Source organism: Saccharibacillus sp. CPCC 101409 (genome assembly GCF_030518235.1).
Classification (GTDB): Bacteria; Bacillota; Bacilli; order Paenibacillales; family Paenibacillaceae; genus Saccharibacillus.
The window spans coordinates 115,344-230,686 of record NZ_JAULSA010000005.1 but is presented as its reverse complement, the minus strand read 5'-3'; the positions used below and the strand labels follow the sequence as shown (position 1 = coordinate 230,686).

Below are 115,343 nucleotides of genomic sequence, written 5' to 3'. Positions count from 1 at the left end.
AAGGCGCGGCCGTCCGGGAAAAAGGTTCTCCCAGCAGCGCCAGCGTTTGTTCGCCGGAGGTTCCTGCGGCCAGCCAGACTTCCGTCAGGCTGCGGACGATGCGGGTCGGCACGGCGGATTCGGCCGCGAGCAGGCCGGAAACCGAACGCTGGGTGCTGAGCACGTCTTCGCTCCTCACCCAGAGCAGCGCCGGCCTTACGACGGAACCGTTGGCGTAGGCGGGCGACGCTTCCAACGCCACGCCGTACCATTCGTCGCCGAAGCGAGAAGCCGATACGACGCCGGAAGGCACGTACGAGGCCGGCCAGGATATGCCGCTTTCCGGCGAAAGGTACAGCTTGGCGTCTTCGCGCAGCCGCAGAATCAGCGGCGCCGAATCTTGAATCCCGGCGGCCTGCGGTTTGGCGTACCAGGCCGGTATGTAGACTTGCTCGCCGAATTCGCTGCGCGTTTTCAGCAGTTCTCCTTCTCGCTCGGCTGTTTGCGGCTGCGCGCCGGCCGCGCCGTAATAGCTGACGCCGAGCGAAGCGCGGTTTCCCGCCGCGGGCGCGGAAGTGAAATACGGCGCGGAATGCTCGAGGCGGATCGCCTCGGAGCGCGGCGCGACCTGCTCCCGAGCCTGCGCTGCCGCTTGGGCGGAATGGCCGGCCGCCGGAAGAAACAGCAGCGGCAGGCACAGCGCCGCGCCTATGCAAGATATGCGCGCGGCGGAAGCGGAGCGATTGCGCCGCGCGATTGCGGTTAATGAACATTGCGGAGCCGAACTGTGGGTATGTACAGGCGAACGTTTCATAAATGACCTCCCGATCGGAACGAAATCCGGACTGACGGAGCATGTTTTTTCCATTTTATTTATCTAGTCGATGCTCCCTTTCTTAATTAGACCAAATTCCTTGTATTAGACGCTCCGCGGACGCAAAAAGTTTAGAAGGCCGCAAAAAAATGTCCGGCGGGCGGCGAACGTGTAGCGGGGCGGGCGGCTGTAGTATAATGGAAAAAATCGCGCCGGGAAACGACCGATTTGGAGCGGCGGATCGATCAAGGAGGAAAGAGCCGATGAACAAACGAGAAAAAGCGGGCTCCCTTCCTCCGGCGGGCGGGCTGCATGGCGGTCTGCACGCCGTGCTGGCGGGAACAGCGAGCGAACAATATCCGCCGGTCGTATTCGAACACGGCTGCGGGATGTCGCTGGAGGTATGGGCGCTGGTTTATCCCGAGATCGCGAAGATTACGCAGACGCTCGTCTACGACCGGGCGGGTTACGGATTCAGCGAGCCCGGCGTTCTGCCGCGCACAAGCGACCGCTGCGTGGAAGATCTGCGGAGGCTGGTGGACCGGCTGGGAATCGCCCGGCCGTTTATTCTGGTCGGGCATTCGCTCGGCGGTTTCTACGCCCGGCTGTACGCCGAGCGTTATCCCGACGATATCGCGGGGCTGGTGCTGGTCGACGCTTCGCACGAAGACGAGATCCGCGGAGCTTTTCCGCTGCCGCATCTCAAGCGCCAGCGGCTGAGCGTCAGATTGTACGGCCTGGCCAAGCTGGCCGCGCGGGCCGGCCTGCTGCCGTGGCTGGCAAAGCGCCGCTGGATTCCCGGCTTCGGGGCCTTCGTCGCGCCGCTGCCTGAAGCTTCGCGCAGCGCCATGTGGTCGCAGGTATTCGGCGAAAGCAGCCTGGCCGCCGCCGAAAGCGAGTACGACTGCTTCGTCCGCGAGACGGGCAGCGTGCCGCGCAGCCTTATCCTGCGCCTGCCGCTGGCCGTCGTCAAAGCGGGCATCTATCGGCCCGTCGAATCGATCCGCAAAAATATTCGCCACGAGCTGCAGCGTACGCTGTACCACACGGCGCTGAAGATGCGGGGATTGTCCGAAACCGCGAAGCTGATCGAAGTCGAAGGCAGCGGCCACCACGTCCAGGTGGACAAGCCGGGCACGATTATCGGCGTCGTAAAGCGGCTGCTGGAACTGACGCGCGTCCAAACTTTCCCGGAGCCGGGAGAAGATTCCGGCGGCCGGTAACGATCGCCGCGCGAACACCAATACGACTTTCAGGGAGGAACAAAACGATGAAAATCATGCCGCTTAACGCAAAAGGAATTCCGGCCAGCCGGCTGGCGCTGGGCTGTATGCCGTTCGGGGGAGAATGGGACCGTTCGCCGTTGACGGAAGAACGCGCGAAGCTGTCGGAGGCCGCCGTGGACGCGGCGCTGTCGATCGGGATCAATATGTTCGACCACGCGGATATTTATACGCGCGGCAAGTCGGAGGAAGCGTTCGGCCGCATCCTCAAATCCAGACCCGGTCTGCGCGATGAGATCGTGCTCCAGTCCAAATGCGGGATCTGGCTCGAAGACGAGCATGCGCCGTCCATGTTCGACTTTTCGCGGGATCACATTCTGGAATCGGTGGACGGCTCGCTGAAGCGGCTGCAAACGGACTATCTGGATATTTTGCTGCTGCACCGTCCCGATCCGCTGATGGAGCCGGAAGAAATCGCCGAAGCGTTCGGGCGGCTCAAAGCATCCGGCAAAGTGCGTTATTTCGGCGTATCGAATATGAGCGCGGCGCATATCCATTTCCTGGAAAGCGAACTGACGGACCGCCTGGTCGTCAATCAGCTCGAACTGGGACTCGGGCGGCTCGACTTCGTCGAAGAAACGGTGCGCGTCAACCAGAGCAAAGGGACGTCGGTCAACTTCTCCGACGGCCTGATGGAATTCTCGCGTGCGGAGAATATCCAGCTTCAAGCCTGGGGACCGTTGGCGCAAGGGCGATTTACGGGCCGCGACGTGAGCGGAGAATCCGAAGCGGTGCGCAAAACGGCGGAGCTGGTCGAGCGGCTGGCGGGCGAGCGGGAAACGACGCGCGAAGCGATCGTGCTCGGCTGGCTGATGAAGCATCCCGCGATGATCCAGCCCGTGATCGGCACGATGAATCCGCAGCGGATCGAAGCGTGCGCGGACGCCGAGAATCAGTCGCGCCTGATGAGCCGGGAAGACTGGTACCGCTTGTATATGACGGCGCGGGGAGACTGACTTTCGTTTGTTTTCACAACAGAAAGGAGGAGCCGCAATCGGTCCCAAATCGCCGCATCGTCCGTGGAAACTGTATATCTGGCTCTTTCTGCTGCTGCTGACCGCGATCGATCTGGCCGTGCTGCTGGATATCCGTACGGACGGCGGGGGCCGTCCGTACCGGTTTATGCTCTGGAACTTTTTCCTGGCCTGGATTTCCGCGGGAACGGCTGCGGCGCTGGACGGAGTCTGCGCGCTGCGCCAGACGCCGGCCAGAACGGTTCTGCTGCCGCTGTGCGGCCTGGTCTGGCTGTTCTTCTATCCGAACGCGGCTTATCTGCTGACCGACCTGCTGCATGTGTTCAAGAATTACGCATTCGATCCGCAGACCCGGTTCTGGAGCGATATCGCGTTCTGGCATCATCTGCTGCCGATGCTGCTGGCGGCATTGATCGGTCTGCTGATTGCCGGCGTCTCGCTGTTCTCGGTCCAGCGCCTGGTCGCTTCCGCTTACGGAGCGGCGGCCGGCGGCATCTTCGCGGCGGCCGCGCTGCTGCTGGCGAGCTTCGGCATTTATATGGGGCGTTTTGTGCGCTGGAACAGCTGGGACGTGGTCTCGAATCCGCTGATGCTGATGCGGGACATGCGGGCGCTGCTCGGCGATCCGTCCTGGGTCCGCCATCTGCTGATGTTCGGCGGCGGCGTGTTCGTCATCACGGGCGGCTTGTACGCGGTACTGATTTTGTTTGGAAAAATGAGCGCGGAGGTGCGAAGCGGTGAGCGCTGAACGATACAGACCGCAGCTTGTATTCGACGTCGGCGGCGTGCTGGCGGCGAATCTCGACCGATTCTGGAGCACTCTGGCGCAGGCGGAAGGCCTGGACCGGGCCGGCCTGCGCGGCCGCTACAAAGCGGAGATCGGCTCGGGCCTGTGGAGCGGGGCGGTCGCGGAAAAAAAGTTCTGGGAGTGGCTGGACGCCGTGTGTCCGGCAACCGGAAGCGAGGAAGCCGCGCGGCTGCTGCGAAGCGTTCTGACGCCGCTGCCGGCGCTCGATCGTCTGGAGGCCTGGAGCCGGTCCGCCGATATTCATATTCTCAGCAATCACGTCGCGGCCTGGATCCTGCCGCTGTTTGCCGGAGTCGAAGACCGGATATCGAGCATGACCATCTCGAGCGAGGCCGGCTGTTATAAGCCCGGCGCGCGGATCTTCGAGCTTGCGGCCGCCGGACTTGCGCCCGGCGACGTCTGTTTCGTCGACGATACACCCGGGAATCTGGAAGCGGCGCGCGGGTTCGGCTGGGAGACGCTGCTGGCCGACGAAGCCGGCGAATGGACGCTCGGGCTGGACGCCTGGCTGCAGCGGCAGACCGCGCGCGGATAACAAGCACCCGCACAGGCGGGAATTTCGATCGGATACGGAGGAACGAAGATGGGAGCAGGAGCCGAAGTACTGATACAGGGAGCGAATACGCAGCTGGGATCGAGCGGGAAGGCGCGGGTTACGGTGGAATGGAACGGCTCGCCCTGTCCGGTCGATGTCAGCTGTTTTATCCTCGGTCCGGCGGGGAAAGTGCCGTCCGACGATTATTTTATTTTCTATAATCAGCCCAGCGCCCCGAACGGCGAAGTGGCTCTGATCGAAAGCGGAGAGCGCAAAGCCGTCTTCGAAGCCGATCTGTCGGCCGCGAAGACGGGCGGCCTGGAGAAATTCGTGTTTGCCGCCGTGCTGGACGGCAGCGGAACGTTTGCCGGGGTGCGGGACTGCAGTCTGAGCGTGGAGTGCGCAGGGCGGAAGGTCCGGTTCGAAGCGTCTTCGGCCGGCGAAGAAGCCGCGCTTGTGCTGGCCGAAATTTACGCGTATAAAGAAACGGTGAAGCTTCGCGCGGTCGGACGGGGCTTCGACGGCGGCCTGGCGCCGCTGGCCGAGTCGTTCGGCGTCGACGTGGCGGCGGAGGAAGAATCGCCGGCCGTTGTCGAAACCGCGCCGGAAGAACGCCGATCCGCGCCGGCTCCGGCCGAAGAAGAGACGCCGCCTAAAGCTGCGGCGCCTTCCGCCGCCCCGGCGGGACGCATCGATCTGCTGAAGCGCAAAGTCGCCGTATCGCTGGAGAAGAAACAGCTGGCCGGCCAAAAAGCCAAAGTCGCGGTCGTATTCGACGCTTCCGGCTCGATGAACAAACTGTACAAAAACGGGACGGTACAGCGGGCGTTCGAACGGATTCTGGCGGTCGCGTCCAGCCTGGACGACGACGGCGTCCTCGACGTCTGGATGTTCGCGCTGGAATTCGTCCGCGCCCGGCCGGCGACCGTGCAGGATTACGAAGGCTATGTGCAGCGGGTGTATCCGTTCAAGGGAGCGGGCGGACGCAACAACGAGCCGGCGGTCATGCGCAACGTCATCGACAAATTCACGGTCGAGGAAGCGGACCCTTCGATGCCGGTTTATATCGTTTTTTTCAGCGACGGCGGCGTATCGGAGACGCGCAAGATTTCGCAGCTGCTGGTGGAAAGTTCGCTGCATCCGCTGTTCTGGCAGTTTGTCGGGCTTGGCAAAGCCAACTACGGCGTACTGCGCAAACTGGACGATCTGCCGGGCAGACTGGTGGACAATGCGGGATTCTTCGCGCTGGACGATATCGATTCCGTCAGCGATGAAGAACTGTACGACCGGCTGTTCAGCGAATTCCCGGACTGGCTGCGCGAAGCGCGCGCTAAAAATATACTTCGAGACTGATCCCGGCTCCGGAGCCTGGACAGAGACGAAGCGAGAAACGATGGAGGAGAAACAAATGAAACTGGACGCATGGATCGCCGCTTCGCTGCGGGGAGAAATCGGCGAGGACGAGGTGCAGCAGGCGCTGTGGTCGCTTTCGAACACGCCCCTGCTGTACGACAGCGGAGAAACGATCGGCACTGCCGATTATATGCAGGCACTGGAACACGTCCCTTCGCCGGAAGAGCGGCAGGCGCTGGAAGAGCTGTACGATCTTGCGGTCCTGCTGTGCCGGCGCAGCGCCGAACCCGAGCGTTACGACCGGATGCAGGACGTGCTCAGCTTGCAGTTCGACCTGTGGGCGAGCGGCGTGCTGAGGCTGGAGGACTGGATTTCTTGGATTGAAGGCGCGGTGTCCGGAAAGATCGAACTGCCGGAATACGACTTCGACGAAGTGCTCGGCAGCGCGCCGGAGAACTTTATGATCCAGGATTTTCACGATGAACTGCGCTTCCGGCTGGAAGACTCGCCCGAGGATGAATGGGCTTTGTCGCATCTTGACGAATTATATCGCCGCGTAGGCGTAACCGGAGAAGCTTAAAATTGCGCTTAAAGTCTTGACGCTGCGGGATAAAGCCGATATGATAAGAACCAACGGGAGACGAGCCGACATCGGTTTGTCTTCCGTTTTCCTTTACCCGTTAACTTTTTTAGGCGAATTGTGTCGAATGTCTGCATAAATTTGATCCAAAACTATATATTTTAAGCGATTCAGCAGGCATTTCCTCTTATTGACTTCTAAAACCGGCAAAATCGGCGTATAATCAAGCACAAACTCTGTTTTTCATGCGATAGAACCGGTTTCACTCCTTCTGCGTGCAGACCGGCTTATCCGCATTCATCTTCAAATGAAAGAGGTGCCGTTATGCCGAGAATGCTCGGAACGCAAATTATGCTCAGGGAATACCGAAGAGAAGATCTGCCGCATATCCAGACAGGCATTCTGCGCAAAGAATACGAGCGGGACGCCAAGCGCTGATTTGTTCGAACCGGGTACATAAGAGTAGGGAAAAAGCCGTTCGGTTCAGACCGAAAACGATTTGCGGCAGGCGGCCGGCCGCGGCGGCGAAACCAAACCGAAGGGAGTGAACGAATTGAACCGCGACGAACCGGGCCCGGTAGGGCGTGTGATTGCCCCGCTCGGCGAAATTATCGAAGCTTATCCGGTGACGGGAGGCGCTTCACGCGACCGAAAATTCAAAGTGCATTTTTACGGTTACGACAGCGCTTATCTGCTGCGTCTGTTCGACGATTCCTCCCTGCCGGTCAAGCGGAACGAATTCGAGGCGCTGCACCGGATGCAGGCGCTGACCGTCCACTGCTCCAGGCCCATCGCGATGGGACGTTGGGAGCCGGAAGGGCTGTACTTCCTGCTCGTTTCGTTTATCGAAGGCGTGGACGCCGCCGCCGCGCTGCCGCTCTCGCCGAAGCCGCAGCAGCTTCGCATCGGCATCCAGGCCGGCGAAGAGCTGCGCCGGATCGGCGGCTACGCCGCGCCGGAAGGCGTAACGGGCTGGGCGCGGCGCCGGCTCGAGGCCAGCGAGCGCGATATCGGGCTGCTGCGCGAACGCGGCGTTTCGTTTCGCGGAGCGCAAGAAGCGGCGGCCCTGACGCTGCGCGGCGGCGAGCTGATGCAGGGGCGGCCGAGCTCTTTTCTGCACGGCAGCTTCCGCCCCGCCAATCTTATCGTGCAGTCGGGGAGGCTGGCCGGCATTGTCGGCTTCGGGCAGTTCGGCTGGGGCGATCCGCTGTATGAATTTGCGGGACTGCCCGTACATGCGCGCGATGTCAGCGCTTTGTTCTGTACGGGCCAGATTCTGGGCTATCACGGCGGCCAGGAGCCCTGCCCGGAATTCTGGAGCCTGTACGCGCTTTACGCGGCCATGGGCGTATTCGCCGCGCTGGCTCAAGCGGCCGAGCACGCTCCCGAACGGCTTCCGGCCGTTATCGCGCAGGCGGAGCGGCTGGGCGACGATCATAACGGCTTTGCGGCCGAGAAGCCGGACTGGTTCGCCGAACTTTGAAAGCCGGCCCGGGCCGGCTTTTCTGGCGCGCGGCCGCCGGGCTGCTTGTCTCGATCGGGCGAGACGGGCAGCCCGGGTTCAATCTGTGCACCCGGCCGCGTTCTTGTTTGGGATTTGCGGCGCGTTGCGGTATACTGGCAGTACATGACCGACCCGGGATCCGGGTACTCGGACTGTGCCGAAACAGCCAACGATAGCCGCAGCCGCCGAAGCGGGCCAGCCCGAGGGCGGCCTGCTTGCGCGGGTGACGGCGGATAACGACCAGGAGGAATTAGAGATGACAGAATCCCGAAAAATGCTCGTATTCGTCGGCTCCTACGCCGAAGCGACATCGAGCGGCGTGTACACGTACGAATTCGATGAAACGGAAGGCGCGCTCAAACTGCTCGATCAAAGCGCGGACCTGCAAAATCCCACTTTCCTTAACGTGGATGTGGAGAACCGGCATATTTACGCGATCGGCGAAGCCGTGACGGAAAACGGCAAAGCCGGCGAAGTCATGATGGTCTATTTTGACGAAGAAGGCACGATGACCCGTTTCAACCGCACGAACACCACACCCAATACGACCTGCCACATTCAGCGCGAATCGTCGAACCGTTTCCTGGTGGTATCCAGCTATCACGGAGGCATGCTCGGACTCGTTTCGCTCAAGGAAAACGGCCATGTCGGAGAACTGCTCGACGTCCAGAAACACGTAGGCGCGGACGGAGCGGCTTCGCATGTGCATTCCGCGTTCTTCAGTCCGGACGAGAAATTCCTGCTTGTGCAGGATCTGGGCCTCGACCTGATCCGCACCTATTCGCTGGATGCCGAAGCGGGCCGCCTGGTGGCGCAGGGCGATACGCAGGCAGCCAAAGGCGCGGGACCGCGCCACCTGGCATTCCATCCGTCGGGCAAATTCGCGTTCGTCATCAACGAACTGAACTCGACGATCGCGTCCTACCGCTACAACGCGGAAGACGGATCGCTGAGCGAAGTGGAAGTGGTGCCTACGCTGCCGCACGACTACGCCGGAGAAAACGGCTGCTCGGAGATCGCCGTTTCCTCGGACGGACGCTTCGTATACGGAGCGAACCGCGGTCACGACAGCATCGTCGTGTATGCGTTCGACGAACAGTCGGCGCAGTTGACGCTGGTGCAGCATGTCTCGACCGAAGGCCGGCATCCGCGCCACTTCGCGCTTACGCCGAGCGGCAAGCACCTGATCGCGGCCAACCGCGATACGAACAACATCGTCGTGTTCGACGTCGATCAAGAAAGCGGCAAGCTGGCGTTCAACGGAAACAGCGTGAGCGTATCCAAACCGGTCTGCGTCCAGCCTTTCTACGCGTAATCGTCTTGGGATCATTGCTGCAGTACGCAGCCCGGGCGGTTTCTCCGATTAACGGAGGAACCGTCCTTTTTTCGTCTGCGGCGGCCCGATCATTGGAAAAGGGGATTGCAAACATGGTAGGCTAGAGAAAGATACAATTTTAACTATTGAACCGGGAGGGGAAGCAAATGAGCGATCGGCCTGAATTGACGCCCGATTGGGAGCGCATTATCGGCGGGCTCCGTTCCTCGGTTACGATCACGGACGCGACGCTGCCGGGCCAGCCGCTCGTTTTTGTGAACGATTACTTTTTGCGGCTGACCGGCTATTCGAGGGAAGAAGTGCTCGGGCGCAACTGCCGTTTCCTGCAGGGACCGGGAACCGAACGAGAAACGGTGGCGGACATGCGCGCGCTTTTGTCGGAGTGCCGCCCGGTGCGTACGGAGATTCTGAACTACCGCCGCGACGGCAGTTCGTTCTGGAACGAGCTGAATATCGACCCCATCTTCGACGAAACGGGCCGCTGCGTGCTGTTCGTCGGTTTGCAGTACGATGTGACCGACCGCAAACTGGTCGAGGAAGAAGCCGGCCGCGCGGCGCAGGCCGCCCATCGGCAGAGCCGGGGCGTGATGGAATTCGTCGGCAAGCTCAACCACGAGCTGCGCACCAATCTGAACGGGATGCTGGGCATGCTGGAGCTTGCGCTGCTGGAAGAAGATCTGCCGGACCCGGCGCGCGAACACTTGAGCATCGCCAAGACCAGCGGCGATACGCTGCTCAATATCGCCAACGACGCGCTGGATCTCGCCCAGGCCGCCGAAGGAGGCGTCGAGCTGGAACGTATCGAGTTCAACCCGAGGCTTGTGTTGGACTCCATATTCAAGACGCATCGTACGCGGACAGGCGAGAAAGATCTGGAACTGAAGCTGGAGCTCGGCGCTTCGCTGCCGCAGCGGCTGTCCGGCGACCCGCACCGGCTGCGGCAGGTGCTGGACAATCTGCTCAGCAACGCGCTGAAATTCACGCAGCGCGGCAGCATCAGGCTGATTGCCGAACGGCTGCCGGCGGAAAATGGCGACAACGGCGAGGTCCGGGTCCGCTTTACCGTCCGGGATACGGGCATCGGCATCCCGGCGCAGCGGATGGACAAGCTTTTCCGGGCGTTCACCCAGGTGGACGTGTCGCATTCGCGCCTGTACGGCGGTTCGGGGCTCGGCCTGACGATCTGCGAAGAGCTGGTCGGACTGATGGGAGGCGCGATCTCGGTCGAGAGCCGCGAAGGGGAAGGCAGCGCTTTTCACGTGGAGCTTCCGTTCGCGCCGCGCGGCAGCGAAAGCGGCGTTTCGGCCTGAAGGCGGCCGGAAGTCCGGTTGGACCGGGCAGCTCCGGGATCTACATTATCGAAAAGCGCCGGTCTACGGCAAAAAAACTGCAGGACCGCTGCCGAAGCGGTTCTGCAGTTTTTTTGGCGAACGGTCAGGTCCTGGTCCACACCAGCAGCAGAGGCAGCAGGATAAACGAAGCCATCGTCGTCCACAGGATGCAGCGGGAAACGAATTTGGGGGAAGCGCCGAATTGTTCGGCCAGAATCACGGCGTTGACCGCGGTCGGCATCGACGCGAGCACGAGCAGCACGCCGAGCAGCAGCGGTTCCGCGCCGAGCGCGAGCAGAATCAGCCAGCTCAGCAGCGGCGCGATCAGCAGCCGCAGCGCAAGACCGGCGCGGAACGCTTTTTGCAAATTGGGCTGCCACGCTCCCGGAGCGGCGCCGATCATCTGCGCGCCCAGGATCACGAGCACGACCGGCGAATAAGCGCCCGACAGCAGATTGACGCCGGTATGGACCGAGGGCGGCAGCGTCACTTCGGCAAGGCGCAGCACGCCGGCCAGCGCCGCGACGTAAAGCGCGGGCAGCTTGAGCATGGCGAGTCCGGCCCGCTTGATCGAGAACTGCGAGCGGGCCGCGAAGAAGACCCCGATCGTATTGACGATCACGATCTGCATCACGACGTAGACGGCCGCTTTGTCGAGTCCCGCCTGGCCGAAAGCCAGCAGCACGAGCGGAAGTCCGTAATTGACGCAGTTCGTAAACGAAGAAACGAGCGTGAGGCCCGCTTTTTCCGCATCGCCCAGTTTCAACAGCCGCCCGAGCAGCACCGAAACGCCCCACATCGCAAGCAGGTTGAGCAGGCCGAACGATACGGTGATTCCGACGTCGCTGGCCGATACGCGCGCGCCGATCAACGTGCTGAAGATGATCGACGGGCTCAGCACATACAGGGAAAGAACGGACAACGGCTTCGTGTCGAGTCCGCGAAAGCGCCGCAGCAGAATGCCGGCGACGACGGGAAACGACAGCGGAAGAAAAACGTGGTACATGGTAGCGAAAATGGACAGCAGCATAAGAACCTTCCTTCGGAGGCCGGCGGAGTTTGACGGGCCCGGTGATGAGGTTTACTTTATCGCAGCCGGCCCGCTTCGTCCAATATCCAATCCCTATGTGGTTATAGGCGCTTGCGTTCCACGAACCGGTCGAGCTGGTCGTGCAGGCCTTCGCGCTTCAGAATCTCCGCCTGCTTCGGGCCGAGCAGATCGAAATGCGGATAGCGGTCGCGGCGGTGGATATAAGCGGGGTTCAGTCCGTTGTCCCTGCACCAGCGCGCCAATCGGCCCAGATCGGAGCAGCCGACTTTGGTCACGGAACGCATTCCGGGAAAACGCGGGTCGAGCCAAAAATGCGTAAGATAAGCGATCTCGCCCCGCTCGACGGCTTCTTTCCAGCGGATCAGCTCGCTTCTGCGGATGCCGAAAGCCATATCCGTTTCACCTTCTTTCTTGAAACCAGTATACCAAAGACGTTCAACTCTTTGTAACAAATGCCGCCCGAATCGGACTTGTACGGGAAATGAAAACGGTTTACACTGAGTTCAGCCGTTATGTTAACGTGAACATAAAAAACAATACTTAATCGGTGGATGCGATTTATACATAATTCCGTAAAAAAGCAGCCGAGCGATTTCTTGTTTCGACTCAAATTGTTCACGTTAACATTAAGGCGGGTTTTTATTTTCGATGTTGAGGATAACTCTTGCTTTTCGCCCGCATGCACACAGAAAGGAAGGAACAAGAATGAAAAGTTTTATGGACGACACGTTTTTGCTGAACAGTGAAACCGCTATCAAGCTTTACAACGATTATGCAAAAGATCTGCCGATTATCGATTACCACTGCCACTTGAATCCGCAGGAAATCCTGGAGAACAAAACGTTCAAGAATATTACCGAAGCCTGGCTCTACGGCGACCATTACAAATGGAGACTGATGCGCGCAAACGGGGTGGACGAACGTTTCATCACCGGGGATGCCAGCGATTACGACAAGTTTATCGCCTGGGCGCGCACCGTGCCGATGACGATCGGCAATCCGCTTTACAACTGGACGCATCTCGAACTTCAGCGCTTCTTCGGTATTCATGATATCCTGAACGAGCAGTCCGCGCCGAAAATCTGGGAAGAAACGAGCCGTCTGCTGTCGGGAGGCGGATTCGGGGCGCGCGATCTGATCGTCAAGTCGAATGTGCGCGTCGTCTGCACGACCGACGATCCCGTCGATACGCTCGAATTTCACAAAAGCATCCGCGAACTGGCGGACTTTGAGGTCCGCGTGCTGCCGAGCTTCCGTCCGGACAAAGCGCTTGAAATCGGACGCGATACGTTCATGGACTGGATCGATAAACTCGCCGGCGTATACGGAAGCCGCATTGCGGATTACGGCACGCTGCTCGATGCGCTGGAAAACCGGGTCCGCTTTTTCCATTCGGCCGGCGGCCGCGTATCGGACCACGCGATCGACGTGATGATGTACGCGGAAACGACGGAGGAAGAAGTGTCGTCGATCTTCGCCAAAGTCGCCGGCGGGCAGCGGGCAACGCTCGAAGAAGAAAAAAAATACAAAGCGTTCACCCTGAACTTCCTCGGCAAGCTGTACGCGGAGCTCGGCTGGACGATGCAGCTTCATATCAACGCGCTGCGCAACAACAACAGCCGGATGTTCGGCAAGCTGGGTCCGGACACGGGCTACGACTCGCTGAACGACCAGCAGATCGCCAAGCCGCTGGTCGGCCTGCTCGACTCGCTCGACCGGCAGGACGCGCTGCCGAAAACGATTCTGTATTCGCTGAATCCCAACGACAATACCACGATCGCGGCGATCGTCGGCAGTTTTCAGGGCGGGGGAACGGCGGGGAAAATCCAGTTCGGCACCGCCTGGTGGTTCAACGATAACAAAGAAGGCATGCTGGATCAGATGAAGGCGTTGTCCAACGTCGGATTGATCAGCCGGTTTGTCGGCATGCTCACCGATTCGCGCAGCTTCCTGTCTTATACGCGTCACGAATATTTCAGACGGATACTTTGCGATCTGCTCGCTTCATGGATCGAGAACGGCGAAGTGCCGAACGATCTCGAACTGGTCGGCGGAATCGTGCGCGGTATCGCCTACGAGAATGCCGAAGCTTACTTCGGATTCCCGAAACCCGCGGTCGTTCGGTAGAACGGCGACAAGCACGCCGGTGCGGAGATCGGGACTTTCGGGAGTCGGCGTGCTTTTTCAAAAAGTGAAATGTGAAATTAATCACAACAGGAGCGTGACAGTGTGGGAATGGGAGTATTGAAAAAACAGCAGCCGGTCGAGGCGCAGCAGGTCGTCAAGCAGGGACTGACGCTTAAAGAAAAAATTTCTTACGGGATGGGCGATTTCGGTAACGGATTCATGTTTGACCTCGGGCAGCTGTATCTGCTTAAATTCTTTACCGATGTAGCCGGTATCGCGCCGAAATCGGCAGCGGGCATATTCCTCGCCAGCAAGCTGTTCGCGGCGCTGTGCGATCCGATTATCGGAGCCTTTATCGATACGCGCAAAAACGCGCGGCCCAACGGAAAATTCAGACCGGTTATGCTGTACGGCAGCATGGTGCTGGCGGTTCTGACCGTATTCACGTTTATCTCGCCGCATCTTTCGCCGGCCGGCAAACTGATTTATGCGTATGCTTCTTATATGATCTGGGGCGCTTGTTACTCTTTTACCAATATCCCGTACGGTTCGCTGGGGGCGGCGATTACGCAGGATGTCGGCGAACGAACGGCGCTCGCGTCGTTCCGGCAGTCCGGCTCGCTCGGCGCGCTGTTCGTCACAAGCGTCGTGTGCATGCCGCTGATTACCCGCTTTTCGAACGAAAGGGTCGGTTACGCGGTCGTCATGGCGGCCATGTCGCTGATCGGCGTCGTATCGTTCTACTTCTGCTACCGTAATACCAAGGAGCGGATCGTCGTTCAGCAGCCGCCCAAAGAAAAGATTTCGCTTGTGGTGATCGCCAAAACGTTCGTCACCAACGTACCGCTGCTTGTGATCGTGCTGATGACCGTATTCACTATTTCCGCTTACAATATCAAGACCGCGATGCTGACTTATTTCGCGCAGTACAATCTGGGCAACAAAAACCTGATGGCTCCGATGAACTTCATTATTATGGGCGCTTCGCTGATCGGCGTATTGTTCCTGCCCAAGCTGGTCGCCAAGTTCGGCAAAAAAAGAACGGCCCTGATCGGGATGGGCGTCAGCATTATCGCCGATTCGTTCAACTTTTTCCTGCCGACGAATGTGTATGTATTCACAATTCTCGCCACAATCGCTTTTATCGGGATCAGTATTCCGAACGGGATTACCTGGACATTCGTATCCGATATCATCGACTACGGCGAATGGCACAGCGGCGAGCGCAAAGAAGCGACGACGTACTCGCTGTTCAACTTTTCGCGCAAACTGGCGCAGGCGCTCGCGGGCACGATGGCGGCGTACGGACTCGGCATGGTCGGCTATGTGGCGAATGTCCCGCAGACGGCCGAATCGCTGCTCGGGATCAAAGGACTGCTGCTGCTGTACCCGGCCGTCGCGCTGTGCATCGCCATGCTGGTGCTGGGACTGCTGTATAAACTGAATGACAATAAGCATAAAGCGATCGTAATCGAGCTTCAAAAGAAAAATCTCGAATAATGCCTTACCTTTAGCGTTGACAAAGTACTAGACGCGAAGATCGCGCGGGACGCGCGCAAACGCACGATTCCGCGAACAACGACTTCTTCGGTTCATCGCCGTTCCCTTTTTATGCTATGATTCGGAGTAAAAGAGCGTGAAAAGGGGTACGGCAATGGCGGTAACGATCAAAGATATCGCACGGCTTGCGAATGTCTCGCATACGACCGTGTCGCGGGCGCTAAACGGCAGCCCGTTGATAAAAGAAGAGACCCGGCGCAGGATCATGGAGATCGCGGACCAGATGAGCTACACGCCCAATTACAACGCCAAAAGTCTGGTTCTGCAAAAATCGCATACGATCGGCGTATTCTTTACCAGTATTGCAAGCGGAACCTCGTCCAGCTTTCTGGCCGATACGATGAAGGGCGTCAGCGGTGTGATCGACGTCAACTACAATCTGTTCGTGCGCGGCATCGACGATTATACGGACTTCTCGTCCATCCACGGCAAGCGATTCGACGGCATCGTGCTGATGAGCCAGAGCGACAGCGACGACGCGTTTATCTATCATGCGCGAAGCAAAGGCATTCCGCTTGTCGTGCTCAACCGCGAGGTGAAAGCGGAAGGGATCTGCAATATTTTGTCCGACGACCGGGACGGCGCGTATCTGGCCGGCCGCCATCTGATCGACAGCGGACACGAACGAATCGGCCTGATCGAGGGCCGCCGAAGCTTCAAGTCGGCCGCGGAACGCCGCGACGGACTGCTGCGCGCGATGATCGAAAGCCATCTGCCGATTAACGGCGAGTGTATCGTGCCCGGCGACTATACGACGCAGGGCGGGTACGAGGCGATGCGGGCGCTGCTCGATCTGGATACGCCGCCGACGGCTGTGTTCTGCGCGAACGACGACACCGCAATCGGGGCGATGAACGCGGTATTCGAACGCGGACTTCGGGTGCCCGACGATATTTCGATCGTCGGATTCGACGATATCGGATTCTCTTCGTACACCAATCCGGCGCTTACGACCGTCAAGCGCCCGATCGAACGGATCAGCCGCCGCGGCGCGCAGACGCTGGTCGAATGGCTGCGGACCGGCATCGCGCCTCCTCAAGAAACGATAAGGCTGCATACCGAGTTAATTGTACGGAAATCGGTCGAAGAGCGCCGCTGAGCGCTCTTCGACACAAGTCGGCTCCTGTGAATGAAGCCCGTTAATAAAATTGTCGAACTTTTTGTTCACGTGTGCATAAGTATGATGGTTTATTTTGTTATGATCTATATGTTAACGTGTGCATTAAGCGGCATAAAGGAGAATATATCATGGAAAAATTAAACGAGCGAATCCATACGCGCGGCAGTCGCTACCCGGAGAAGGTGCTCCAATACGGAGAAGGGAATTTCATGCGGGCTTTCGTCGATTGGCAGATCGACGAAATGAACAAGAAAGCCGGCTTCGGCGGCAGCGTCGCGATGCTCCAGCCGCTCCCGGCGGGACGGGCGGAAGGGATCAACGAACAAGACGGCTTGTATACGTTGTATCTCCAGGGAATCAAAGACGGCCGGGCGGTAAAAGAACATTCGTTGATCGAATGCGTCAGCCGCGGAATCGATCCGTATTCGAATTATGAAGCGTATATCGCGCTGGCCGAGCAGCCGGAACTTCGTTTCGTCGTATCCAATACGACGGAAGCGGGGATCGCGTTCGATCCTTCCGACACCAAAGAAGGACGTCCGCAGTCGAGCTACCCCGGCAAACTGACGGCTTTCCTGTACCGCCGCTACCGGGCGTTCGGCGGCGACGCCTCCAAAGGCATGATCGTGATTCCGTGCGAGCTGATCGACCGCAATGGCGACAAATTGAAGCAGTTCGTATTGCAGTATGCGGAGCTGTGGCAGCTCGAAGCCGGATTCACGGAGTGGATCGAAACCGCCAATACGTTCTGCTCCAGTCTGGTCGACCGGATCGTAACCGGCTATCCGGCCGATTCGATCGACGAGATTACAGCCGAACTCGGCTATCTCGACGATTACGTGGTTGTCGGAGAACAGTTCCATCTGTGGGTAATCGAAGGTCCGGGGTGGCTGAAGGAAGAATTCCCGGCTCACCTGGCCGGACTGAACGTCAAGATCGTCGACGATATGACGCCTTACCGGACACGCAAAGTTCGCATCCTGAACGGCGCGCACAGCGCGCTGACGCCGGTCGCCTATCTGTACGGACTGAATACGGTCGGCGAATCGGTCGAGCATCCGGAAGTCGGCGCGTTCGTCCGCGGCCTGATCGGCGAAGAGATCGCGCCGATGCTGGATCTGCCGGAAGAAGAACGCCGTTCCTTCTCCGAAGACGTGCTTGAACGGTTCGCGAATCCTTACGTTCAGCATTATCTGACCAGCATCTCGCTCAATTCGATGTCCAAGTTCAAAACGCGCGATCTGCCGACGCTGCTCGAATATGCGCAGCGCCGCGGCGAACTTCCGCCGAGATTGACGTTTGCGCTGGCAGCGCTGATCCGCTTCTACCGGGGCGACCGGGGCGAAGAACGCATTCCGCTGAGCGACGACGCGTTCGTCCTGGAACGTTTCGAACAGCTGTGGGGCGCCTGCGGCGGCAGCGACGAAGAGCTGCGCGCGCTGACGGCGTCGGTACTCGGATTCACCGAAGTATGGGAAATGGACTTGAACGCGGTAAGCGGCTTGACCGAGGCGGTTTCGGACGCCCTGATCCGAATCGAGCGTCTGGGAATGCGCGAAGCCGTTCGTTCGCTGATCGCCGCTCCGTCGGCAAACGGATCGAGATAACCGAGGTGAGGGGCCGGTATGCCTGCCGGCTCCGGGGAGCGTTTGATTATAGAGGAGGCCGCAACGATGAAAGACTATCTGAAACTCAGCGCAGGCGACAATGTGGCCGTCGCGCTGAAAGACCTGCCCGCCGGGGAAACGCTGAAAGTGGGAGAACGCGATGTCACGCTGCGCGAAGCGGTATCGAGAGGGCACAAGATCGCGCTTGCTTCGATCGAACCCGAACAGCATATCGTGAAGTACGGTTTTCCGATCGGACACGCCACGGAATCGATCGCCGAAGGCGCGCATGTGCATACGCATAACGCCAGAACCAATCTCAAAGGCGTCGAAACCTATACTTACGATCCCAAATCGAGCGCCAATCCTTACCGGCTCGAGAACCGGACGTTCAAAGGTTATCGCAGAAAAGACGGAAACGCGGGGATTCGCAACGAACTGTGGATCGTGCCGACGGTTGGCTGCGTCAACGGCGTTGCGGACCTGATCATCAGCCGGTTCAAAGAAGAAGCGGGCGATATCGCGCCGTTCGAGAATATTCTGGTGCTCAAGCACAATTACGGCTGTTCGCAGCTCGGCGACGATCACGAGAATACGCGGATCGTGCTGCAGGACGCGGTCAAGCATCCGAACGCCGGCGGCGTGCTGGTGCTGAGCCTGGGCTGCGAGAACAATACACTGCCCGAGTTCAAGCGTACGCTCGGCGATTACGACGACAAGCGGATCAAGTTCTTGTCGTCGCAGGACGTCTCGAACGAGATCGAAGCCGGCGCCGCGCTGCTGCACGAAATTCATGCCGCCGCCAAGAGCGACGCGCGCGAAGACGTGCCGCTGTCCGAACTCAAGATCGGACTCAAATGCGGCGGTTCCGACGGCTTCTCCGGCATCACCGCGAATCCGCTGCTCGGACGCCTGTCCGACTATATGGCGGCGCAGGGCGGCACGACCGTGCTGACCGAAGTGCCGGAAATGTTCGGCGCCGAGAAGATTCTGATGGAACGGGCCGCGAGCGAGGAAGTATTCGAGAAAACGGTGAACCTGATCAACGACTTCAAGCAGTATTTCCTCGATTACAAACAGCCGGTGTACGAGAATCCGTCTCCGGGCAACAAAGCGGGCGGCATCACGACGCTGGAAGACAAATCGCTCGGCTGCACGCAAAAAGCCGGTACGTCGCCGGTGGTCGATGTGCTTCAGTACGGGGAACGTCTGAAGAAAAAAGGATTGAATCTGCTCGGCGCGCCGGGCAACGATCTGGTCGCGTCGTCGGCGCTGGCCGCCGCGGGCTGCCAGTTCGTGCTGTTCACGACGGGCCGGGGGACGCCGTTCGGCAGCTTTGTGCCTACGGTCAAAGTGTCGACCAATACGCCGCTGTACGAAAATAAGCGCCACTGGATCGACTTCAATGCGGGCACGCTGGTCGAAGACCGCTCCGAAGACGAAGTGCTGCGGGAATTTATCGATTATATCGTCCGCGTGGCGAGCGGCGAACTCGTGAATAACGAGAAAAATAATTTTAGGGAACTGGCTATTTTCAAAAACGGGGTTACGCTGTAATTCCGGGAAAAACAAGACCGGCCGGATATCGGGAAACAAAAAGCGGAACAGACGCGGCGCCCCGTGGGCGTGCGTCTTTTTTTGCTTTCGCGGTTTCGTTGCTTTATGCTAAAAGCGGAACTTCCGCTCAAGCCGGAATTTCCGCCGACGATACATACCGGGAAAGCGGCCCGAGAGCTGTCTTTCCTTTATAAAAGGAGCGGATCGGATGACAAAGCAGGTGCTGGTACTTGGAGGAACGCGCTTTTTCGGGAAAAGGCTGGTTGAAAAACTGCTGGAAGACGGGCAGTCGGTCACGATCGCGACGCGCGGCACGACATCGGATTCGTTCGGCGACCGGGTGGAGCGGCTGAAAGTGGACCGTACCGACGAAGCGGCGCTGGCCGCGGCGGTCGAAGGCAAACACTGGGACGTGGTCTACGACAATATTTGCTACAACGCCGACGAGGCGCGCGCGGCCGTACGCGTATTTACGGGCAAAGTCGGCCGCTATGTGCTGACGTCGAGCCTGTCGGTCTACGACGCGGGTTCGGCCGAGATGACCGAGGAGCAGGTCGATACGGCGTCGCAGGACGCGCCGCCGAGTCCGGTCGGCAAAGTCGGCTACGCCGAAGGCAAGCGCCAGGCGGAGTCGGTCTTTTTCCGCGAAGCGCCTTTCCCGGCGGCTTCGGCGCGGTTCCCGATCGTGCTGGGGCCGAACGATTATACGAAGCGGCTGCACTTCCACGTCGAACGGATCAAAAACGGCGTTTCGTTCGTGCTGCCGAATCCGGAAGCGCGCATCTGCTTTATTTACGAAGCGGAAGCGGCGGATTTCCTGAAATGGCTGGGCGAGGCGGAGGTCGCGGGAGCGTTCAACGCGGCGTCGGACGGCAGACCGAAGCTGCGCGAACTGCTGGCGCAGATCGACCGCGAGACCGGCCGTTCGGCGATCGTCCTGTCGGAAGGACCGGACAGCGAGTCTTCGCCGTTCGGCATCGAAGACGATTGGACGATGGACACGTCCCGTGCCCGGAAGGCGGGCTATGCTTTCCGCAGTCTGGACGACTGGATGCCGGAACTGATCGGACAGCTGGCGCGAGGCGAAGCTTGAACGCGCATCCGGCTCGTCTGTAGAAAAAGCGGATTAAAGCAAAAGTGCGGCAGGGCAAGGTTTGGAGCGCTTTCGGAAGGGAGTGCGAAAATCCATCTTATTGCCTGCCTCGAACGAAGACTGGCTTCATCGCATGCAAAAATCCACTTGATTCGCGAGAAAAGCCGCTAAAACGGCCGATCGGGCGAAAACAAGTGGATTTTTGCATTTTAAAAGGATATAGCCGCCGGATTCCGAAAATAAAGTGGATTTTCGCATTCCGGCGCGTCCCGGAGCAGCGCTCGATTCCGATTACATCTGTCCGCGCGGCCGGCGGCGCAGCATCTGGTTCAGCACTTCGGACAGCACCAGTCCGACGGCGATCGCCCCGGCGATCACGATCGTTTCCGCTCCGGTCTCGATCGCGGCCGTATAGCGGTTCTCGACGAACTGCCGCATGGCGTTGTACGCCATGCCGCCGGGCACGAGCGGAATAATGCCCGCCACGCTGAAGATAATGACCGGCGTACGGTAGAACCGCGCGAACAGCTGGCAGAGGATGCCGACCAGCAGCGAAGCGGAAAGCACGGCCGGCGCTTCGCCGACTTCCCCGCGCAGCAGGATATACAGCAGCCAGCCGAGCATGCCGACCAGTCCGCACTGGAGCAGCGATTTCTTCGGCGCGTTGAACAGGATCACGAATGTCGCCGCGGCAACAAAGCTGGTCATAAGCTGGGCCCACATAAACGCTTCTCCTTCCTAATGAAAAAACAAAATGGCGACCGCGATGCCCGCGCCGATCGCAAAAGCCGTCAGGCAGGCGTCCGCGCCTTTGGAGATGCCGGATACGAGATGGCCGGCCATCAGATCGCGGATCGCGTTGGTGATCAGCAGCCCCGGCACGAGCGGCATCACCGAGCCGATCGCGATCTTGTCGAATTCGCGGCCGAAGCCCAGCCAGACGAACAGCAGATCGAGCAGGCCGACGACAAGCGCGGCGGAGAACTCGGAGAAGAATTTGACCTGCACGATGCGGTGCAGGTAGACGACGGCGGCGAAGCCGCTTCCGCCGGCCAGCAGCGCCGGCAGGAAGTCGGGCCAGGTGCCGCCGAACATAATGAGGAAGCAGGCGCTGGTGACGGCCGCGGCCAGGATCTGCACGGGCAGCGTATAATTGAACGAAGCGGATTCGGCTTTGAGCAGCAGTTCTTTGGCGTCGCGGGCCGACAGCTCGCCCGACGCGATCCGGCGCGAGATCGCGTTGACTTCGGCGATCTTGTGCAGATCGGTCGTGCGTTCTTCGATCCGGATGAGCTTGGCCGGCTGCTCGCCGCTGGTCGAGAAGATCAGCGCGGTCGGAGTCACGTAGCTGTGGCTTTCGGCCAGCCCGAACGCCGTGGCGATCCGGACCATCGTGTCCTCGACCCGGTACGTTTCGGCGCCGCTTTGCAGCATGATTTTGCCGGCCAGCAAACAAAGTTCGATCGTTTCGTAAATAGAAATTTTTTGATCCACGGCTTCTTTACTCCTTCGTCGGTTCGTTAAGCCTGACAGGGCATGAAACATACTGCTGCTCATTGTAACACAACTGAAATCTGTTTTTCAGCCTGTTTTAAGGTTGGCGGGGTAATCTAGTTCTACAACCCCCTTTGAAGTATATATTTGGACCGTCGGCGCTCAGCGCCCGGCGGTCTCTTTTTTTTCGCCGCAGCCGGCGGACCGCGTTTTTTGCATTCCCTGCCGCCGTCCGGTTATACTGGGAATTCGAATATGTCGGAGCTTGCCGGGTGACTGCCGCCTTCCGCGCAGAAGCTTTTTCCGAAAATCGGGTAATAGTGGAAACAGGCAAAAAAAGCGGGGAGCGCGGCGCAATCCGGCACCGGTCCGATTGCGCCGAACGGACACAACGGAATTGAAGGAGGGATGCACGTGAACTTCGGCGCGCGTATGCTGAAAACGGGGATCGCGGTAACCCTGGCTCTATATCTGACGATGCTGCTCAACCTGACGCCGCCCGTCATCGCCGCGATTGCGGCCATTTTTGCCATGCAGCCTTCGATCTACAAATCCTGGCGCTACTTTCTCGATCAGCTGCTGACCAATACCCTCGGCGCCGTGATCGCGATGCTGGCCGGCATGCTGCTGTCGAGCGAACCGATCGCGGTTGGCTTGACCTGTATTGTCGTGATTATGGTCTGTCTCAAAATCAACCGCGCGGACACGATCGGCCTGACGCTCGTGACCGTTATCTCGGTGATGGAAGCGTCCGGACAGTTTCATTTTGCGCTGAACCGCTTCCTGATCAACGTGATCGGGATCTTCGCGGCTTTTATCGTCAATGTGCTGGTGCTTCCGCCCAAACCCAAAGAACAGTTTCTCGGGCAGATCCAGTCGACGTTCGGCCATCTCTCGCTGCTGCTGCGAACGGCGGTATCGGACGAGATCAAAGAAGGCGTGTTCAAAGACGAACAGCGGGGGCTCGACGGCTCGATCCAATCGCTGGCCGAGAAATACAATCTGCTCGAAGAAGACCAGCACAAGCGTAAACGCCCTTCGTATACGGAAAGCCGCCATCTTGTGGTCTACAAGCAGATGCTGCGGGCCCTGCGCAAAGGCAGCGAGGTCGTGCAGGCGGTGGAAGAGCATTATTTTCCGGCGTCGCGCTCGCTTGAGCTTGACACGCTGTTCGACGAACGGCTGGAGTATATGACCAAATACCACGAGCATGTGCTGCTGAAATTCGAGAACAAGCTGAAGCCGGACGAATCGCCCTGGCAGAATATCGAAGAAGAAAACGAACGGTTCGCGCTCGATATGAAGCGGTACCTCCAGCAGCAGGAGGAGAGTACGATGCGGCTGTCGATCGTGACGGCGGAAATTCACGCGTACGGCTACCAGCTGGTGCGGCTCAACCGCCTGGTCGAACATTACGGACAGAACGCGGACCGCGGCGAAAAAAAGCGCTGGACGTACTGGATCAATCCCAAGCATTGGCTCGGGTAATCCGGCAGCTGCCGTTTAGCGGGAAAAGCAAAGGGTAAATAGGTAACGACAGGAAGTTTCGGAACTACAGTCCCCATGCCGGCGGCTTGTCCCGCTTGAATTCAGATAAGCCGCCGACCGCCAATATAAGGAGGAGTTCGCGAATGACCAGGGAACAGATGCGCCGGTGTATCGATGAATGTCTGAATTGTATGGAGGCCTGCAACGTTTGTTACGACGCTTGTTTGAAGGAAAAAGACGCGGCGATGATGCGCGAGTGTATTCGCCTCGACCGGCTGTGCGCGGACATGTGCGAGTTTGCGGCCCGGGCGATGACCCAGAGCAGTCCGTACGCGGCCAAGATTTGTTCGCTGTGCGCGCAGATCTGCGACGATTGCGGCGGCGAATGCGGCAAGCACGAGATGGATCACTGCCGGCGCTGCGCGGAAGCGTGCAAACGCTGCGCCGACGTATGCCGCGAAATGGCATCCCAGACGGCGTAAAAGCTATCCGAACGTGCGGAAAGGGAAGGAAGACCGGGCAGCCGGCGTTCCTTCCCTTTCTCTATGGCCGGAGCACGGAGCGGGAAGCGGCGCCGAGTTCGATTCCGGAATTGCGCGTACACAAAAAATACCCCTGGCTGGCCGCGGCGGGTTGATTTCGCCGGCTCTCAGGCGTACAATTATATTCTGTCGCTATGGGAATATTCGTAAAACTATACTGATTTCTAAAATATAGCATAATATAGGTGCGTTGTCAATAGTCAAAAAGGGGTTGGAACTATAATGGAAATTACCGATCGGGAGTGGCGGCGGGAGCAGGAGCGCGTGAACGACGTAACCGCCAAAGTAACGGGCCGTATCCGCGGACTGGAAGCCCAGCTCGGCGAAGCGCGCGGAGATGTGGTGGAGCTGCGCAAAGAATTCTGGGACGAGGTTACGATCAACTTCGCCGAGCCGGACGATCTGGGCGAAACATCGACCAGCATGCGGCAGCAGTCGCAGGTGCTGGCGCAGCAGGAATTCAGCCACAAGCGGGCGTTCTCCCAACTCGGCAAGCTGCGCAGACTGAAAAACTCGCCGTATTTCGGCCGGATCGATTTTCGCGAAAAAGAAGACGCGGCGGCGGAGCCCATCTATCTCGGCATCGCTTCGCTGATCGACGACAACGAACAGGACTTTCTGATCTACGATTGGCGCGCCCCGATCTCCAGCCTGTATTACGACGGTTCGCCCGGCGATGTGTCGTATCGGACGCCCGCCGGACACGTCGAAGGCGAGATGGAACTGAAACGGCAATACGTGATACGCGATGCCAAAATCCGCGTCATGTTCGATACCGGGATGACGATCGGCGACGAGCTGCTGCAGGAAGTGCTCAGCCAGAGCGCCGACGACCGGATGAAAAGTATCGTGTCGACGATCCAGAGCGAGCAGAACGCGATTATCCGTAACGAGCAGAGCCGGCTGCTGGTCGTGCAGGGCGCGGCGGGCAGCGGCAAAACGTCGGCCGCGCTCCAGCGCGTCGCCTATCTGCTGTACCGCTACCGCGATACGCTGAGCGCGGACCAGCTGGTGCTGTTCTCGCCGAACTCGCTGTTTGGCAGCTACGTCTCGACGGTACTGCCGGAGCTGGGCGAAGAAAATATGCTGCAAACGACGTTCCAGGCCTATCTGGAGCGGCGGATCGGGCGGGAATTCGAGCTGGAAGACGCATTCGACCAGTTGGAGTACCTGCTGCGCGGCGGCGAGTCGGATAGCGGGGAAGATCCCGAATACGAAGCGCGGTTGGCGGGCATCCGCTACAAATCGTCGCTCGATTACCTGAATGTGATCCGCGGCTACCGCGAACATCTGGCGCATCAGGATATGATGTTCCGCCCGATCCGCTTCCAGGGGCACGAGATCGTATCGGCGGAAGAAATGCGGCGTAAATTCTACGAATTCGATCCTTCGGTCAAGCTGCCGAGCCGGATCGAGCAGATGGGCAAATGGCTGCTGAAACAGGTCGGCGAATACGGCAAAACACAGCGCGAAGCCGATTGGGTGGAGAATCAGATCCAACTGCTCGGGACGAGCGAACTGCACCGGGCCTACAATCTCATGCGGCGCAAGCAAAAAGGAGCGGCGCACACATTCGACGATTTCGATCAGCAGCACGAAGCGGCGGCGCGCATGGTCGTCAACGACTGGCTCAAGCCGGTGCGCAAATGGGTCAAGCGCCAGCGCTTCGTCGACGTCAAAGGACTGTACCGCCGGCTGTTCAAAGACGAAGCCCTGTTTATGCGCGTGTCGGGCGGCCGTCCGCTGCCCGCGCTGTGGCACGAGTTCTCGCGCCAGACGCTGGACCGGCTGGCAAAGTCGGAGCTGGCGTTCGAAGACGCCACGCCGCTGCTGCTGCTGAGAGAACTGCTGCAGGGTTTTATCACCAACACGGCGATCCGCCATATCATCGTCGACGAAGTGCAGGATTATACGCCGTTCCAGCTCGAATTCCTCAAGCGGTTGTTTCCGCGCGCCCGTATGACCGCGCTGGGCGACTTGAACCAGGCGATCTACGGCCACGATTCGGCGCTGGACGATTACGATCCGCTGCTGAATCTGTACGGACGCGACGAGAGCATGGTGCTGCGGCTGACGCGCAGCTACCGCTCGACGCGGGAGATTACGGAATTTACCAAAGCGATGCTGCCGGAAGGCGAACTGATCCTGCCGTTTACCCGCAGCGGCGAGAAGCCGGTGCTGCGGCGTTTCGGCGGCTCCGCCGATGCGGGTGTCGAAGACGCGACCTCGGATATGGATGCGGCGCTGATCGCGGATATCGGGGAACTGCGCGAACAGGGCCTCGATTACACCGCCATCATCTGCAAAACGCAGAGCGAATGCAGCGAGCTGCACGCCCGGCTCAAAGGCCGTCTCGATACGCGGCTGATTACCAAAAACACGCCGGCGTTCGAAAAAGGAACGGTTATCGTGCCGGCTTACCTGGCGAAAGGCGTGGAATTCGACGCCGCGCTGCTGTACAACGCTTCGGCGGAACGCTACAGCCGCGAGTCGGAGCGCAAGTTGTTCTACACCGCCTGCACGCGGGCGATGCACGTGCTGCGGCTGTATGCGCTGGGCGAAGAAAGCCCGTTTGTGTCGGGAGTGGATGCGGAATTGTACGAGGTTCGTTAAAAGAGCTTTGTTGAGTAAAGAGGCTGTTCGGAAATATTTCCGGACGGCTTTTTTGCATCAGAACCGCCTTTTGCATATCGAATTTCCGGGGTTGACTGTGACGCCGCGTCATAGTTTAACGTGGAGAACGATCAACGAAAGGGGAGACATTCATGAATATTACCGCGCTTCGTTCCGATGATATTTACCGCCGGATCATCCAGCTGCCGCAGGCGGAAAAAAGAGAAGCGTACCGAGAACTGATGCTGGCTCCGTTCAAAAAGAAATGGGAAATCCAGCAGATTCCGTTTCGCTCGGAGCCGCCCGGCGGATTCGACGTGATGACGCTGAACGATATGATGTACCTGCCCGCGGAGCAGATCGGCGAATCGATGCTGGAGCAGGTAAACGATATTTCGTCCGAGGGATTTTGGGCGGAATGCTGGGCGGTCGTGACCGGCAGCTTTGCCGCTTTTGAACGGCAGGGAATCTCGCTTCCGGTGCAGAAGATTATCTTTACGGTTCTGCTCGGCAATCCGGCCAGCGAACTGCTGAGAATCAACGAAGGCTATTCGGGAGACGGAGGGATTCCGGGTCATATCCTGACCGTGCTGACGCCCAACGCCTACACGCTGCCGAGAATCTATGCCGCGCTGGCCCACGAATGCAATCATAACGTGCGCTATCAGTTTATCCGCTGGGACGCGAACGTGACGCTGGGCGAGCTGATCGTGAGCGAAGGATTGGCGGAGAACTTTGCCGTTTCGCGCTGCGGGGAAGAACGGCTGGGTCCCTGGGTATCCAAAACGGATGCGCAAACGCTGAATCGGGTCGTCAAACCGGGGACACGATCGAACAGGCCACTTTAAAAAGCGCCGAAGAAATCTTGCGAGCCGCGGAGGACTACTGGAATGCCGAAAGCGTTGTTGACGGTACATGAAGTCGTAAGCGTCACGGGCACAACCGCGCGTACGCTGCATTATTACGACCGGATCGGGTTGTTGAAGCCCGCGGTCGTGCAGGAAAACGGCTACCGGCTGTACGACCGGAACAATTTGGAGCGGCTTCAGATCATTCTTTTTCTCAAAGAAACCGGCGTGCGCCTTCAGGATATCGCGGCGCTGCTGGAGCTGCCCGAATCCGAACGCCACCGGTCTCTGCGGGAACACCGGGAACTTTTAATGGACAAAAAGCGCAGGCTGGAACGTACTCTCGATAACTTCGACCGCTATCTGGAAGCCGGCACGATCTTCGGCCCGCGGCCGCCGGACATGCCGGGTCCCGCGCTGCGGGAACAGTACGATCGCGAAGCGGAACTGGTTTACGGGGACACGCCGGCGTATTCCGGTTACCGGGAACGCATGCAAAAGCTGGAGCGGGAATCTCCGCGCGATCGCGAAGCGTGGCTGAATCGAGCCGAACGGCGGATGAACGCGGCGTTTGCCGGGCTGTTTTCCCTCCACCGAAAAAAGCCCGATTCGCGCGCCGTCCGGCTCAAAGTGGCGGAATGGGCCGACGCGCTGGGCGCTTATATGGACACGACGCCGGAACTGCTGATCCATATCGCGGACAATTACCGGGGAGACCGCCGGTTTCGCGCTTTTTTCGATACGTTCGGAGGAGAGGCCGGGCAGTTTGCTTCCTTTTTGCATGCGGCGATCGTTCAGTACGCTTTGTCGTTGAAGAACGCAAAAACCGCGGAGTAAAAAGCGTCAAACGCACGATGCCCGGGAATTACAATCCGCGCGCCAATTCGGCTGCGGACGCGGCGCCGATCTCCGATCTTTTCCGATACTGCGAAGGCGTGCAGCCCTGGTGCTGCTTGAACACCGAAATAAAGTAGCTCAGGCTGTCGAAGCCCACTTCCATCGCGATCTCGACGATCTTGTGGCCGCTGTTCTCCAACAATCGGCAGGCCTGCTGAATGCGGTAGCGGTTGAGATAATCGACCGGGCTTTTATGGACCATGCTTTTGAAAAAGCGGCAGAAGTGCCCTTCGCTCATGCCGATCTGTGCGGACAGGTCTTTCAACTTGAGCGGCGACGGATAGTGTTCGTGCATATAGCCGAGCACCGTTTTGAGCCGCTCTATTTTGTCGAGGTCGCCGCCCGAAGCGGGCGGCGCATATTCGCGCATCGCGCTTTGGAGCAGCGCGAAGATCTGGTACAGCCGCGCTTTGGTCGTCAGCTCGAACGCCGGTGCGGCGGCTTCGTTGTCCGCGATCACGGCGGCGATCAGGTCCAGGATTTCGCGTTCGCCGGGCTTTCGGCCGGTCAGGTGCGAAGGCGGCAGCGCTTTTTTTTGCAGCAGCGGTTCGATGTATTTTTCCTGCAAACGGTCGAAGCCCCGGCTGGACAGGAACTCTGCGCCGAACACGATGGACGAGAAGCCGCACGGCTCTGCGCCGACTTTTTGCCCCGCGTGCAGTTCTCCGCTGTGGACGAACATCGCTTCGCCCGCGGACACTTCGTAATACTCCGTCCCGATCTGGAACCGGATAACGCCGCGCGTCACCAGTGTAAACTCCATTTCTTCGTGCCAGTGGCAGTCCATGATCGTCGTAAAGTCGAGGTCGTCCAGCACATACGAACTGACCGGGTACATGGGATTGCCGTGGATGCGTTTTTCTTTCAATAAAGCGTGTTCCGGCATGGCATACTCTCCTTCCGATCGTATTCTCGCAAACGGGCACAACCGTACGCTGCACGCTTGCGGGATGCGACCCTTTATGAAATCGTTTCCAAATAGTAGGGGGACAATCGCCATATCGCGAGTAAAAGATCAGGATTCTGATACTTTTTGTCAAAATAGCGGAAGAAATCAAAGGTAAAGGTCAATATTATTATAAGTGAAGTCGAGGCGCTCCGGCAAGGAGCAAGAAGACATACCGAACAATTAGCCAAGGAGGCTGTAACGCATGAAATTTACCGATGGATACTGGATGGTCCGCGAGGGGTATAATCTGCAAAACCCGGTGGATATCCGCGACGTCGTGCAAAAAGACGATTCCTTTACCGTATATGCGGCTACGAAAAAAGTCGAGAAAAAAGGCGATACGCTCAATGCGACGCTGCTGAAAGCGACGTACAGCTCGCCGATGCCGAACGTGATCAAAGTCCGTTTGAACCGTCACGCGGGCGGCGTGAAGAAGACTCCCGAATTCGAACTGTACGGCTCGGAAACGAATGTACATATTACCCATACCGACGATCTGCTGGCGCTGCAAAGCGGCGAGCTCAAAGTCAGCATCAAGAAAAACACCGGCTTCGCAACCGAGTTCCACTACGGCGACCGCCGTCTGACGGGCAGCGCGTTCAAACGGGCGGCGCATATCGAAGCCAAAGCCGAAGGCAAAACATATTTCCGCGAGCAGCTCGATCTGGGCATGGGCGAATACGTGTACGGTCTGGGCGAGCGCTTTACTCCATTTGTGAAAAACGGCCAAACCGTCGATATCTGGAACGAAGACGGCGGCACGAGCAGCGAGCAGGCGTACAAAAATATTCCGTTCTACATTTCCAATAAAGGCTACGGCGTATTCGTCAACCACCCGGAAAAAGTTTCGTTCGAAGTGGCTTCGGAAAACGTGTCGAAAGTCCAGTTCAGCGTGGAAGGCGAAACGCTCGAATACTTCATCATCGGCGGCGAGAATCCGAAAGACGTGCTCGACAACTACACCAAGCTGACCGGCAAACCGGCCCTGCCTCCGGCATGGACGTTCGGCCTGTGGCTGACGACTTCGTTCACGACGGATTACGACGAAGCGACGGTCAACCACTTCGTCGACGGCATGAGCGAGCGCGATCTGCCGCTGTCCGTGTTCCACTTCGACTGTTTCTGGATGAAAGAATACCAGTGGACGGACTTCGAATGGGACAAAGACGTATTCCCCGACCCTGCGGGCCTGCTCAAGCGCCTCAAAGAAAAAGGACTGAAAATCTGCGTGTGGATCAACCCTTACATCGCGGAAAAATCGATCCTGTTCGACGAAGGCATGGAAAACGGCTACCTGGTAAAACGTCCGGACGGCAGCGTCTGGCAGTGGGATCTGTGGCAGGCGGGCATGGCTCTTGTGGACTTTACGAACCCGGCCGCCGTTAAGTGGTACAAAAGCAAGCTGGAAGACCTGGTCGACCAGGGCGTGGACTGCTTCAAGACCGACTTCGGCGAAAGAATCCCGACCGACATCGTGTACTACGACGGTTCCGATCCGGTCAAAATGCACAACTACTATACCTTCTTGTACAACAAAGCGGTATTCGAAGTACTGGAAGACAAGCTCGGCAAAAACGAAGCGGCGCTGTTCGCCCGTTCGGCCACCGTCGGCGGCCAGCAGTTCCCGGTTCACTGGGGCGGCGACTGCTCGTCGAACTACGAGTCGATGGCGGAAAGTCTGCGCGGCGGCCTGTCGCTCGGCGTATCCGGCTTCAGCTTCTGGTCGCACGATATCTCCGGCTTCGAAATGACGGCTCCGGCCGACGTGTACAAACGCTGGGTGCAGTTCGGCCTGCTGTCTTCGCACAGCCGTCTGCACGGCAACGAATCGTACCGCGTGCCTTGGCTGTTCGACGAAGAAGCGGTGGATGTGCTGCGCAAATTTACGAAGCTCAAAAACTCGCTTATGCCGTACCTGTTCAACCAGGCGGCGGACTCCGCGTCGCGCGGCATCCCGATGATGCGCCCGATGTTCCTGGAGTTCCCGGAAGATCCGACCTGCGGGCCGCTCGATTTGCAGTACATGTTCGGCGATTCGATCCTCGTTGCGCCGATCTTCAACGAACAGGGCGACGTGACGTACTACCTGCCTGCGGGCAAATGGACGGGCCTGCTGGACGGACAGGTCAAAGAAGGCGGACGCTGGTACAGCGAGAATTACGACTTCATGAGCCTGCCGGTCTTTGTTAAACAGGGCACGCTGCTGGCTGTCGGCAGCCAGGACGGCAAGCCGGATTACGATTACGCGAACGGCGTAACGCTGCACCTGTTCAACCTGGAAGACGGTCAAACGGCTTCCGCGAACATCGTCGGCACCGACGCCGAGCAGCAGCTTGAAGCTTCGGCCGTACGCAGCGGAAACGAAATCAAGATCAGCGTTTCGGGCGGCAGCGATGTTAAAATCGTGCTGCGCGGCATTGAATCGGCGTCGAACGTGGACGGCGCTTCGCACGAAACCGGCGAGCAGGGCCTTGTGCTGACGCCTGCTGGCGGCAGCGTGACGGTGACGCTGTAATCATTTGGCAAAAGGTAGGGGTAAAGCCGGTCTCCGCAAGGGGAAACGGTTTTACCCCCGTTTGCGTACGCGGCGGCGTGAGGAAAACGGGCGTCGTCGTTCCCCAAATAATGAGAGCGCTTTATCGGAGGAGGAAAAGAATATGACCGAATTGTACAAAGACGTGGCGCGGCCGCTGGAAGAACGGGCGCGAGACCTGGTAGCGCACTTTACGCTCGAGGAGAAGCTGACGCTGCTGCCGACGCGGCAGGCGGCGGTGGAACGGCTCGGCGTGCCGGCTTACAAAGTCGGCGGGGAAGCCGCGCACGGGGTGGCCTGGAAAGGCGTCGCGACCGTATTTCCGCAGCCGATGGGATTGTCTTCGACCTGGAACAAAGAGCTGCTGCGCGAGATCGGTTCCGTAATCGGCGACGAAGCGCGCAGCTACCACCGGAGCGAGCCGGAGACGCACGGGCTGACGCTGTGGGCGCCGACGGTCGATATGGAGCGCAATCCGTTCTGGGGCCGGACCGAAGAAGCCTACGGCGAAGATCCGCATCTTACCGGCAAGCTGACGGCCGCTCTTGCGCGCGGCATGCAGGGCGAGCATGAATTCTATCTGAAAATGGTGGCGACGCTCAAGCATTACTTCGCCAACAACAACGAAGTCGGCCGTCTGGACGGTTCGTCCAGCGTTACGCCGCGCAATATGCGCGAGTATTACCTCGAAGCGTTCCGCATCCCGTTCGAAGAAGGCGGCGCGCTGTCCATGATGACCGCCTACAATTCGATCAACGGCACGCCGGCGATCGAAAGTCCTTACGTGCAGCGCTTTGTCAAAGACGAATGGAAAATGGACGGATTTATCGTCTGCGACGGCGGGGATCTGTCGCAGACGGTCCATTTCCACAAATACCACGATTCGCACGCGGAATCCGTCGCGGGCGCGCTGCTCGCCGGCGTCGACTGCCTCACCGACGAACCGGAGCTGGTGATCTCGGCGGCGCGCGAAGCGCTGGAGCGCCGCCTGATCGGCGAGGAAGAGATCGACCGGGCGCTGGTCAATATCTTCCGCATTCGGTTTCGGCTCGGGCAGTTCGATCCCGAGGCGGACAATCCGTATGCGCAGATCGAAGAATCGGTCCTCTGCGCGCCGGAGCACGCCGCCCTGGCGAAGCGGGCGGCGGAACAATCCGTCGTTCTGCTCAAGAACGACGGGCTGCTTCCGCTGCGCCGCGCGGAAGTAACGGGCGCAGCCGTCGTCGGGCCGACGGCCGACGCGGTCTGGACGGACTGGTACAGCGGCACGCTGCCGTATCGCGTGTCGATCCTGGATGCCGTCCGCGCGAAGCTCGGCGGCGAAAGCGCGGGCCGGATCGGCCCCGACGGGGAGGCCGCTCTGCAGGCCGCCGCGGCCCGTACCGTGGCCGAGGCGAACGAAGCCGTACGGGGCGAAGATCACGCCGCCCGCTGGCTGGCGAACCGCGAAGCGCCGGCCGCCGCGCAGGCCGGCGGGGCGCAGAGCGCAGCGGCCGCGGGCCGGGCCGCGCACAGCGCCGTGCGCTATGCCGAAGGCAGCGACACGGTGAGGCTGCGCAGCGCCGGAAGCGGCGGCTCGCTGGCCGTGCAGCCGGGCGAAGCCGGCGTGCTGGCGCTGGGCGGCGCGGGCACCGCGGCCCGGGCGTTCGGCGAAGAAGAAGCTTCACCGAACAGCGGAGCGGAAGCCGGCGAACCGGCTTCGCTGTTCGAGCTGACCCGCTGGGGCTGGGGGCAGCATACGCTGCGCGCCCACGCCAACGGCAAATTCGTTACCGCGCAGGACGGCCGGCCGCTGGCGGCTTCCGCCGAGCAGATCGGCGGCTGGTTCGTGAAGGAACTGTTCGATCTGGAAGCGGGGCAGGACGGAGAAACGACGCTGCGCCAGTGGAACGGCGCGCCGCTCGGCTGGAGCGAAGAGTCCCGGGCGGCGCAGGCGCAGCCGGAAGACTCCGGCCTGCGTACGCTGCGCGCGCTGGGGACGGAAGGCGGCGCTGCTGCGCCGCTGCTGCTGGAAGTGACGCGGGACGGCATCGAAGCGGCCGCCGCGGCCGCGCGCGAGACCGACGTCGCGATCGTCTGTGTCGGCAACAGCCCGTATATCAACGGGAAGGAAGAGATCGACCGTCCGGGACTCTCGCTGCCGCCGCGCCAGGAAGAACTGATCCGCGCCGTGCACGACGCCAATCCGAATACGGTCGTAGTGATCGTCGGCAGCTATCCGTTCGCGCTGGGCGAGATCGCCGAGCTTGTGCCGGCGATTGTGTATCTGGCGCACGGCGGGCAGGAACTGGGTTCCGCGGTGGCGGATATCCTGTTCGGCGACGCCGCGCCGGCGGGCCGCCTCAGCCTGACCTGGTACCGCTCGGAGGACGATCTGGCGGATATGCTGGATTACGATATTATCAAAAGCGGCGCGACGTATCAGTACTTCGGCGGCGATCCGCTGTATCCGTTCGGCCACGGGCTGGCGTATACCGATTTCCGTTACGGGCCGCTCAAGCTGAGCGGGGACGGTTTCGGCGAGGAAGATACGATCTCCATCGAACTTGAGATCGAGAATATCGGCGGTGCGGACAGCGACGAAGTGCCGCAGCTTTACGTCCGTGCCGGCAGTTCGCGCGTCAAGCGGCCGCTCAAGCAGCTCAAAGGATTCGAGCGGCTGCATATTCCGGCCGGAGAAACACGCGCCGCCGTATTCGAACTGCCGGTGCGGGAGCTGGCGTTCTGGGATGTGACGCGCGATAAATTCTGCGTGGAATCGGGAACGTACACGCTGCTGGCCGGTGCTTCTTCGGCGGATATCCGCGCCGAAGCGTCTGTCGAAATTCGCGGCGAAACCGTGCCGCCGCGCAGTCTGTACAGCCGTACGCGCGCCGAGAACTTCGACGATTACGATAATGTTCTGCTGGACGAAGGAGAACGGAGCGAAACGTCCGCGCGTCCGGCCGATCTGACGCAAGCCGGCGAACTGATCTTCCGGGACGTCGATCTGACTCGCGGCCTTGCGGGCTGGAAGCTGCGCGTGCGGGGCGGCGAAACCGCCGGAAGACTCGAACTTCGTCTTGGCGGAGAAGACGGCAAGCCGCTGGGCGTCCACGATATAGCGGGCGCGGCAGAAGGCGAATGGAGCACGCTGCAGGGCGCGCCGGACGAAAGCGCGAAGCTTCCGTCTCAATCCGCCGAACTGCGGATTGTGCTGCACGGTTCGCTTCGCCTGGGCTCGCTGGAGCTGATTCCGGCGCAATGATGCGCCGGCGTTCGGTCTGAGCCTTGCGCGCCGGTCAATAACGATATTTCGCTTGACAGCGAAGAAGCCGCCTCTTATGGTCAAGAGGCGGCTTCTTCTTGTGCGTCTGCCGGGCGGAGGAAGTTCGCCGGATAAGCGCTTCCGGCCGCCGGGCCCGATGCCGCGACGAAATTCGAATGTATTCCATTATACGAAATAGGAGAGATCCGTATGAGTGTGAAAGTTATCTCCGAACACATAAGCAGCGTCGGGAGTTGGATGGGCGTGTCGGTCCATGTCTGGATCGTCGCGGGCGAAGACGGCGTGACGCTGGTCGATACCGGCATGTTCTGGATGGCCGGCCCGATTCTCAAAGAAATCGAGCGAACAGGCAAAGGCCCGCTGCGGCGCATCGTGCTGACGCATGCGCACAGCGACCATGTCGGCGGACTCAAACGGATTCTGAAGAAGTACAACGTGCCGGTGTATATGCACGCCGCGGAGATTCCTTACGCCGAAGGCGACCTGCCGTATCCGGGCAAAACAAAAGCGTTCAAGTATGTGGAAAAAGGCATCCTGCAGCCGCTTGACGAGCGCCTGAGCGGCGTGCTGTCCCCGATCGGCGGACTGGAACCCCATCTGACGCCGGGTCATTCGCCGGGCCACGTCGTGTATTATCACGCGGCGGACCGCGTGCTGCTGGCCGGCGATTTGTTCAACGCGAAGAAAGGACGGCTGCAGCAGCCCCGCTTCACGCCGGACCCGGAGCTTGCGCTCAAAAGCGGTTCGATCGTGCGCCGGCTCGATCCCGAGCGGGTGGAAGTGTGCCACGGAGGCACGGTCTACCGCCCGGCCGGGCAGATGGACGATCTGGAGATCGAAGACGCCGCGCGCAAGCTGGCCGCCGAACGGGAGCGGAACCGGAAAGCGAAAAAGAAAAAAGGAAAAGCCTGAGGCGGTCAACGGACCAGGGCGTGTCATCGAACTTCGAAAGCAATAGGCTTAAAAATACGCTATAAACCAAACCGGAATGGCCTCCGCCATCGAATGGATAACCGGAGGCCTTTACGGCCGCGGGTAGAAACGACGCAGTTTCGGACGAATGTTGCATACGCGCATCAATTTCGCGGCAGACGCTTCATATCATCGGGAATGTTGCTGATATGCAATATTTTTCTTCATTTTCGGGCTTCAGAGTCTACAAATGATAGAAATAATGCGCCTATGCAGCATTTTCGACTATTCAGGCTCTTTTTCAATGAAAATATTGCGTTCTCGCAACATTCCTATTATTCCTGTCCCGGTATTTCCATCACAACCTGTTTCAAAAAGTACAGAAAAAACCAGGAGCCGTTCCGCCTGCTTTATAGCATTGGAACAGTCCCTGGTTTCATTTCTTGTTATCGCTGCATTTGATGTCCCGGCGTCTTTGCATCGCCTCGCCGATCCGCAGCTTCGTTTACTTCCCGGCCGCCGGCCGCCCTGTGCCGGACGCCGCTCTTCGTCGGCTCGGCTGCCTATCGTCCGGCCTCCGGCTACCCGCCGATTTCGCGCTTGGCTTCGCCGAAGCTGTCCGTTTCGGTTTCGGACGCTTCCTGCGTTTCCGATTCTTCGTAGCGTTCGGCGTTGCGTTCGATGCGTCGGAACGCTTCGGCCAGCAGTTCGAGCTGGGCGGCGTCGAAGCCTTCGATCATGGCGGCGTTATGCTGCCGTTCGATGACCGACGTCTCTTCGGTGACCTGGCGGCCTTTTCCGGTCGGATAGATCAGGTAGGCCCGGCGGTCGGCGCGGTCGCTGCTGCGCATAATGAGCCCTTTGCGATGCAGCACGTTGAGGATGCGCGTCACGGTCGGCTGGTCTTTGACCGTGCGTTCGGCGATTTCTTTTTGGTTCATGCCTTCTTTGAAACAGATGCAGCACATGACGGACCACTGCTCCGGCGTCAGATCGTAGTCTTTTAGCCGGGCGGCCAGACGATTGCTGACTTTGCGGTAAATAACGCCCAATTGAAATCCGATGGAATCCTGCGGCTGGTACAAGGATAAACCTCCTTATGAAGGGGCCGGATTCCGCCCGGGCGGACCGGCCTGTTTCTGCAATCTTTGCTGCTTGCTCACGCAAGTATACGAAGTATGGAAAGCGGTGTCAAATGCGGCGCGGCAAAGATTCGGCGTCTTTTGTGCTTCGAATCGCTTACTTTTTTTCCGACTTGTGACTTCGACTCTTGAACCCGACCGCCAAAACTCGATATAATCAAAGACAGTCGGGCCCGCATGCGAGAAGCAGAAGCTCGGGCGAACGGGCAAACTTGAAGATAAGGGGAAAAAGGATGAACAAAAACAAAAAGCCGGCGCCGAAATCCGGCAAGCCGCAAAACAACAGGCCGCAGGCGGGCAAGCCGCAAACGGCGAAGAAAAATACGGGGGGCGCTCCGCGTCCGCAGGCCGGAAGCGCAGCTTCGCAGTGGACCTCGGGTTCTAAGCGCAAGAAAAGCAACCTGGGCGTAATCGCGCTCGGCTTTGTCGGCATAATCGTCGTACTGGCCGTGCTGATCTATGTGCTGACCAAAGCCGGAGAAAACCAGACCGCCAAAGAAACTTCGGAACCGGTTATCCTGACCAATTACGACGCATCCAAGCAGCCGACGCTCGGCAATGCGGATTCCGACGTGAAGATCGTGGAATTCGGCGACTTCAAGTGCCCGGATTGCAAAGTCTGGTCGGAAACGGTTCTGCCGGAACTGAAAACCAAGTACCTCGACAACAACGAAGCTTCGTTCCAGTTCGCCGATTACCCGTTCCTGGCCGACGATTCCGATCTGCTGGCGCTGGGCGGACAAGCGGTTTACGAGCAGAATCCGGAAGACTTCTGGAAATATTACGAAGCCGTATATGCCAACCAGGATACGAACAAAGTGCGCGACGCCTGGATCACCGAAGATTATATCGTCGATCTGGTGAAGAAGTCCGTACCGGATATTGATATCGACACCTTTACGAGCGACCTGAAAGACAAGAAGTATCAAGCCGAAGTCGACGCCGACGTCAAAGCGGGCGACGACAGCAAGATCACCGGAACGCCGACTATTTTCGTCAACGGAACGAAAGTCGACAATCCGACGGCGGCCAACGTGGAAGCGGCGGTCGAAGCGGCCAAAGCGGAGTAAGCATCTCGCAAAAAGTACGACAGATCAAGCCTTCGGCAGACGAACGACCGGAACATTCGGTTCGCTGCCGAAGGCTTTTTGCTGCGATTCCCAAACCGATTCTTTTTGCAAAAGCCGGTTTGAGCCGCTCGGGCGGACGGGTACACTCTATTGAGACGACGGTCAGGCGCAAAGCCGGCCGGCCCAAGGGAGGAATGTGCCGATGGAAACCGAACGGAACGGCGTATGCATCAAAGTGCTGCGCGGCGATATTACGAAATACCAAACGGACGCGATCGTCAATGCGGCCAATTCGTCGCTGCTCGGCGGCGGAGGCGTGGACGGGGCGATCCACCGCGCGGGCGGACCGGCGATCCTGGAGGAATGCCGCGCCATCAGAGATCGGCAGGGAGGCTGCGATACGGGCGACGCCGTCGTAACGACCGCGGGCCGGCTTCCGGCGAAGATGGTCGTGCATACGGTGGGACCGGTGTATCAAGGAGGTTCGCGGGGCGAAGAAAAGCTGCTGCAAAGCTGCTACGCCCGTTCGATCGAAGAAGCGGTATCGGCCGGCGCGCGGCGGATCGCTTTTCCGAATATCTCGACGGGCATTTACGGCTATCCCAAAAAAGAAGCGGCGGAAGCGGCGATCGGCGCGGTGCGCGGAATGCTGGAGCGTCCTGGCGGAGTATCCGGCGAAACGTTTCTGGATGAGATCGCTTTCGTCTGCTACGATGAAGAGAACGAACGGCTTTACCGGGAGCTTCTGGAACGCTGAGCCCGGCGAAGCGGGACAAAGGAGAACGAGAAAAGATGACCAATGCGATCGAAGCGCGAATCCGGGATCTGGAGCGGTACAATCCCGACCTGACGGCGGAACCGGATCTGGACGAATTCTGGACCCGGACCCTGGCCGATTACGCGGACAAGCCGCTGAACGGGACGCGCGAGCCGGTGGAAACGCCGATGAGCCATATGAACGTGTACCGTACGACGTACGAAGGAGCCGACGACACGCCGCTGCACGCCTGGTACCTGACGCCAAAATTCGCGGCGGAAGAACGGCTCCCGTGCATCGTCCATTACCACGGTTACAGCGGAAGCAAAGGCATGCCGGAACATTTTGCGCATTACGTGCTGATGGGCTTCGCGGTGCTGTCGATCGACGTGCGCGGGCAGGGCGGGGACACGGGCAACTATTTGCAGCAGGATTACGGCGCGGTAAGAGGCTGGATCACCCCGGGCATTCTCGATCCGGAAACGGCTTACTACCGGGCGATTACGCTCGATGCGATCCGGGCGCTGGAATGGGCGGCGGAGCAGCCGGAAACCGATCCCGGGCGCATTTTTGCAATCGGCGGCAGCCAGGGCGGCGGATTGACGCTGATCGCGGCGGCGCTGAGCAAGCTGCCCAAAGCGGCGGTGGCGCATATCCCGAATATGTGCCACATGGACTTCGGCATCCTGAATTCGAACAGCTCGCTGTCGGAAGCGGCGGAGTTCGTCAGCAAGCATCCCGACAAGCTCGGCGGCGTGCTGAGAACGCTCAGTTATTTCGACAATCTCAATCTCGCGCCGCGGATCGGTATTCCGATTATGGTCTCGTGCGGACTGAAAGATCTGTGCTGCATGCCGGAGACCGTCTATGCCGCCTATAACCGGATCGGTTCGGAAAAAGAAATGCGGGTTTACCCGTTCGACGGACACTGGGTATCGGACGGACAGAACCGGATCGCGATGGAATTTTTGGCGAAACACGCGGGGCTGAACGAATCCTGAACCCCGGCAAACAAGCGCGGCGAAACGATATCGTTTCGCGTGCTTGTTTTTTTAATTCACACGCTTTACTTTTGTAACAAACTATACTATTATATATTCAGGAAGATTATTAATGAAATCAAACATATATATCTATAACAAATATTTGGGAGGCTGTATTCATGAGTGATTATCGGATTCATCCGCAGGCGCATATGGGGAAAGTTCAGTTGAAAGTCAGCCAGGTCGAGCGTTCTATCCGTTTCTACCGCGATGTGGTCGGACTTGCGCTGCTGAGCGAGAACGGGAAAACGGCGGAGTTCGGCGTACCGGGCGGCGGCGCTCTGCTGGGCATCGAGGAAGTTCCGAACGCGCGCATCATGCCGCAGCAGTCGGTAACCGGGCTGTACCATTTCGCGATCCTGCTGCCCGACCGTCCTTCGCTCGGCGCGGCGATTCGCCATCTGGCGGAGCAGGGCGTTTCGATCGGGCAGGGCGACCATCTGGTCAGCGAAGCGTTCTACATCGACGATCCCGACGGCAACGGCATCGAGATTTACGCGGACCGTCCGCGCTCGACCTGGGAAAAAGACGCCAACGGCGAGTATGTGATGGCGGCCAATCCGGTCGACGTCAAATCGCTGTTCGCCGAAGCGGCTCCGTGGAACGGACTGCCGGCGGGCACGATCATCGGACACGTCCATCTGCATATCGGCAATCTGCCGGATGCGCGCAAGTTCTATGTCGACGCGCTCGGCTTCGATGTCGTGCTGCACTACGGGCATGCGGCGCTGTTCGTTTCGGCGGGCGGCTACCATCATCATCTGGGGCTGAACACCTGGGCGGGCGTAGGCGCTCCGGCGGCTCCGGCGGACGCGGTCGGTTTGAATTACTTTACGATCGATTATCCGAGCGAAAACGAACGCGGCCGGGCGGTCGAAGCGCTGCGGGAAGCCGGATTCGAAGTGTCGGAAACGCCGGAAGGACCTTCCGTGCTCGATCCGTTCACGAACCGCGTGGTGCTTCGCGTCGCTTGAGACTTCGTTTTGCTATGAAAAAGGCGATGTCTCGCTTGCTTTTCTGCCCGGCTCTTCCCCTTGCGGGAAGAGTCTTTTTGCGTGCCGGCGTCTTCCGGAACGTTTTCCGTATTTTAGGGAAAAAATCTTTGACAACTTGTTTGGCGTATGAGACGGTTTATATACAAGCTTGCGAGTATGTGGCGGGTAAGAAGATCGGCGTGCCGGAAAACGATGCTTCGATGCTGCGGCTGTGCGAGGCGCTGCCGAAGAAAGCCGAAACGCAAGGAGGAAAGATGATGAAAGTAATCGGTGTGTTTTTGAATGTGCTTGCCGGTTTGTGGGCGGCTTTTGGCGTGCTTGTGATGCTTATTTCCACTCCGGGTTATACGGCGACGGAGAATTTCATTTATTCGTGCATTATATTCTTTATTCCGTCGGCTATCGTCATCGCGCTGGGCTCGCTGATGATCCGCTCGGCAAACCGACGGCGGCTGCGCAATCGGGAATATTACGAGCGCGAGTATGACGGGCTTCAGCGAGGAAGAACGATAAATGACGATACGCGGCCGAACTCCGACAAGCAGCAGGTGTACCGCGGCAGACCGAGCGAGAGCGGCTTCGGGCCGCCTTCGCAGCAGCAGGGGCCGGGCAGCGATCTGCGCGGCCGGACTTCGGGCGGGTCCGCTTACGACGCGCAGAACAATGCCGCCTACGATGTGCGCTACGAATCGAATCCGTCCCGGCGGCGCCGGCCGGCTCCGCTGGTCGAAGCGGTCTGCCGCTCCTGCGGCGCCCGGCGCACGCTGCGCGCGGGAACATCGGCGGAATGCGATTACTGCGGTTCGACGATTACGGCGGAATAAACGACAGGAAAGGATGCGGGAGGCATGAAACCGATCTTTACGAACGACTGGGCGGATATTCTGCATCCCGAGATGCAGAAGCCTTATTATACGGAGCTGCGCCATAAGCTGGCGGACGAATACCGCACGAAGACGGTTTACCCGGATATGTACAAGATTTTCAGCGCGTTCCATCTGACTTCGTTCGCGGATACCCGCGTCGTTATTCTGGGGCAGGACCCGTACCACGGACCGAACCAGGCGCACGGGCTGAGCTTCTCGGTGCAGCCGGGCAGCGCCGTGCCGCCTTCGCTGGAAAATATTTACCGAGAACTGCATGACGATCTGGGCTGCGCGTCCGTGCGCCACGGCTTTTTGGAGCACTGGGCGAAGCAGGGCGTGCTGCTGCTCAACAATGTGCTGACGGTGCGGCGCGGACAGCCCGCGTCGCATCAAGGGCTCGGCTGGGAAGGCTTTACCGACGCGGCGATTGCGGCCGTCAACGAGCGGGATACTCCCGCGGTGTTTATTCTGTGGGGACGCAGCGCGCAGGAGAAAGGCTCGTTTATCGACGGCGGCCGTCATCTGGTAATCAAGTCGGCGCATCCGAGTCCACGTTCGGCCGACCGGGGCTTTTTCGGCAGCCGGCCGTTTTCGCGGACCAACGAATTTCTTCGCTCCAAAGGATTGGACGGGATCGACTGGTGCCTGCCGGAGATTCCGGCGGGCAAAGAGGAGGAGACGCCATGAACCGCATCGATGAAGCCGGCGAGGTCCGGCGGGCGGAAGGCGCGAAGCCTACGAGCGGGAAACGGCCGTACCGTTTTATCCTGTTCGACGCCGACGATACGCTGCTGGACTTCCGGCGCTGCGAACGCGAAGCGCTCGGCGGCGCTCTGCTCGACGGCGGCTACGAATTGAAGCTGGACGACTGCCTGAGCCGCTATTCGCTGATCAACAAAGAGCTGTGGCTGGAATTCGAGCGCGGACAGGTTACGCAGCGGGAACTTCGCGGCGAACGCTTTCGGCGGCTGTTCGCGGAGTTCGGCGTGGAAGGCGACGCGGAAGCGTTCGGGGCGGCGTATCTGAACCGCTTCGGGCGCGGGTCGTTTCTGACGCCGGACGCGCTGGCGGTATGCGACGCGCTGAAACCGCATTACGATCTGTCGATCCTGACGAACGGCGTCAGCGACGTGCAGTTCTCGCGCATTTCCGGCTCGGAACTGAAAGATCATTTCGACCACATTATCGTATCGGACGACGCGGGATTCCAGAAGCCGTCGGCGGGCATTTTCGATTATGCGTTTCGGAGGATCGGCTGCACGGACAAGTCGCAGGCGCTGATCGTCGGCGATTCGCTGTCCTCCGATATTCGCGGCGGATACGATTACGGCATCCATACCTGCTGGTTCAATCCGGAGAAACTGCCGAACGAAAGCGGCATCGCGCCGACTTACGAGATCGGCGGTTTGACCGAACTGCTTCCGCTGCTGCTGGACGAGCGGAAATAAGAACAAAGAAGCGCCGCAGTCCGCGGCGCTCTTCAAAGCTATATCAATTGCAAATATCCACTTTAATCTCGTTTCCGGTCCCTCAAAACGGCGATCTGATGCACAAATCCACTTTATTTTCGTTTCCGGCGCTTTTTTAGCCTGCGAACCGAGCATGAAGTGGATTTTGGCATTTCATCTTCGATTTATCGTCCTTGACTGTAAACGAAGTGGATTTTTGCATTTAACTTGAGTTTGGGTTTGATTTCGGACTCGATTATAGACAGCGGTGCGCAGGAGATACTCATCCGGTTTATATTTCCGGCTTGAACCGGCTTGTTCTCGGCATGTCGCCGTCCGTAGGCCGCGTTCGGTAATGATGCCGGGCCAGCACGCCGAAGCCGAGCGACTCGTACAATCGGATCGCGGTAGCGTTGCTCTGCACGACCTGGAGATACAGTTCTTCCGCGCCGCTTTGCAGCGACCGCTGCGCCAGCAGGCCGATCAGTTCGGCCGCAAGCCCCATCCGCCGAAACTCCGGCGCGACCACGATATTGCTCAGGCAGGCGCGGCCTTCGCCGAGCATCGCGGTGCCGAGCGCGGCCGTCCGCCCGCCGATCCGCAGCCGGGCGAGAGACTTCTGCTGGCGGATCGCGCCGAAGATAGCGGCGTAGCCGGGAGCGCGCTCCGGCGGAAAGCCTTCGAGCGCCAGGAAGTCCGCCAGCCAGCTGCCGTCCGGCGCTGCAACCGGCTCTTCGCCGCACGGCAGCCTGCCGCTTCGCTCGCCGCCGATAACGCTGCGCGGCTCGCCGTGTACGGCTTCGCTTAGCAGTTCCGCCTGCGTCGGATACAGAGCGCGGCGCGCTTCGGCCAGCCGGCGGACTTCTTCGGCTTCGCCCGTCATCAGGAAGCAGGGATCGCTCAGCGCATAGCCGGCCGCTTCCAGGCGTTCGTCGAGACCGGCCGGCGACGTGTCGCTGACGTAGAAGCAGCACGGGATGCCGTGCCGCTCGGCGAAATCTTCGGCCGATTGCAGCCAATCCCGGTCTTCGTCCGGGTAAGGCGCCGCCGTCCAAACGCTGTTGGCGCGCTTGCTGATGCCGCCGGCCGCGCGCAGCCGCCAGCCGCCGAGCGGCTCGCTCGCAAGAGAAGGCCAGGCTTCCGCGCCGAGCCGTTCGAACAAGCGCGCGCAAGCCGCAGAGGGTCTGAGATCGAATGAGACATTTTACAGTCTTCCTTTCCGATTTCGAAGGTTTTGCCGTCCGACAGTCCTGTATAACTGCCGATTATAGCGCGTGCTGCGGCCCGGCGGCAAGGCGGAGAAAGAGGGCGGGCGGCGCTTTTCCGGAATCGGGCTATGAGGCAGTCGTGCGGAAGCGGATAAAAAGTTTGGCGGAAACCTTTCTTTTTGACTCTTGAAAACGCTACAATTGGATTGCGACTATTTTGTGAGAGCGACGAAGGAGGAGACGGAATTGGATTACCGGATCGAAAAAGATACGCTTGGGGAAATGAAAGTGCCCGCGGATAAACTATGGGGGGCGCAGACGCAGCGCAGTAAAGAAAACTTTCCGATCGGCCAGGAGAAGATGCCGTCCGAAATCATTCGTGCCTTCGCTATTTTGAAAAAATCGGCGGCGCTCGCCAACAAAGACCTCGGCAAGCTGTCCGAAGAAAAAGCCGGCGCGATCGCCGGAGCGGCCGACGAAATCCTGGAAGGACTGCTGGACGAACATTTCCCGCTGGTGGTCTGGCAGACGGGCAGCGGCACCCAGTCCAACATGAACGTCAACGAAGTCATCGCGCGCCGGGGCAACCAGCTGCTCGAAGAGAAAGGCAGCGAAGCGCGCCTGCATCCGAACGACGACGTCAATATGTCGCAGAGCTCCAACGATACGTTCCCGACGGCGCTGCACGTCGCCGGCGTAATCGCGGTCGAAGACAAGCTGCTGCCGGCCGTCGCGGTGCTCAAAGCGACGTTCGACGAGAAGTCGGAAGACTTCAAAGACATTATCAAGATCGGACGCACGCATCTTCAGGACGCGACGCCGCTGACGCTGGGACAGGAAATCAGCGGCTGGTCGGCCATGCTGGAGAAAAGCGGCACGATGATCAAGGAAAGCGCCCGGCATATGAAGCAGCTGGCGATCGGCGGCACCGCGGTCGGCACGGGGATCAATGCGCATCCGGAATTCGGCGGCCGGACGGCGGAGTATATCTCCGGGTTCGTACAGGCCAAGTTCACGTCCGCGCCGAATAAATTCCACGCGCTGACCAGCCACGACGAAGCGGTGTACGCGCACGGCGCGATCAAAGCGCTGGCGGCCGATCTGATGAAGATCGCCAACGATGTGCGCTGGCTGGCCAGCGGCCCGCGCAGCGGCCTGGGCGAGCTGACTATCCCGGAGAACGAACCGGGCAGTTCCATCATGCCGGGCAAAGTCAATCCGACCCAGTCGGAAGCGATGACCATGGTCGTGGCGCAGGTATTCGGCAACGATACGACGATCGGCTTTGCCGCCAGCCAGGGCAACTTCGAACTGAACGTGTTCAAGCCGGTGCTGATCTACAATTTCCTGCAGTCCGTCAACCTGCTCGCGGACGCGATTCTGGCGTTCAACGACAAATGCGCGGTCGGCATCGAAGCCAACCTCGACCAGATCCAGCACAACCTGAGCAACTCGCTGATGCTCGTTACCTCGCTCAATCCGTATATCGGATACGAGAATGCGGCGAAGATCGCCAAGAAAGCCCACAAGGAAGGCACCTCGCTCAAAGAAGCGGCGCTGTCGACCGGGCTGCTGACCGAAGAAGAATTCGACCGTTATGTCGATCCGAAGAAAATGATCTGATTCAAAGCAGACTTTGGGTTCAAAAGGAGGACTGGCGATGAGCGAACAAACCCCGCAGACCCCGGAAAGCGAACAGTCGGAGCATCTGCGCTATCCGATCGGGAGATACGAAGCGCCCGGCGGTCAGGACGATCCGGAGCGGCTGGAAGCCTGGATCGAAGATATCCGGCGCCTGCCCGACCGTCTCGAGGAAGCGATCGAAGGACTGAGCGAAGAACAGCTGGACACCCCGTACCGCCCAGGCGGCTGGACGGTGCGTCAGGTCGTGCATCATCTGGCCGACAGCCATATGAACGCTTATCTCAGACTGAAGTTCGCGCTGACCGAAGACGGTCCGACGATCAAGCCGTACGAAGAATCGGATTGGGCGAAGCTGCCCGACGCTTCGACGCTGGCCGTCGGCGCGTCGCTGATTCTGCTGCGCGGCCTGCATACGCGCTGGACGTTCCAGTTGGAGTCGCTGACGCCCGAACAGTGGCAGCGCACCTTCTATCATCCGGAGAATGACGAATGGACGCGCCTTGACGCGCAGACCTCGCATTACTCCTGGCACAGCCGCCATCATACGGCGCATATTGCCGCGCTGCGCGAACGCTCGGGCTGGTAGAAGCGCAAAGCCCGAACCGGACCGAGCCGGTCGCGCCGGCCCGCAAACGTCAAAGAACCTTCATTCCGGCGCACGGGATGAAGGTTCTTTTCGATGTTTGCCGCTTAGAACGTGCTTCCGGATGCTTTTACGCTTTGCGAAGCGCGGGCGGCCGGCGATTTGACGGCAGTCGATTTGGCGGAAAAGGAACCTGCCGCAGAAGCCGGAGCCTGGGCGATAACCGAATTTTTGCCGAACAAACGGTCGAACGAGAGCAGTCCGTATCCGTACTGGCTGTCGCGGCCGCTTGCGCCGAGATCGACGGCGCTCTGCTGCAGCGCGGAGCGGATCTGGGCAGCTGTCAGATCGGGATAAGCCTGTTTCAGTACCGCCACCGCCGCAGTGACGAACGGTGCCGCGGTGGAGGTGCCTTCGCCGATCTTGTATTTGCCCGATACGCTTGTGCTGACGATGCCCATGCCCGGCGCGGCCAGATCGACGCTCGATCCGGTAGCCGAGAAAGCGGCGCGCGCAAGGTTCGAATCGACGGCGGCCACCGCGATGGTCAGCGAAGATTTGGCCGGGTATTGGATCGTGTCGGCGGAGCCGTCCGCGCTGCCCGAGTTGCCGGCGGCCGCGACGACGACGATGCCGAGATCGGACGCTTTTTGCAGCAGCTGGTCGATCGACTGCGATTCTTCCGGGAAAGAAAGCGACAGGTTAATCACGTTCATGCGATTGTCGATCGCCCACTGCAGTCCGCGCGCCAGCGAGTCGACGGAGCCGTTGCCGTCTTGATCCATGACTTTTACCGCGTACAGCGAAGCGTCGGGCGCGATGCCCTGGAACGCTTTGTTTTTGGCGCCGATAATGCCGGCGACGAATGTGCCGTGACCGTTATCGTCGTTATAGGAAGTCGTGTAATCGACTGTCGATACGCCGCCGCTGACTTTGAGTCCCGAAGCGGCGGAGATGCCGGTATCCAGAATCGCGATCTTGACGCCTTTGCCGGTATAACCGGCCGCGCGCGCTTCGGAAGCGCCGATTGCGTCGTACCCCCACGAACCCTGCCGGATCTTGGCGGACGCGGAAGCGGCGGCTGCGGAAGAGTCGTCGGTCAGGCTGTCCGCGCTTTGCGTCCGAACCGTGTCGGTTGTCGAAGAATCGATCGACACGGCCGAAGCGGAAAAGAGAGTTTCGACATTTGAAATGTCGTTTTTATGCGCAGATGTTTCGACATTGCCGAACAAAACCGCCGAGAAAATAGAAAGGCTCAAAATAGATTTGCGTGCAATTTGTCGAAACATAGCTTTCATCGCTCCCTATATGACAATTTTCGATTATTATCTACATAATTCTATATCGGTAGGAAGCTTTAAAATTTTACACAATTCAATAAAGAAATCACAAAAAAGCGATAAAAAGTGATTTTTTTCGACAAATATCCTTTTTTCTTTCTAGACAAGCTTGAATTTTTCGTTCGAAAAAGTATGCAAATCGATAAAACCGTTGTACTGGACATAACAATTGCCTAAAATGGATGTGCAAGGCTTTTTATCAAAATGTCGAATCGGACGGAGTGGTACATATGAATACGAAAAAGTTGGCTGCCGAACAGGCGGTAGAAGAAATTACAGACGGAATGACGGTCGGTCTCGGAACGGGATCAACGGCTTATTATGCGATTGAAAAATTGGGCGAACGGGTCAAAGAAGGACTGCAAATACGCGCGGTCGCCACTTCCAAACGTTCGGAAGAGCAGGCGCGGGAACTGGGCATTCCTATCGTGCCGTTTGCGGAAGTGAAGCGGATCGATATCACCGTCGACGGAGCGGACGAAGTGGACGACAACCTGGAGCTGATCAAAGGCGGCGGCGGCGCGCTGCTGCGCGAGAAGATCGTGGCGGCGCGCAGCGACCGCATGATCGTGATCGTCGGCGAGAACAAGATGGTGTCCACGCTGGGACAATTTCCGCTGCCGGTCGAGATCGTTCCGTTCGCTCACGAATGGACGCTGGAAGCGCTGGAAAGCCTGGACTTGAATCCGGGCCTGCGCATGGACGGCGATCAGCCGTACGTCACGGACAACGGCAACTACATCGCCGACTGCCGCGCGGAAGCGATCCCGGACCCGGCGGCGCTGCATGCGAAGCTCAATGATATCCCCGGCGTGGTCGAGAACGGCTTGTTCGTATCCATGGCCCATACGGTCGTGGTCGGCCGCGAAGACGGCAGCGTCCAAACGCTAAGACGTTAGCGGCTTGTCTCGCCTGAATCGAATATCCGATCGGGACAAGCCGCTTAGATCCTTTCCGATTCCGGGTAGCTTTCATAGAAAGACGGCAAGGTCCGCAGGGACCCGCCCTACTCCGAACACAGAGAGGAAGACATTATTAATATGAACAGATCCGAATTTGCCACGACGGTACTCGAAGGCGGGCAGGTGAGGCTGCGCAGCGTAACGCCGACCGATTACGAGGAGCTTTACGCGCTGCAGTACACGATCGAGGATCGCGAGTGGACCGAATGGGACGGACCGTATTACAAAGACGAAGAGCACGAGGAAACTTGCACAGAGTTTGTCGAGAATTACGAACGCATCAAAGCGCGGAACCTGCCCTGGGAACCGCGTCTGCTCGTCGAAACCAAAGAAGGCGAGACGCTGGGCGTGGTGACTTCCTACTGGGAGCACAAACCGTCCAACTGGCTCGAAGCGGGCATTTTGCTGTATCGCTCGACGACATGGAGCCGAGGCAGCGGCACGGAAGCGCTTCGGCTGTACGTCGATTACCTGTTCGCGCATCTCGATGTGCCCAGAGTCGGCATCACCACCTGGTCGGGCAATGCGCGCATGATGCGGGCCGCGGAGCGGATCGGCATGCAGCTCGAAGGGCGGATGCGGCGCTGCCGGATCGTTCGCGGCGAGCTGTACGATTCGATTCGCATGGGCGTTCTGCGCGAAGAGTGGGAAGAGCGTTACGGCGGAATCGGCGGCATGGGGCAGTCGGAAAGCCGGTAAATCCGCGCTTTCGCCGCTGTCAAGTTGCTTATCTCTTCCGGTTGTGTCAAGATGGAGCCGTGAGTTCAGAGGGACGGACTTCAAGGACAGATCACACACGAGGTATACGAAAATGCGCGCGGCGATGGGACGCAGGCGCATTTTTCGCCTCTAAAGCGAGGGATAGGCATGACAATAAGCGACGGAACCGCATTGTTTGAACGAATCGACGAGCTCGCGCTTGCCGTGACGGAAGAACAGTATCGGCTGCAGCCGGACCTGATGGAACGCTACGGACGGCCGGGCTTTGAAAAGTCTCGCCGCGATACGGTCTATACGCTCAACTATCTGGTCGAAGGCGTGATTATGGACAGCCCCGCGCTGTTCGTGCATTACATCGGCTGGCTCAAGCAGCTGCTTGCCGGATACGGGCTGACGGAAAAAGATATTCGAATCAAGCTGGAGCTGATTCTGGGCCGGGTCCGGGAATCGGTCCGCGACGAATTTACGGACCGGACGGTCCGGATTCTGGAAATGGGCATCCTGCGGACGGCGGAGCCGGCGGAAGTGCCTTCGTTCCTGACCGACCGGCAGCGTCTGGTCGACGAAGCCAGAGCCTATCTGGATGCTCTGCTGGATAGCGACCGCCAGCGCGCCTACGACGTCGTCGACGGGCTGATCGCGCGCGGCGAGAGCATTCGCGATATCTATCTGTATATGTTCCAGGCGACCCAGTACGAAGTGGGGCGGCTGTGGCAGACGCAGCGGATTACGGTGGCGCAGGAGCATTACTGCACGGCCGTGACGCAGAGCGCCATGTCCAGGTTGTATCCGCACTGGATCGTCGCGGTGTCCGGCAAAGGCGGCGGCAAGCTTCTGTCGGCCTGCGTCGGCGGCGAGATGCACGAGATCGGTCTGCGCATGCTGACGGACCTGTTCGAAATGCAGGGCTGGGATACCTGTTACCTCGGAACGGGCATTTCGGAAGAGAAGCTGCTCGACGAAATCGCGGAGCGGGGAACCGATGTGGTCGCGCTGTCGGCCACGATGACGTTCCATGTGCATTTAATGAAGAAATGGATTGCCCGAATCCGGGCGGACGAACGGCTGGCCGGCGTCAAGATCATGGCCGGCGGCCTGCCGTTCAACGTCGATCCGTCGCTCTGGAGACAGGTGGGAGCGGACGGATACGCGCCGGACGCGGACGCGGCGCTTTCCGTAGCGGCTCGGCTGCTCGAACTGAAATCCGGAGCGTTCGGGGAGGCGGGAGCGGAAGGAGGCTACGAATTTGGAAGCTGATCCGCAGATCGAGATCCGGCGGCTGCGCGCGACGATCGAGCAGCTGAACGACCGCATCGTGCGCGGACAGGCCGACGAAGACCGGGTATTGAGCGAGTTTACGGCGATGAACGGCGAGCTCGTCACGCTTCAGCGCATGCTGGCCAAAAGCAACGCCGAACTGGTCGAAGCGGGACGCGAAGCGCAGCGGGCGAACGAAGCGAAGAACCGTTTTCTGGCGATGATCAGCCACGAATTCAGAACGCCGATGAACGGCGTCCTGGGCATGACCGAGCTGCTGCGCGGCAGCGAACTGAGCGCGGAGCAGCGGAACTGGACCGAGCTGGTCGAAGAATCGGCGACGCTTCTGCTCGGTATGGTCAACGATCTGCTCGATCTGTCGAAGATCGAAGCGGGCGCGCTCGATATCGAAGAGAAACCGTTCGATATGCGCGAAGTGGTCAGCCACGCCGTGCAGCTGCTGGAACCGCGTGCGCGCGCCAAGAACAACCGCCTGCATCACCAAGTCGCGCCGGAGGTCGCCGATCGGCTGATGGGCGATCCGGTGCGCATCCGGCAGATCCTGATCAATCTGATCAACAACGCCAACACGTTTACCGAGAACGGAACGATCGGTTTGAACGTACGCCCGGCCCCTGAGGCGCCGGGCGTACTGCGCTTTGAAGTGAGCGACAGCGGCATCGGCATTTCACGGGAAAACGTTATCAAGCTGTTCAAACCCTATTCGCAGACCGAAGCGGGCAAAGCCCAATCGGGCACGGGCCTCGGACTGATGATCTGCAAATCGCTGGCCGAAGCGATGCGGGGCCGTATCGGCGTCGACAGCCTGGAAGGACACGGTTCGACGTTCTGGTTCGAACTGCCGCTGGCCGCGGCGGACAAGACTTCGCGCGCGCAGGGAGCGCTCAGAGCGGTATCCGTATTCGGCGTAACGGGCGAAGAAGTACCGATACTGGTGGCGGAAGACAATCCGATCAACTGCCGGGTTATCCGTATGCAGCTCAAGAAGCTGGGCTTCGAATCGGTGAAAATCGTCGGAGACGGCACAGAAGCCGTCGAAGCGTACCGGAGCCGTCCGTATGCGATCGTCCTGATGGACAATCATATGGCGGAGATGGACGGGACGGAAGCCGCGCGGCGAATCCGGGAGCTGGAGCAAAACGAGATGCGGCGTCCGGTGCCGATTGTCGCGCTGACGGGAGATTCGCTCGACCGCGAACGTGAAGCCTGCCTGGAAGCGGGCATGAACGATTTTCTGAGCAAGCCGGTCAGCCTGGAAGCGCTCGAAGCGGCGCTGCACAAATGGCTGCCGAGAGCGTCGGATAAAGCGCTCGATTCCAGGGTCGTGCGAGATATTCTCGAATTGGACGAAGGGGAAGAACCGGAAATCTTCCGCATGCTGCTGGAAACGTACGAGCAGGAAACGCCGGGCAAATTGGAAATGCTCGAAGAGCTGATTCGGCGCGGGGAATGCGAAAGCGGCATGCGCGCCGCGCACCAGTTGAAATCCGGCAGTCTGAGCCTGGGAGTGGATTATTTCGCCAGACTGCTCGAACGCGTCGAGTACGCCCTGCGCGAAGGAGCGACGAACGAAGCGCTGGATGTGCTGCCGAAGCTGGGCGGCGCTTACGAGGCCGCCTGCGCGGAACTGCGCCGGTTTGCCTGAACGAACATAGAGACACAGGAGGAACTTATGCTGCAATCCGTCAAACAAGAAGTGCGCGATCCCAGGGTAGCGGAACTGCTGGCGCTGGCCGTATTTCCCGATCCCGAACAGATCGAACGGGCGCTGAAGCGCTATGAAGAGCGGGAAGACCGGAAACTGTTCGCCTATGTGGAAGACGGCGAGAAGCTGGGCGTGATCGGGTTCGAACCGACCGGAGACAAAGAGATTACGCTGACGCATATCGCGGTCGGACCGGAGCACCGCGGACTGGGCTACGGCCGGGGCATGGTGCTGGAGCTGATGGTGCAGGAGCAGCCGGAACGCGTCGTCGCCGAAACGGACGAAGAAGCGGTGGATTTTTACCGCAGCCTCGGATTTTCCGTGATCGGCCTGGGCGTCAGTTCGTCGGGACTGGAACGCTACCGCTGTGTGTATACGGTGGACGAGCCCGAAGAAGACTGAGGTTTTATCATTTTGCCGCGGCGGGGAGGGTCCGAATATGGAAAGTTTGTTGATTCGGGGGGCCCGGATCGTCACGATGAACGGGAAACTGGACGACTTTATCGGAGATCTGCTGGTGGAGAACGGCCGCATCTCGCAGATGGGCGCGCGCCTGGAAGCGCAGGCGGACCGGGTGATCGAAGCACGCGGCAAAGTGCTGCTGCCCGGTTTTATCCAAACGCATGTGCATTTGTGCCAGACGCTGTTTCGCGGCCGCGCCGACGATCTGGAGCTGCTCGACTGGCTGCAGCAGCGCATCTGGCCGCTTGAAGCGGCGCACGACGAGGAGTCGGTCTATTACTCGGCCATGCTCGGCATCGGCGAATTGATCTCGAGCGGCACGACTACGCTGCTCGATATGGAAACGGTGCATCATACGGATGCCGCGTTCCGGGCGATGGCCGAAACCGGCATTCGCGCCGTCTCCGGCAAAGTGATGATGGACCATGGAGGCGACGTGCCGGCCGGACTGCGGGAAAACACGGACGATTCGCTCGGCGAAAGCGTGCGGCTGCTGGATCGCTGGAACGGCCATGACGATGGCCGGCTGCAGTACGCGTTCTGCCCGCGTTTCGTCGTGTCCTGTACCGAGGAGCTGCTGGTCGGCGTACGCGATCTGTCGCGGCGCTACGGCGTCCGCGTCCATACGCATGCTTCGGAGAACCGCGGCGAGATCGAGGTCGTGGAGCGGGAACGCGGCATGCGCAATATCGTCTATCTCGATCATCTCGGGCTGGCGGGGCCGGATCTGATCCTGGCTCACTGCATCTGGCTGGACGAGCGGGAAAAAGAAATCATCCGGCGGCGCGGCGTCAAGATGACGCACTGTCCGGGTTCCAACCTCAAGCTGGCCTCCGGCATCGCCGAGGTGCCCGATATGCTGAGCCGCCGTATGCCGGTAGGTCTCGGAGCGGACGGCGCGCCGTGCAACAACAATCTGGATATGTTCCAGGAGATGCGGCTGGCGGCGCTGATCCAGAAGCCGGCGCACGGTCCGACGACGATGGACGCCCGCACGGTGCTGCGCATGGCGACGATGGGCGGCGCGGAAGTGCTCGGCATGGAAGACGAGATCGGCAGTCTGGAAGTCGGCAAAAAAGCGGATCTGATTCTGCTCGATCTGTACGATTTCCATACGTTTCCTTCACACGAAGTCGATATTTACTCGCGCATTGTGTACTCGGCGACGCGCGGCTGTGTCGATACAGTCGCGATCGGCGGAAAGATCGTGATGGAGAACCGGACGATGAAAACGCTGGACCGCGACCTCGTGCTGCGGGAAGCGGACCGATCGATCGCCCGGCTGATGAAACGAATCGAAGCCTGACGTCAAGCCAAGCCTTTTTCCATAGCGGAAAAAGGCTTTTTTATATGAAAACGACCTGCGGCGTATAAAAAGGAACGAAGTTGACAGAGAAAAGGAAAATGATTATAGTTTCATTGTTGAATAGTTTCATGATCGAATAATATTCGGGGACAAGCATGAAAGGGGAGAAGCAGTTGGACGGATCGATCCGGATGACCGGAGATCTGCCGCCCGAAGACGCCAAACGGCTGATCAACCGCTTTTTGGAGTCGTGGCTGGCGATCGAGCGGGAGATGGGAACGGTGGTGCGCAGACAGATGCAGGAAGACCTTACCAACGACCAGTATTACCTGCTGCAAAAAATTATGCAGAGCGGACCGTGCACCTCGTCCGAGCTCGCCGAAACGTTCAAAGTGGTCAAAAGTTCGATCACCGCGATCGTAACGCGCCTGGTGGACCGGGGATTGATCGAGCGCACGCGCAGCGAAGAAGACCGGCGGGAAGTGTATTTGTCGCTGACCGAACGCGGACACCGCATCGCCGAACAGGTGGAGCAGCGGATTTCGGAATCGGTCGGCTCTTATCTGAGTCATTTTGAAGAAAAAGAAATAGAAATGGTCATGTCGGCGTTCGAAAGACTCGCCCGGCTGGTCGTTGAAGATGGAGGCAGAGACAAAGAATGAGAACCATACTGAAAGCGAGATGGCTGGTGCTGCTCGTCTGGATCGCCGCGGCGGTCGGACTGTTCCTGACGGCGCCGCCCATGTCGGAACTTGTGCGGGAAAAAGGAGGATTCTCCGTTCCCGACGGCTATTCGTCGACGGAAGCCGCTGCGCTGCTGGACGAAATAGCCGCGCAGGACGGAGGCAAAGAAGGCTCGACGGTCGCGCTCGTGTTCCACGATCCCGCCGGGCTGACCGCCGAAGAGAAAGAGCAGGCCAAGCAGGCGGTAGCCGCGCTGGAGAAAAACAAAGAAAGCCTGCACATCAATTCCATTCTCAGTCCGTTCGACCGGGCGGAGCTGGAAGACCGGATGATCTCGGAGAACGGGCAGACCATTCTCGTCTCGCTGAGCGTCGAGATGGCGGAAGGCGAAGTCAGCGAGACGCAAAGCGCGCTCGAAAGCACGCTTGAGCCGTACAGGGTCGATCATTATCTGACGGGCGAAGCGCTGATCAGCGAAGACACGGTGCGCAGCTCCGAAGAAGGCTTGAAGAAGTCCGAGTATATCACGGTCGTCTTTATCCTGCTGATCCTGGTGCTGGTGTTCCGGTCCCTGATCGCGCCGTTCGTGCCGCTGCTGACGGTCGGACTCAGCTATATCGTGTCGCAGAGCATCGTCGCGTTCCTGGTGGACCGCTTCGACTTCCCGCTGTCGAACTTTACGCAGATCTTTATGGTCGCGGTCATGTTCGGGATCGGGACCGACTACTGCATCCTGCTGATCAGCCGCTACAAAGAAGAAATGGGCCGCACCGACAACAAGTGGGACGCGATCGTGGAAACGTACCGCACGGCGGGACGCACGGTACTCGTCTCGGGCCTGGCCGTGCTGGTCGGCTTCGCGGCGATCGGATTGTCGCAGTTTATGCTGTACCGTTCGGCCGTGGCGGTTGCGGTCGGTATCGCCGTGATGCTGCTGGCAATGATTACGATCGTGCCGTTCTTTATGGCGGTGCTCGGACAGAAAATGTTCTGGCCGTCGCGCAAAGCGGCCGGCCATAGCGAGAACCGGCTGTGGGGCTGGGCGGGCAGTTTCTCGTTTAAGCGCCCTTGGGCGTCCCTGCTGATCGTGCTGGCCGTCTCGCTACCCCTGCTGTTAACGTACAGCGGCAAGCTGTCGTTTAACAGCCTGGAAGAAGTGCCGGCGACGTACGAGTCGATCCAGGGCTTCAATATCATCTCGGACAGCTTCGGCGCCGGTGAAGCGATGCCGAGCAAGATTGTCATCAAAGGCGACGAGCCGATGGACAATGCGGAATATATCGCGATTGCCGAGCGGATCAGCCGCGAGGTAAGCAAAGTGGACGGCGTGGACAGTGTGCGCAGCGTCAGCCGTCCGACCGGCGAAGAGATCTCCGATTTCAGCGTCGCCAGCCAGGCGGGCACGCTGGGCGAAGGTCTCGGCGAAGCCGGAGACGGATTGAAGAAGATCGAAGACGGTCTGGGCGAAGCGGGCAAACAGCTCAGCGACAACGCGCCGCAGATCGAAGAAGCGGCGTCCGGCGCCGATGAACTCGTAACCGGCACGGAAGCGCTCAAGACCGGCGTCGAGCAGCTCGGCGACGGGCTGACGCAGATCGAGGACGGCATCCGCTCCGGCGCGACGGGCGCGGGAGACCTGCAGGCCGGTCTCGCCCGGATGAAAGCCAGCGCGCAGCAGCTTGCCGACGCGCATGCGCAGCTGTTGGCGTCTTACCAGCAGGTCGGTACGGGACTGAACGCGCTGAACGGCGGCATGTCGCAGCTCGGCGAGCAGCTGAATGCCGTATCGGGCGCGCTGACCGGCGTACAGGGCCGCTTCGGCAGCCTGGAGCGGAAGTTCCCGGAACTGCTGCAGGATCAGGATTACCTGACGATCCGCGGCACGGTGACGCAGACCGGCCAGGGCGCGGCCGCGCTGGCCGACGCATTCGGCCAGATTCAAGGGCAGGTGTCGCAGATCGCTTCCGGCATCGGCCAGGCCAACGCGGGCTATGCCCAGGCGGCCGACGGACAATCGCAGCTTGCGGCCGGCTTCGATCAGCTGATCGCCGGAATCGAGCAGCTGCAAAGCGGACTGAACCAGGCCGCGGACGGCCAGGGACAGATCGTCGATCAGGTGCCGTCGATCACCGACGGGCTGGATCAGCTTCAAGGCGGCCAGGAGCAGATCGGCCAGGGCTTCCGCGATCTGTCGGGCCAGCTGACGCAGCTGACCGACGGACTGACCCAGAGCACCGACGGGCTCAAGCAGGTTGGAGACGGCCTGGGTTCCGCGCAGGACTATCTCAAGCAGCTGGAACAGAATTCCGATTCCGAACTCGGCGGCTGGTATATCCCGCAGGAAGCGCTCGACGACGAGCAGTTCCAGGAAGTCTACGATAATTACATGTCCAAAGACCGCAAGATCATGACGATGGACGTCGTGCTGTCGCAGAATCCGTACAGCACTCAGGCGCTGGACAAGATTCCGGGCGTGCAGGCCGCGGTCGAACGCGGCGTCAAAGGCACGGCGCTGGAAAACGCGGATGTGGCGATCAGCGGGGTGACCAGCACGTTCGCCGATCTGCAGACCGTATCCAACGCGGACTACAGCCGCACGGTGTACCTGATGCTCGGCGGGATTCTGATTATCCTGATCCTGCTGCTGCGCTCGATCGTCATGCCGCTGTATCTGGTCATTTCGCTGTTCGTGACGTACTACGTCTCGCTCGGCGCGACCGAAGCGATCTTCGTGCACGGACTCGGCTACTCGGGCATCACCTGGACGACGCCGTTCTTCGGCTTCGTCATGCTGATCGCGCTCGGGGTCGACTACAGCATCTTCCTGATGGACCGCTTCAACGAACACCGCGAGCTGGGACCGAAAGAAGCGATCCTGCACGCGATGCGCAATATGGGCACCGTGATCCTGTCGGCCGTGCTGATTCTGAGCGGCACGTTCGCTTCGATGATTCCGTCGGGCGTGCTGTCGATGATGCAGATCGCGACGGTCGTGCTGGTCGGGCTCGTGGTCTATGCGCTGCTTATGCTTCCGTTCTTCGTGCCGGTTATGGTGAAGACGTTCGGGCGGGCCAACTGGTGGCCGTTCCGGATGAAGGAAGGGTTTGACGAGGGAGCGGAGTGACAGGGGTGGTGAACTTATAGACGCTGAAGGGGGCGCTATGGGGCGTTACGTAGGCATTACGTAGGCATTACGTAGGCATTACGTAGGCATTACGTAGGCGCTTGTGGAGCCGCTGCGGAGCCGCAGGGCCTTCGATCGCTGTCGAATTCCGATTTCTTGATTGGACTTTGATAAGGTTGAAATCGAAATTCAAAGGCGACCACTTCGTTTCTCCGGCTCCTGCAGCTCCTCCGCTCACACTCGGCGGGGTGTTAAAGGCTCCCTCGTCTATTGGCGAGGGAGGGGAAGAGAAAACGCCGTTTACCTGTATCGGGTAAACGGCGTTTTTGTGTGCGCGGATTTCTTGGGAATCCGCGCGGTTCAAGAGCGGGGCGTGTGCTTCGCACGACGCAAGGGCGCAGGGCGTGTGCTTCGCACGACGCAAGGGCTCGGGGCGTGTGCTTCGCACAACGCAAGGGCTCGGGGCGTGTGCTTCGCACAACGCAAGGGCTCGGGGCGTGTGCTTCGCACAACGCAAGGGCTCGGGGCGTGTGCTTCGCACAACGCAAGGGCTCGGGGCGTGTGCTTCGCACAACGCAAGGGCTCGGGGCGTGTGCTTCGCACAACGCAAGGGCTCGGGGCGTGTGCTTTGCACAACGCAAAGAGCGGATCGAGAACCTACAGAGCGCTTCTGGCGCTCAGGATATACTTCGCTTCGTCGAGCGGGTTGACGCCGACACGCGTCCGGGATGCTTCGGTGCCTTCCGGGGCTTCCAGGTAGCCGTCGAACGAAGCGGTCATAACGCCTTTGCCGCCGGTAAAAGAGCGCAGGTCCACGGCGTAGTCCAGCGACGTGGCGGCGGGGATGACGCCTTCCACGAAGAAGCGTTCGCCTTCGGCAAGCGGCGGTTCGAACTCGGCCCGCATGCGGGACAGATCGCTCAATACGCGGCCGGCATTGGCTTCGGGCACGGAGATGCGGAAGCGCAGCATCGGCTCCAGCAGCCGGGTGCCGCCGGAGGCCAGGCCGTTCATGATGCCCATCGGCGTGGCGATCACGAAGTCGAGCGGGTGGGTATGCCAGACGTGGTGCTGGCCGTAGGTCAGTGTAACGCGCAGGTCGGTTACTTCCCAGCCGTACAGCCCCTGCTTGAGCGCTTCGGGCACCCGGCGCCGGACTTCGTTCTGGTACGCCGGCAGGATATCGTCGGCGCGGGCTTCGGAGCGGTACACGAGGCCGCTGCCGCGCTCGCCCGGCTCGATCTTGAAGTGCAGGATCGCCCAGCAGGGCTTGGGCGCGAGATAAGCCACTCGGCCTTCGCATACGCGGGCCGGCGTTTCTTTGTAGATGACGGCCGGCGGACCGAAGCCGACATTCAGCCCGAAGCGTGAATGCAGCGTGCTGCCCAGCACTTCGAGCTGGATCGCGCCCATCATGCGCACATGCAGTTCGCGCAGTTCCGGCAGCCAGGCCAGACCGAGCAGCGGGTCTTCGTCCGTCAGCTCGCGCAGCGCTTCGGCGGTGCGGGTATAGTCGGCTTCGCTTTCCGGGAAGACGCGCGAGGTCAGCAGCGGGACGGCCAGTTCCGGCATTTGCGGCACCAGCTCCGGGTCGCCGATCACATCGCCGATCGCGGCCTGCGACAAGCCGAACACGGCCGCGACGTCGCCGGCGTGAATTTCGCCGGCGTCGACTTTCTTCAGGCCGTCGAGCAGGCGGATCTGGGTGATCTTCTCTTCGGTCTCGCGTCCGTGCAGCCGGACGCTGTCCCGGTTGCGCAGCGTTCCGCCGTACAGGCGCACCCAGACGGAGCGGCCCATGGCGCGGTCGCGTTCGACTTTGAACACGATGCCGGCCAGAGCCGGTTTGGGCGCGGGAGCGGGCAGGAAAGCGATCATCGCGTCCAGCAGTTCCTCGATGCCGAGTCCGCGCTGCGAGCAGCCGCAGCAGACCGGATATACACGGCCGGCGGCGGTATGGACGCCCAGCAGACGCACGGTTTCTTCGCCGTCCGGAAGATCGCCTTCGATATAGCGCAGCAGCAGTTCTTCGTCGAACTCGGCTATTTGCTCCGCTGCCGCGGACCGGAATTCGCGCCGCGCCTGTTCGATGCTTTCGCCGCCTTCCGCCGAGCCGTCCCATAGCGTCCGAATGCCGGCGAACGCGCCGTCCTCATCGTAGACCGGCCGCTGCACCGGCAGCGCGGACGGCGACAGCAGCCGGGCGATATCGGCGAGCGTCCGCTCGAACGAAGCGCCGATCCGGTCGAGTTTGTTGATATAAATCAGGGTGGGGACGTTCAGCAGCCGCAGCGCCTGCCACAGCACTTCCGTCTGCGCCTGCACGCTTTCCGCGGCGGAGACGATCAGCACGGCGCCGTCCATTACGCCGAGCGTCCGCTCGACCTCGGCCAGGAAGTCGGCGTGTCCCGGCGTGTCGATCAAATTGATCCTGCCGCCTTTCCAGTTCAACGAAGCTGAAGCCGCTTTCACGGAAATGCCGCGTTCCCGCTCCACGTCGAGCGAGTCGGTGGAAGCGGTGCCTGCGTCGACGCTGCCCGCCGTGCGGATGCTGCCGCCGCGGTACAGCATATATTCGGTCGTCGTCGTTTTGCCGGCATCGATATGGGCAAATACGCCGATATTTCGGACTTGGGAAGAAACGCTCACTGAAATTGATCCCTCGATTCTGTACGGGCCGTCCGGACGAGTCGGGAAAGCTTCCGGGAGGCCGCGCGATTGGAAAACGGTACTTTATTGTACCACGCGCCCGCGCCGCCCCGAAGCTCGATCATCAAAAAAACGCCGCTTGCGCGGCGCTTGTTCGTCCGATATTCTATTTCTGCTTTTTGATCGTATACGTAAATTCCCAGACTGCGGATTGACCGGAGTAGCGGCCGCGGTTCTCGGTAACGGTGACTTTGAGCTTGACTGTTGTGCCGGAAGAAGTAACGGAAGAAGCGGAGACGCTTTTGCTCGTTTCGCCGACGTCCGAAATCTTGTCCTGTTCTTCGGCGTACGCATACAGCTTGATATTGTCCGACGAGACTTTGACGCTGGCGCCTTCGGCAATATTTTTACCGTTGACCTGCGCTTCGGTGTACCATTCGTTGCCGACATGACTGTTGGACACCAGCCGGGCTTCCTTGAAGGTAACGACGTAGGTGCCGGCCGCCCGGGCCGGAGCAGGTCCGGCAAGCGTGCCAAGCAGCAGCGCAAACGCAATCAGCAGGATTCCCGATGCTTTCGTAAACATCCTGTTCATTTCCTTGTATCCCCTCTTTAATGAAAATAATGGAACAAGTCAATTTTACAGGGAATAGGCCTTTTTGCATAGGGATTTTTGTGAAAAAAGGCTTTGTTTCTTCCGCTGGGTTCAGATTCGGCCGTTCTGGTAAACGGTCGACGAAACGTAGGCAATCTGGCTGATTACGAACAGGGCCATCATCACGAAGAAAGGAAGGTCGACTCCGTCGAACAGGAAGATCAGCGCCCAGCCGACCCAGATTGCGGGCAGCATCACATTCCAGACAAACGATTTGGCGCGCGTTTCGATCTCGATCGCTCGCTCGTCGCGTCCACGATTTTTGCGCTGCATATAACGCCCGAATCCCCAGCCCAGCAGTCCGAGTATTATGCCTCCGAACAGTCCGATCATCGCGCCCGTATTGCCGAGAATTTGCATCAACGTTTCATTCAATATTCTCATCTCCTTCGAAAATGAATAATTCTTCGATCGTGCAGCGGAACAGCTGTGCCAGCTTGTGCGCCAGAATCAGAGAAGGCTTGTACTTTCCTTTTTCCAGCGAAATCACGGTTTGTCTGGAGACGTCCAGCCGCTCGGAAAGTTCTTCCTGCGTCATGCCCGACTCGGTGCGCTTTTCGCGGATTCGCGTTTGCACTTCATCCCTCCTCGCTGTGGAACGATATTTTTTGTAAAGCTGACTTTACGTAAAGTTTACTTTACTTATTATCGAATGTCAACCTTTTTAACTCCCAGACTTTTCCACTGCTCAATTTTCCGCTTTCTGGGTAAAAGGGTAAAGACACGGTACGTTCGCCCTATGGGCGTTTCGGCCGCGCAAGAAAGCAGCCAGGGAGGAATGTACAGGTATGAAACGCGCATTTTGGAAAGAAGCGGTCGTTTACCAGATCTATCCGCGCAGCTTTATGGACAGCGACGGAGACGGCGTGGGCGATCTGCGGGGCATCCTTATGAAACTCGATTATTTGAAAGAGCTCGGCGTCGATGTGATCTGGCTGTCGCCGGTATATAAATCGCCCAACGACGACAACGGGTACGACATCAGCGATTACGAGGACATCATGGACGAGTTCGGGACGATGGCCGATTGGGAAGAACTGCTGGCCGGGCTGCACGAACGCGGCATCAAGCTGATGATGGACCTGGTCGTGAACCACACGTCGGACGAGCACGCCTGGTTTGTGGAATCGAAGTGCAGCCCGGACGGGGAGTACGGCGATTACTACGTCTGGCGCGACGCGGCGGAAGACGGCGGTCTGCCGAACAACTGGGAATCTTTTTTCAGCGGTCCGGTGTGGGAATACAGCGAGGAGCGCGGCCAGTACTATCTGCATCTGTTCTCCAAAAAGCAGCCCGATCTCAATTGGGAAAACGAAACCGTGCGCCGCGCCGTCTACGATATGATGAAGTTCTGGCTGGACAAAGGCGTGGACGGGTTCCGCATGGACGTGATCAACCTGATCTCCAAAGCGGAAGGGATGCCTTCGAACGGGACGGCTCCGATCGCCGACGGCAGCATGTACTACGAGAACGGTCCGCGCATCCATGAATTTTTGCAGGAAATGAACCGCGAGGTGCTGTCCGAATACGATGTGATGACGGTGGGCGAGATGCCGGGCGTGACGGTCGAAGAAGCGAAAAAGTATACGGCCGAAGAGCGCGATGAGCTGCAAATGGTGTTCCAGTTCGAGCATATGCGTCTGGACGGCGGCCCCGGCGGCAAATGGGATATCGTGCCGTGGAAGCTGCCCCAGTTCAAAGCGGTCATGCACAAATGGCAGATCGGACTGGCCGAAAAAGGCTGGAACAGCCTGTACCTGAACAACCACGATCAGCCGCGCATGGTGTCCCGGTTCGGCAGCGACGGCGAATTCCGCGTCCAGTCGGCCAAGCTGCTCGCAACGCTGCTGCACACGCTCAAAGGAACGCCTTACGTCTATCAGGGCGAAGAACTGGGCATGACCAACGTCAAGTTCCCGATGATCGACGATTACAAAGATATCGAGAGCTTGAATATGTACAACGAACGGGTAACGCACGGCGGCGCCGATCCCGGCACGGTCATGGCGGCGATCCAGACGAGAGGCCGCGACAACGCCCGCACGCCGGTGCAGTGGGACGACAGCGACTACGCCGGGTTTACGACGGGCACGCCGTGGATCGGGGTAAACTCGAACTACGTGACGATCAACGCCAAGCAGCAGCTCGGCGATCCTCAGGCGGTGTTCCACTATTACAAAAAGCTGATCGCGCTGCGCAAACAAAATCTGATCATGGCGTACGGCGATTACGAGCTGCTGCTGCCGGATCACGAAACGCTTTACGCGTACACCCGGACGCTGGGCGACGAGAAGTGGCTGGTCGTGCTCAACTTCTCGACCGAACCCACGCCGCTGGAATGGCCGCCGGCCTTCGCTTCGCGCGAAGCGTCGCTTGTGATCGGCAACTACGACGAGGAGGGGATGCGGCGCGAAGAACTCCGTCCGTACGAGGCGAGAGTGTATACGCTCAAATAACCGGATCAAATCACGAACCGGCAGGCTTGGACGCACAAAGATTCGGAATCGATAACAAATTGACGAGAAACGGTGGGGTTGGAAATGGACGGCAGAAACGGCGGAGGAAGAAACGAAAACGAAAGGGACCGGCGCGATTCGGGGTTTGGCCCCGATCTGCGCAAAGAAGGAGACGGCGGCCGCGGCGCTTACGGCAGCCCGGACAACCGGTATTCCGGCTCGGCCGGGCAGGACGTTCAAAGCGGCTACGGAACCGGCGGCCAAGAACGCTATCCCGGCGAACGATCGGCTTACGACCAAGGCGGGCGGCGCTACGACGATAGAGCGCCCGAAGCGGAACCGATCGGCTCCCCCTGGTTGAATGTGTGGATTCATCCGCGGCAGGTGACGAGCGGATTTATCCGTTCCGGCAATCCGACCCGGAATGCCCTTGTGCTGGCGATGATCGCGGGAATCTTCAACTCGATGAACAGCGCTTCCGCCCGAAACCTGGGCGATACGATGTCCATGGGGGAGCTTATGGGCAGCTTCCTGGTGGGCGGCGCCGTCGGCGGATTGCTGACTTATTATATCGGCTCCTATCTGCTGAAACTGATCGGCGGATGGCTGGGCGGAAAAGGCACGCTGACGGATATGCGGGTCGTCGTCGGCCGAATCGCCGGCATGCTGAGCATCGGGGCCGGCCTGGTCTGGATTCCCGAGCTGCTGATCGCCGGAAGAGAAATGTTTACGGAAGCCACGCCGGTTCTCGATGCGAGTCCGTTCAAGGCCCTTCTGCTGCTGGCATTCGGGCTGCTGGAAGCGGTGCTTGGAATCTGGGCTTTCGTCGCGCTGCTGCACGGGCTGGGCGAAGCGCACCGGTTCTCGGCCTGGACATCGCTGCTCGCCGAAATCATTCTGGGACTTGGCGTTTTTATCCTGGTCGCCATCATCGTTGTTATTGCGGTGATTATTACCGGCGGCTTCTAAGAGCCGCGCCTGTTTGCCGCCAAACCGGCCCGACGGAGTTTTGCGGCAAGCGCGAAGCGAGGCCGGGCGGACACGCCAAAAAGCCCGCGTCCCGTAACGGGGACGCGGGCAAAGCCGCATAAAAAACTTGTCGTGCAAGCTGTGAATCCGGACACTGCTTACTTCGCCTGAAGAATCTGCACGCCGCGCCCCGGGATCGAAGCGGAGCCGCTCAGCGATTCGCCCGTCAGCAGATCGACGAAGCCGCCGCCGGTTTCGTAAGACGATGCTTCGGCGTTGTGGTTGAGCACAAACAGGAACTCTTCGCCTTCTTTGACTCTTTGCGTTACTTCCACGCCATGAGGCGTTTCCAGCAGCGGCCGGATGCCTTTGTCTTCGCAAAGCTTCTTCAGCAGAGCGTCGACAAAAGCGTCTTCCGGATCGGAAGCCACGTAGTACGCCCGACCTTCGCCGAACGCGTTGCGGGTCAGCGCCGGCATCCCCTTGTAGAAGTCGTCGCCGTATTCGGCGAGAGATTCGGCGCTCTCCGTATGAAGCAGATCGCACAGCATGCCGCATTCGTATTCGCCTTTGAGTTCGCCGAACGCATCCTTCAGCACGATCTTGTTGCGCATATCCGGGAACAGCGCGTCGATCTCTTCGACCCAGATGCCGAGCAGGTCTCGCAGCTCGCCCGGATAGCCGCCGGTCGTGACGCGGTCCGATTCGTTCACGATGCCGCTGAAGAAAGTGGTCAGGAACGTACCGCCGCTTTTGACGAAGCTTTCGAGCTTGCCGGCCGTACCCGGTTTGACCATGTACAGCACCGGAGCAATCACGATATCGTAGCGGCTGAAGTCGGAATCGACGCTCAGCAGATCGACCGGAATATTGCGTTCGTACAGCGACTTGTAATACTTGTGGATCTGATCGACGTAGTTCAGCGCGACGGTCGGTCCGCTGGACTTCTCGATCGCCCACCAGTTCTCCCAGTCGAACAGGATGCCGACTCTGGCCGGCAGGCGCGAGTCGAGCAGACGGTCGCCCAGCTCGCCGAGCTCGCGGCCTAGTTCCGACACTTCGCGGAACACGCGGGTATGCTCGTGGCCGACGTGCTCGATGACCGCGCCGTGGTATTTCTCGCAGGCGCCGACCGAGCGGCGAAGCTGGAAGAACATGACCGTATCCGCGCCGTGGGCCACCGCCTGGTAGCTCCACAGCCGCATGACGCCGGGACGCTTAAGCGAGTTGTAAGGCTGCCAGTTCTGCTGGCTTGGGGTTTGTTCCATCAGCATGAACGGTTCGCCGTCTTTGAGGCCGCGCATCAGGTCGTGCGCCATCGCCGTGAAGCTGACCGGCGTTTGCAGGCCCGGATAGTTGTCCCAGGAGACGATATCCAGCTCTTTGGCCCATTTGAAGTAATCGAGCTGCTTGAAAAAGCCCATCAGGTTGGTCGTCACGACCGAATCCGGAATATGCTTCTTGATTGCCGCGTATTCCAGCTTGTAGCAGTCCAGCATGCTGTCGGAATTGAAACGCGCGTAGTCGAGCGAAATGCCCTGGAACGTGGAATTGTTCGCGCCCCAGTGCTCGCTCAAATTGTTCGGCACGACGATCTCGTCCCAATCGTAGAACGTATGGCCCCAGAAATTCGTATTCCAGGCATGGTTCAGCCGTTCCAGCGTGCCGTAGCGTTCTCTCAGCCAGACACGGAACGCTTTCTCGCAGTTCTCGCAGTAACAATCGCCGCCGTATTCGTTGGACACATGCCAGACGAGCACCGCCGGATGGTCTTTATAGCGCTCGGCCAGACGGTCTGCAATCGCTTCCGAATACTTGCGGTAAGTCGGGCTGTTCGGACAGGAATTGTGCCGTCCGCCGAATTTGCGCTTGCGGCCGTCGGCGTCGGTACGCAGCACGTCCGGGTAGCGCTTGGCCATCCAGGCCGGATGGGCCGCCGTGCTCGTCGCCAGGCATACATAAGTGCCGTTATGATGCAGGCTGTCGATCAATTGATCGAGCCACTCGAAGTTATAGGTTGTTTCGTCCGGCTGGTTCAACGCCCAGGCAAACACATTGACGGTCGCGATGTCGATGCCTGCCAGATTAAACATGCGGAGGTCTTCGCGGCGCGTCTCCTCGTCCCACTGTTCGGGGTTGTAATCGCCGCCGTAGAAGATCTTGGGAAGCTTGCTGCTGATCATTCAAGTCACCTCGTCATATAAGAATAAGTCCATATTAACCTTTTGAATATTATTATAAAATATAATAAATTGGACGATCGGTATAAAAATAAAGAAATAATCGGGTCCGAAGGGGATGCGGCGATGAACAGCGTGAACAGACGATTTTTTACGGAATTCAAAGATTTGCCCCTGCCTCTTTACATGGAAAGCATCGGCTATAACCCGGACCAGGAAGCGGTGGGCAGAAGCGAAGGCTACAACTGCTACCACTGGCTGCAAACCGTTCGGGGCAGAGGCGAATTCTCGATGGGCGGAGCGAAATACATCCTGGAAAAAGGAGCGGGCATTCTGCTGCTTCCCGGCGAAAGCCATTCGTATTACCCGCTTGAAGACAATTGGGGTACGTTCTATATGACGTTCGGCGGCGCGCAGACGGGCGCGATGCTCGGCACGCTCGGACTGCCGGTCTCCTCGTATTACGGATGGGACGAAGGGTCGGAGCTCGCCGGCTTCGTTCCGTCCCTGCTGGAGCGGATCGCGCGCGAACGGGATCTGTCGGGACTCGGCATTTCGGTGGAAGTCTACCGCTTTTTGACGCTGCTCAAGAAAGACGGCCGGGTCAACCGCATGCCTTCGCTGTCGAATTCCGTGCGCCGGCTTGCGCCCGTGCTGGAATTCCTCGACCGCCATTACGCGGATTCCGGCATCGGGCTCGACGATATGGCGCTGCGCGCGGATATTACGCCCCGCCATCTGAACACGCTGTTCAAGCAGGCGTTCGGCATGACCGCTTACGCTTATCTGATTCTGCTTCGGCTGCGCAAAGCCAAAGAGATGATGACCCTGCATCCCCGGATGACCGTCAAGGAAGTATCCGGGCTGGTCGGCTTCCGCGACGCCAGCCATTTCGTCGCCACGTTCCGCAAGCAGGAAGGCGTGACCCCGGAGCAGTTTCGCACGCTGCATTGACCGCCAGGGAAGGAATGGGCGCGCCGGCGGCGAATGTTTGATCGTGCAAAGAATTATCGCATCGGGCAGGCTGCGCGCCGGTCCCGATCCGGATTTAAGGAGATGGATAACGAAATGAAACTGGTTCATCGCGACAAACTGCTGCTGATCGGAGACTCGGTTACCGACGCGGGGCGCGGCTATCCCGTCGGTTACGGAAACGGTCTGGGCGGCGGCTACGCGCAGCTGGTCGACGCGCTGCTGCGCACAGGCTATCCCGAATTGAATACGCTGGTGCTCAATACCGGCGTCAGCGGCAATACGGTCCGCGATTTGAAGAAGCGCTGGCAGACCGACGTGCTCGATCACAAACCGGACTGGCTGGCGATTCTGATCGGCATCAACGACGTCTGGAGGCAGTTCGACACGCCGGAATCCGTCCAGTCTTTTATCACGCCGGAAGAATACGAAGCGACCCTGCGCGAACTGCTGGACGAGGCGCAGCCCAACCTCAAAGGGCTGATCCTGCTGACGCCTTATTATATGAGCGGCCGGGAAGATCCGATGCGTTCCAAAATGGACCGCTATGGAGCGGTGATCAAGCGTCTGGCCGGCGACTACGGCGCGGAACTGGTCGATACGCAGGCGGCGTTCGACCGGATGGGGCATCATATGATCCTGTCCTCGCTCTCGAACGGCTGGGATCACGTACATCCGAATGCGGCGGGCAGCATGGTCATCGCCCGCGGGCTGCTGGACGCGCTGGACTTCGAGTGGGACCGCGGCCGGGATTGACCGCGTAATGGCGCCGCATTTCGGGTAAGAGAAGCGATAGCCGCATATTGGCCGAATGCGAACACGGAACGTCCATCCATGATCCGGAAGGAGAATTCATATGAACGAATTGAAAAGCATCAAGCCGGAACCGGTATCCGAGCATCGGGCGCTGCTGGGGGAAGGACCGAACTGGCTGGAAAGCAAAAAAGCGCTGATGTGGGTCGATATCGAAGGCAGGCAGCTGCGTTTCTTCCATCCCGAAGACAGCCGCGAAGAAGTGCACGAACTGCCGGAAAGAGCGGGAGCGGCGGTCGGCCATACCGACGATAAAGTCGTGCTGGCCGTGGAAAGCGGCTTTGCGTTCTACGATCTGAACAGCCGGAAGCTCGAACCGATCCAGGACCCGGAGAACCGCGACGACAACCGGTTCAACGACGGCAAATGCGACGCGTCCGGACGCTTCTGGGCCGGCACGATGAGTCTGGTCGGCAAAGACAAACAGGGCGGCTTCTACTGCCTGGACGGCGATTTGTCCGTCCGGCATATCTTCGGCGAAGTATCCACGTCCAACGGCCTGGGCTGGAGCCCGGACGGAACCGTGCTTTATTATATCGATACGGGCACGAAGAAGGTGCAGGCGTTCGAATTCGACGCGGACAAAGGCGAGCTGGGCGCGGAGCGGACCGTCGTTTCTTTTGAAAACGAAGAAGGCTGGCCGGACGGCATGGCGGTGGACGCCGACGGCGATCTGTGGATCGCGCATTACGGCGGAGCCCGCGTCAGCAAATGGGAACCGGTATCGGGGCGGAAAATCGGAGAAATCGCGCTGCCCGTCGACAATGTGACCTGCTGCGCGTTCGGCGGCGAGGATCTGGGCGATCTGTATATTACGACCGCGCAGGACGGATTGTCCGACGAGCGGAAAGCGCAGCAGCCGCTCGCCGGCGCGCTGTTCGTCTGCCGCCCGGGACCCAAAGGGCAGCCGGCGCATCTGTTCGGCCAAACGGCCGCCGAATAAAAGAACGATCGAAAAGACTTTCGCCCGCGCCGGCGCAAACGGCGAAGGCGGAAGTCTTTTTTTGCAGTCGCGTTCGCAAAAGCCCGATTTTACTCGCCGCCTCGTTGTGTTACGATATGAAAAGCCGATATTTGGGCGCAGCCTGACAGAACGGGAGGACAACCGGACGTGAGAGTAGTAGCGGGGGAAGCGAAGGGCAGACCCCTTAAAGCGGTGCCGGGCAGCGGAACGCGCCCGACGACCGATAAAGTGAAAGAAGCGATATTCAGCATGATCGGTCCTTTTTTCGACGGGGGAACCGCGCTGGATTTGTTTGCCGGCACCGGCGGCCTGGGCATCGAGGCGCTGAGCCGAGGAGCGCAGCGGGCGATTTTTGTTGACGCCGACGCAAAGAGTATCGAGACGGTGCGGAGCAATCTGCGCGCGACCGGCTTCGAGCCGCGCGCCGAAGTGTACCGGAACGACGCGCAAAGAGCGCTCAAAGCGCTGGCCAAGCGGGAAGCGAAGCTGGAACTGGTCTTTCTCGATCCGCCGTACCGGATGAAGAACGGAGCGGAGCTGATGCTGCGCATGGAAGAGCTTGGACTGCTGCGGCCCGGCGCCGTCATTTTGCTCGAATACGAATCTTCGTACGCGTATCCGGCCGAATTCGGCGGATTTACGGAAGACCGCAAAGCCGTTTACGGCGAAACGACCGTTTCCATCTATACGTGGAGACCGCGGCAGGGCGAACAAGCGCAGCCTGCAGAGGAGGATTAAAAGTCACCATGGAAAAAGCAAGCAAAGTCGAGCGGGTCGCCGTGTATCCCGGCAGCTTCGATCCGGTTACGCTCGGGCATATGGATATTATCCACCGCGCGGCCAAACAGTACGACCGGCTGATCGTGGCCGTGCTTAACAATTTGAGCAAAAAGCCGCTGTTTACCGTCGAGGAAAGAGCGGAGTTGCTGCGCCTGGGCACCGCCGATATGCCGAATGTGGAAGTGGATGTGTTCCGCGATCTGCTCGTCAACTATGTGGAGCAAAAAAAAGCCCAGGTCGTTGTTCGGGGCATCCGTTCGGTCACGGATTTCGAATACGAGCTGCAGATCGCCACGACCAACCGCAAACTGAACGAGAACGTGGAAACTATTTTTATGATGACCAATCCGCAGTACTCGTATTTGAGTTCGAGCGTGGTCAAAGAAATCGCCCAGTTCGACGGAGACGTAAGCGAGCTGGTCACCCCCGACGTGCAGGCGGCGCTCAAAGCGAAGCTGCACGGCCGGTAAAGAGCGGTTCCGCAAAGTTTGAAGCCGACGCAGGCCGATAAGGATTGTAAAGCTTTCATTCAAGCGCGAGGAGATGAACAACGTATGCTGCGTCCGAAAATGCCGCGGGGTCGCACCCTGGCTTATTTGCTCTGTCTGGCCCTGCTCGTTTACGTGGTGGTCTATATGCCGACTTCCTATACGATCGAGCGCCCGGGCAGCGCGGACGAAGTGAAGCCGATGGTCAGCGTGGCGGGAGGCGATCCGGAGGAAAACGGAACGTTTATGATGACGACCGTCTCGGTCGCTTACGCCAATCTGGCGCTGATGGGGCTGTCCCTGCTGGATTCCGACGCCGATATCGGCAAGCGCGACCGCGACCAGGACGACGACGAGTACCGGATTACGCAGCAGTATTATATGAATTCGTCGCAGTCTTCGGCCGTGGCGGCCGCTTATACGGAAGCCGGGATCGATTTCAGCGTCGAGACCGAATACGCGTTTATTACGACGGTGCCGAACAAAGACCCGCAGCAAAAAGAATTTATCGCGGGCGACAAAATTCTCGGCGTCGACGACAAGGCCGTATCCACGCTGGACGATCTTCGCGATATTCTGGAACCGCGCAAAGCGGGGGATACGGTCGAGGTGGAGCTGGAACGCGGCGGCAAAAAGATCGAGCAAAACGTCCGCCTGATCGAGATCGACAACGGCGACGGCACGCAGCGCACGGGCTTTGGCGTCTCCACGGGCGAAGTGCTCAGCGTCGAGCCGGACAATCCGGACGACGAGGTGGTTTTTACCCAAACGCAGGTCGGCGGACCGTCGGCGGGGCTGATGTTTACGCTGGAGATCTACAACCAGCTGACGCCGGGCGACCTGACGCGGGGTTACCGGATCGCGGGCACGGGCACGATCAAAGCCGACGGAACCGTCGGCGAGATCGGCGGCGTGCAGCACAAAGTCGTGGCCGCGCGGGAAAAAGGAGCGGAGCTGTTCTTCGTGCCGCGGGCCAATTACGAAGTCGCGAAGCACAAGCTGGAAGAAATGGATTCTTCGATGACGCTGGTGCCCGTCGACAAGCTGGAAGACGCGCTGGCGTATATCGACAAGCTGCCGGCCAAGGTTCAGAACACCGCGACCGGCGGCGAGTAATAATCGGCGTACATGTCCTTCACGGCGGCATGGGCGAACGCCGAAGCGTGAACGGCGGAAGCCCGGATATCGAGCTCCAGCTGCGGATCGGCATGATCCGCGGCGCGGACGACGACGGGCAGCTTCGCCGTTTTTTTCATGGCTTTGAGCAGCAGGCGGCCCTGCGGCGAGAAGCCCAGCACGCGGAGGTATCGCGGACCGAGGGCCAGGTTCTCGCGGCCGAACAGGGCGCCGGAGTGGTTCAGCAGCGCGTGCGCCAGCAGCCGCTGCAGGCGGGTGCGCGTATAGCGCTTGGTCTTGACCGCGGCGAGCAGGCATTCGACGCCCGGTTCCGCCAGGCGCGGCAGGGCGGCGGAAATGCGGTGCTCCAGGCCCTCGGCGGCTTCCGGCACGAGGGCCAGTTCTTCCGGCGCGCGCGTAATCAGCGCGGCGAAGAGAGGCTGCGCCAGCGCCTCCCAGCCGGCGGCCAGCAGGCGGCCGGCCTCGGCCTCGCGGCGCAGGATGCGCAGCGAGGTCTGCGGCACGTACGGGGCGGCCTCGTCCAGGCCGCCCGGTCCGCGCGCCAGCGCGGCGCGCAGCGCCGTCGCGCTGGCGATCGCCCCGCCCGCGGGCAGGCCGGCGTCGTGGTAGCCGGCCTGCTCGCGCCGCATTGTCAGCGGCGCAATGCCGCTGGCGATGCGGCGCAGCGCCAGCAGGTACTGCAATCCGAGCGTATCGTTCGGATTGCGCAGCAGGGCCGCGGCGCCTTCGGCGGAATCGCCGCCGCAGGGGACCTGCGAGGCCGCCTTCGCATAGGCGGCCGGGTAGCTCAGGCCCGCCGCGAGGGCCTGACGCAGCGCTTCGCGCATAGCCGGCGATTCCCCGCCGGCCATGCGCGAAGCCAGGGCTTCCAGCGGCTCCAGCTCGCCGCTCTCGCTGCCGAAGCACAGGCTGTCCACGACGCCGGTCGCGTCCAGCAGCGAGACCGCGCCGAAGGCAAACCATTCGGCGGGCTGGAGTGCGTACAGCACCGGCAGCTCCAGCACCAGGTCGGCGCCCGCGGCCAGCGCCATCTCCGCGCGGGCGCGCTTGGACAGCAGCGCGGGCTCGCCGCGCTGGGTGAACGGGCCGCTCATCACGGCGACCACCGCATCGGCGCCCGCAAGCTCGCGCGAGCGGTTCAAATGCAGCAGGTGGCCGTTGTGAAACGGGTTGTACTCGACGATCAATCCGACCGTTTTCATCAAAAAAACACGTCTCCTCTCTTAACAGAGCAGAAAATATATGGTAGAATAAAGCTTCGTCCGGTCTTCGGCCGCCGCTGGGCTGTCGCAGCCTGCCGGCGGCGGGACTTTGATCCGCGGAAGCGGCAAGCGTTTGTCTCCCTTTGTCTCTAGCGTACACGCGAAAATCACTTTGCGAAAGGGCGAAAGGAACCGCAAGCCCGCGCCGCGGGCCGAAAAGGCCGTAAATGAAAAATACTTGACTGACGGTTGACAAAACCGAAGTGAAGTCGATATAATAACTTTGTTTGTTTGGAGTGATGAATATGCGTCTGCATCTGCGCAGAACGATTCAAAACGGCGAACCGGTTCGTTTGACCGGCAGCGTGCCGATCGAACGATCGATCGAAGGTCGCACGGACGTGATCTCCGCTTCTCCCCTCGAGGCCGATTTGACGGCTGCGCCGTCGCTCGACGGAACGGTGGAAGTTCGCGGGACGCTTTCGGGACATTTGGATATGGTTTGCTCGCGCTGTCTGGAACCGGCGCATGTGGAACTGCGGATTCCGTTCGAAGAACGGTTCAAGCAGCGGGAAGAAGGCGAAGAGGAACTCGAAGACGACGAGGACATGCTTCTGGTGACGGAAGATACGTTCGAATTGTCGCCTTACCTCGAAGAGCACGTGACGCTCGGCGTGCCGAACGCGCCGCTGTGCAAAGAAGACTGCAAAGGGCTCTGCCAAACGTGCGGAACCAATCTGAACGAAACGGCCTGCGGCTGCGACAATACGGTAATCGACCCCCGGCTTGCCGGGCTCAAAGATTTCTTTAAGTAAGCGCACAGGTTTTCGGGCAAGGATTACATCCGGTTTCGGCCGGTTGACTTGAATAAGGAGGTGTTAAACATGGCAGTACCTCAACGGAGAACGTCCAAGACGCGCCGCGACAAGCGCCGCACGCATTTCAAGCTGGCGGTGCCGGGCATGGTGAAGTGCGAACAATGCGGAGAGCTCAAGCTGGCTCACCACGTATGCAAAGTTTGCGGAACTTACAAATCCAGAGAAGTTATTTCTCAATAATATTCTCGCGGCGGACCGCCCGGTCCGCAAGTCAAGCCCCGCCTTTTCGGCGGGGCTTTTCTTTTTGGCCCGGGCGGGCTCGCCGCCGGCGTCCGCAGACCGCCCTCTTTCTTTTTTGCAGGGAATGCTTTATACTAGCGATTAGTACCAGGTTCTAAAACCTTTTGCGGCGGACCACATAAAGAAGCGCACAAGATTGCGCGGACGCGGCGGAGACTGGGATCGACCATAAAGCTTCATATAGAAAAAGAGTTTCAAAGGGGACGCGGCCCCGGCGACTTGCCTCGATCAAATGAAACAAGTTGCCTGGGCGCGAATAAACGGATCGGTTTTACCGAATGTATCGAAACGCATGCACCGAACGGACGGCAGTACCGACGCATGCGGTTTAGCAACGGCCGGCGCGTATTTTTTCGCGCCTGCGAAGGGGGAGACCGGCATCGAACGTTTACCGAAACGTCAGCGTCAGCAGCGGCTCGTCGAGCTGATCGACGAGAATCCGTTCGTGACCGACCGGGAACTGACGCGCCGCCTCAAAGTCAGCATTCAGACGATTCGGCTCGACCGGATGGAGCTGGGGATTCCCGAACTCCGCGAGCGGATGAAGCTGATGGCGGAGCGTTCTTACGACCAGGTGCGCTCGCTGGCGGCGGAAGAAGTCATCGGCGACATTATCGATCTTCAGCTCGACCGCAGCGGCATTTCGATCTTCGAAATCCGCGAGGAGCATGTATTCACCCGGACGCAGATCGCGCGCGGACACCATATTTTCGCCCAGGCGAATTCGCTGGCCGTCGCCGTCATCAACGACGAGATCGCGCTGACCGCTTCGGCCGATCTGCGCTTCGTCCGGCCGATCCATCTCGGCGAGAAGTGCATCGCCAAAGCGTATGTGCGCACAAGTCCCGGCAAAGCCGGGCGGGCCAAGGTGGAAGTGCTCTCGTATGTCGGCGAAGAGATGGTATTTCAGGGGAACTTCATCATTTACCGGTCCGACGACAACAAGAACCGGTAACACGGCTATGGGGAGGACGCGGAAATGATTATTGCAATAGACGCCATGGGCGGCGACCACGCGCCGGAAAGCACGGCTGCGGGAGCGCTGGCCGCGGCGGCCGAATGGAGCGACGTCACGATCAAGCTGATCGGCGACGAGAGTAAGCTTGCGCCGCTGATCGGCGCCGGCAGGTCCAATCTTACGATCGTGCACGCGGGCGAGGTCATCTCGGGGGAAGACGAACCGGTCAAAGCCGTCCGTCGCAAAAAAGACGCTTCGATGGTCGTGGCGGGACGGATGGTCAAAGAAGGTCTTGCGGACGCGATGATCTCGGCCGGCAACACCGGCGCCCTGATGACGGCGGGACTGCTCGTCGTCGGGCGGATGAGCGGCGTGGAGCGCCCGGCGCTCGCGCCGATGATTCCGACGCTGGACGAGCGCGGCACGGGAACGCTCGCGCTCGATCTCGGCGCGAATATGGACGCGAAGCCGGAGCATCTGGCGCAGTACGCGCTGATGGGCAGTTTGTACCGCGAGAAAGTCGACGGCATCGAACGCCCGAGAGTCGGACTGCTGAACGTGGGCACGGAGCCCGGCAAAGGCAACGAACTGACCAAGGCGGCGTTTCCGCTGCTGTCGGAGCTGCCCGTCAACTTCGTGGGCAACGTCGAAGCGCGCGATATTCTGGACGGGGTCTGCGACGTGCTTGTCTGCGACGGCTTCGCCGGCAATATTCTGCTCAAATCGCTCGAAGGAACGGCGGGAGCGGTATTCAAGCTGCTCAAGCAGGAATTGACTTCTTCGTTCAAAGCCAAAGTGGGCGCGGCGCTCATTATGCCGCAGCTGCGGGGCCTCAGATCGAAGATGGATTATAAAGAACACGGCGGCGCGCCGCTGCTCGGACTTAACGGGCTTGTCGTCAAAGCGCACGGCTCGTCCGACGCGGAAGCGATCAAGAATGCGGTCCGCCAGTCGAGAACGGCGCTGGAACACCGGCTCGTGTCCAGTATTTCGGAAAGCATGGCGACTCTTAATCAGCAAATCAGCGGGAAGTGAGTGACATAAAGATGAAAAATTTACGGCCGGTCGGCGTCATCGGAACGGGCAAATACGTGCCGGAACGCATTTTGAACAACGCGGAACTCGAAAAAATGGTGGATACGAACGACGAATGGATCGTCAGCCGCACAGGCATCCGAGAACGGCATATCGCCGCCCCGGAACAGGCGACTTCGGATCTGGCTTACGAAGCGGCGATCAAAGCGCTGGATTCGGCCGGGCTCAAAGCCGAAGAACTCGATCTGATCGTGGTGGCGACAATCACGCCGGATACGACGTTTCCTTCGACGGCCTGCATCCTGCAGGAAAGACTCGGCGCCAAGAAAGCGGCGGCTTTCGATCTGGGCGCGGCCTGCTCGGGCTTCGTGTACAGCCTGGCGGCGGCGACCGGATTTATCCAGAACGGCATGTACAATAACGCGCTGGTCATCGGCGCCGATACGCTGTCGCGGATTACGGATTATACCGACCGCAACACCTGCGTGCTGTTCGGCGACGGAGCGGGCGCGGTGGTAATCGGCGAAGTGCCGGAAGGACGCGGGTTCCAATCGTTCGATCTGGGCGCGGAAGGCACGGGCGGCGAGCTGCTCAAGCTGCCGGCCGGCGGATCGCGCCTGCCGTCTTCGCCCGAAACGCTCGCGGCGAAGCAGCACTTTATCTATATGAGCGGACGCGAAGTGTTCAAATTCGCGGTGCGGGTCATGGGCACGGCGACCGAAGAAGTGCTGCGCAAAGCCGAAATGACCAAAGAAGACATCGATTTGTTTATCCCGCACCAGGCCAATATCCGCATTATCCAGTCCGCGATGCAGCGTCTGGACCTGTCGGAAGACCGGGTGATGATCAACGTGCAGAAGTATGCCAACACGTCGGCGGCGTCCATTCCGCTCGCGCTGGTCGAAGCGGTCGAAGAAGGCCGCGTCAAAGAAGGCGACCGCGTGGTAATGGTCGGCTTCGGCGGCGGCCTGACCTGGGGCGGAACCGCACTGATCTGGTAGAGGAGAGTTCATTTATGGGTAAAATCGCATTTATATTTCCCGGACAGGGCGCGCAGAGCGTCGGCATGGCGCGCGACGCCTACGACAAGCTGCCGGAAGCCAAAGCGCTGTTCGAAACGGCGGACCGCGCGCTCGGCTTCGAGCTGACGAAGCTCGTATTCGACGGACCGGCCGAAGAGCTGAAGCAGACGTCGAACACGCAGCCCGCGCTGCTGACGGCGAGTCTTGCGCTGCTCGAAGCGGTCAAGGCCAAAGGCATCCGGGCGGATTACGCCGCGGGCCACAGCCTGGGCGAGTACAGCGCGCTGGCCGCGGCCGGCGTGCTCTCGTTCGAAGACGCGGTCAAGACGGTTAGAGCCCGCGGACAGTTTATGGAAGAAGCGGTACCGGGCGGACGCGGCGCGATGGCGGCCGTGCTCGGCGCGGACCGCGAGAAGCTGGCCGAACTGTGCGCCGAAGTCTCGGCGGCGGGAACGACGGTCGAACCGGCCAATATGAACTGCCCGGGGCAGATCGTCGTTTCCGGTTCCGCCGAAGGCGTCGAAGCGCTGAGCGCGCGCGTCAAAGAAATCGGCGCGAAGCGGGCGATTGCGCTGGAAGTGAGCGGACCGTTCCATTCCTCGCTCATGAAGGAAGCGGCGGAGAAGCTGGGCGCCAAGCTGGCGGAAGTGAATTTTTCCGACGGCTCTCTGCCGGTGGTCGCCAATGTCGGCGCCCGCCCGGTCTCCGGCGCGGAAGACGTGCGGCAGTCGCTGATCAGCCAGGTGTACTCGCCCGTGCTGTGGGAAGACAGCGTGCAGTGGCTGATCGGCGAAGGCGTCGATACGTTCGTGGAGATCGGCCCGGGCAGCGTGCTGACCGGCCTGGTCAAGAAGATCGACAAGACCGTGCGCGTATTCAGCGTGAACAGCATGGAAAGCGCGGACGCGCTTGCCGAAGCGCTGGCTTGACCGGCTTTTGACCGGCCGGGCAAACAACGGCGGACTTTATTTCGCAAGCGCGACCGGGGGCTTGTCCGCGACAGGACGCAGGCATTGCCCGGCCGCTTCGCAACGGGAGGAATAGCATGGAACGGAATATCCAGGGACAGAACGCTCTCGTAACGGGCGCTTCGCGCGGCATCGGCCGGGCAATCGCGCTCGAACTGGGCCGACGAGGCGCCAACGTCGCCGTCAATTACGCCGGCAACGAAGCCGCCGCGCTCGAAGTCGTGCGAGAGCTGGAAGACCTCGGCGTCAAAGCCGCGGCGTTCAAAGCGAACGTGGGCAAAAGCGCCGAAGCGGAAGAACTGATCAAAGCCGTCACGGCCGAATTCGGCAGTCTCGATATCCTGGTCAACAACGCGGGCATCACGCGCGACAATCTGGTGATGCGCATGAAGGAAGAAGAATTCGACGACGTGATCGAAACGAACCTCAAAGGCGTGTTCAACTGCATCAAAGCCGTAACCCGGCCCATGATGAAGCAGCGCTCGGGACGGATCGTCAATATCTCGTCGGTCGTCGGCGCGATCGGCAACGCCGGCCAGGTGAACTACACGGCCGCCAAAGCGGGCGTGATCGGCATGACCAAATCGTGCGCGCGCGAGTTCAGCAGCCGCGGCATTACGGTCAACTGCGTCGCTCCGGGCTTTATCGACACGGACATGACGGACGTCCTGTCCGACGAGATCAAAAGCGGGCTGCTCGCCGGCATTCCGCTGAATCGTCTCGGCCGTCCGGAGGAAGTCGCGACGGCCGTCGCTTTTCTGGTTTCGCCCGATGCCTCGTACATGACGGGACAAGTCCTGCATGTCGACGGCGGGATGTACATGTAAGTCCATGTCAACCATGTAAATAGTGGCTTTTTGGCGGAGCTTCTCGTATAATACCATTTGAAGAGGAGGTGAACCGGAATGTCTGATGTAATGGAACGCGTAACTCGCATCGTCGTTGACCGCCTTGGCGCTGACGAAGCGGAGGTTACGCCGACAGCTTCTTTCAAAGAAGATCTCGGAGCGGACTCGCTCGACGTGGTCGAATTGGTAATGGAGCTCGAAGACGAATTCGACTTGGAGATCTCTGACGAAGACGCAGAGAAAATCACGACCGTAGGTGACGTTGTGAGCTACATACAATCGCATACCTAAGGGCGTTTAAGGGTCCCGCTCCGCGCTTCTTCACAGAGCCGGCTCGGGACTTCTCCTTCATTTACGGAAACAACAAGAATGCCGGACCGATTCCGAACGGGGAAGTCCGGTATTTCGTCAATAATAGATGTCAATATATGAGGTGACCCATATGGAGCAGCAGCACAGAGTAGTCGTTACCGGTATGGGAGTCGTGACTTCCCTCGGCAAGGACGTGGAAACGTTTTGGAACAACTTGCTTGCAGGCAAATCGGGCATTTCGCGCATCGAGAGCTTCGATGTCAGCGAATACTCGACGCAGATTGCCGCGGAGATTCACGACTTCAACCCGGAAGACTATGTGGAACGCAAAGAAGCCCGCAAGATGGACCGCTATGTGCAATTCGCGTACGCGGCTTCTTCCGAAGCGCTTCAAGACAGCGGGCTTAAGATCGGCGGCAATATCGAAGCGGAACGGGTTGGCGTTATCGTCGGTTCCGGCATCGGCGGCCTCGGCACGTGGGAAGACCAGTTTACGACCCTGACGCAAAAAGGACCGAAACGGGTCAGCCCGTTCTTTATCCCGATGATGATCGCGAATATGGGCTCGGGCGACGTCTCGATCAAACTCGGCGCCAAAGGCCCGAATACCACGGTCGTCACGGCCTGCGCGACGGGCACGCATTCGATCGGCGACTCGTTCAAGCTGATCGCGCGCGGCGATGCCGACGCGATGATCTGCGGCGGCGCGGAAGCGACGATCCGTCCGACGGGACTCGCGGGCTTCGGCGCCATGCGGGCGATGTCCACGCGCAACGACGAGCCGGAGAAATCCAGCCGTCCGTTCGACAAGGACCGCGACGGTTTCGTTATGGGCGAAGGCGCGGGCGTATTCATTCTCGAATCGCTGGAGCACGCGCAGGCGCGCGGCGCGCACATCTATGCCGAAGTGATCGGCTACGGACTGAGCGCGGACGCGCACCATATGACCGATCCCGATCCGGACGGCGCGGCGCGCTGCATGAAGATGGCGCTTAAGAGCGCCGGACTCCAGCCGGAAGATCTGGATTACATCAACGCGCACGGCACGTCCACGCCGGCCGGAGACCGGTCCGAGACGACGGCGGTCAAATCGGCGCTGGGCGATCACGCCTACAAGATTGCGGTCAGTTCGACCAAGTCGATGACCGGACACCTGCTGGGCGCGGCCGGCGGCGTGGAAGCGGTTATTTGCGCGCTTTCGCTGGAGAATCAGATTCTCGCCCCGACGATCAATATCGACAACCAGGATGAAGCATGCGATCTCGACTATGTGCCGAACAAGGCCCGCAAAGCGGATCTGAACATCGTCATGTCGAACTCGTTCGGGTTCGGAGGCCATAACGCTTCCGTCATTCTCAAAAAATTCGAAGCGTAAGGAGCCGGAACGTTGAGCGGAGATCTGAAACAACTTCAGCAGAAACTAGGAATCCAGTTTGCGGACAAGCCTCTGCTAAAGCAGGCTTTTACGCATGCGTCGTATGTCAACGAACACCGGTTCAGTCAGCATCATGACAATGAGCGGCTCGAATTTCTGGGCGACGCGGTCCTGGAGCTGACAGTGTCGGAATTTCTCTACAACCGTTTTCCCGGCCGTCCGGAAGGCGAGCTGACCAAGCTGCGCGCGGCGATCGTGTGCGAGCCTTCGCTGGTCAAGTTTGCGGAATCGCTGAATTTCGGCGCCTACGTGCTGCTCGGCAAAGGCGAAGAACTGACGGGCGGCCGCAGCCGTCCGGCTCTGCTCGCCGATGTGTTCGAATCGTTTGTCGGCGCGCTGTATCTCGACCAGGGCCTGGAGCCGGTGCGCTTTTTCCTGGAGCGTTACGTCTTCCCGCAGGTCGCCTGGGATGGCAAGCTGCAAATGAGCGATTTCAAAACGGAGCTTCAGGAACTGACCCAGCATCACAATCTGGGCGTGCTCGAGTACCGGATCGTCGAGGAGCGCGGGCCCGCGCACGAGCGCGAATTCGTATCCGAAGTGTATATGGGCGAGCGCAGCCTGGGCCGCGGAACCGGCCGTTCCAAGAAAGAAGCGGAGCAGCAGGCCGCGGCTGCGGCGCTGGAAACGCTGAAACTGTAAGCTACAAGTAAAGAGCAAAGAGCGGCCGCAAGCTTCAATCGGTTCTGTCCGAATCTGCCTGTGCCGCTTTTTGCTCTTTTCGTTGTAAGAAGACACCACATTAAACGGGGGAGGTGAGCTCCGGTCATGTATCTGAAACGGATCGAACTCGCCGGATTCAAATCGTTCGCCGACAAAACGGAAATGGAATTCGTCCGCGGCATTACCGCGGTCGTCGGTCCGAACGGAAGCGGCAAAAGCAATATTTCCGACGGCATTCGCTGGGTTCTGGGGGAACAGAGCGCCAAAAGTCTGCGCGGCGGCAAAATGGAAGACATCATCTTCGCGGGCAGCGACGCCCGCAAAGCGGTCAATTACGGCGAAGTATCGCTGACGCTCGACAACACCGATCATGTGCTCGCGCTCGATTTCGGCGAAGTGACCGTCACGAGGCGCGTTCACCGCAGCGGAGACAGCGAATACCTGATCAACCGCCAGCCGTGCCGGCTGAAAGATATTACGGAACTGTTTATGGATACGGGCATCGGCAAAGAAGCCTATTCGATTATCGGGCAGGGGCGGATCGAAGAGATCCTGAGCACCCGTTCCGAGGACCGCAGAGGCATTTTCGAAGAAGCGTCCGGCATCGTCAAATATAAATCCCGCAAAAAAGAAGCGAACCGCAAGCTGGCCGACACCGAGCAGAATCTGCTGCGCATCCACGACCTGGTCACCGAGCTGGAAGACCAGATCGGGCCGCTCAAGCAGCAGGCGGAGAAAGCGCAGCGCTACAAGACGTTGAAAGAAGAACTTAAAGACAAGGAAATCGCGCTGTTCGTCTATCAGATCGGGGAGATTCACCGGGCCTGGACCGAAGCTTCGAACAAGCTGGCCGGGCTGGAAGAGCAGCGCTCCGCGCTGGCGGAAATCGTCGAAGCGCACGACCGCAAGCTCGACAGCGACCGTCAGGCGCTGCGGGCGGTCGAAGACGAGATCGAAGAACTGCAAAGCCGGCTGCTCCGCTACAGCGAGCTGTCGGAGAAGTCGGAAGGCTACGCCAAGCTGCTGGAGGAGCGCCGCCGCAATCTCGAGCAATCGAGAGAGCAGCTCAAAGCCGCGATCGAAAGCGACGGCGAACGCTTCGACCAGCGCAAGCAGGAAGCGGCTTTCGTGCAAAGCCGGCTGAACGCGGCCAAAGCCGATCTGGAACTGCTGCGCGCCGAATTGTCGGCGGAGCAGGCCAAGCTGACCGGCGTAACCGAAGGCATCAGCCACGAGCAGGAAGAAAAGCTCAAAGGCGACCTGCTGGAGCTCATGAACAAAATGGCGCAAACGCGCAACGAGATCCGCTACGCGGACCAGCAAAAAGAAGGCGTGATGCGGCGGATGAACCGCGTCGACGAAGAATCCGGCCGCTGGGAAGCGGAGAAAGAAAAGTTGGAGCGCGAGCAGAGCGAACGCCAGTCGGCGCTTGAACAAGCGTCGCGCGATATCGCCGCGCTGCGCCGCTCGTATATCGAAGAAAGCGAGAAGCTGCACGCGCTGCAAAAAAAAGCGTCCGACAGCTCGTCTTCCGCGCGCAAATGGGAACAAAAGCGCGAAGCGCTCGTGTCGCGCCGCGATACGATGAAAGAGATGCAGGAAGACTTCGAAGGCTTTATGGCCGGCGTCAAAGAAGTGCTGCGCGCTTCGCGCAGCCGCCAGCTCGAAGGCGTGCACGGCGCGGTCGCGGAACTGATCACCGTTCCGCAGCAGGTGGAAACGGCGATCGAGACGGCGCTGGGCGCTTCGCTCCAGCATATCGTCATGGAGAACGAAGCCTTATCGCGCAAAGCGATCGGCTATCTGAAGCAGCGGCAGCTCGGGCGCGCGACCTTCCTGCCGCTCGACGTGATCCGCCCCCGCCATATGTCGGAGAGCGACAAGCGCGCCGCGAGCGGCGCGCAGGGATTCGTCGGCATCGGCGCCGAACTGGTGCAGGCCGACGAGCGCTACGGCGGCATCGTCGGAAGTCTGCTCGGCGGCCTGGTCGTCGCCGAGCATCTGGAGGACGCGAACGGCATCGCGTCCCGGTTGAATTACCGTTACCGCGTAGTCACGCTGGACGGCGACCTGGTCAACGCCGGCGGCTCCATGACCGGCGGCAGCCAGAACCGGCGCGGCGGCAGCCTGCTCGGGCGCAAGCGAGCGCTGGAACAGCTGGACCGCGAGATCAAAGAAAGCGAACGCGAGATATCGCGGCTATCGCGCGAAGAACGCGAAAACGGCGAGCAGGCCGGCCAAAGCGAAGTCCGGCTGGGCGAGCTGCGCGAGCGCGGCGATTCGCTGCGCGCCGAAGAGCAGCGGCTGGACGGCGAGCTCAAGCAGACCCGGCACGGGCTGCGGCACGTCAACGAGCAGTTCGCGCTGCACGGCGAAGAGCGCTCCGGCTATGCCGAGGAGCTGGAAAGCGCGGGCGAAACCCGCCAAAAAGCCGAGCGGCGGCTCAAAGAGCTGGAAGCCGAGGAAGCGGCGAACCGCCAGGCGATCGCCGCGGCCGAATTCGCGCGCAAAGCGGGCGAATCCGCGAAGGAAGAACTGCAAGGGCATCTGACCGAGCTGCGCGTGCAGGAAAGCCGGCTCGGCCAGGAAACGGCTTCGCTCGAAGAACGGCTGAGCCGCCTCGGCGAAGAAAACGGCACGTTCTCCGGCCAGCTTGCCGACCGCCGCAAAATGCTGCGCGGCGCGGAAGCGGAGCTTGCGGCGAATATCAAAGACGCCGAAGACCATGTGCGCGAACTGAAAGAAGCCAAAGAACTCAAAAGCGGCACGCAGGAGACTTTGGACGAGAAGCGGCTGGAGCGGACCGAACGCCAGCGCAACCTGCAGGAGCGCGAAAGCGAAACGCACAAGCATCGCGGCGAACTCAAAACGGTCGAGGAAAGTATCCGCCATACGGAGATCCAGGCGACCCGGCTCGATGTGGAGCTGGAAAACACGCTGCAAAAGCTGACGGAGGAATACGGCATCGGCTACGAGCTGGCGCAGCAGCGCTACGAACTGCCGGAAGACCCGGAAGCGGCGCGCCTGGACGTGCGCGAGATCAAGCGCGGAATCGCGCTGCTGGGCGAGGTCAATCTGGGCGCGATCGAAGAATACGAGCGGGTCAGCGAGCGCTACAACTTCCTGAGCGAACAGAAAAACGATCTGATGGAAGCCAAAGCGCAGCTGTATCTCGTGATCCGAGAGATGGACGAGGAGATGTCCAAACGGTTCAAAACGACGTTCGACAGTATCCGCCGCCAGTTCGGCAGCGTATTCTCGAAGCTGTTCGGCGGAGGCCGCGCCGACCTCGTCCTGCTCGATCCGGACAATATGCTGGAAACGGGGATCGATATCGTCGCCCAGCCTCCGGGCAAAAAGCTGCAAAACCTGCAGCTGCTGTCTGGCGGCGAGCGCGCGCTGACGGCGATGGCGCTGCTATTCGCGATTCTGCACGTCAAGCCGGTTCCGTTCTGCGTGCTGGACGAAGTCGAAGCGGCGCTGGACGAATCGAATGTAACGCGGTTTGCGCAGTATCTGCGGGAATTCGCGGAACAAACGCAGTTTATCGTCGTCACGCACCGCAAAGGCACGATGGAAGAAGCGGATGTGCTGTACGGCGTCACAATGGAAGAAGGCGGCGTATCCAAGCTGGTTTCCGTAAAGCTGGAAGACGAGGAGATCGGTATCGCCTGATTGCGGCAAGGCAGCGTTCCGGCGGACAGCCGGAGCGAGATCTTATATTATTCGAATCCACGACTGGAGGCAAGATCGAGCATGAGCTTTTTTCGAAAGCTGAAAGACAGCATCGCGGGCAAGACCGATTCGGTCACCAAACAATTTAAAGACGGACTGGAGAAAACGCGCAAAGGATTCGTGGAGCGCGTCTCGAACCTGATGGTCCGCCGCCGCAAGATCGACGAAGAGTTTTACGAAGAGCTGGAAGAGATTCTGATCGGCGCCGATGTCGGGGTCAATACCGTCATGGAGCTGGTCGAAGATCTGCGCGCGGAAGTGAAAAAACGCCGCTTGAGCGACGCGAGCGAACTGCGTCCGGTATTGTCCGAGAAGCTGGTCGAACTGCTGCGCGGCGAAGAAGACAATGCGCTCAAGACGAACCCGGACGGCATCACCGTGATCTTGTTCGTCGGCGTCAACGGCGTCGGCAAAACGACGACGATCGGGAAGCTTGCGCACAAATTCAAAAACGAAGGCAAAAAAGTGCTGCTCGCGGCCGGCGATACATTCCGCGCCGGAGCGATCGAACAGCTTGAAGTCTGGGGGAACCGTACAGGCGTTGAAGTCATCAAGCAGCAGGCGGGTTCCGACCCGGCGGCCGTGATGTACGACGCTGTGCAGGCCGCGAAGCAGCGCCGCGCCGACGTGCTGATTTGCGATACGGCGGGCCGTCTCCAGAACAAAAGCAACCTGATGGACGAACTGAACAAGATCTTCCGCGTGATCCAGCGCGAGATTCCCGGCGCTCCGCACGAAGTGCTGATGGTGCTCGACGCGACGACGGGCCAGAACGCGCTCAGCCAGGCCAAATTGTTCGGCGAGAAAAGCGGCGTAACCGGCCTTGTGCTGACCAAGCTCGACGGCACGGCCAAAGGCGGCATCGTCGTGGCGATCCGCCAGGAATTGAATATCCCGGTCAAACTGGTCGGCCTGGGCGAGAAGATGGAAGATTTGCAGGAATTCGATTCGGAGCAGTTCGTGCACGCGCTGTTCGCCGGACTGATCGACGAAGAGCTGGTCGACGAAAACGGCGAGGTTCAGCAGCCGGAATAACCCCGGCGCAAAGTGGCGCCGCGGCTCGACAGCGGTTATAATCGAGGCATGAAGTTTGTCATGTCGCAAACAGAAAGGGAGGAATGCTCCATATGGCCAACACGCATACGTATTCCCGCCGGGAAGAAGTCGCCAACGCGGTTACGCACGGCGTCGGAGCCGCGCTCAGCATCGCGGCGCTCGTGCTGCTGATCGTTTTCGCCAGTCTCAAAGGCAGCGCATGGCATGTCGTCAGTTTCACCGTTTACGGAGTGACCATGCTGCTGCTGTATATGAACTCGACGCTGGTGCACAGTTTCCGGGAGGGGAAGGTCAAAGACTTTTTCGAGTTTATGGACCATTCCTCCATCTATGTGTTTATTGCCGGTACGTACACGCCGTTTATGCTGACCGCGGTTCGCGGACCGCTCGGTTGGACTTTGTTCGGACTGGTCTGGGGCATCGCGATCGGCGGTGTCGTATTCAAAGCGTTTTTCGTCAAAAAGTTTCTGTTTATGTCCACGCTGTTCTATCTGCTGATGGGCTGGCTGATCGTACTGGCCTGGGGCGCGCTGACCGCTGCCGTTCCCGCCGAAGGCATCCACCTGCTCGTAGCCGGCGGCCTGATGTATACCGTGGGCACGATCTTCTACGTCTGGCGGGCTTTTCCTTACCATCATGCCATCTGGCATTTGTTCGTGCTGGCGGGGAGTATCCTACACTTTTTCTGCATTTTGATGTACCTGCTTCCTTAAAGCCTTCCCAGAATCCCCAAAGCGACTTCCAATAGACCGACAAAGAAAGCCGGACGGTTCAACCGGCTTTCTTTTCGTACACGGGAGCGATTTCAATCGAATTTGGGAAGGCCGTTTCTTCGAATAAAATCTTCAAAGCAGATTCCAATCGAATTAAGGAAGTCAGCGCTCGGGGAGGGCCGGACGCTAAAAAAACCGCCCTTAAAATTTTTTCCGAAAACACCTCCACATGTTAAGCACAAACGCTTGACATCTCCCCGTGTATTCGGTATGATAGGGAACGTTGATTGATGTGTAAAGTGTTTTCCCTTGACGAGAGGAGCGTTCCGGATGACTCAGGAAAGCCGTCTGGAAAAGACGAACCGGATCAACCTGCTGTTCGCGTTTTACGAGCGGCTCCTGACGGAGAAGCAGCAGACATTTCTGAAGTATTATTTCCACGACGATTTCTCGCTCGGCGAGATCGCGGCGGAATTCGAAATCAGCCGCCAGGCGGTGTACGAACATATCAAACGGGCGGAGCAGACATTGGAGAATTACGAAGCCAAGCTGGCCCTGCTGCAGCGGCACGAAAGCCGAATGCAGGAAATTCGCGTGCTTGAAACGATGGCGTCGAGCGAGACGCTGCCGGAAGACACGCGGCAGGAACTCGGCCGGATCGCGGACAAACTGCAGTCGCTGGAATAAGCGGGCGGATTGCGCGGAGGTCGCAGCGGTAAGTTCGATATATAAGGGAAGACGATATATAGACGATATATAATAGAAGAGAAACGATACAGATCAAGGGTGAGACGGGGGTGAAACGATGGCATTCGAAGGATTGACAACCAGGCTGCAGAACGTGTTCGGCAAGCTGCGGGGCAAAGGCAAAGTCTCGGAAGAAGACGTGAACGACGCGATGCGCGAAGTGCGCCTGGCGCTGCTGGAAGCCGACGTCAACTTCAAAGTCGTGAAAGACTTCGTCGCCAAGGTCAAAGAAAAAGCGCTTGGCAAAGAAGTCTCCGAAAGCTTTACGCCGGGTATGGTCATTATCGATATCGTCAACAAAGAATTGACCGATCTGATGGGCGGCACGCAGTCGAAGCTGAACAAGAACAATCGGCCGCCGACCGTCATCATGATGGCGGGTCTGCAGGGCGCGGGCAAAACGACCACGACCGGCAAACTTGCCAAGATGCTTCAGAAGCAGGGCAGCCGGCCGCTGCTGCTGGCGGGCGATATTTATCGTCCGGCGGCGATCAAGCAGCTCCAGGTGCTCGGCGAACAGATCAATGTTCCCGTGTTCTCGCTCGGCGACCAGGTCAGCCCGGTCGAGATCGCCCGTCAGGGTCTGCAGATGGCGAAAGACAAAGGCCACGACTACGTGATTATCGATACGGCGGGCCGCCTGCATATCGACGAGCAGCTGATGGACGAGCTCAAGCAGATCCATACGGAAACCAAACCGGACGAAGTGCTGCTGGTCGTGGACGCCATGACCGGTCAGGACGCGGTCAATGTCGCGCAGAGCTTCAACGAGCAGCTGTCGCTGACCGGGGTCGTGCTGACCAAGCTCGACGGGGATACCCGCGGCGGCGCGGCGCTGTCGGTCAAAGCCGTAACCGGCTGTCCGATCAAGTTTATCTCGCTCGGCGAGAAGCTGGACGCGCTGGAGCCGTTCCACCCGGAACGGATGGCGTCGCGTATTCTCGGCATGGGCGACATGCTGTCGCTGATCGAGAAAGCGCAGGCCGGTATCGACGAGAACAAAGCGAAGGAAATGGAGCGCAAGATGCGCAACGCCGAATTCACTTTCGACGATTTCCTGGAGCAGATGGAACAGGTCAAGCAGCTCGGTCCGCTGGATCAGATCATGGATATGATCCCGGGCATGAACAAGATGAAGCAGAAGACCGATTTGAAAGTCGACGACAAGCAGGTCGGCCGGATCGAAGCGATCGTGCATTCGATGACCAGCGCCGAGAAGCAAACGCCGGATATTATCAACTATAGCCGGCGCAAGCGCATCGCGGTAGGCAGCGGCACGTCGCTTTCGGAAGTCAACCGCCTTATCAAGCAGTTCGACGAGATGAAGAAAATGATGAAGCAGCTGTCGGGCATGATGGACCCCAAAGGCGGCGGCAAAAACAAAGCGATGAAGCAGATGCAAAAAATGAGCAAGGGCATGCGTTTCCCGTTCCGCTGAGCGGAGAAGGAACATTTCCATAAAGGCTAACAGCCGACACGGCATTTAAAGCCGTTTATTTCTTGAAGGAGGTGATTTTCGTGGCAACTCGCATTCGTCTGAAGCGTATGGGTGCGCATAAAGCGCCTTTCTATCGTATCGTGGTTTCGGATTCCCGTTCCCCGCGTGATGGACGCTTTATCGAGGAGATTGGTTACTACAACCCGGTCGCTGAACCGCAAGTAGTAAACATCAACGAAGAAAAAGCTTTGGCTTGGCTGCAAACCGGCGCGCAAGCGTCCGATACCGTTCGCAACCTGCTGAGCAAAGCCGGCATCATGAAGAAATTCCATGAAGCCAAACTGCAAAAATAAGACAGTGACTCGGAGGGGTTGACGTGGAACAGTTAGTAGCGGTTATCGCAAAAGCTCTGGTCGATCATCCGGAAGACGTCACGGTCCGTACCGTAGAGAAAGAGTCCCTGGTCGTATACGAACTCTCCGTGCATCCCGACGACGTAGGCAAGATCATCGGGAAGCAGGGACGGATCGCCAAGGCGCTGCGTACGGTCGTGACGTCGGCAGCAGTCAAACTGGACAAGCGGGTTACCGTGGATATCCAGTCTTAAAAGGGAAAGGCTTCGTGCGCGGCGGGTCGAACTTGTTTGGCACGTTTCGCGCATCGACGCTTTCCGGTCTTAAAGATATACGAAAAGGGGTTAGGAGATTGTCTTCCTAGCCCCTTTTCGTACGTAGTCAAGACTGCGATTCAAACGAATTTGAAGATAAAACGATTTTAGATAGAGAGGTAGGAACGCAATCATGAATTCGAAGATCGAATCGAACTTTTTGAGCGTGGGCAAAGTGGCGAATACGCACGGCATACGGGGAGAATTGAAAATTTTTCCGTATACCGATTTCCCCGAGATGCGCTTTGCCGCCGGCAAAGAACTGCTGCTGATCGAGCCGGAGGGAGGCTCTCCGCTCAAGGTGAAAGTGATCGCCGCCCGCGAACAGAAAAACGTCTATATCGTCAAGCTGGACGGTTACGACAATATCAACCAGGTCGAGAAGTATAAAGGCTGGGACGTCAAAGTGCCGAAAAAAGAAGCGGTCGAAGCCGAAGAGAACGCTTATTATTTCCACGAGATTATCGGCTGCGCCGTTCTGGACGAGCACGGCCAAGAATTGGGCATCGTCAAAGATATCCTGACGCCGGGCGCCAACGATGTATGGGTCGTCAAAGGAAAAGGTGGCAAAGAGCTGCTGATTCCGTTTATCGAAGATATCGTCAAAGACGTCGATGTGCAGAAGAAAGTCGTTCGCATCGAAGTGATGGAAGGACTGCTCGACTGATGCGGATCGACGTGCTGACTTTGTTTCCGGAAATGTTCGAAGGCGTATTCGGCGCCAGCATCCTCGGCAAAGCGCGTGACCGCGGAATTGTGTCGCTGTCGGCGGTCAATTTTCGCGATTACGCCAACAACAAGCACGGACAGGTCGACGATACGCCTTACGGCGGGGGCGGAGGCATGGTGCTGAAAGCCGAGCCGATCTATGCGGCGGTCGAAGACCTGCTGCGCAAAAAGGAATCGGAAAGCGCAGAGGCGGCGCCCGGAAGCGGCGAGTCTTCGAAGCCGCGCATCGTGCTGCTGTGTCCGCAGGGCGAAACGTTTACGCAGCGCAAAGCGGAAGAATTCTCGCGCGAAGATCATCTGATCTTTATCTGCGGGCATTACGAAGGATACGACGAGCGTATCCGTACCGGACTCGTCACCGACGAGATTTCGATCGGAGACTATGTGCTGACCGGCGGCGAGCTGCCGGCGATGGTCATGATCGACAGCACGGTCCGGCTGCTGCCGGGCGTGCTCGGCAACGAAAGCAGCGCCGTGACCGATTCGTTCAGCACGGGGCTGCTGGAATATCCGCACTACACGCGTCCGACCGAATTTCGCGGCATGAAAGTACCGGATATTCTAATGTCCGGACATCATGCGAATATCGAAGCGTGGCGCCGCCGCGAATCGCTGCGCCGGACGCTCCAGCGCCGGCCGGATCTGCTTGTAAAGCTGGAGTTGAACAAGCAGGAGCTGAAGTGGCTGGAAGAATTGAAGCGTGAAGAAGAGGAGCGGAGCGAACGGGAGAAAAGCGAATAAATCGCAAACAAATAGATAAGCGTTCGTGATATAAAAGAAACCCCGTGAATTTCCTGAACGGAATTCACGGGGTTTTTCTGCTTTGAACGCAAACGATCGGCGCGTTAACGGGTGATCTCGATACTGCCGGAAGTCGCGCGGACGACCGAATCGCCGTCGATCGGTAAACGGCTTTTATTCTTTTTTATCGGAAAATGCTAAACTGGAAGGGACAACCGGAGACGGTAAGGTTACATAGGTGAGAGAGGGAAGCCGGCGCAGCCGCCGGCAGCGGAAAGAAGAATGGAGGATGCATATGAAAGGCAGGAAGATAAGAGCGATTATGCCGCTGCTGTTTGCCGTGCTGCTGCTGTTTGCGGCGGCCGTGCCTGCGGCGACGGCGTCCAGCCCGCAGCGCAGCGGGATCGTAACGGATGAAGCGGGACTGTTCAGCCGGAGCGAGATCGACCGGCTGGAGCGGGAGCTTTCAAGCGGAACGTATACCGTATACGTATTGACGGAAACCGGCATGAGCGACAGCGAAGCCGCGCGGCTCTCCGCCCGGACTTACGAGAACTGGAACCTGGACCGGAACGAACTGCTGCTGCTGATCGTGACGAATCCGAACACCGCGCATCTGGAGTTGGACAATGCGGCGCTCGGCGACGCCCAGAATATTCTCGACCGCGCCTTCGTGCCGGCCGCGTCGAGCGAAGGTCCGGCGGCCGGAGCGCTGGCGGTGGGCGAGTACGTCAACAGCGGCTCCGCCGGGGCTGCTTCGTCTTCCGGATCCGGACTGGTGTCGGACGGCAGGTCGCAAAGCGGATCGTTTGGCGGCGGCTGGCTGTACGCGCTGCTGGGGCTGGCCGTGTTGGGCGTCGCGCTTTATGTGCTGGTCAGCACGTTCAGAGCCGGTTCGCGCGTCAAGAAGCGGGCGCAGGAGCTGAAAAGCCGGCAAAAAGACTGGTCGGCCAAAGTGGACGGCATCATGGTATCGGATCTGTTCCGCGAGGTGGAGATGGGCTTTGTGCAGGGCGAAACGCTGAAAGAAGCCGAAAGCATCAGCAAAGAAGCCGTCGGGCTGCATCAATCGGGCGGCGAACTGACGGCGCGGCTCGATGGATTCCGGATCGGGGCGTTCGCGTCCGGCGCCAAGCGCAAAGAACTTGATACGCTGACTAGAGAAACGGAAGACTGGGGAGGCCGCGTAGACGCGCTGAGCGGCCGCTACGAGTCGGTTTCGGCCAGCTTTGCCGATGTGCGCCGGCGCGTAAGCGAAGCGCGGACGCTGGCCGAGGAGACGCGCCAGGCGCTCGGGAAGCTGCGCGAAGAAACGGGATATCCGCTCGATTCGCTGCAAAAAGAGTTCGACGCCGCGGCGGCTTTGTTCGAACGGGCGGACGGACTGGACGAGTTCGACGTGATCCAGGCGTCCGCGCCGGCCGAGCAGGCGCTGGAGCGGTTGAAAACGATCTCCGCGAATATCGAAGCGCTGCGGCGGCTCGCGGCCGATGCGGCCGACTGGCCGGGCAGGATCGTGGCCGCGGAGCGCGAGCTGCGTCCGGTAGTCGAACGGGAAGGACTGCTGCTGACCGAAGAAGATCCGTTCCGGGTGCTCAGCGACGCAGGCGCCGAGACGCAGCGTTTGAACGGGCTGATTCAAGCCGGCGACGTGCCGGCGGCGCAAGAATGCGCGCAGGGAATCGAAGACCGGATCGCGGAAGCGAAAGATATCGTGCGCAGACGCCTGGACAGCCGGCGCACGTCCGCCGAATCGCTGCGCGATGCCGAAACGCTGCTGGGCGAGATCGAAGCATTCAAGCCGCGCTACGAGCAGGAGCTCGGCGAACTGCGCGGCCGCTACGCGGAGTCGCATCTCTCCGCGCAGCGCGAACGCTATGCCGAGATCGGCAAAGCCGCCGAAGAAGTAAACCGGCTGCTGCCGGAGATCCGGTCGGCGCTCAATCCGCAGGTTCAATATTACAAAGCGGCGCGCGAGAAAAGCGACCGCACCGACAAGCTGGCGTCGTCGGCCCGGGAGCATATGCGCGAAGCGCTCGCGTATGCGGGTGAACTGGACGCGCAGCGCAGCGCGGCCGAGCAGCGCTACGAAGGCGCGCGCAGCGTGTTCCGCCAGGCCGGCGCGTCGTACCGTGCGCTCGGCGTGACGATGCCCGAATACGACCGGGCGCTGATCAACGCCGAAGGCGAAGGTGCGGCGGTGCTGGCGGATCTTCGGCGCCAGCCGGCCGATCTGTTGAGCGCGGAGCCGCTGCTGGCCGCTTACGAGCGGAACGCGGCGGACTTCGCGCAGCATGTCCGGGAGCTGCAGGAGCGGCGCGACCAGGCGCTGAGCCAGCTCAGCGGGCTGAGCGGCGACTTCGTCGGCCGCGAGCAGTCTTACCGCGGATATCTGCAAACGCGTCCTTATGCGAACCGTTACGGGGAATTCGAAGCGGAAGCGCGGCGTCTGATCGCGATCGGCCGATTCGAAGAAGCGCTGGCCCAGGCGGCTTACGGGCGCCAGGTGCTGGACGAGATGGAACGCGATTACCGGCGCGCCGTGCAGCGGGCCAACAGCCGGCGCACGGGCGGCGGACCCGGCGGAGGCTTCGGAGGCGGGTTTGGCGGCGGTTTCGGGGGAGGGCGTCCCGGAGGCGGCCGGTCTTCCGGCGGTTCCAGCTGGGGAGGCGGCCGTTCGAGCGGCGGCTCTTCCTGGGGAGGCGGCAAAAGCGGCGGAGGCCGATCGTCCGGTTCGTCGAAATGGTAGAAAGAACAAACGGAATTTTATTCGTCGAACCGCTTGCCTTTTTATGATATTCCATGGTAGAATCAATCCGTTGTGTAATCTTGCGGTCCTCTGCGGATGATGAGGCGGAAAACAGTTTCCGAAGAAGACGTATGAACGCATGTGTGGAAGGAGGAAACAAACATGAATCTGATTCAAGCTCTGACAGAAGAACAACTGCGCAAAGATATCCCGAGCTTCCGTCCCGGCGACACTTTGAAAGTGCACGTTAAGGTTATCGAGGGAACTCGCGAGCGTATCCAGTTGTTCGAGGGTGTCGTGATCAAGCGCAAAGGCGGCGGCATCGCCGAAACCTTTACCGTTCGTAAGATTTCTTACGGCGTAGGCGTGGAAAGAACGTTCCCGATCAACTCGCCTAAAATCGACAAAATCGAAGTGGTGCGTCACGGTAAGGTACGTCGCGCCAAACTGTACTACCTGCGCGAACTGCGCGGTAAAGCAGCCAGAATTAAAGAAATTCGCCGTTAATCTTCCTTTCGGGGAAGCCGCAAACGGACGAAACAAGGGGAGCTTGGAAACAAGCTCCTTTCGTTTTATTCTCAAGCCGGAGGCGGTGCCTCGCGGTCAATATGAGCATTTCTCAAAACCGGACGGCGCAGGATGCGGTCATTGCGCAGTAGGCGCGATCGAGCCGCGGACGGATGGTTTTGCAAAATGCTGATGTTTGGACAACAAGCGTAAGGAGAGAGGGCAAGCTATGGAAGAAAACGTAAATCGTCCCGCCGCGGAACCTGAAAACGACCGCAAAAACCCGAAAAACAAAGTGAAAAGCGAGACGCTGGAGTGGATCAAAGCCATCGCTATCGCCCTGGTACTGGTCTTTGTGATCCGCTGGCTGCTGTTTGCGCCTTATATGGTGGACGGACAGTCGATGGAGCCTAATTTCCATACGCATGAGCGAGTAATCGTCAACAAAATTTTGTTCGATATTCGTCCGCCGAAAAAGGACGAGGTTATCGTGTTCAAAGTTCCGTCCGAGGACAATAAAGAATTTATCAAGCGCGTTATCGCGGTGCCGGGCGATACGGTCAGCGTGGAAGGCGACGTGGTTACGGTCAACGGGAAAGAAATCAGCGAACCGTATATCCAGAGCGCGCTCGACCAGGCTCATGCCAACGGTTACACGTACAACAACGACACCAATTTCCCGAATACGGAATTCCCGGACGGCACCGTTCCGGCGGGACACGTGTTCGTGATGGGCGACAACCGCCCCAACAGCAAAGACAGCCGGATGATCGGCTACGTTCCTTACGGAGACATTACCGGCCGCGCCGACCTGGTATTCTGGCCGTTTAGCGATCTGCATATCGTCAATCATTAACAGGCATGACCGGCCGGCCCGCGCAGCTGCGGCGGGCGGCCGCAAGGAGAGGTGAAACACCGTTATGACAATTCAGTGGTTTCCCGGTCACATGACCAGAGCGCGGCGTCAGATCGAAGCCAAGCTGAGCCTGATCGATCTGGCGATCGAACTGCTCGACGCCCGGCTTCCGCTGTCCAGCCGCAACCCGATGATCGGCGATATCCTCAAGGACAAGCCGCGGCTCGTCCTGCTCAACAAGTCGGATCTGGCCGATCCCGAGCTTACGAAGAAGTGGATCGAATATTTTCGCGAAGAAGGCCATACGGCGATCGAAACCGATTCGTCGGGCGGCCGGGGTATGAAAGAAATTCCGCTTCAGGCGAAGCTGCTGCTTAAAGAAAAGATCGACCGGCAGATTGCCAAAGGCATGAATCCGCGCGCGATCCGGGCTTTGATCGTCGGCATCCCGAATGTGGGCAAGTCGACGCTAATCAACCGTCTGGCCGGCAAAAGCATCGCCGAAACGGGAGACCGTCCGGGCGTTACCAAAGGCCAGCAGTGGATCAAAGTCGGCAAAGAGATGGAACTGCTCGATACGCCGGGTATCCTGTGGCCGAAGTTCGAGGACCAGAACGTCGGCATGAAGCTGGCCGTTACCGGCGCGATCAAAGAAGATGTGCTCAACGTGGAGGAAGTGACGTTTTTTGCGATCAAATACTTCGCGGAGCATTACTGGGGCCGTTTGTCGGAGCGCTACGAACTGGGCGGGCGTCCGGAAGTGTTCGACGACGCGGACGAGATCGTGCGCATCATGGAAAATATCGGACGCAAACGCGGCTGCCTGATGAGCGGCGGACGCGTCGATCTGGAGAAAGCGTCGATTCTGTTCCTGCGCGATCTGCGCGCCGGCAAGATGGGGCGCTTCTCGCTGGAAGAACCGTTCTGAGCACAGGATCGCAGCAATACGTTACGCAAGCAGACCGCGCAGGCAGCGCGGCGGGAGATCGCCGAGATTTCGGCGGTCTTTTTTTGATGGAAATTCGTAAAACGTCCGGCAGGAAAGATGTGCGGGGAAGCCGAATCGGTTAAAATGGGAAGAAAAAAGGAGCGGGTAAACGTATGGCGGTTAAAAAAAGCGGCGAGGAAAAAGCAGCGAAGCCGAAAAAAATCAAAGTCGAAATCGACCGGACGGCGCTGGAAAAAGAATGGTGGGCGGAAGGCTTCGACCGGATCGCGGGCGTCGACGAAGTCGGCCGGGGCTGCATGTTCGGAGATGTGGTCGCGGCGGCGGTCATCCTGCCGACCGGACTCAAGATCGAAGGCGTGGACGACTCCAAAAAGCTGTCCGAGAAAAAGCGCGAAGAGCTGTTCGACGTGATTATGCGCGAAGCCGTAGCGGTCGGCGTAGGCCGCGTCGATCCCGTGACGATCGACCGGATCAATATCAAGCAGGCGTCGAGACTGGCGATGAAAATGGCGGTCGAAGCGCTGGGCGAGCAGCCGGACGGACTGCTGGTGGACGCGGAGCGGATCGACGTCGATCTGCCGCAGCGCGCCGTAATCAAAGGCGACTCGCTCAGTCAGAGCATCGGAGCGGCGTCGATTATCGCCAAAGTCACGCGGGACCGGCTGTGCGCGGGCGAATGGGAACAGGATTATCCCGGTTACGGAATCGCCGTACACAAAGGCTACGGCACGGCGGTGCACCGCGACCGTATTCTGGAGCTGGGCATCAGTCCGCTGCACCGGCATAGTTTTCTCGTCAAGATGAAAGAGCAGCACGAGAAACTGCGGTAACTTCGGGGGGATAAAGCTCTTATCGCAGTCCGTGTTTTTTCCGATATAACGAATGTGAAGAAGTCCGTCGACAAGAGTGGAATGTTCAAAAAAGAGAAGAGGTGAGCGAGATGAACATCGGTTCGCTGCTGAAAGGGATGATGGGCGAGGCCAGACCCGGCGAGGTCAAGTCGCTGGAACTGCGCGAAGGCCAGGTCGTCCGCGGCGTTGTGCTGTCGGTGTCCGACGACGGCAAAGAAGGCGTAATCCAGGTCCAGGGCGTTAAAGTAAACGCCAAGCTGGAAGCGCCGCTGCAGGCGGGACAAACGACGTTTATGCAGGTTCAGCCCGCCGCCGAAGACGGAACGATGGTCATGAAGCCGGTAGCGGCTCCGCCGGGAGCCGAAGGCGGAGCCCAGTCGATCGGCGACACGCTCAAGCAGCTCGGCCTGCCCGATAACAAGCAGACCCGGGAGCTGGTGCGCATGATGCAGCAGGCGGAAATCCCGCTTACCCGCGAGCAGGCGGCGGAAGTGCGCAATCTGCTGGCCCAGAAACCGGCCGCCGTCAATGCGCAGGAATGGGTGAAATCGATCGGCATTCTCCAGCAGCGCGGCCTGCCGGTCACGCCCCAGAGCGTAGCCGGACTTCAGCAGGCCGTATTCGGCCCGCCGGTATCCGATCTGCTGCAGAATCTGGAGCAGCAGGTATCGGCCGCGCTGGCGAATCTGGGCGGCGAAGAAGGAGACGTCGTGCCGGGCCGCGGGACCGGAATGGGCGGGAACGCCGGAATGCCGGCGGGGACCGCGGGCAGCGGAACCGCGGCGGGAACGGCCTCAGGCGCGAATACGCCGGCGAACGGCGCGGGGACGGCGGGTACTGGCGGCAGCGCGGCTGGCGGTGCCGCTGTCAATGCGGGCGGAGCGGGGGCGGCCGGTAACGCCGCCGGCAGTGCCGCGGGAGCCGGAGCGCCCGGCGGCGCTGTGAATGCGGGCGGAGCGAATGCAGGCTCCGCCAACAACGGGGCGGGAGGCGTTCCGGTTTCGGGAACGCCTGCGGGTTTGTCCGCGGCTTCCGCCGCCGCGGACGCCGTGGACAGCGGGCCGTTCCCGCCGGCCCGCACCGCCGCCGGGGCGGCGGCTTCCGGCGCTGCCGCAGGCGCCGGAGGTGCTGCCGTACCGGATGCCGCCGCGCAGGCAGCCGGTACGGCCCGGGCCGCGGGCGCAGCTCCCGCGGCCGGCGGCGCAGGCTCGCCGCCGGGAACAGCGGCGGCTCCGCAGGCCGCCGCGGGAACGCCGCCCGCCGCCGCTCAGGCGGGCGAAGCCGCTCCCCGCGCCGCAGACGCCGCGCTGCTGCGCAAAGTGCAGTCGCTGCTCGGCGAGCTGCGCGCAGCGTCCGCCGGAGGCACGGCGGACGAAGCCCCGGCGTCCGCCGCCCAGGCTTCGCCGCAGTCCGCCGCGGCGGACACAGCCGGCCCGTGGGTCGGCCGGCTGCTCAAGATGCTCGGCGCGGAGCACGAGCAGCAGACCGCGCGCACGACGCTGCTGCAGTCGGCGCCCCAGGGTGCGGCCGCGCAGCCCGCGGCCCAAGCCGGCGCCGGCCAGACCGCCGGCGCCCAGCTGCCTGCCGCGCAGCCATCCGCCGCGGCATCGGGCGCAGCCGTGCCCGACGGGATCTCTCCGACCGTCCGCGCCGCCGCCGAGCAGGCGCTGCGCGCTCTTTCCGGCTCCGGCGACGGACCGGATGCCGCTGCGGCCGCCGATGCCCGGTCCGGCGCCGCGGGCCAGGCGCCGGCCGCCCATACGCCGGCCGAGATTCGCGAAAGCCTCAAGTCGCTGCTGCTCCAGCTGTCTTCTTCCGACAGCCTGCCTTCGGCGGTCAAAGAAGCGGCCCAGCAGGCCGTGCAGCAGATGACCGGCCAGCAGCTTCTGCTGAATACGGACCGCACGGCGCCGTTCGCCCAGGTGACGATGTTTCTGCCGTTTGTCGGTCAGGACGGCAGCCAGACCGCTTCCGTCCAGATCGAGTCCCGGCGCGGTCCGAAAGGCGAGCTGGACGCGTCCAACTGCCGGTTGTGGTTCGACCTGGACATGAAATCGCTGGGGCGGACCGTGGTCGACGTGCAGGTAGTGGACCGCAATGTCAGCCTGAATTTCCGCAACGACGAAGAATGGGTGCGTCCGCTGCTCGAAAGCAGCCAGAATGAGATCGCATCGGCGCTTAACAACGCCGGTTATCAGCTGATGGCGCTGCGCACGGACGTTCTTCCCCAGCGGCCGAGCGAAGCGGCCGAGACTTCGGCGGCGGGCTCTTATACGCCTTCGGTCTATCGGGGAGTGGATGTGAAGATATGAAAGAACAAAAGCCCGAAGAAGCCGCGCGCAAACGCGCGGTCGCGCTCAAATACAGCCCGGAACAAATGGCCGCGCCGACCGTCGTCGCAAAGGGCAGCGGCAGTATCGCCGACGCGATCCTTGCGCGCGCCCAGGAAGCCGGCGTGCCGATCCAGGAAGACGCCGCTCTGGTCGAAGTGCTGTCCAAGCTGGATCTCGACCAGCAGATTCCGGGAGAACTGTACGGCCTGGTCGCCGAGCTGCTGTCTTTTATTTATAAAAGCGACCGCGAAGCGGGAAGAAGGCTGGGCAGATGAAGCCGCCGGAAGGATGGGAGAAGCTTTTCACGGACGAGCGCGGCGAAAGCGCGGGTCGCGCGCCTCGTCCGGATCGCAGCGCGGGAAACGAGGACCCGCCGCGCCCGAAGCGGAGTCCCGCTTCCGTACATAACGCGCATACCCGCAAAGACAAAGGCCGGGCCGCCGAAGAAGCGGCGGCCCTGTATTTGCAGCGCCAGGGCTGGACCGTAACGGAGCGCAACTGGAGCTGCCGCGCCGGCGAATTGGACCTGATCGCCCGCCGCGCAGAAACGATATTGTTCGTCGAAGTGCGCAGCCGCAGCGGAACCGGCTTCGGTCTGCCGGCCGAATCGGTCGACGCCCGCAAAGTGCGCAAAGTCCGGCGTACCGCGGAAATCTATTTGCAGCGCTTCGGCCTGCTGGACCGCCGCATCCGCTTCGACGTGATCGCGGTTATGCTCGGCAGGGAGCTTGAGATCCGCTCGCTGGAGCATATCGAAGAAGCGTTTTGACGTTTCCCGGGCGGCCGCATAAAATAAATGAGATTCAATCGAGCAAATTCTACTTAAATTCAATCTTTTTTCTCGCTTTCAACACGCGATCTAAAGACTTTCTGAGAAAGGCACCTCGGAAGCATACGCTAACGAATTTCTCCCGCAGTCCTTGATCTGATTTGCGGATCGGACTTTCTCTACAGCTTGTGACTTTCTCCGAAAGTCTGTGTCAGGGTTCGTTCGGCTTTAAACCGTACCAAACCAAACAGCGGAAAGCTCCGATTCGGGCTTCCCGCTGTTTTTTATTTTTCGCTAGCCGCAAATTTCCCGCAGCTACGCTCTCACTCCGGCGTCTGCCGATCCATCTGCCGGTACTGCAAAGCTTCCGCGATGTGCTCCGTGCGGATCGCCGGCGAATCTTCCAGATCGGCGATCGTCAGGGAAAGCTTCAGGATGCGGTCCCTGGAGCGCATGCTGAGGCCGAGCGCTCCGATCGCGCTGTCGAGCAGCACCAGTGCTTCGCGGACCGGCGCGGCGTATCGGCGCAGCGTCGCTCCGCTCAGCTCGCTGTTGCATTGGATATCCAGGGAGCGGAATCGCGCCCGCTGCCTCTGCGCGGCCGCCAGTACGCGTTCGCGCATGACCGCGGAAGAAGTGCCGGGCTGCGAGATTTCGCCCGCCGGAGGCTGCGGCACGTCCACCTGCATATCGATCCGGTCCAGCAGCGGCCCGGAGATACGGCTGCGGTAGCGGGCGATCGCGTGGGTCGAGCAGACGCAGCCGAAGTCTTCGCCGGGCCGCCGGGCCCCGCCGCACGGACAGGGATTCATGGAGCAGGCCAGCATAAAATGCGCGGGAAACGTAAAAGAAGCGCGGGCGCGGCTGATTGTGACCGTTCGGTCTTCGAGCGGCTGGCGCAGTACTTCCAGCGCCATGCGCGAGAATTCGGGCAGCTCGTCGAGAAACAGCACGCCCCGGTGCGCCAGGCTGACCTCGCCGGGACGCGGAATCGAACCGCCTCCGGCCAGTCCCGACGGCGAGATCGTATGATGCGGCGACCGGAACGGACGGCGGCGGATCAGCCCTTCTCGCGGCGCCTGCAGCCGGCCCGACGCGCTGAGGATTTTGGTTGCTTCCAGCGCTTCGCTTTCGCTCAGCTGCGTCATAATATCCGGCAGACGTTTAATCAGCATCGTTTTGCCGGTGCCGGGCGGTCCGGACAGCAGGATATTGTGCATGCCGGCCGCGGCGATCGTCAGCGCCCGCTTGGCGTGCTCCTGGCCGAGCACGTCGATATAATCGCCGCAGGGCAAGTGCGCGCCGACGCTCGCGGGATAAGCGCGCTCTTCTTTTTCGCGCAGTCCTTCGGCGTCGAAGACGTAGCATTTCTCGGTGCCCGCCGCAAGCGCCGCCCGGTCGCTTTCTCCGACCAGCATGCGCAGATGCGGCAGCGCGTAGACTTCCAGCCCGTCCACCAGCCGCGCTTCGTCGGCGTTCTGCGGCGGAACGAGGATTGTGCCGAAGCCCTGCCGCCTGGCGCAGTCCGCCATCGCCAGCACGCCGGGAACGGGGCGCAGCGCGCCGTCCAGCGACAGCTCTCCGATCGCGATCAGCTTTTCGTCGCCGGGCAGCGAGAGCTGGCCGCTGGTAATCAGGATGCCCAGCGCGATCGCCAGATCCAGCGAAGAGCCTTCTTTGCGCAGATCGGCCGGAGCCAGATTGATCGTGACGCGCCGGTTCGGAAAGCGGAATCCGCAGTTTTTGAGCGCCGATCTTACCCGGTCGGTCGCTTCGCGGATCGCGGAGTCCGGCAGTCCGATAATCGATGTCTGGGGCAGTCCGTTCGTAATATCCGCCTCGACTTCCACGATTACGCCGTCTACGCCGTACAAGCAGGCGCTGTAGCTTTTTCCATACATAAAAACACCTCTTTTTCGCATGATGACGCAGCTCGATACGCCGCGGACATCGAAAAAGGGTGCTTCCTCGTTTTTCGAAAAAAATCATTTTTTTAAAGCTTGCAGGGTTGTGACCTTTTTATTGTAAACCTGTTTATCCGCAAGTCAAGCCGTCGGGCGGCATAAAGAACATTTTTCAAGAAAATTGCGCTCAACATATTTACAACAATCAAATTTAATGCGATTATATGTCTAAGTGAAGGTTGGAAAATTCCGCTAAACGAATAGGAGGGGTGCGCAGAATGAGTAAAGTCAATGAATATCCCCAGCTTCAACTTGACAATATGCTGTGCTTCTCGATCTATGCCAGCTCGCGCGAGATCACGAAGATGTATCAGCCTTATCTGGAAGAACTGGGCGTTACCTATTCGCAGTATCTGGTGCTGATCGTATTGTGGGAACAGGACGAGCGTACGGTCAAGGAACTGGGCGAAGAACTGTTTCTCGATTCCGGCACGCTGACTCCGCTGCTCAAGCGTCTGGAAAGCGCCGGACTGGTCGAGCGAAACCGCTCCACCGAGGACGAACGCAAAGTGTTTATTTCTCTGACGGCAAAAGGACGGGAACTGCAAGTCAAAGCGGCGAGCATTCCCGAATGCATGGCTCGCGATCTCAGCATGGACGTGCCGGAATTCGTAGAGCTGCTCGGCAAATTCCAGAATTTGCTGGCGAGAGCGCATCAGGCGAATTCGTCGTCTTCCAAGTAAAAAAGCAGCGGGTAAAGCGCCCTGCGCCGAAAGGCCGGAGAATCTCGATTCTTCGGTTTTTTTGCGTTGTCCGGAAATCGGCGGGGCGCTTTGTGTCGAGAACGATTAGCGCAGGGTAATAAACAGCGAAGAAAATGTCGAAAAAAACAGAATGTCTCGAATTTTAAGAAAGCGTTTTAAAATTGTTAACAAGTCGTGCTATAATGATTGAGGTTTACCTTTACTGCCTGGCAACCCGCCTGGTGCGAGCCAATTTGATAGGAGGATTCACACATGAATATCCACGAATATCAGGGCAAAGAAGTTTTGCAGCAGTACGGAGTATCCGTGCCGCGCGGCAAGGTGGCGTTTACGGTCGAAGAAGCCGTGAATGCAGCCCGCGAGCTCGGAAGTCCGGTCGTCGTCGTAAAGGCGCAGATCCACGCGGGCGGACGCGGCAAAGCCGGAGGAGTCAAAGTGGCCAAGAGTCTCGACGAAGTGCGGACCTATGCCGAGGAGTTGATCGGCAAGGTGCTCGTAACCCATCAGACGGGCCCGGAAGGCAAAGAAATCAAGCGGCTGCTGATCGAAGAAGGCTGCGACATCAAGAAAGAATACTACGTCGGCGTCGTTGTGGACCGGGGAACGGGCCGCATCGTGCTGATGGCTTCGGAAGAAGGCGGCACGGAGATCGAGGAAGTCGCGGCGGCCACGCCGGAAAAGATTTTCCGCGAAGTGGTCGATCCGGCTGTCGGTTTGCAGACGTTCCAGGCGCGCCGTCTGGCGTACGCGATCAATATTCCGAAAGAACTCGTGAACAAAGCGGCCAAGTTTATGCTGGCGCTTTACAGCGCGTTCGTGGACAAAGATTGTTCGATCGCCGAGATCAACCCGCTGGTCGTTACCGGAGACGGCGAAGTCATGGCGCTCGACGCCAAACTGAATTTCGACTCCAACTCGCTGTTCCGGCATAAAGACGTGCTGGCGCTGCGCGACCTCGACGAGGAAGACGCGAAAGAAATCGCCGCTTCCAAATTCGACCTCAGCTATATCGCCCTCGACGGCAATATCGGCTGCATGGTCAACGGGGCGGGCCTGGCGATGGCGACGATGGATATTATCAAATACTACGGCGGCGAACCCGCCAACTTCCTGGACGTAGGGGGCGGTGCAACGAAAGAAAAAGTCACCGAAGCGTTCAAGATCATCCTGTCCGATCCGGAAGTGAAAGGGATCTTTATCAATATTTTCGGCGGCATCATGAAGTGCGACGTCATCGCGGACGGCGTGGTCGAAGCGGCGAAGCAGGTCAAGCTGGACAAGCCTCTCGTAGTGCGTCTTGAAGGGACGAATGTCGATCTCGGCAAAAAGATCCTGGGCGAATCCGGACTGAACATCGTGTCCGCGGACTCGATGGCCGACGGCGCCCAGAAAATCGTCGAACTCGTTTAAGCGACAGACACGCAGCAGGAATCGTCTGAATCACCGAGGCGGAAATTTCGCAAACCGACTTTATACGGAGGATGTGGATCGGGCATGAGTATTCTGGTAGATAAAAATACGAAAGTCATTACGCAGGGGATTACGGGCGAGACCGGCCTTTTTCATACGAAAGGCGCGCTCGAATACGGTACGCAGATGGTCGGCGGCGTAACGCCGGGCAAAGGCGGCACCGATATCGAAATCCAGCTTGAAGGCGGCAAAAGCGTCAAACTTCCGGTATTCAATACGGTAGACGACGCCGTAAAAGCGACAGGAGCGACGGCCAGCGTGATCTACGTGCCGCCGGCATTCGCCGCGGACTCGATTATGGAAGCGATCGACGCCGAGCTGGAATTGGTCATCTGTATCACGGAAGGCATTCCGGTTATCGACATGGTTAAGGTCAAGCGCTATCTCGAAGGCAAGAAAACGGTGCTGATCGGGCCGAACTGCCCGGGCGTCATTACGCCGGAAGCGTGCAAGATCGGCATTATGCCGGGCTATATCCACAAAGCGGGTAAAGTGGGCGTCGTATCCCGCAGCGGAACGCTGACGTACGAAGCCGTGCATCAGCTGACGACGCGCGGCATCGGCCAGTCGACGGCTGTCGGCATCGGCGGCGACCCGGTCAAGGGTTCGGAGTTTATCGATATCCTGAAGCTGTTTAACGAAGACGAAGACACGCAGGCGGTTGTCATGATCGGCGAGATCGGCGGCACCGCGGAAGAAGAAGCGGCCGAGTGGATCAAAGCCAACATGACCAAGCCCGTCGTCGGCTTTATCGGCGGCGCCACCGCGCCTCCGGGAAAACGCATGGGCCATGCCGGCGCGATCATTTCCGGCGGCAAAGGCACGGCGGCCGAGAAGATCGCCAAGCTCGAAGAGTGCGGCATCAAGGTCGCTCCGACTCCGGCCGAAATGGGCGCGACGCTCGTTTCCGTTCTGGAAGAGCGCGGCGTTCTGGATACGTTCACGGCGGGTTGATTGTCCGGCGCTTTTTTGTCACAATGACGGAAGAGCGCGGGCAGTCCGCCGGTAACGGCAGGAATGCAATCGAATAAATTCAGACACAAGGCAGGCAGCCTTTCTTTCCCCATGCGGGAAGAAGGGCTGCTTTTTGCGTTTATTTTCAATGGAATCCACTCGAAACGGGAAGACGGAGGCAGAGAAATGACCAACGAAAACATAATGGCGTCGCTGTGGCTGCTGGCTTTGCACGAAACCAAAGGCATCGGCTGGAAAAGTATCTACGAGATGATGCAGATCGCGGCGGGAAACGGCGTGCCGTACGGAGAGCTGTTTGAGCTTGAACGGCAGGACTGGATACGGCTCGGAGCGAAAAGCGGCCCGGCGGCCGCGGCGGCAAACGCGAAGCTGAGGACGATGCGGGAACGCAGCGAGGAACTGCTGGGCCGCGGAATCGCGCCGGTTTCTTTTTTCGACGACGAATACCCTACTTTAATGAAGGAAACCGCGCGGCCTCCCTGGATTTTGTATGCGTCGGGCCGCCGGGAGCTGCTGGCAAGTTTCGGCATCGCGATCGTCGGCACGCGTTCGCCCACCGTTTACGGCAAAACGGTCTGCGAACGGATCGCCGGCGACCTGGCCGAAAGCGGGGTCTGCGTGGTCAGCGGAATGGCGAGGGGCATCGACGGAATCTGCCACCGCGAAGCGCTGCGCAGACACGGGAGCACGATCGCTGTGCTCGGAACAGGCGTCGATGTCGCGTATCCTCCGGAACATCGTCCGCTGCACCGGGAGATTGCGCAATCGGGGCTTGTGATATCGGAGTTTCCGCCGGGCACTCCGCCGTCTCCGGGGCTGTTCCCGCTGCGCAACCGGATTATCGCGGGTCTTGCGCGCGGCGTCGTGGTCGTGGAAGCGGCGCAGCGCAGCGGCTCGCTGATTACGGCCGATTCCGCGCTGGAAGCCGGACGCGACGTATTCGCCGTACCCGGACCGGTCACGTCGCCCAAGAGCGCGGGAACGTTCGGCCTGCTCAAAAACGGGGCGAAACCCTGCGGAAGCGCGGAAGATATTTTGGAGGAATACGGCCATTTGTTCGAACCGGCGCCGAGAAGCGGAGCAAAAAAAGACGAACCTGAAAAATTGACAAAAGAGGAGCGGACGATATACGTTATATTGGAGCAGGGGGATGCAAGCATCGATGAACTGCAGCGGCAGACATCCTGGGAGTTTGGACTTTTACATTCCGTTCTGCTATCTTTAATCATAAAAAGTCGGGTCAAATCGCTCTCCGGCGCCGCTTATACATGGATAGGAGATCCCATCCCTTGATATCGCAATCACCGACAAACCGGCGCGGTCCAGGGCTGCACGGCCCGGAAAACCGCGCCAGCGCGCAAAATACGAAAGGGGGACGAACCTATGGCGGATTCGCTCGTCATCGTGGAATCGCCTGCAAAGGCGAAGACGATCGGCAAATATCTGGGCAGTAAATTTATCGTCAAAGCGTCCATGGGGCATATTCGGGATCTGCCGAAGAGCCAAATCGGAGTCGAAGTGGAAAACGAATTCAATCCCAAGTACATTACGATCCGCGGCAAAGGCTCCATCCTGAAAGAACTGAAAGACGCAAGCAAAAAAGTCAAAAAAGTCTATCTCGCGGCCGACCCCGATCGCGAAGGGGAAGCCATCGCCTGGCATCTGGCGCACGCGCTCGAAATCGACAACGTGCAGGACTGCCGGGTCGTATTCAACGAAATCACCAAGCAGGCGGTCAAAGACGCGTTCAAGACGCCGAGACCGATCAACATGGATCTGGTGAACGCCCAGCAGGCGCGGCGCATTCTCGACCGTCTGGTCGGCTACAAGATCAGTCCGCTGCTGTGGAAAAAAGTCAAAAAAGGACTGTCCGCCGGACGCGTACAATCGGTGGCGGTCAAGCTGATTATCGACCGGGAGAACGAGATTTCCGAATTCGTGCCGGAAGAGTACTGGAGCATTACGGCCCGTCTGGCCGTCAAAGGCAACGAATTCGAAGCCAAGTTCCATCAATTGGACGGCGGCAAGAAAGAGCTCCGCAGCGAACAGGAAGTCCAGGAAGTGCTGAACGCTTTCGCAGGAAAGGATTTTGTCGTAGGCGAAGTGAAGGAAAGAGAACGCCAGCGCCATCCGTCCCCTCCGTTTACGACAAGCTCACTGCAGCAGGAGGCCGCCCGCAAACTGAACTTCCGCGCGGCCAAAACGATGTCGGTCGCTCAGCAGCTTTACGAAGGGATCGACCTCGGCAAAGAAGGCACGGTCGGCCTGATCACCTACATGCGTACCGACTCCACCCGGATCGCCGCCAGCGCCCAGGAAGAAGCGAAAGCTTTTATCGTGGAACGCTACGGCGAAGATTTCGCGCCCGAAACGCCGCGCCAGTATTCCAAAAAATCGGCCGGCGCGCAGGATGCGCACGAAGCGGTTCGTCCGACTTCGATGGAACGCGATCCCGATTCGGTAAAAAGTTTTATGAGCCGCGATCAGTTCCGTTTGTACAAGCTGGTCTGGGAGCGCTTCGTCGCCAGCCAGATGTCTTCCGCCGTTCTCGATACGCTGTCGGTGGATATTGCGGCCGGCAGCGCGACATTCCGCGCAGTCGGCTCGAAAGTGCGTTTTCAGGGCTTTATGAAAGTGTATGTGGAAGGTAACGACGACGGCAGCGTGGAAGAAGACAAGTTCCTGCCGGCGCTTGCCAAAGGCGATCAGCTCGAACGCAAAGAAATCGAGCCGAAGCAGCACTTTACGCAGCCGCCTCCGCGCTATACGGAAGCCCGGCTCGTCAAAACGCTGGAAGAGCTCGGCATCGGACGCCCGAGTACGTATGCGCCGACGCTGGAAACGATCCAGAAACGCGGCTATGTGGCGATCGAAGAAAAGAAATTTATGCCGACGGAGCTCGGCGAGCTGATCAACGAGCAGATGGAGCAATTTTTCCCCGAGATCCTCGACGCCGAGTTTACCGCCCACATGGAAGAAAGCCTCGACCATGTGGAAGAAGGCGAAGAACAGTGGGTGCGGGTGCTCCAGGAATTCTACGGCAGCTTCGAGAAAAGACTCGAAGTCGCCGAAGAAGAAATGAAAGAAATCGAAATCCAGGACGAGGTTTCGGACGAGGTTTGCGACAAATGCGGCAAGCCGATGGTGTACAAAATGGGACGGTTCGGCAAGTTCCTGGCCTGTTCCGGCTTCCCGGACTGCCGCAATACCCGTCCGATCGTCAAAAATATCGGCGTGACCTGCCCGAAATGCAAAGAAGGGCATGTGGTCGAACGCCGCAGCAAAAAGGGGCGCGTCTTCTACGGCTGCGATAAGTATCCGGAGTGCGACTTCGTGTCGTGGGACCGCCCGTCGCCGAAGCCGTGCCCGGTGTGCAGCTCGCTGATGGTCGAAAAACGCAGCAAGCAGGGGACGAAGCTTCAGTGTACATCGTGCGACCACACGGAAATGCTCGAAGACAGCGAAGACACGGCGGAAGCTTAACACGGGGGGATCATTGAAGTGAGCAATCAACGAGTAACGGTAATCGGAGCGGGATTGGCCGGAAGCGAAGCGGCCTGGCAGATCGCCAGCCGCGGCGTCCCGGTTACGCTCTACGAGATGCGGCCGAAAGTCAAAACGCCGGCTCATCACACTTCTTATTTTGCGGAGCTGGTTTGCAGCAATTCGCTGCGCGCGAACGGGTTTACGGGAGCGGTCGGCGTGCTGAAAGAAGAAATGCGGCGGCTGGATTCGCTGGTGATCGGCAAAGCCGACGCCAGCGCGGTTCCGGCCGGCGGCGCGCTGGCCGTCGACCGCGATCTGTTCTCGGGCGGCATTACGCAGGCGCTCAAGGAACATCCGCTTGTGGATGTGCGCGAAGAAGAAGTGACGGAGATTCCGGAAGACGGCATCGTCGTGATCGCCACGGGACCGCTGACTTCCCCGTCGCTGTCGTCGCAGATCAAAGCGTTTATGGGCGAGGAGTATTTCTACTTTTACGACGCCGCCGCTCCGATTATCGAGAAAGACTCGATCGATATGGACAAAGTGTATCTCGCTTCGCGTTACGACAAAGGCGAAGCGGCTTACCTGAACTGTCCGATGACCGAAGAAGAATTCGATACGTTCTACGAAGCACTGATTTCGGCCGAGACGGCCGAGCTCAAAGAATTCGAGAAAGAAATTTATTTCGAAGGCTGCATGCCGATCGAAATCATGATGCGCCGCGGCCGCCAGACGGCGCTGTTCGGGCCGATGAAGCCGGTCGGGCTGCCCGATCCGCGTACCGGCAAGCTGCCGTTCGCGGTCGTTCAGCTGCGGCAGGACAACGCGGCGGGCACGCTGTACAACCTGGTCGGTTTCCAGACGCACCTGAAGTGGGGCGAGCAAAAACGGGTGTTCCAGCTGATTCCCGGCCTGGAAAACGTCGATATCGTGCGCTACGGCGTCATGCACCGCAATACGTTTATCAACTCGCCCAAGCTGCTCGAGCCGACGTACCAGTGCAAGAACCGGCCGAATCTGTTCTTCGCCGGCCAGATGACGGGCGTCGAAGGCTATGTGGAATCGGCCGCTTCGGGGCTGATCGCCGGTATCAACGCGGCGCATCTGGCGCTCGGCAAAGAACAGGTCGTATTCCCGGAAGAGACGACGCTCGGCGGCATGGCGCGTTATATCACGACCGCCGATCCGGATCACTTCCAGCCGATGAACGCGAATTTCGGCCTGCTGCCGAAGCTCGAACAGAAGATCCGCAACAAAAAAGAAAAGAACGAAGCTCTGGCCATGCGGGCGCTCGACCGGCTGGCTTCCTTTACAGGGGAGCGGGCATTGAACGCCGTACACGGCTGACCGGACTGCACGAAGAGGAGGATCACGATGGAAATCTCGTTTCACGCGACGACTATTTGCGCCGTGCGCAAAGACGGCAAAGCCGCCATCGCCGGCGACGGACAGGTCACTATGGGACAGAACGTTATCATGAAACAGCACGCCAAGAAAGTACGCAGATTGTACCGCGGACAGGTGCTTGCGGGCTTCGCCGGTTCGGTCGGCGACGCGATTACGCTGTTCGAGAAGTTCGAAGCGAAGCTTGAAGAGCATCAGGGCAACCTGCAGCGCGCGGCGGTCGAGCTCGTCAAAGAATGGCGGACGGACCAGATGCTGCGCAAGCTCGAAGCGCTGATGATCGTGATGGACAAAGAAGGCATGCTGCTGATTTCCGGCAACGGAGAAATCATCGAGCCCGACGACGATATTATCGCGATCGGTTCCGGCGGCAACTTCGCTTTGTCCGCGGCGCGCGCGCTGAAGCGCCATGCGTCGCTGGAAGCCAAAGATATCGCATTGGAATCGCTGAAAGTCGCGGCCGAGATCTGCGTATACACGAACGACAACATTATCGTCGAAGAACTTTAATGTCTATAAAGTGGAGGGTACAGCCATGAAAAACGAAGCCCTGACACCGCGGGAGATCGTGGCGGAACTGGACAAGTATATCGTCGGACAAAAACGGGCCAAGCGCTCTGTCGCGGTCGCCCTGCGCAACCGTTATCGCCGCAGTTTGCTTCCCGAAGAAGCGCGCGACGAAGTCGTGCCGAAGAATATTTTGATGATCGGACCGACCGGCGTCGGCAAAACGGAAATCGCCCGCCGCCTCGCCAAGCTGGTCGGCGCGCCTTTTATCAAAGTCGAAGCGACCAAGTTCACCGAAGTCGGCTATGTCGGGCGCGACGTGGAAGCGATGGTGCGCGATCTGGTCGAAACGTCGATCCGCATGGTCAAAGCGGAACGAACCGAGAAAGTGAAAGACCGCGCCGAAGAGATGGCGAACGAGCGGATCGTCGAAATTCTGGTGCCGGCCGCCAAATCTTCTTCTTCGCAGCGCAATCCGTTCGAAATGCTGTTCGGCGGTCAGAACAAGCCGCCCGAACCCGAACCGGAGAAAACCCGCTACGAGGAAGGCAGCCTCAGCGAACGGCGCCGCAAAATCCGGTTCGATCTGCTGTCGGGCAAGCTGGAAGAAGACGTAATCGAGATCGACGTCGAAGACGCGATGCCGAATATGTTCGATATGCTGGCCGGGCAGGGCAACGACCAGATGGGCATGAATATCCAGGAGATGCTCGGCAACTTCCTGCCGAAGCGCACCAAGCGCCGCAAGCTGCCGATTCGCGAAGCGCGCAAAGCGCTGACCCAGGAAGAAGCCTCCAAGCTGATCGATATGGACGATGTGAACCAGGAAGCGGTACGCCGCGCCGAACAATCGGGCATTATTTTTATCGACGAGATCGACAAAGTGGCCGGAAGCGGCCGCGGGCACGGACCGGACGTTTCGCGCGAAGGCGTGCAGCGGGATATCCTTCCGATCGTCGAAGGCTCGACCATCATGACCAAATACGGTCCGGTCAAGACCGACTACGTGCTGTTTATCGCCGCAGGCGCTTTCCACGTTTCGAAGCCTTCGGATCTCATTCCCGAGCTGCAGGGCCGTTTCCCGATCCGGGTCGAGCTTGAAAGTTTGACGCTGGAAGACTTTATCGCGATTTTGACGGAACCTCAGAATGCGCTGACCAAGCAGTATGTCGATTTGCTGCGAACCGAAAATATCGAGATCGGTTTTTCGGAAGAAGCGATCCACGAGATTGCGAGCATCGCGGCCTCGGTCAACCAGAATACGGAGAATATCGGCGCGCGGCGTCTGCATACCATTTTGGAAAAGCTGCTGGAGGACCTGTCGTTCGAAGCGCCCGAGCTCAATCTGGAGCAGATGACGATTACGCCCGAATACGTGCGCGAAAAACTGTCTGATATCGCCAAAGACCGAGACCTCAGCCAGTACATTTTGTAAGGCCGATCTTCCGATCGGGGCGATCGAAATCAAGACCGAAAGTTTGCATCCATACGTCGAAAAAAGCCTGAAAACCCATACATTTCCGCTCTTTTTCCGGCCCCCGGGCGGCGAGTGGGAAAATAAGAAAAAGCCCTGTCTTCCTACTAGGTAAAGATAGGGCTTTTTTCTCATTGTTTTATAGGCCTATCTCGAAGAAACTTAGTATAGATAATATGTGGAACGGCAGCTCTCCGCAGGGTGGTTGGACGAATGCAAACAGCCGAAAAAAAAGTGAGGGCGCCTCGGGAAAAAAGATGGTTTAGCTGAATTGAATTGTGTATAATTCATATTGCGCACAAGGCTTAACTCAAAGGAGAGTGTAATCATGAACATTTTGAACGATACGGGCTTTACACAACTGCGAAGCGCAATCGGTGCCGCGAATACGAGACAGCAAGTGATTTCCAACAACATTGCCAATGCCGACACGCCGTACTTCAAACGTTCCGAAGTCTCCTTTGAAAGCCTGCTTCAATCCGAGATGAACGGTGTAAGTTCGATTAAGGGGCGAATTACCAATCCCCGGCATATTGCGATTGGATCTTCCAATTCCGTTCCTGTCGCGAAAGTGACAAGCGACGACAGCACGGCGATGAACAACAATAAGAACAATGTGGATATCGACAGCGAAATGACTTCTCTTGCCGAGAACCAACTGCGCTATAACACTTACATCGAAGAAGTCAACCACCAGATCAAAATGATGAGAGCAGCGATGGGAGGCAACGTATAAATATGAGAATCAGCAGCGGCTTTGATGTCAACGCTTCGGCCCTGACCGCCCAGCGCTTGCGGATGGACGTCATCTCCTCCAATATCGCCAACGCGGATACGACCCGCGCTTCCATCGTCGATGGTAAAGCGGAACCTTACCGCCGGAAAGTGACCGTACTGTCGGAGAACAACCAATCGCCTTTCGCTCAAACGCTGAACAAAGCCATGAACGGCAAAAACGCCGCGAGCGGCGTGAAAGTAACCGGGATTCAAGAAGACCAGGAGCCGTTCAAACAGGTATACAATCCGACTCACCCGGATGCGGACGCCAACGGTTACGTGCAGATGCCGAATGTGGATATCGCGAAGGAAATGGTCGATATGATTTCGGCAACGCGTTCGTACGAAGCGAACGTAACGGCTTTGAACGCAACAAAATCCATGATTTCGAAAGCTCTGCAGATCGGCAAGTAATCTTCGGCCGAAACAGGTTCCCATTACTTCAATCTCGGCCGCTTGAAGCGGACCGGACCAGAAAGGAAGATCTCGAATGATTCAAAACCATATGTTCAATCCCGTGCAGGTAGCCAACCGTACCGTATCCGGCATGCAGGACAAAGCTTCCGCGACTCCGCAGGAAACGATGGAGAACTTCGGCGCTTATTTGCAGGATGCGCTGAAGCAGGTCGGCGACATGGAAAAAACGGCAGACGCAACCGGCAAAAAATTCATGGTCGGCCAGGCCGACGTCGATCAGGTCATGATCACTTCCGAACAAGCGCTGCTCGGTCTGCAGCTCACTTCCCAGGTGCGGAACAAAGTGATCGAAGCTTACCAAGAAATCATGCGTACCCAACTGTAAGGAACAGGCCGCTGCATAAAGCGGACCAAGCATACTGCTGCGTAACGGGGTGAAAATGTGAACGAAAGACTGACCCGAATAAAGGATTCGATCTTGGGGTACTGGAATCGGCTGAGTAAAACTCAGAAAGGCCTTCTGATCTCGACCGTCGTCATTACACTGCTGACGGTCGTTATTCTGACCATGCAGTTCTCCAAGACGGAATACGAAGTCGCTTTCCAGGATTTGAACAGCGAAGATGCGGCGGCGGCGATGACGTACCTCGATTCGGCCGGTATTCCTTATAAATTAAGCGAAGACGGAACGAGTCTCTCCGTGCCGAGCACGAATGCTTCCCGCGTTCGCGTAGACGTCGCTTCGCAGGGCATCATCCAGAACGGCTCGATCGGCTTCAACAAGATGTTCGGCACGACCAGTTCGCCGCTCGGCATGACCGACAGCGAATTCAACGTCAAATACAACAGCGCGCTCAACGGCGAGATCGCTTCGCTGCTGCAGTTGATGAACGGAGTCAAATCCGCGAAGGTCCTGGTGAATCTGCCAAAAGAAAGTTTGTTCGCCGCTTCGGAAGACCAGGACCAGGCTTCCGCCTCGGTCGTGATGACGTTCAAGCCGGGATTCCGCCCGAGCCAGGACGTGATCGACGGGTATTTCAACCTCATTAAGACTTCGGTTCCCAACCTGCCTATAGAGAACATTTCGATTACAAGCGACAACAATACGCTTTACGCTTCCAATTCCGGAGCGGGAGGCGGAGTAGGAAGCGCGATTCAGGACAACCTGGCGATTCAGCGCAATTACGAGAGCGGGATCGAGAAGAGTG

103 protein-coding genes (2 of these 103 cut by a window edge) are annotated in these 115,343 nt (G+C 59.4%); 87 read left to right on the top strand and 16 right to left on the bottom strand.

Translation table 11 applies throughout. The features are described 5' to 3' along the window. Window positions 1–793 carry the start of an outer membrane protein assembly factor BamB family protein gene (locus QWJ34_RS13610; RefSeq protein WP_302728566.1) on the bottom strand. Its footprint begins 1,526 nt before the window's first position, so 793 of the gene's 2,319 nt are visible here — the first part of the coding sequence; the start codon lies at window positions 791–793; the stop codon falls past the left edge of the window. Between the two features lie 263 nt (window positions 794–1,056). On the opposite strand from QWJ34_RS13610, the gene QWJ34_RS13605 reads away from it, so the two are divergent. From QWJ34_RS13605 to QWJ34_RS13565, 9 genes are all read left to right on the top strand, one after another. After that, window positions 1,057–2,016, top strand: coding sequence for an alpha/beta fold hydrolase (locus QWJ34_RS13605; protein ID WP_302728564.1), 960 nt, complete (start codon window positions 1,057–1,059; stop codon window positions 2,014–2,016). 47 nt (window positions 2,017–2,063) lie between these two features. Beyond that, entirely contained in the window at window positions 2,064–3,032 is a 969-nt protein-coding gene (locus QWJ34_RS13600; protein WP_302728562.1) for an aldo/keto reductase, read from the top strand. A gap of 7 nt (window positions 3,033–3,039) precedes the next feature. Continuing rightward, window positions 3,040–3,798 carry a DUF1361 domain-containing protein gene (locus tag QWJ34_RS13595; protein ID WP_302728560.1) on the top strand — a complete coding sequence of 253 codons (759 nt, stop codon included), beginning with the start codon at window positions 3,040–3,042 and terminating at the stop codon, window positions 3,796–3,798. Continuing rightward, window positions 3,788–4,393, top strand: coding sequence for an HAD family hydrolase (locus QWJ34_RS13590; protein WP_302728558.1), 606 nt, complete (start codon window positions 3,788–3,790; stop codon window positions 4,391–4,393). Before QWJ34_RS13595 ends, QWJ34_RS13590 begins: the two co-directional genes overlap by 11 nt. A gap of 48 nt (window positions 4,394–4,441) precedes the next feature. Beyond that, on the top strand, window positions 4,442–5,746 hold the full coding sequence (locus QWJ34_RS13585; RefSeq protein ID WP_302728557.1) for a VWA domain-containing protein: 1,305 nt from the start codon (window positions 4,442–4,444) through the stop codon (window positions 5,744–5,746). A 55-nt stretch (window positions 5,747–5,801) separates the two neighbouring features. After that, the gene (locus tag QWJ34_RS13580) at window positions 5,802–6,326 is read left to right on the top strand and encodes a hypothetical protein (protein ID WP_302728555.1); all 525 of its coding nucleotides are present in this window, start codon (window positions 5,802–5,804) and stop codon (window positions 6,324–6,326) included. Between the two features lie 553 nt (window positions 6,327–6,879). Further along, window positions 6,880–7,809, top strand: coding sequence for a phosphotransferase family protein (locus QWJ34_RS13575; protein ID WP_302728553.1), 930 nt, complete (start codon window positions 6,880–6,882; stop codon window positions 7,807–7,809). A 277-nt stretch (window positions 7,810–8,086) separates the two neighbouring features. After that, window positions 8,087–9,145 carry a lactonase family protein gene (locus QWJ34_RS13570; RefSeq protein ID WP_302728552.1) on the top strand — a complete coding sequence of 353 codons (1,059 nt, stop codon included), beginning with the start codon at window positions 8,087–8,089 and terminating at the stop codon, window positions 9,143–9,145. A gap of 167 nt (window positions 9,146–9,312) precedes the next feature. After that, entirely contained in the window at window positions 9,313–10,476 is a 1,164-nt protein-coding gene (locus QWJ34_RS13565; RefSeq protein ID WP_302728550.1) for a sensor histidine kinase, read from the top strand. Between the two features lie 124 nt (window positions 10,477–10,600). Here the strand turns inward: QWJ34_RS13565 and QWJ34_RS13560 are convergent, their stop codons facing one another. Together QWJ34_RS13560 and QWJ34_RS13555 are read right to left on the bottom strand one after the other, a co-directional pair. Beyond that, entirely contained in the window at window positions 10,601–11,527 is a 927-nt protein-coding gene (locus QWJ34_RS13560) for an AEC family transporter (protein ID WP_302728548.1), read from the bottom strand. A gap of 101 nt (window positions 11,528–11,628) precedes the next feature. Continuing rightward, window positions 11,629–11,940 (bottom strand): hypothetical protein, encoded by a 312-nt coding sequence (locus tag QWJ34_RS13555; protein WP_302728546.1) that lies wholly within the window; start codon window positions 11,938–11,940, stop codon window positions 11,629–11,631. A gap of 313 nt (window positions 11,941–12,253) precedes the next feature. On the opposite strand from QWJ34_RS13555, the gene uxaC reads away from it, so the two are divergent. From uxaC to QWJ34_RS13525, 6 genes are all read left to right on the top strand, one after another. Next, a complete protein-coding gene (gene uxaC / locus QWJ34_RS13550; RefSeq protein WP_302728544.1) occupies window positions 12,254–13,675 on the top strand; it encodes a glucuronate isomerase in 1,422 nt (473 codons plus the stop codon). Between the two features lie 108 nt (window positions 13,676–13,783). Beyond that, on the top strand, window positions 13,784–15,175 hold the full coding sequence (locus QWJ34_RS13545; RefSeq protein ID WP_302728808.1) for a glycoside-pentoside-hexuronide (GPH):cation symporter: 1,392 nt from the start codon (window positions 13,784–13,786) through the stop codon (window positions 15,173–15,175). A gap of 154 nt (window positions 15,176–15,329) precedes the next feature. Further along, the gene (locus QWJ34_RS13540; protein WP_302728542.1) at window positions 15,330–16,334 is read left to right on the top strand and encodes a LacI family DNA-binding transcriptional regulator; all 1,005 of its coding nucleotides are present in this window, start codon (window positions 15,330–15,332) and stop codon (window positions 16,332–16,334) included. Window positions 16,335–16,483: 149 nt separating this feature from the next. Continuing rightward, window positions 16,484–17,962, top strand: coding sequence for a tagaturonate reductase (locus QWJ34_RS13535; protein WP_302728540.1), 1,479 nt, complete (start codon window positions 16,484–16,486; stop codon window positions 17,960–17,962). Window positions 17,963–18,028: 66 nt separating this feature from the next. After that, complete coding sequence (locus QWJ34_RS13530) at window positions 18,029–19,519, top strand: UxaA family hydrolase (protein WP_302728538.1); 1,491 nt, start codon at window positions 18,029–18,031, stop codon at window positions 19,517–19,519. A 208-nt stretch (window positions 19,520–19,727) separates the two neighbouring features. Further along, window positions 19,728–20,612, top strand: a complete 885-nt coding sequence (locus QWJ34_RS13525) for an NAD-dependent epimerase/dehydratase family protein (RefSeq protein WP_302728536.1) — start codon at window positions 19,728–19,730, stop codon at window positions 20,610–20,612. Between the two features lie 291 nt (window positions 20,613–20,903). Here the strand turns inward: QWJ34_RS13525 and QWJ34_RS13520 are convergent, their stop codons facing one another. Continuing rightward, window positions 20,904–21,335: a threonine/serine exporter family protein gene (locus tag QWJ34_RS13520; RefSeq protein WP_302728534.1), complete on the bottom strand. Its 432-nt coding sequence runs from the start codon at window positions 21,333–21,335 to the stop codon at window positions 20,904–20,906. A gap of 15 nt (window positions 21,336–21,350) precedes the next feature. Next, complete coding sequence (locus tag QWJ34_RS13515) at window positions 21,351–22,106, bottom strand: threonine/serine exporter family protein (protein ID WP_302728532.1); 756 nt, start codon at window positions 22,104–22,106, stop codon at window positions 21,351–21,353. Between the two features lie 414 nt (window positions 22,107–22,520). On the opposite strand from QWJ34_RS13515, the gene QWJ34_RS13510 reads away from it, so the two are divergent. The 5 genes from QWJ34_RS13510 (at window position 22,521) to QWJ34_RS13490 (ending at window position 28,434) form a co-directional block, all read left to right on the top strand. After that, the gene (locus tag QWJ34_RS13510; protein ID WP_302728531.1) at window positions 22,521–23,594 is read left to right on the top strand and encodes an FUSC family protein; all 1,074 of its coding nucleotides are present in this window, start codon (window positions 22,521–22,523) and stop codon (window positions 23,592–23,594) included. Window positions 23,595–23,737: 143 nt separating this feature from the next. Then, window positions 23,738–24,076 (top strand): four-helix bundle copper-binding protein, encoded by a 339-nt coding sequence (locus tag QWJ34_RS13505; protein WP_302728530.1) that lies wholly within the window; start codon window positions 23,738–23,740, stop codon window positions 24,074–24,076. Window positions 24,077–24,358: 282 nt separating this feature from the next. Continuing rightward, window positions 24,359–26,749, top strand: a complete 2,391-nt coding sequence (helD, locus tag QWJ34_RS13500) for an RNA polymerase recycling motor HelD (protein WP_302728528.1) — start codon at window positions 24,359–24,361, stop codon at window positions 26,747–26,749. Between the two features lie 152 nt (window positions 26,750–26,901). Beyond that, entirely contained in the window at window positions 26,902–27,597 is a 696-nt protein-coding gene (locus QWJ34_RS13495; RefSeq protein WP_302728526.1) for a DUF2268 domain-containing putative Zn-dependent protease, read from the top strand. Window positions 27,598–27,639: 42 nt separating this feature from the next. Further along, window positions 27,640–28,434: a MerR family transcriptional regulator gene (locus QWJ34_RS13490; RefSeq protein ID WP_302728524.1), complete on the top strand. Its 795-nt coding sequence runs from the start codon at window positions 27,640–27,642 to the stop codon at window positions 28,432–28,434. A gap of 28 nt (window positions 28,435–28,462) precedes the next feature. On the opposite strand, the gene QWJ34_RS13485 is transcribed toward QWJ34_RS13490, so the two are convergent. Next, entirely contained in the window at window positions 28,463–29,380 is a 918-nt protein-coding gene (locus QWJ34_RS13485) for a helix-turn-helix transcriptional regulator (RefSeq protein ID WP_302728523.1), read from the bottom strand. A gap of 265 nt (window positions 29,381–29,645) precedes the next feature. Between QWJ34_RS13485 and yicI the strand changes: the two genes are divergently transcribed. The 3 genes from yicI (at window position 29,646) to QWJ34_RS13470 (ending at window position 36,156) form a co-directional block, all read left to right on the top strand. Further along, window positions 29,646–31,958: an alpha-xylosidase gene (gene yicI / locus QWJ34_RS13480; protein WP_302728522.1), complete on the top strand. Its 2,313-nt coding sequence runs from the start codon at window positions 29,646–29,648 to the stop codon at window positions 31,956–31,958. A gap of 142 nt (window positions 31,959–32,100) precedes the next feature. Next, window positions 32,101–35,223 (top strand): glycoside hydrolase family 3 C-terminal domain-containing protein, encoded by a 3,123-nt coding sequence (locus tag QWJ34_RS13475; RefSeq protein ID WP_302728520.1) that lies wholly within the window; start codon window positions 32,101–32,103, stop codon window positions 35,221–35,223. Window positions 35,224–35,433: 210 nt separating this feature from the next. After that, complete coding sequence (locus QWJ34_RS13470) at window positions 35,434–36,156, top strand: MBL fold metallo-hydrolase (protein WP_302728518.1); 723 nt, start codon at window positions 35,434–35,436, stop codon at window positions 36,154–36,156. 581 nt (window positions 36,157–36,737) lie between these two features. Here QWJ34_RS13470 and QWJ34_RS13465 read toward each other — a convergent pair. Next, window positions 36,738–37,241, bottom strand: a complete 504-nt coding sequence (locus tag QWJ34_RS13465; RefSeq protein WP_302728516.1) for a MarR family winged helix-turn-helix transcriptional regulator — start codon at window positions 37,239–37,241, stop codon at window positions 36,738–36,740. Between the two features lie 290 nt (window positions 37,242–37,531). On the opposite strand from QWJ34_RS13465, the gene QWJ34_RS13460 reads away from it, so the two are divergent. From QWJ34_RS13460 to QWJ34_RS13430, 7 genes are all read left to right on the top strand, one after another. Next, window positions 37,532–38,368 (top strand): DsbA family protein, encoded by an 837-nt coding sequence (locus QWJ34_RS13460; protein ID WP_302728514.1) that lies wholly within the window; start codon window positions 37,532–37,534, stop codon window positions 38,366–38,368. 202 nt (window positions 38,369–38,570) lie between these two features. Continuing rightward, window positions 38,571–39,125, top strand: a complete 555-nt coding sequence (locus tag QWJ34_RS13455; protein ID WP_302728512.1) for an O-acetyl-ADP-ribose deacetylase — start codon at window positions 38,571–38,573, stop codon at window positions 39,123–39,125. Window positions 39,126–39,160: 35 nt separating this feature from the next. Beyond that, window positions 39,161–40,126, top strand: coding sequence for an acetylxylan esterase (locus QWJ34_RS13450; protein WP_302728510.1), 966 nt, complete (start codon window positions 39,161–39,163; stop codon window positions 40,124–40,126). Window positions 40,127–40,287: 161 nt separating this feature from the next. Next, window positions 40,288–41,142 carry a VOC family protein gene (locus QWJ34_RS13445; protein ID WP_302728509.1) on the top strand — a complete coding sequence of 285 codons (855 nt, stop codon included), beginning with the start codon at window positions 40,288–40,290 and terminating at the stop codon, window positions 41,140–41,142. Window positions 41,143–41,420: 278 nt separating this feature from the next. Beyond that, window positions 41,421–41,987 carry a hypothetical protein gene (locus QWJ34_RS13440; RefSeq protein WP_302728508.1) on the top strand — a complete coding sequence of 189 codons (567 nt, stop codon included), beginning with the start codon at window positions 41,421–41,423 and terminating at the stop codon, window positions 41,985–41,987. A 24-nt stretch (window positions 41,988–42,011) separates the two neighbouring features. After that, a complete protein-coding gene (locus QWJ34_RS13435; RefSeq protein ID WP_302728507.1) occupies window positions 42,012–42,716 on the top strand; it encodes a uracil-DNA glycosylase in 705 nt (234 codons plus the stop codon). Continuing rightward, window positions 42,713–43,477, top strand: coding sequence for a YjjG family noncanonical pyrimidine nucleotidase (locus QWJ34_RS13430; RefSeq protein ID WP_302728505.1), 765 nt, complete (start codon window positions 42,713–42,715; stop codon window positions 43,475–43,477). Before QWJ34_RS13435 ends, QWJ34_RS13430 begins: the two co-directional genes overlap by 4 nt. Window positions 43,478–43,769: 292 nt before the next feature. Here QWJ34_RS13430 and QWJ34_RS13425 read toward each other — a convergent pair whose 3' ends face one another. Next, on the bottom strand, window positions 43,770–44,639 hold the full coding sequence (locus QWJ34_RS13425; RefSeq protein ID WP_302728504.1) for a GNAT family N-acetyltransferase: 870 nt from the start codon (window positions 44,637–44,639) through the stop codon (window positions 43,770–43,772). Between the two features lie 292 nt (window positions 44,640–44,931). Here QWJ34_RS13425 and fumC point away from each other — a divergent pair, with 292 nt between their 5' ends. Next, window positions 44,932–46,308 (top strand): class II fumarate hydratase, encoded by a 1,377-nt coding sequence (gene fumC / locus QWJ34_RS13420; RefSeq protein ID WP_302728503.1) that lies wholly within the window; start codon window positions 44,932–44,934, stop codon window positions 46,306–46,308. A 37-nt stretch (window positions 46,309–46,345) separates the two neighbouring features. Further along, on the top strand, window positions 46,346–46,915 hold the full coding sequence (locus QWJ34_RS13415) for a YfiT family bacillithiol transferase (RefSeq protein ID WP_302728502.1): 570 nt from the start codon (window positions 46,346–46,348) through the stop codon (window positions 46,913–46,915). Window positions 46,916–47,019: 104 nt separating this feature from the next. On the opposite strand, the gene QWJ34_RS13410 is transcribed toward QWJ34_RS13415, so the two are convergent. Beyond that, window positions 47,020–48,201, bottom strand: a complete 1,182-nt coding sequence (locus QWJ34_RS13410; protein WP_302728501.1) for a S8 family peptidase — start codon at window positions 48,199–48,201, stop codon at window positions 47,020–47,022. A 281-nt stretch (window positions 48,202–48,482) separates the two neighbouring features. Between QWJ34_RS13410 and rpiA the strand changes: the two genes are divergently transcribed. From rpiA to QWJ34_RS13370, 8 genes are all read left to right on the top strand, one after another. Then, window positions 48,483–49,151, top strand: coding sequence for a ribose-5-phosphate isomerase RpiA (rpiA, locus tag QWJ34_RS13405; protein WP_302728499.1), 669 nt, complete (start codon window positions 48,483–48,485; stop codon window positions 49,149–49,151). Between the two features lie 141 nt (window positions 49,152–49,292). Continuing rightward, window positions 49,293–49,913: a GNAT family N-acetyltransferase gene (locus tag QWJ34_RS13400; protein WP_302728497.1), complete on the top strand. Its 621-nt coding sequence runs from the start codon at window positions 49,293–49,295 to the stop codon at window positions 49,911–49,913. Between the two features lie 168 nt (window positions 49,914–50,081). Next, on the top strand, window positions 50,082–51,191 hold the full coding sequence (locus tag QWJ34_RS13395; RefSeq protein WP_302728495.1) for a cobalamin B12-binding domain-containing protein: 1,110 nt from the start codon (window positions 50,082–50,084) through the stop codon (window positions 51,189–51,191). Further along, on the top strand, window positions 51,181–52,857 hold the full coding sequence (locus QWJ34_RS13390) for an ATP-binding protein (RefSeq protein ID WP_302728493.1): 1,677 nt from the start codon (window positions 51,181–51,183) through the stop codon (window positions 52,855–52,857). Before QWJ34_RS13395 ends, QWJ34_RS13390 begins: the two co-directional genes overlap by 11 nt. A 27-nt stretch (window positions 52,858–52,884) precedes the next feature. After that, a complete protein-coding gene (locus tag QWJ34_RS13385; protein ID WP_302728491.1) occupies window positions 52,885–53,319 on the top strand; it encodes a GNAT family N-acetyltransferase in 435 nt (144 codons plus the stop codon). A gap of 37 nt (window positions 53,320–53,356) precedes the next feature. Further along, window positions 53,357–54,685, top strand: a complete 1,329-nt coding sequence (locus tag QWJ34_RS13380) for a 5'-deoxyadenosine deaminase (RefSeq protein ID WP_302728489.1) — start codon at window positions 53,357–53,359, stop codon at window positions 54,683–54,685. Window positions 54,686–54,858: 173 nt separating this feature from the next. After that, on the top strand, window positions 54,859–55,347 hold the full coding sequence (locus QWJ34_RS13375) for a MarR family winged helix-turn-helix transcriptional regulator (RefSeq protein ID WP_302728487.1): 489 nt from the start codon (window positions 54,859–54,861) through the stop codon (window positions 55,345–55,347). Then, window positions 55,344–58,493 (top strand): MMPL family transporter, encoded by a 3,150-nt coding sequence (locus tag QWJ34_RS13370; protein WP_302728486.1) that lies wholly within the window; start codon window positions 55,344–55,346, stop codon window positions 58,491–58,493. Before QWJ34_RS13375 ends, QWJ34_RS13370 begins: the two co-directional genes overlap by 4 nt. 657 nt (window positions 58,494–59,150) lie before the next feature. Here QWJ34_RS13370 and QWJ34_RS13365 read toward each other — a convergent pair. The 4 genes from QWJ34_RS13365 to QWJ34_RS13350 form a co-directional block, all read right to left on the bottom strand. Beyond that, the gene (locus QWJ34_RS13365) at window positions 59,151–61,142 is read right to left on the bottom strand and encodes a GTP-binding protein (RefSeq protein ID WP_302728484.1); all 1,992 of its coding nucleotides are present in this window, start codon (window positions 61,140–61,142) and stop codon (window positions 59,151–59,153) included. 166 nt (window positions 61,143–61,308) lie between these two features. Further along, window positions 61,309–61,737, bottom strand: a complete 429-nt coding sequence (locus QWJ34_RS13360) for a hypothetical protein (RefSeq protein ID WP_302728482.1) — start codon at window positions 61,735–61,737, stop codon at window positions 61,309–61,311. Window positions 61,738–61,848: 111 nt separating this feature from the next. Continuing rightward, window positions 61,849–62,172 (bottom strand): hypothetical protein, encoded by a 324-nt coding sequence (locus tag QWJ34_RS13355; protein WP_302728480.1) that lies wholly within the window; start codon window positions 62,170–62,172, stop codon window positions 61,849–61,851. Then, complete coding sequence (locus tag QWJ34_RS13350) at window positions 62,165–62,374, bottom strand: helix-turn-helix transcriptional regulator (protein WP_302728478.1); 210 nt, start codon at window positions 62,372–62,374, stop codon at window positions 62,165–62,167. Before QWJ34_RS13350 ends, QWJ34_RS13355 begins: the two co-directional genes overlap by 8 nt. A gap of 211 nt (window positions 62,375–62,585) precedes the next feature. On the opposite strand from QWJ34_RS13350, the gene QWJ34_RS13345 reads away from it, so the two are divergent. Together QWJ34_RS13345 and QWJ34_RS13340 are read left to right on the top strand one after the other, a co-directional pair. After that, window positions 62,586–64,253, top strand: a complete 1,668-nt coding sequence (locus QWJ34_RS13345; protein ID WP_302728477.1) for a glycoside hydrolase family 13 protein — start codon at window positions 62,586–62,588, stop codon at window positions 64,251–64,253. Window positions 64,254–64,337: 84 nt separating this feature from the next. Then, window positions 64,338–65,222, top strand: a complete 885-nt coding sequence (locus QWJ34_RS13340) for a Yip1 family protein (protein ID WP_302728475.1) — start codon at window positions 64,338–64,340, stop codon at window positions 65,220–65,222. A gap of 158 nt (window positions 65,223–65,380) precedes the next feature. Here the strand turns inward: QWJ34_RS13340 and QWJ34_RS13335 are convergent, their stop codons facing one another. Continuing rightward, window positions 65,381–67,405, bottom strand: a complete 2,025-nt coding sequence (locus QWJ34_RS13335) for a beta-galactosidase (protein WP_302728474.1) — start codon at window positions 67,403–67,405, stop codon at window positions 65,381–65,383. A gap of 123 nt (window positions 67,406–67,528) precedes the next feature. Between QWJ34_RS13335 and QWJ34_RS13330 the strand changes: the two genes are divergently transcribed. The 6 genes from QWJ34_RS13330 (at window position 67,529) to QWJ34_RS13305 (ending at window position 72,535) form a co-directional block, all read left to right on the top strand. Further along, on the top strand, window positions 67,529–68,356 hold the full coding sequence (locus QWJ34_RS13330) for an AraC family transcriptional regulator (RefSeq protein ID WP_302728472.1): 828 nt from the start codon (window positions 67,529–67,531) through the stop codon (window positions 68,354–68,356). Between the two features lie 114 nt (window positions 68,357–68,470). After that, window positions 68,471–69,130 (top strand): SGNH/GDSL hydrolase family protein, encoded by a 660-nt coding sequence (locus tag QWJ34_RS13325; protein WP_302728471.1) that lies wholly within the window; start codon window positions 68,471–68,473, stop codon window positions 69,128–69,130. Between the two features lie 100 nt (window positions 69,131–69,230). Next, window positions 69,231–70,130: an SMP-30/gluconolactonase/LRE family protein gene (locus QWJ34_RS13320; protein ID WP_302728470.1), complete on the top strand. Its 900-nt coding sequence runs from the start codon at window positions 69,231–69,233 to the stop codon at window positions 70,128–70,130. 168 nt (window positions 70,131–70,298) lie between these two features. After that, on the top strand, window positions 70,299–70,889 hold the full coding sequence (rsmD, locus tag QWJ34_RS13315; protein WP_302728469.1) for a 16S rRNA (guanine(966)-N(2))-methyltransferase RsmD: 591 nt from the start codon (window positions 70,299–70,301) through the stop codon (window positions 70,887–70,889). An 8-nt stretch (window positions 70,890–70,897) separates the two neighbouring features. Next, window positions 70,898–71,401, top strand: a complete 504-nt coding sequence (gene coaD, locus QWJ34_RS13310) for a pantetheine-phosphate adenylyltransferase (protein ID WP_302728467.1) — start codon at window positions 70,898–70,900, stop codon at window positions 71,399–71,401. Window positions 71,402–71,485: 84 nt separating this feature from the next. Beyond that, window positions 71,486–72,535: a SepM family pheromone-processing serine protease gene (locus QWJ34_RS13305; RefSeq protein ID WP_302728465.1), complete on the top strand. Its 1,050-nt coding sequence runs from the start codon at window positions 71,486–71,488 to the stop codon at window positions 72,533–72,535. Here QWJ34_RS13305 and QWJ34_RS13300 read toward each other — a convergent pair. Beyond that, window positions 72,508–73,758, bottom strand: coding sequence for a nucleotidyltransferase (locus QWJ34_RS13300; RefSeq protein WP_302728806.1), 1,251 nt, complete (start codon window positions 73,756–73,758; stop codon window positions 72,508–72,510). The genes QWJ34_RS13305 and QWJ34_RS13300 overlap by 28 nt on opposite strands. A gap of 305 nt (window positions 73,759–74,063) precedes the next feature. On the opposite strand from QWJ34_RS13300, the gene QWJ34_RS13295 reads away from it, so the two are divergent. The 27 genes from QWJ34_RS13295 to QWJ34_RS13165 all read left to right on the top strand — a co-directional run bounded on the left by QWJ34_RS13295 (window position 74,064) and on the right by QWJ34_RS13165 (window position 100,957). Continuing rightward, window positions 74,064–74,573, top strand: coding sequence for a YceD family protein (locus tag QWJ34_RS13295; RefSeq protein WP_302728463.1), 510 nt, complete (start codon window positions 74,064–74,066; stop codon window positions 74,571–74,573). A 69-nt stretch (window positions 74,574–74,642) separates the two neighbouring features. Beyond that, complete coding sequence (gene rpmF, locus QWJ34_RS13290) at window positions 74,643–74,816, top strand: 50S ribosomal protein L32 (protein ID WP_018975076.1); 174 nt, start codon at window positions 74,643–74,645, stop codon at window positions 74,814–74,816. 352 nt (window positions 74,817–75,168) lie between these two features. Continuing rightward, window positions 75,169–75,831: a transcription factor FapR gene (gene fapR, locus QWJ34_RS13285; protein WP_302728460.1), complete on the top strand. Its 663-nt coding sequence runs from the start codon at window positions 75,169–75,171 to the stop codon at window positions 75,829–75,831. Window positions 75,832–75,855: 24 nt separating this feature from the next. Further along, the gene (gene plsX, locus QWJ34_RS13280; protein WP_302728458.1) at window positions 75,856–76,869 is read left to right on the top strand and encodes a phosphate acyltransferase PlsX; all 1,014 of its coding nucleotides are present in this window, start codon (window positions 75,856–75,858) and stop codon (window positions 76,867–76,869) included. Between the two features lie 11 nt (window positions 76,870–76,880). Then, a complete protein-coding gene (locus QWJ34_RS13275; RefSeq protein WP_302728456.1) occupies window positions 76,881–77,870 on the top strand; it encodes a beta-ketoacyl-ACP synthase III in 990 nt (329 codons plus the stop codon). A 14-nt stretch (window positions 77,871–77,884) separates the two neighbouring features. Further along, window positions 77,885–78,820 (top strand): ACP S-malonyltransferase, encoded by a 936-nt coding sequence (fabD, locus tag QWJ34_RS13270; RefSeq protein ID WP_302728454.1) that lies wholly within the window; start codon window positions 77,885–77,887, stop codon window positions 78,818–78,820. Window positions 78,821–78,936: 116 nt separating this feature from the next. After that, the gene (gene fabG / locus QWJ34_RS13265; RefSeq protein ID WP_302728452.1) at window positions 78,937–79,686 is read left to right on the top strand and encodes a 3-oxoacyl-[acyl-carrier-protein] reductase; all 750 of its coding nucleotides are present in this window, start codon (window positions 78,937–78,939) and stop codon (window positions 79,684–79,686) included. 78 nt (window positions 79,687–79,764) lie between these two features. Further along, entirely contained in the window at window positions 79,765–79,998 is a 234-nt protein-coding gene (acpP, locus tag QWJ34_RS13260) for an acyl carrier protein (protein ID WP_037282458.1), read from the top strand. Between the two features lie 151 nt (window positions 79,999–80,149). Beyond that, window positions 80,150–81,394, top strand: coding sequence for a beta-ketoacyl-ACP synthase II (fabF, locus tag QWJ34_RS13255; RefSeq protein WP_302728447.1), 1,245 nt, complete (start codon window positions 80,150–80,152; stop codon window positions 81,392–81,394). Between the two features lie 12 nt (window positions 81,395–81,406). Next, window positions 81,407–82,096, top strand: a complete 690-nt coding sequence (gene rnc, locus QWJ34_RS13250) for a ribonuclease III (RefSeq protein WP_302728445.1) — start codon at window positions 81,407–81,409, stop codon at window positions 82,094–82,096. A gap of 126 nt (window positions 82,097–82,222) precedes the next feature. After that, window positions 82,223–85,792, top strand: a complete 3,570-nt coding sequence (gene smc, locus QWJ34_RS13245; RefSeq protein ID WP_302728443.1) for a chromosome segregation protein SMC — start codon at window positions 82,223–82,225, stop codon at window positions 85,790–85,792. 81 nt (window positions 85,793–85,873) lie between these two features. Then, window positions 85,874–86,887: a signal recognition particle-docking protein FtsY gene (gene ftsY / locus QWJ34_RS13240; protein ID WP_302728441.1), complete on the top strand. Its 1,014-nt coding sequence runs from the start codon at window positions 85,874–85,876 to the stop codon at window positions 86,885–86,887. 92 nt (window positions 86,888–86,979) lie between these two features. Beyond that, on the top strand, window positions 86,980–87,621 hold the full coding sequence (gene trhA / locus QWJ34_RS13235) for a PAQR family membrane homeostasis protein TrhA (RefSeq protein ID WP_302728439.1): 642 nt from the start codon (window positions 86,980–86,982) through the stop codon (window positions 87,619–87,621). Window positions 87,622–87,951: 330 nt separating this feature from the next. Then, a complete protein-coding gene (gene ylxM, locus QWJ34_RS13230; RefSeq protein WP_302728437.1) occupies window positions 87,952–88,308 on the top strand; it encodes a YlxM family DNA-binding protein in 357 nt (118 codons plus the stop codon). 118 nt (window positions 88,309–88,426) lie between these two features. Then, window positions 88,427–89,806, top strand: a complete 1,380-nt coding sequence (gene ffh, locus QWJ34_RS13225) for a signal recognition particle protein (protein WP_302728435.1) — start codon at window positions 88,427–88,429, stop codon at window positions 89,804–89,806. Between the two features lie 80 nt (window positions 89,807–89,886). Beyond that, a complete protein-coding gene (rpsP, locus tag QWJ34_RS13220) occupies window positions 89,887–90,159 on the top strand; it encodes a 30S ribosomal protein S16 (protein WP_255941646.1) in 273 nt (90 codons plus the stop codon). A gap of 23 nt (window positions 90,160–90,182) precedes the next feature. Further along, window positions 90,183–90,413: a KH domain-containing protein gene (locus QWJ34_RS13215; RefSeq protein WP_302728432.1), complete on the top strand. Its 231-nt coding sequence runs from the start codon at window positions 90,183–90,185 to the stop codon at window positions 90,411–90,413. A 205-nt stretch (window positions 90,414–90,618) separates the two neighbouring features. Next, window positions 90,619–91,140 (top strand): ribosome maturation factor RimM, encoded by a 522-nt coding sequence (rimM, locus tag QWJ34_RS13210; protein WP_483314270.1) that lies wholly within the window; start codon window positions 90,619–90,621, stop codon window positions 91,138–91,140. Next, entirely contained in the window at window positions 91,140–91,943 is an 804-nt protein-coding gene (trmD, locus tag QWJ34_RS13205; protein WP_302728429.1) for a tRNA (guanosine(37)-N1)-methyltransferase TrmD, read from the top strand. The genes rimM and trmD overlap by 1 nt, the downstream gene beginning before the upstream one ends. 295 nt (window positions 91,944–92,238) lie before the next feature. Then, the gene (locus QWJ34_RS13200) at window positions 92,239–94,692 is read left to right on the top strand and encodes a TPM domain-containing protein (RefSeq protein ID WP_302728427.1); all 2,454 of its coding nucleotides are present in this window, start codon (window positions 92,239–92,241) and stop codon (window positions 94,690–94,692) included. A 162-nt stretch (window positions 94,693–94,854) separates the two neighbouring features. Next, window positions 94,855–95,199 (top strand): 50S ribosomal protein L19, encoded by a 345-nt coding sequence (gene rplS / locus QWJ34_RS13195; RefSeq protein WP_302728425.1) that lies wholly within the window; start codon window positions 94,855–94,857, stop codon window positions 95,197–95,199. 229 nt (window positions 95,200–95,428) lie between these two features. After that, window positions 95,429–96,055, top strand: coding sequence for a signal peptidase I (gene lepB, locus QWJ34_RS13190; protein WP_302728423.1), 627 nt, complete (start codon window positions 95,429–95,431; stop codon window positions 96,053–96,055). A 64-nt stretch (window positions 96,056–96,119) separates the two neighbouring features. After that, complete coding sequence (gene ylqF / locus QWJ34_RS13185; RefSeq protein WP_302728421.1) at window positions 96,120–96,983, top strand: ribosome biogenesis GTPase YlqF; 864 nt, start codon at window positions 96,120–96,122, stop codon at window positions 96,981–96,983. A gap of 173 nt (window positions 96,984–97,156) precedes the next feature. Then, the gene (locus tag QWJ34_RS13180) at window positions 97,157–97,834 is read left to right on the top strand and encodes a ribonuclease HII (RefSeq protein WP_302728419.1); all 678 of its coding nucleotides are present in this window, start codon (window positions 97,157–97,159) and stop codon (window positions 97,832–97,834) included. Between the two features lie 110 nt (window positions 97,835–97,944). Then, window positions 97,945–100,167 (top strand): hypothetical protein, encoded by a 2,223-nt coding sequence (locus QWJ34_RS13175; protein WP_302728417.1) that lies wholly within the window; start codon window positions 97,945–97,947, stop codon window positions 100,165–100,167. Continuing rightward, entirely contained in the window at window positions 100,164–100,463 is a 300-nt protein-coding gene (locus tag QWJ34_RS13170) for an EscU/YscU/HrcU family type III secretion system export apparatus switch protein (RefSeq protein ID WP_302728415.1), read from the top strand. The genes QWJ34_RS13175 and QWJ34_RS13170 overlap by 4 nt, the downstream gene beginning before the upstream one ends. Then, window positions 100,460–100,957, top strand: coding sequence for a YraN family protein (locus QWJ34_RS13165; protein WP_368046600.1), 498 nt, complete (start codon window positions 100,460–100,462; stop codon window positions 100,955–100,957). Before QWJ34_RS13170 ends, QWJ34_RS13165 begins: the two co-directional genes overlap by 4 nt. Window positions 100,958–101,280: 323 nt before the next feature. On the opposite strand, the gene QWJ34_RS13160 is transcribed toward QWJ34_RS13165, so the two are convergent. Further along, a complete protein-coding gene (locus tag QWJ34_RS13160) occupies window positions 101,281–102,858 on the bottom strand; it encodes a YifB family Mg chelatase-like AAA ATPase (protein WP_302728413.1) in 1,578 nt (525 codons plus the stop codon). A gap of 281 nt (window positions 102,859–103,139) precedes the next feature. Here QWJ34_RS13160 and QWJ34_RS13155 point away from each other — a divergent pair, with 281 nt between their 5' ends. The 12 genes from QWJ34_RS13155 to fliF all read left to right on the top strand — a co-directional run. Next, entirely contained in the window at window positions 103,140–103,604 is a 465-nt protein-coding gene (locus QWJ34_RS13155) for a MarR family winged helix-turn-helix transcriptional regulator (RefSeq protein WP_302728412.1), read from the top strand. Window positions 103,605–103,877: 273 nt separating this feature from the next. Then, window positions 103,878–105,035 (top strand): ADP-forming succinate--CoA ligase subunit beta, encoded by a 1,158-nt coding sequence (gene sucC / locus QWJ34_RS13150; protein ID WP_302728410.1) that lies wholly within the window; start codon window positions 103,878–103,880, stop codon window positions 105,033–105,035. Between the two features lie 84 nt (window positions 105,036–105,119). Then, window positions 105,120–106,049 carry a succinate--CoA ligase subunit alpha gene (gene sucD, locus QWJ34_RS13145; protein ID WP_302728408.1) on the top strand — a complete coding sequence of 310 codons (930 nt, stop codon included), beginning with the start codon at window positions 105,120–105,122 and terminating at the stop codon, window positions 106,047–106,049. Between the two features lie 186 nt (window positions 106,050–106,235). Next, window positions 106,236–107,363 (top strand): DNA-processing protein DprA, encoded by a 1,128-nt coding sequence (gene dprA / locus QWJ34_RS13140; RefSeq protein WP_302728406.1) that lies wholly within the window; start codon window positions 106,236–106,238, stop codon window positions 107,361–107,363. Window positions 107,364–107,453: 90 nt separating this feature from the next. Beyond that, window positions 107,454–109,553, top strand: a complete 2,100-nt coding sequence (gene topA, locus QWJ34_RS13135; RefSeq protein ID WP_302728404.1) for a type I DNA topoisomerase — start codon at window positions 107,454–107,456, stop codon at window positions 109,551–109,553. Window positions 109,554–109,565: 12 nt separating this feature from the next. Next, a complete protein-coding gene (trmFO, locus tag QWJ34_RS13130) occupies window positions 109,566–110,903 on the top strand; it encodes an FADH(2)-oxidizing methylenetetrahydrofolate--tRNA-(uracil(54)-C(5))-methyltransferase TrmFO (RefSeq protein WP_302728804.1) in 1,338 nt (445 codons plus the stop codon). Window positions 110,904–110,930: 27 nt separating this feature from the next. Then, window positions 110,931–111,470: an ATP-dependent protease subunit HslV gene (gene hslV / locus QWJ34_RS13125; protein ID WP_302728402.1), complete on the top strand. Its 540-nt coding sequence runs from the start codon at window positions 110,931–110,933 to the stop codon at window positions 111,468–111,470. A 25-nt stretch (window positions 111,471–111,495) separates the two neighbouring features. After that, a complete protein-coding gene (gene hslU, locus QWJ34_RS13120) occupies window positions 111,496–112,902 on the top strand; it encodes an ATP-dependent protease ATPase subunit HslU (protein WP_302728401.1) in 1,407 nt (468 codons plus the stop codon). A gap of 367 nt (window positions 112,903–113,269) precedes the next feature. Next, the gene (flgB, locus tag QWJ34_RS13115; RefSeq protein WP_302728399.1) at window positions 113,270–113,677 is read left to right on the top strand and encodes a flagellar basal body rod protein FlgB; all 408 of its coding nucleotides are present in this window, start codon (window positions 113,270–113,272) and stop codon (window positions 113,675–113,677) included. Between the two features lie 2 nt (window positions 113,678–113,679). Then, window positions 113,680–114,132 (top strand): flagellar basal body rod protein FlgC, encoded by a 453-nt coding sequence (gene flgC, locus QWJ34_RS13110; RefSeq protein WP_302728397.1) that lies wholly within the window; start codon window positions 113,680–113,682, stop codon window positions 114,130–114,132. A 76-nt stretch (window positions 114,133–114,208) separates the two neighbouring features. Then, on the top strand, window positions 114,209–114,520 hold the full coding sequence (fliE, locus tag QWJ34_RS13105) for a flagellar hook-basal body complex protein FliE (RefSeq protein WP_302728395.1): 312 nt from the start codon (window positions 114,209–114,211) through the stop codon (window positions 114,518–114,520). Window positions 114,521–114,577: 57 nt separating this feature from the next. Further along, window positions 114,578–115,343, top strand: partial view of a flagellar basal-body MS-ring/collar protein FliF gene (gene fliF / locus QWJ34_RS13100; RefSeq protein WP_302728393.1) — the 5' end (the start) only. The gene runs 818 nt beyond the window's last position; the window shows 766 of its 1,584 coding nt (coding positions 1–766); its start codon is at window positions 114,578–114,580; the stop codon falls past the right edge of the window.

What these genes read in the sequence shown, in the direction of transcription:
- QWJ34_RS13475 (WP_302728520.1), top strand. Translation starts at nt 32,101, where the DNA reads ATGACCGAATTGTACAAAGACGTGGCGCGGCCGCTGGAAGAACGGGCG.
- fapR (WP_302728460.1), top strand. Translation starts at nt 75,169, where the DNA reads ATGCACCGAACGGACGGCAGTACCGACGCATGCGGTTTAGCAACGGCC.
- flgC (WP_302728397.1), top strand. Translation starts at nt 113,680, where the DNA reads ATGAGAATCAGCAGCGGCTTTGATGTCAACGCTTCGGCCCTGACCGCC.
- QWJ34_RS13560 (WP_302728548.1), bottom strand. Translation starts at nt 11,527, where the DNA reads ATGCTGCTGTCCATTTTCGCTACCATGTACCACGTTTTTCTTCCGCTG.
- QWJ34_RS13505 (WP_302728530.1), top strand. Translation starts at nt 23,738, where the DNA reads ATGACCAGGGAACAGATGCGCCGGTGTATCGATGAATGTCTGAATTGT.
- QWJ34_RS13345 (WP_302728477.1), top strand. Translation starts at nt 62,586, where the DNA reads ATGAAACGCGCATTTTGGAAAGAAGCGGTCGTTTACCAGATCTATCCG.
- QWJ34_RS13330 (WP_302728472.1), top strand. Translation starts at nt 67,529, where the DNA reads ATGAACAGCGTGAACAGACGATTTTTTACGGAATTCAAAGATTTGCCC.
- uxaC (WP_302728544.1), top strand. Translation starts at nt 12,254, where the DNA reads ATGAAAAGTTTTATGGACGACACGTTTTTGCTGAACAGTGAAACCGCT.
- QWJ34_RS13570 (WP_302728552.1), top strand. Translation starts at nt 8,087, where the DNA reads ATGACAGAATCCCGAAAAATGCTCGTATTCGTCGGCTCCTACGCCGAA.
- QWJ34_RS13165 (WP_368046600.1), top strand. Translation starts at nt 100,460, where the DNA reads ATGAAGCCGCCGGAAGGATGGGAGAAGCTTTTCACGGACGAGCGCGGC.
- QWJ34_RS13340 (WP_302728475.1), top strand. Translation starts at nt 64,338, where the DNA reads ATGGACGGCAGAAACGGCGGAGGAAGAAACGAAAACGAAAGGGACCGG.
- QWJ34_RS13460 (WP_302728514.1), top strand. Translation starts at nt 37,532, where the DNA reads ATGAACAAAAACAAAAAGCCGGCGCCGAAATCCGGCAAGCCGCAAAAC.
- fabF (WP_302728447.1), top strand. Translation starts at nt 80,150, where the DNA reads ATGGAGCAGCAGCACAGAGTAGTCGTTACCGGTATGGGAGTCGTGACT.
- topA (WP_302728404.1), top strand. Translation starts at nt 107,454, where the DNA reads ATGGCGGATTCGCTCGTCATCGTGGAATCGCCTGCAAAGGCGAAGACG.
- rplS (WP_302728425.1), top strand. Translation starts at nt 94,855, where the DNA reads ATGAATCTGATTCAAGCTCTGACAGAAGAACAACTGCGCAAAGATATC.
- coaD (WP_302728467.1), top strand. Translation starts at nt 70,898, where the DNA reads ATGGAAAAAGCAAGCAAAGTCGAGCGGGTCGCCGTGTATCCCGGCAGC.
- ftsY (WP_302728441.1), top strand. Translation starts at nt 85,874, where the DNA reads ATGAGCTTTTTTCGAAAGCTGAAAGACAGCATCGCGGGCAAGACCGAT.
- QWJ34_RS13470 (WP_302728518.1), top strand. Translation starts at nt 35,434, where the DNA reads ATGAGTGTGAAAGTTATCTCCGAACACATAAGCAGCGTCGGGAGTTGG.
- fabG (WP_302728452.1), top strand. Translation starts at nt 78,937, where the DNA reads ATGGAACGGAATATCCAGGGACAGAACGCTCTCGTAACGGGCGCTTCG.
- hslV (WP_302728402.1), top strand. Translation starts at nt 110,931, where the DNA reads ATGGAAATCTCGTTTCACGCGACGACTATTTGCGCCGTGCGCAAAGAC.
- sucD (WP_302728408.1), top strand. Translation starts at nt 105,120, where the DNA reads ATGAGTATTCTGGTAGATAAAAATACGAAAGTCATTACGCAGGGGATT.
- plsX (WP_302728458.1), top strand. Translation starts at nt 75,856, where the DNA reads ATGATTATTGCAATAGACGCCATGGGCGGCGACCACGCGCCGGAAAGC.
- QWJ34_RS13385 (WP_302728491.1), top strand. Translation starts at nt 52,885, where the DNA reads ATGCTGCAATCCGTCAAACAAGAAGTGCGCGATCCCAGGGTAGCGGAA.
- yicI (WP_302728522.1), top strand. Translation starts at nt 29,646, where the DNA reads ATGAAATTTACCGATGGATACTGGATGGTCCGCGAGGGGTATAATCTG.
- dprA (WP_302728406.1), top strand. Translation starts at nt 106,236, where the DNA reads ATGACCAACGAAAACATAATGGCGTCGCTGTGGCTGCTGGCTTTGCAC.
- QWJ34_RS13430 (WP_302728505.1), top strand. Translation starts at nt 42,713, where the DNA reads ATGAACCGCATCGATGAAGCCGGCGAGGTCCGGCGGGCGGAAGGCGCG.
- QWJ34_RS13320 (WP_302728470.1), top strand. Translation starts at nt 69,231, where the DNA reads ATGAACGAATTGAAAAGCATCAAGCCGGAACCGGTATCCGAGCATCGG.
- QWJ34_RS13545 (WP_302728808.1), top strand. Translation starts at nt 13,784, where the DNA reads ATGGGAGTATTGAAAAAACAGCAGCCGGTCGAGGCGCAGCAGGTCGTC.
- QWJ34_RS13370 (WP_302728486.1), top strand. Translation starts at nt 55,344, where the DNA reads ATGAGAACCATACTGAAAGCGAGATGGCTGGTGCTGCTCGTCTGGATC.
- QWJ34_RS13445 (WP_302728509.1), top strand. Translation starts at nt 40,288, where the DNA reads ATGAGTGATTATCGGATTCATCCGCAGGCGCATATGGGGAAAGTTCAG.
- QWJ34_RS13180 (WP_302728419.1), top strand. Translation starts at nt 97,157, where the DNA reads ATGGCGGTTAAAAAAAGCGGCGAGGAAAAAGCAGCGAAGCCGAAAAAA.
- QWJ34_RS13585 (WP_302728557.1), top strand. Translation starts at nt 4,442, where the DNA reads ATGGGAGCAGGAGCCGAAGTACTGATACAGGGAGCGAATACGCAGCTG.
- acpP (WP_037282458.1), top strand. Translation starts at nt 79,765, where the DNA reads ATGTCTGATGTAATGGAACGCGTAACTCGCATCGTCGTTGACCGCCTT.
- QWJ34_RS13490 (WP_302728524.1), top strand. Translation starts at nt 27,640, where the DNA reads ATGCCGAAAGCGTTGTTGACGGTACATGAAGTCGTAAGCGTCACGGGC.
- flgB (WP_302728399.1), top strand. Translation starts at nt 113,270, where the DNA reads ATGAACATTTTGAACGATACGGGCTTTACACAACTGCGAAGCGCAATC.
- ylxM (WP_302728437.1), top strand. Translation starts at nt 87,952, where the DNA reads ATGACTCAGGAAAGCCGTCTGGAAAAGACGAACCGGATCAACCTGCTG.
- ylqF (WP_302728421.1), top strand. Translation starts at nt 96,120, where the DNA reads ATGACAATTCAGTGGTTTCCCGGTCACATGACCAGAGCGCGGCGTCAG.
- QWJ34_RS13325 (WP_302728471.1), top strand. Translation starts at nt 68,471, where the DNA reads ATGAAACTGGTTCATCGCGACAAACTGCTGCTGATCGGAGACTCGGTT.
- QWJ34_RS13415 (WP_302728502.1), top strand. Translation starts at nt 46,346, where the DNA reads ATGAGCGAACAAACCCCGCAGACCCCGGAAAGCGAACAGTCGGAGCAT.
- QWJ34_RS13605 (WP_302728564.1), top strand. Translation starts at nt 1,057, where the DNA reads ATGAACAAACGAGAAAAAGCGGGCTCCCTTCCTCCGGCGGGCGGGCTG.
- QWJ34_RS13555 (WP_302728546.1), bottom strand. Translation starts at nt 11,940, where the DNA reads ATGGCTTTCGGCATCCGCAGAAGCGAGCTGATCCGCTGGAAAGAAGCC.
- QWJ34_RS13565 (WP_302728550.1), top strand. Translation starts at nt 9,313, where the DNA reads ATGAGCGATCGGCCTGAATTGACGCCCGATTGGGAGCGCATTATCGGC.
- QWJ34_RS13435 (WP_302728507.1), top strand. Translation starts at nt 42,012, where the DNA reads ATGAAACCGATCTTTACGAACGACTGGGCGGATATTCTGCATCCCGAG.
- QWJ34_RS13530 (WP_302728538.1), top strand. Translation starts at nt 18,029, where the DNA reads ATGAAAGACTATCTGAAACTCAGCGCAGGCGACAATGTGGCCGTCGCG.
- QWJ34_RS13305 (WP_302728465.1), top strand. Translation starts at nt 71,486, where the DNA reads ATGCTGCGTCCGAAAATGCCGCGGGGTCGCACCCTGGCTTATTTGCTC.
- QWJ34_RS13160 (WP_302728413.1), bottom strand. Translation starts at nt 102,858, where the DNA reads ATGTATGGAAAAAGCTACAGCGCCTGCTTGTACGGCGTAGACGGCGTA.
- sucC (WP_302728410.1), top strand. Translation starts at nt 103,878, where the DNA reads ATGAATATCCACGAATATCAGGGCAAAGAAGTTTTGCAGCAGTACGGA.
- QWJ34_RS13395 (WP_302728495.1), top strand. Translation starts at nt 50,082, where the DNA reads ATGACAATAAGCGACGGAACCGCATTGTTTGAACGAATCGACGAGCTC.
- QWJ34_RS13440 (WP_302728508.1), top strand. Translation starts at nt 41,421, where the DNA reads ATGAAAGTAATCGGTGTGTTTTTGAATGTGCTTGCCGGTTTGTGGGCG.
- QWJ34_RS13295 (WP_302728463.1), top strand. Translation starts at nt 74,064, where the DNA reads ATGCGTCTGCATCTGCGCAGAACGATTCAAAACGGCGAACCGGTTCGT.
- QWJ34_RS13170 (WP_302728415.1), top strand. Translation starts at nt 100,164, where the DNA reads ATGAAAGAACAAAAGCCCGAAGAAGCCGCGCGCAAACGCGCGGTCGCG.
- hslU (WP_302728401.1), top strand. Translation starts at nt 111,496, where the DNA reads ATGAAAAACGAAGCCCTGACACCGCGGGAGATCGTGGCGGAACTGGAC.
- QWJ34_RS13300 (WP_302728806.1), bottom strand. Translation starts at nt 73,758, where the DNA reads ATGAAAACGGTCGGATTGATCGTCGAGTACAACCCGTTTCACAACGGC.
- trmD (WP_302728429.1), top strand. Translation starts at nt 91,140, where the DNA reads ATGCGGATCGACGTGCTGACTTTGTTTCCGGAAATGTTCGAAGGCGTA.
- QWJ34_RS13400 (WP_302728497.1), top strand. Translation starts at nt 49,293, where the DNA reads ATGAACAGATCCGAATTTGCCACGACGGTACTCGAAGGCGGGCAGGTG.
- fliE (WP_302728395.1), top strand. Translation starts at nt 114,209, where the DNA reads ATGATTCAAAACCATATGTTCAATCCCGTGCAGGTAGCCAACCGTACC.
- QWJ34_RS13360 (WP_302728482.1), bottom strand. Translation starts at nt 61,737, where the DNA reads ATGAACAGGATGTTTACGAAAGCATCGGGAATCCTGCTGATTGCGTTT.
- QWJ34_RS13525 (WP_302728536.1), top strand. Translation starts at nt 19,728, where the DNA reads ATGACAAAGCAGGTGCTGGTACTTGGAGGAACGCGCTTTTTCGGGAAA.
- QWJ34_RS13155 (WP_302728412.1), top strand. Translation starts at nt 103,140, where the DNA reads ATGAGTAAAGTCAATGAATATCCCCAGCTTCAACTTGACAATATGCTG.
- QWJ34_RS13175 (WP_302728417.1), top strand. Translation starts at nt 97,945, where the DNA reads ATGAACATCGGTTCGCTGCTGAAAGGGATGATGGGCGAGGCCAGACCC.
- QWJ34_RS13495 (WP_302728526.1), top strand. Translation starts at nt 26,902, where the DNA reads ATGAATATTACCGCGCTTCGTTCCGATGATATTTACCGCCGGATCATC.
- QWJ34_RS13380 (WP_302728489.1), top strand. Translation starts at nt 53,357, where the DNA reads ATGGAAAGTTTGTTGATTCGGGGGGCCCGGATCGTCACGATGAACGGG.
- QWJ34_RS13455 (WP_302728512.1), top strand. Translation starts at nt 38,571, where the DNA reads ATGGAAACCGAACGGAACGGCGTATGCATCAAAGTGCTGCGCGGCGAT.
- fabD (WP_302728454.1), top strand. Translation starts at nt 77,885, where the DNA reads ATGGGTAAAATCGCATTTATATTTCCCGGACAGGGCGCGCAGAGCGTC.
- helD (WP_302728528.1), top strand. Translation starts at nt 24,359, where the DNA reads ATGGAAATTACCGATCGGGAGTGGCGGCGGGAGCAGGAGCGCGTGAAC.
- trhA (WP_302728439.1), top strand. Translation starts at nt 86,980, where the DNA reads ATGGCCAACACGCATACGTATTCCCGCCGGGAAGAAGTCGCCAACGCG.
- rpmF (WP_018975076.1), top strand. Translation starts at nt 74,643, where the DNA reads ATGGCAGTACCTCAACGGAGAACGTCCAAGACGCGCCGCGACAAGCGC.
- QWJ34_RS13485 (WP_302728523.1), bottom strand. Translation starts at nt 29,380, where the DNA reads ATGCCGGAACACGCTTTATTGAAAGAAAAACGCATCCACGGCAATCCC.
- ffh (WP_302728435.1), top strand. Translation starts at nt 88,427, where the DNA reads ATGGCATTCGAAGGATTGACAACCAGGCTGCAGAACGTGTTCGGCAAG.
- rpiA (WP_302728499.1), top strand. Translation starts at nt 48,483, where the DNA reads ATGAATACGAAAAAGTTGGCTGCCGAACAGGCGGTAGAAGAAATTACA.
- QWJ34_RS13540 (WP_302728542.1), top strand. Translation starts at nt 15,330, where the DNA reads ATGGCGGTAACGATCAAAGATATCGCACGGCTTGCGAATGTCTCGCAT.
- QWJ34_RS13335 (WP_302728474.1), bottom strand. Translation starts at nt 67,405, where the DNA reads ATGATCAGCAGCAAGCTTCCCAAGATCTTCTACGGCGGCGATTACAAC.
- lepB (WP_302728423.1), top strand. Translation starts at nt 95,429, where the DNA reads ATGGAAGAAAACGTAAATCGTCCCGCCGCGGAACCTGAAAACGACCGC.
- smc (WP_302728443.1), top strand. Translation starts at nt 82,223, where the DNA reads ATGTATCTGAAACGGATCGAACTCGCCGGATTCAAATCGTTCGCCGAC.
- QWJ34_RS13275 (WP_302728456.1), top strand. Translation starts at nt 76,881, where the DNA reads ATGAAAAATTTACGGCCGGTCGGCGTCATCGGAACGGGCAAATACGTG.
- QWJ34_RS13200 (WP_302728427.1), top strand. Translation starts at nt 92,239, where the DNA reads ATGAAAGGCAGGAAGATAAGAGCGATTATGCCGCTGCTGTTTGCCGTG.
- QWJ34_RS13600 (WP_302728562.1), top strand. Translation starts at nt 2,064, where the DNA reads ATGAAAATCATGCCGCTTAACGCAAAAGGAATTCCGGCCAGCCGGCTG.
- QWJ34_RS13410 (WP_302728501.1), bottom strand. Translation starts at nt 48,201, where the DNA reads ATGTTTCGACAAATTGCACGCAAATCTATTTTGAGCCTTTCTATTTTC.
- QWJ34_RS13520 (WP_302728534.1), bottom strand. Translation starts at nt 21,335, where the DNA reads ATGTGGGCCCAGCTTATGACCAGCTTTGTTGCCGCGGCGACATTCGTG.
- QWJ34_RS13450 (WP_302728510.1), top strand. Translation starts at nt 39,161, where the DNA reads ATGACCAATGCGATCGAAGCGCGAATCCGGGATCTGGAGCGGTACAAT.
- QWJ34_RS13580 (WP_302728555.1), top strand. Translation starts at nt 5,802, where the DNA reads ATGAAACTGGACGCATGGATCGCCGCTTCGCTGCGGGGAGAAATCGGC.
- QWJ34_RS13535 (WP_302728540.1), top strand. Translation starts at nt 16,484, where the DNA reads ATGGAAAAATTAAACGAGCGAATCCATACGCGCGGCAGTCGCTACCCG.